Origin of the sequence: Pseudomonas sp. IT-P44, from assembly GCF_949768225.1 — a bacterium.
Taxonomy (GTDB): Bacteria; Pseudomonadota; Gammaproteobacteria; order Pseudomonadales; family Pseudomonadaceae; genus Aquipseudomonas; species Aquipseudomonas migulae.
Map to the genome: position 1 here is coordinate 1 of NZ_CATKQM010000016.1, position 112,667 is coordinate 112,667.

General features: G+C 60.6%; 96 protein-coding genes and 1 pseudogene. 33 read left to right on the forward strand and 64 right to left on the reverse strand.

Translation table 11 applies throughout. From position 1 onward, the window contains the following. Positions 1–50: 50 nt before the first annotated feature. Positions 51–1,172, reverse strand: coding sequence for an ATP-binding protein (locus tag ACM6IO_RS09990; RefSeq protein ID WP_414911383.1), 1,122 nt, complete (start codon positions 1,170–1,172; stop codon positions 51–53). A 236-nt stretch (positions 1,173–1,408) separates the two neighbouring features. On the opposite strand from ACM6IO_RS09990, the gene ACM6IO_RS09995 reads away from it, so the two are divergent. After that, positions 1,409–6,691, forward strand: coding sequence for a dermonecrotic toxin domain-containing protein (locus ACM6IO_RS09995; protein WP_414911384.1), 5,283 nt, complete (start codon positions 1,409–1,411; stop codon positions 6,689–6,691). Between the two features lie 54 nt (positions 6,692–6,745). Here the strand turns inward: ACM6IO_RS09995 and ureC are convergent, their stop codons facing one another. The 11 genes from ureC to urtA form a co-directional block, all read right to left on the reverse strand. Beyond that, positions 6,746–8,446 (reverse strand): urease subunit alpha, encoded by a 1,701-nt coding sequence (ureC, locus tag ACM6IO_RS10000; RefSeq protein ID WP_008031192.1) that lies wholly within the window; start codon positions 8,444–8,446, stop codon positions 6,746–6,748. 140 nt (positions 8,447–8,586) lie between these two features. After that, positions 8,587–8,892, reverse strand: a complete 306-nt coding sequence (locus ACM6IO_RS10005) for an urease subunit beta (RefSeq protein WP_192226951.1) — start codon at positions 8,890–8,892, stop codon at positions 8,587–8,589. Continuing rightward, positions 8,892–9,425 (reverse strand): GNAT family N-acetyltransferase, encoded by a 534-nt coding sequence (locus ACM6IO_RS10010; protein ID WP_008038693.1) that lies wholly within the window; start codon positions 9,423–9,425, stop codon positions 8,892–8,894. Before ACM6IO_RS10010 ends, ACM6IO_RS10005 begins: the two co-directional genes overlap by 1 nt. Before the next feature lie 6 nt (positions 9,426–9,431). Continuing rightward, entirely contained in the window at positions 9,432–9,965 is a 534-nt protein-coding gene (locus ACM6IO_RS10015; protein ID WP_192226953.1) for a GNAT family N-acetyltransferase, read from the reverse strand. A gap of 9 nt (positions 9,966–9,974) precedes the next feature. Then, positions 9,975–10,277: an urease subunit gamma gene (gene ureA, locus ACM6IO_RS10020; RefSeq protein WP_007907366.1), complete on the reverse strand. Its 303-nt coding sequence runs from the start codon at positions 10,275–10,277 to the stop codon at positions 9,975–9,977. A 146-nt stretch (positions 10,278–10,423) separates the two neighbouring features. After that, complete coding sequence (locus ACM6IO_RS10025) at positions 10,424–11,263, reverse strand: urease accessory protein UreD (protein WP_414911385.1); 840 nt, start codon at positions 11,261–11,263, stop codon at positions 10,424–10,426. Positions 11,264–11,293: 30 nt separating this feature from the next. Then, a complete protein-coding gene (gene urtE / locus ACM6IO_RS10030; protein ID WP_008031204.1) occupies positions 11,294–11,992 on the reverse strand; it encodes an urea ABC transporter ATP-binding subunit UrtE in 699 nt (232 codons plus the stop codon). A gap of 131 nt (positions 11,993–12,123) precedes the next feature. Then, on the reverse strand, positions 12,124–12,993 hold the full coding sequence (urtD, locus tag ACM6IO_RS10035) for an urea ABC transporter ATP-binding protein UrtD (RefSeq protein ID WP_008038696.1): 870 nt from the start codon (positions 12,991–12,993) through the stop codon (positions 12,124–12,126). Next, positions 12,990–14,069: an urea ABC transporter permease subunit UrtC gene (gene urtC, locus ACM6IO_RS10040; protein WP_253401570.1), complete on the reverse strand. Its 1,080-nt coding sequence runs from the start codon at positions 14,067–14,069 to the stop codon at positions 12,990–12,992. The genes urtD and urtC overlap by 4 nt, the downstream gene beginning before the upstream one ends. Continuing rightward, positions 14,069–15,565, reverse strand: coding sequence for an urea ABC transporter permease subunit UrtB (gene urtB, locus ACM6IO_RS10045; protein WP_414911386.1), 1,497 nt, complete (start codon positions 15,563–15,565; stop codon positions 14,069–14,071). Before urtB ends, urtC begins: the two co-directional genes overlap by 1 nt. Positions 15,566–15,696: 131 nt before the next feature. Then, positions 15,697–16,962, reverse strand: a complete 1,266-nt coding sequence (gene urtA, locus ACM6IO_RS10050; protein WP_008031211.1) for an urea ABC transporter substrate-binding protein — start codon at positions 16,960–16,962, stop codon at positions 15,697–15,699. Positions 16,963–17,190: 228 nt separating this feature from the next. On the opposite strand from urtA, the gene ACM6IO_RS10055 reads away from it, so the two are divergent. After that, positions 17,191–21,783 carry a hypothetical protein gene (locus tag ACM6IO_RS10055; protein ID WP_414911387.1) on the forward strand — a complete coding sequence of 1,531 codons (4,593 nt, stop codon included), beginning with the start codon at positions 17,191–17,193 and terminating at the stop codon, positions 21,781–21,783. A 51-nt stretch (positions 21,784–21,834) separates the two neighbouring features. Here ACM6IO_RS10055 and ACM6IO_RS10060 read toward each other — a convergent pair whose 3' ends face one another. The 12 genes from ACM6IO_RS10060 to cbiE form a co-directional block, all read right to left on the reverse strand. After that, positions 21,835–22,845, reverse strand: a complete 1,011-nt coding sequence (locus ACM6IO_RS10060; protein ID WP_414911388.1) for a FecCD family ABC transporter permease — start codon at positions 22,843–22,845, stop codon at positions 21,835–21,837. Then, complete coding sequence (locus tag ACM6IO_RS10065) at positions 22,842–23,789, reverse strand: ABC transporter substrate-binding protein (RefSeq protein ID WP_008031216.1); 948 nt, start codon at positions 23,787–23,789, stop codon at positions 22,842–22,844. Before ACM6IO_RS10065 ends, ACM6IO_RS10060 begins: the two co-directional genes overlap by 4 nt. Beyond that, positions 23,786–24,574, reverse strand: a complete 789-nt coding sequence (locus tag ACM6IO_RS10070) for an ABC transporter ATP-binding protein (protein ID WP_223553253.1) — start codon at positions 24,572–24,574, stop codon at positions 23,786–23,788. The genes ACM6IO_RS10065 and ACM6IO_RS10070 overlap by 4 nt, the downstream gene beginning before the upstream one ends. A gap of 116 nt (positions 24,575–24,690) precedes the next feature. Then, the gene (locus ACM6IO_RS10075) at positions 24,691–26,811 is read right to left on the reverse strand and encodes a TonB-dependent receptor (RefSeq protein WP_414911389.1); all 2,121 of its coding nucleotides are present in this window, start codon (positions 26,809–26,811) and stop codon (positions 24,691–24,693) included. A gap of 148 nt (positions 26,812–26,959) precedes the next feature. Further along, positions 26,960–28,339, reverse strand: coding sequence for a PepSY-associated TM helix domain-containing protein (locus tag ACM6IO_RS10080; RefSeq protein WP_008038704.1), 1,380 nt, complete (start codon positions 28,337–28,339; stop codon positions 26,960–26,962). Positions 28,340–28,506: 167 nt separating this feature from the next. Beyond that, a complete protein-coding gene (locus tag ACM6IO_RS10085; RefSeq protein WP_414911390.1) occupies positions 28,507–30,624 on the reverse strand; it encodes a TonB-dependent copper receptor in 2,118 nt (705 codons plus the stop codon). A 168-nt stretch (positions 30,625–30,792) separates the two neighbouring features. Beyond that, entirely contained in the window at positions 30,793–31,242 is a 450-nt protein-coding gene (locus ACM6IO_RS10090; protein ID WP_192226961.1) for a DUF2946 domain-containing protein, read from the reverse strand. Between the two features lie 21 nt (positions 31,243–31,263). Continuing rightward, complete coding sequence (locus tag ACM6IO_RS10095; protein ID WP_414911391.1) at positions 31,264–31,743, reverse strand: copper chaperone PCu(A)C; 480 nt, start codon at positions 31,741–31,743, stop codon at positions 31,264–31,266. A gap of 48 nt (positions 31,744–31,791) precedes the next feature. Further along, entirely contained in the window at positions 31,792–32,190 is a 399-nt protein-coding gene (locus ACM6IO_RS10100) for a DUF2946 domain-containing protein (RefSeq protein ID WP_192226963.1), read from the reverse strand. Positions 32,191–32,354: 164 nt separating this feature from the next. Beyond that, positions 32,355–33,077, reverse strand: a complete 723-nt coding sequence (locus ACM6IO_RS10105) for a cobalt-precorrin-6A reductase (protein ID WP_414911392.1) — start codon at positions 33,075–33,077, stop codon at positions 32,355–32,357. Continuing rightward, a complete protein-coding gene (locus tag ACM6IO_RS10110) occupies positions 33,074–34,171 on the reverse strand; it encodes a cobalt-precorrin-5B (C(1))-methyltransferase (RefSeq protein ID WP_414911393.1) in 1,098 nt (365 codons plus the stop codon). Before ACM6IO_RS10110 ends, ACM6IO_RS10105 begins: the two co-directional genes overlap by 4 nt. Next, the gene (gene cbiE / locus ACM6IO_RS10115; RefSeq protein ID WP_414911394.1) at positions 34,164–35,375 is read right to left on the reverse strand and encodes a precorrin-6y C5,15-methyltransferase (decarboxylating) subunit CbiE; all 1,212 of its coding nucleotides are present in this window, start codon (positions 35,373–35,375) and stop codon (positions 34,164–34,166) included. The genes ACM6IO_RS10110 and cbiE overlap by 8 nt, the downstream gene beginning before the upstream one ends. 168 nt (positions 35,376–35,543) lie before the next feature. Here cbiE and ACM6IO_RS10120 point away from each other — a divergent pair, with 168 nt between their 5' ends. The 6 genes from ACM6IO_RS10120 to ACM6IO_RS10145 all read left to right on the forward strand — a co-directional run bounded on the left by ACM6IO_RS10120 (position 35,544) and on the right by ACM6IO_RS10145 (position 42,010). Next, positions 35,544–36,296, forward strand: a complete 753-nt coding sequence (locus tag ACM6IO_RS10120; protein ID WP_414911395.1) for a hypothetical protein — start codon at positions 35,544–35,546, stop codon at positions 36,294–36,296. A gap of 145 nt (positions 36,297–36,441) precedes the next feature. Then, a complete protein-coding gene (cobG, locus tag ACM6IO_RS10125) occupies positions 36,442–37,749 on the forward strand; it encodes a precorrin-3B synthase (protein ID WP_414911396.1) in 1,308 nt (435 codons plus the stop codon). After that, complete coding sequence (locus ACM6IO_RS10130; protein ID WP_008038718.1) at positions 37,742–38,368, forward strand: precorrin-8X methylmutase; 627 nt, start codon at positions 37,742–37,744, stop codon at positions 38,366–38,368. Before cobG ends, ACM6IO_RS10130 begins: the two co-directional genes overlap by 8 nt. Next, the gene (locus tag ACM6IO_RS10135) at positions 38,368–39,099 is read left to right on the forward strand and encodes a precorrin-2 C(20)-methyltransferase (RefSeq protein WP_032832463.1); all 732 of its coding nucleotides are present in this window, start codon (positions 38,368–38,370) and stop codon (positions 39,097–39,099) included. The genes ACM6IO_RS10130 and ACM6IO_RS10135 overlap by 1 nt, the downstream gene beginning before the upstream one ends. Then, positions 39,099–40,802 (forward strand): precorrin-3B C(17)-methyltransferase, encoded by a 1,704-nt coding sequence (gene cobJ, locus ACM6IO_RS10140; protein ID WP_414911397.1) that lies wholly within the window; start codon positions 39,099–39,101, stop codon positions 40,800–40,802. The genes ACM6IO_RS10135 and cobJ overlap by 1 nt, the downstream gene beginning before the upstream one ends. A gap of 416 nt (positions 40,803–41,218) precedes the next feature. Beyond that, entirely contained in the window at positions 41,219–42,010 is a 792-nt protein-coding gene (locus tag ACM6IO_RS10145) for a hypothetical protein (RefSeq protein WP_192226970.1), read from the forward strand. Between the two features lie 46 nt (positions 42,011–42,056). Here ACM6IO_RS10145 and ACM6IO_RS10150 read toward each other — a convergent pair whose 3' ends face one another. The 14 genes from ACM6IO_RS10150 to gcbA all read right to left on the reverse strand — a co-directional run bounded on the left by ACM6IO_RS10150 (position 42,057) and on the right by gcbA (position 60,777). Continuing rightward, positions 42,057–42,653 carry a MarC family protein gene (locus ACM6IO_RS10150; protein WP_008031249.1) on the reverse strand — a complete coding sequence of 199 codons (597 nt, stop codon included), beginning with the start codon at positions 42,651–42,653 and terminating at the stop codon, positions 42,057–42,059. A 64-nt stretch (positions 42,654–42,717) separates the two neighbouring features. Beyond that, positions 42,718–45,495 (reverse strand): hybrid sensor histidine kinase/response regulator, encoded by a 2,778-nt coding sequence (locus tag ACM6IO_RS10155; RefSeq protein ID WP_192419745.1) that lies wholly within the window; start codon positions 45,493–45,495, stop codon positions 42,718–42,720. Between the two features lie 99 nt (positions 45,496–45,594). Then, positions 45,595–46,890: a phosphoribosylamine--glycine ligase gene (gene purD, locus ACM6IO_RS10160; protein ID WP_414911398.1), complete on the reverse strand. Its 1,296-nt coding sequence runs from the start codon at positions 46,888–46,890 to the stop codon at positions 45,595–45,597. A gap of 184 nt (positions 46,891–47,074) precedes the next feature. After that, a complete protein-coding gene (purH, locus tag ACM6IO_RS10165) occupies positions 47,075–48,682 on the reverse strand; it encodes a bifunctional phosphoribosylaminoimidazolecarboxamide formyltransferase/IMP cyclohydrolase (RefSeq protein WP_008038724.1) in 1,608 nt (535 codons plus the stop codon). 81 nt (positions 48,683–48,763) lie between these two features. Beyond that, positions 48,764–49,084 (reverse strand): DNA-binding transcriptional regulator Fis, encoded by a 321-nt coding sequence (fis, locus tag ACM6IO_RS10170; RefSeq protein WP_007907419.1) that lies wholly within the window; start codon positions 49,082–49,084, stop codon positions 48,764–48,766. Then, positions 49,081–50,091, reverse strand: coding sequence for a tRNA dihydrouridine synthase DusB (gene dusB / locus ACM6IO_RS10175; protein WP_150633367.1), 1,011 nt, complete (start codon positions 50,089–50,091; stop codon positions 49,081–49,083). The genes fis and dusB overlap by 4 nt, the downstream gene beginning before the upstream one ends. Positions 50,092–50,276: 185 nt before the next feature. Next, positions 50,277–51,527: a DUF3426 domain-containing protein gene (locus ACM6IO_RS10180; RefSeq protein WP_414911399.1), complete on the reverse strand. Its 1,251-nt coding sequence runs from the start codon at positions 51,525–51,527 to the stop codon at positions 50,277–50,279. A gap of 30 nt (positions 51,528–51,557) precedes the next feature. After that, entirely contained in the window at positions 51,558–52,436 is an 879-nt protein-coding gene (gene prmA, locus ACM6IO_RS10185) for a 50S ribosomal protein L11 methyltransferase (RefSeq protein WP_008031261.1), read from the reverse strand. A 295-nt stretch (positions 52,437–52,731) separates the two neighbouring features. Further along, complete coding sequence (gene accC / locus ACM6IO_RS10190; protein ID WP_008031262.1) at positions 52,732–54,090, reverse strand: acetyl-CoA carboxylase biotin carboxylase subunit; 1,359 nt, start codon at positions 54,088–54,090, stop codon at positions 52,732–52,734. A gap of 17 nt (positions 54,091–54,107) precedes the next feature. Then, the gene (gene accB, locus ACM6IO_RS10195; RefSeq protein ID WP_008038728.1) at positions 54,108–54,572 is read right to left on the reverse strand and encodes an acetyl-CoA carboxylase biotin carboxyl carrier protein; all 465 of its coding nucleotides are present in this window, start codon (positions 54,570–54,572) and stop codon (positions 54,108–54,110) included. Between the two features lie 24 nt (positions 54,573–54,596). Beyond that, complete coding sequence (aroQ, locus tag ACM6IO_RS10200; RefSeq protein WP_008031265.1) at positions 54,597–55,052, reverse strand: type II 3-dehydroquinate dehydratase; 456 nt, start codon at positions 55,050–55,052, stop codon at positions 54,597–54,599. A gap of 131 nt (positions 55,053–55,183) precedes the next feature. Beyond that, positions 55,184–56,923, reverse strand: a complete 1,740-nt coding sequence (locus ACM6IO_RS10205) for a protein-disulfide reductase DsbD (RefSeq protein WP_414911400.1) — start codon at positions 56,921–56,923, stop codon at positions 55,184–55,186. Between the two features lie 184 nt (positions 56,924–57,107). Then, on the reverse strand, positions 57,108–59,054 hold the full coding sequence (locus ACM6IO_RS10210) for a methyl-accepting chemotaxis protein (protein WP_207284768.1): 1,947 nt from the start codon (positions 59,052–59,054) through the stop codon (positions 57,108–57,110). 52 nt (positions 59,055–59,106) lie between these two features. Beyond that, positions 59,107–60,777 (reverse strand): diguanylate cyclase GcbA, encoded by a 1,671-nt coding sequence (gene gcbA, locus ACM6IO_RS10215; protein ID WP_223414954.1) that lies wholly within the window; start codon positions 60,775–60,777, stop codon positions 59,107–59,109. Positions 60,778–61,092: 315 nt separating this feature from the next. Here gcbA and ACM6IO_RS10220 point away from each other — a divergent pair, with 315 nt between their 5' ends. From ACM6IO_RS10220 to ACM6IO_RS10265, 10 genes are all read left to right on the forward strand, one after another. Next, a complete protein-coding gene (locus tag ACM6IO_RS10220) occupies positions 61,093–62,244 on the forward strand; it encodes a DUF2515 family protein (protein WP_414911401.1) in 1,152 nt (383 codons plus the stop codon). After that, positions 62,241–62,972, forward strand: coding sequence for a hypothetical protein (locus tag ACM6IO_RS10225; RefSeq protein WP_414911402.1), 732 nt, complete (start codon positions 62,241–62,243; stop codon positions 62,970–62,972). Before ACM6IO_RS10220 ends, ACM6IO_RS10225 begins: the two co-directional genes overlap by 4 nt. Further along, entirely contained in the window at positions 62,951–63,457 is a 507-nt protein-coding gene (locus ACM6IO_RS10230) for an Hcp family type VI secretion system effector (RefSeq protein WP_192226977.1), read from the forward strand. The genes ACM6IO_RS10225 and ACM6IO_RS10230 overlap by 22 nt, the downstream gene beginning before the upstream one ends. Continuing rightward, entirely contained in the window at positions 63,454–63,930 is a 477-nt protein-coding gene (locus ACM6IO_RS10235) for a hypothetical protein (RefSeq protein WP_223435125.1), read from the forward strand. The genes ACM6IO_RS10230 and ACM6IO_RS10235 overlap by 4 nt, the downstream gene beginning before the upstream one ends. A gap of 153 nt (positions 63,931–64,083) precedes the next feature. Beyond that, positions 64,084–65,151, forward strand: coding sequence for a DUF2333 family protein (locus tag ACM6IO_RS10240; RefSeq protein ID WP_008031276.1), 1,068 nt, complete (start codon positions 64,084–64,086; stop codon positions 65,149–65,151). 3 nt (positions 65,152–65,154) lie between these two features. Beyond that, a complete protein-coding gene (locus ACM6IO_RS10245; RefSeq protein WP_008031277.1) occupies positions 65,155–65,712 on the forward strand; it encodes an NUDIX hydrolase in 558 nt (185 codons plus the stop codon). A gap of 291 nt (positions 65,713–66,003) precedes the next feature. Next, positions 66,004–66,375, forward strand: coding sequence for a translation initiation factor Sui1 (locus ACM6IO_RS10250; protein ID WP_008031278.1), 372 nt, complete (start codon positions 66,004–66,006; stop codon positions 66,373–66,375). A gap of 217 nt (positions 66,376–66,592) precedes the next feature. Further along, positions 66,593–68,506 carry an arginine decarboxylase gene (speA, locus tag ACM6IO_RS10255; RefSeq protein WP_008031279.1) on the forward strand — a complete coding sequence of 638 codons (1,914 nt, stop codon included), beginning with the start codon at positions 66,593–66,595 and terminating at the stop codon, positions 68,504–68,506. A 233-nt stretch (positions 68,507–68,739) separates the two neighbouring features. Continuing rightward, positions 68,740–70,056, forward strand: a complete 1,317-nt coding sequence (locus tag ACM6IO_RS10260) for a contractile injection system protein, VgrG/Pvc8 family (RefSeq protein WP_414911403.1) — start codon at positions 68,740–68,742, stop codon at positions 70,054–70,056. After that, positions 70,053–70,838 carry a DUF4123 domain-containing protein gene (locus tag ACM6IO_RS10265; protein ID WP_414911404.1) on the forward strand — a complete coding sequence of 262 codons (786 nt, stop codon included), beginning with the start codon at positions 70,053–70,055 and terminating at the stop codon, positions 70,836–70,838. Before ACM6IO_RS10260 ends, ACM6IO_RS10265 begins: the two co-directional genes overlap by 4 nt. Here the strand turns inward: ACM6IO_RS10265 and ACM6IO_RS10270 are convergent. Together ACM6IO_RS10270 and ACM6IO_RS10275 are read right to left on the reverse strand one after the other, a co-directional pair. Then, positions 70,832–72,181, reverse strand: a complete 1,350-nt coding sequence (locus ACM6IO_RS10270; protein WP_414911405.1) for an MATE family efflux transporter — start codon at positions 72,179–72,181, stop codon at positions 70,832–70,834. The genes ACM6IO_RS10265 and ACM6IO_RS10270 overlap by 7 nt on opposite strands. A 163-nt stretch (positions 72,182–72,344) precedes the next feature. Continuing rightward, entirely contained in the window at positions 72,345–72,638 is a 294-nt protein-coding gene (locus ACM6IO_RS10275; RefSeq protein WP_192419772.1) for a hypothetical protein, read from the reverse strand. Between the two features lie 270 nt (positions 72,639–72,908). Between ACM6IO_RS10275 and ACM6IO_RS10280 the strand changes: the two genes are divergently transcribed. The 4 genes from ACM6IO_RS10280 to ACM6IO_RS10295 are packed head-to-tail and all read left to right on the forward strand — an operon-like array spanning position 72,909 to position 75,199. Beyond that, the gene (locus ACM6IO_RS10280) at positions 72,909–73,211 is read left to right on the forward strand and encodes a MazG-like family protein (protein WP_007951009.1); all 303 of its coding nucleotides are present in this window, start codon (positions 72,909–72,911) and stop codon (positions 73,209–73,211) included. Beyond that, entirely contained in the window at positions 73,211–73,960 is a 750-nt protein-coding gene (locus ACM6IO_RS10285) for a methyltransferase domain-containing protein (RefSeq protein ID WP_192226984.1), read from the forward strand. The genes ACM6IO_RS10280 and ACM6IO_RS10285 overlap by 1 nt, the downstream gene beginning before the upstream one ends. A gap of 12 nt (positions 73,961–73,972) precedes the next feature. After that, entirely contained in the window at positions 73,973–74,587 is a 615-nt protein-coding gene (locus ACM6IO_RS10290) for a DUF4136 domain-containing protein (protein ID WP_008038742.1), read from the forward strand. Between the two features lie 54 nt (positions 74,588–74,641). Beyond that, positions 74,642–75,199 (forward strand): DUF4136 domain-containing protein, encoded by a 558-nt coding sequence (locus ACM6IO_RS10295; protein WP_008031292.1) that lies wholly within the window; start codon positions 74,642–74,644, stop codon positions 75,197–75,199. 153 nt (positions 75,200–75,352) lie between these two features. Here ACM6IO_RS10295 and ACM6IO_RS10300 read toward each other — a convergent pair whose 3' ends face one another. From ACM6IO_RS10300 to ACM6IO_RS10315, 4 genes are all read right to left on the reverse strand, one after another. After that, a complete protein-coding gene (locus ACM6IO_RS10300; protein ID WP_414911406.1) occupies positions 75,353–77,341 on the reverse strand; it encodes a sensor histidine kinase in 1,989 nt (662 codons plus the stop codon). After that, positions 77,338–77,520: a hypothetical protein gene (locus tag ACM6IO_RS10305; RefSeq protein ID WP_414911407.1), complete on the reverse strand. Its 183-nt coding sequence runs from the start codon at positions 77,518–77,520 to the stop codon at positions 77,338–77,340. Before ACM6IO_RS10305 ends, ACM6IO_RS10300 begins: the two co-directional genes overlap by 4 nt. 145 nt (positions 77,521–77,665) lie before the next feature. Further along, the gene (locus ACM6IO_RS10310) at positions 77,666–78,520 is read right to left on the reverse strand and encodes a MaoC family dehydratase (RefSeq protein ID WP_414911408.1); all 855 of its coding nucleotides are present in this window, start codon (positions 78,518–78,520) and stop codon (positions 77,666–77,668) included. A 2-nt stretch (positions 78,521–78,522) separates the two neighbouring features. Continuing rightward, positions 78,523–79,875, reverse strand: coding sequence for a 3-oxoacyl-ACP reductase (locus ACM6IO_RS10315; RefSeq protein ID WP_008038750.1), 1,353 nt, complete (start codon positions 79,873–79,875; stop codon positions 78,523–78,525). Positions 79,876–80,138: 263 nt separating this feature from the next. On the opposite strand from ACM6IO_RS10315, the gene ACM6IO_RS10320 reads away from it, so the two are divergent. Both ACM6IO_RS10320 and ACM6IO_RS10325 read left to right on the forward strand, forming a co-directional pair. Further along, a complete protein-coding gene (locus ACM6IO_RS10320) occupies positions 80,139–81,416 on the forward strand; it encodes an acetyl-CoA C-acetyltransferase (protein WP_414911409.1) in 1,278 nt (425 codons plus the stop codon). A 211-nt stretch (positions 81,417–81,627) separates the two neighbouring features. Beyond that, positions 81,628–82,419: an AraC family transcriptional regulator gene (locus ACM6IO_RS10325; protein WP_414911410.1), complete on the forward strand. Its 792-nt coding sequence runs from the start codon at positions 81,628–81,630 to the stop codon at positions 82,417–82,419. Positions 82,420–82,547: 128 nt separating this feature from the next. Here the strand turns inward: ACM6IO_RS10325 and ACM6IO_RS10330 are convergent, their stop codons facing one another. Together ACM6IO_RS10330 and ACM6IO_RS10335 are read right to left on the reverse strand one after the other, a co-directional pair. Next, positions 82,548–83,315 carry a methyl-accepting chemotaxis protein gene (locus ACM6IO_RS10330; protein ID WP_390959830.1) on the reverse strand — a complete coding sequence of 256 codons (768 nt, stop codon included), beginning with the start codon at positions 83,313–83,315 and terminating at the stop codon, positions 82,548–82,550. A gap of 90 nt (positions 83,316–83,405) precedes the next feature. Further along, positions 83,406–84,494: pseudogene (locus ACM6IO_RS10335) on the reverse strand (cache domain-containing protein); the annotation flags it as partial. Between the two features lie 444 nt (positions 84,495–84,938). On the opposite strand from ACM6IO_RS10335, the gene ACM6IO_RS10340 reads away from it, so the two are divergent. Continuing rightward, positions 84,939–85,832: a PA4780 family RIO1-like protein kinase gene (locus tag ACM6IO_RS10340; protein ID WP_192419787.1), complete on the forward strand. Its 894-nt coding sequence runs from the start codon at positions 84,939–84,941 to the stop codon at positions 85,830–85,832. A 175-nt stretch (positions 85,833–86,007) separates the two neighbouring features. Next, a complete protein-coding gene (locus ACM6IO_RS10345; RefSeq protein WP_414911411.1) occupies positions 86,008–87,258 on the forward strand; it encodes an MFS transporter in 1,251 nt (416 codons plus the stop codon). On the opposite strand, the gene cueR is transcribed toward ACM6IO_RS10345, so the two are convergent. The 3 genes from cueR to ACM6IO_RS10360 form a co-directional block, all read right to left on the reverse strand. Then, entirely contained in the window at positions 87,212–87,625 is a 414-nt protein-coding gene (cueR, locus tag ACM6IO_RS10350; RefSeq protein WP_008031313.1) for a Cu(I)-responsive transcriptional regulator, read from the reverse strand. The two genes, ACM6IO_RS10345 and cueR, sit on opposite strands and share 47 nt — an antisense overlap. Then, positions 87,622–90,015 carry a heavy metal translocating P-type ATPase gene (locus ACM6IO_RS10355; protein WP_414911412.1) on the reverse strand — a complete coding sequence of 798 codons (2,394 nt, stop codon included), beginning with the start codon at positions 90,013–90,015 and terminating at the stop codon, positions 87,622–87,624. The genes cueR and ACM6IO_RS10355 overlap by 4 nt, the downstream gene beginning before the upstream one ends. A 189-nt stretch (positions 90,016–90,204) precedes the next feature. After that, positions 90,205–90,588 (reverse strand): hypothetical protein, encoded by a 384-nt coding sequence (locus tag ACM6IO_RS10360; protein ID WP_008038759.1) that lies wholly within the window; start codon positions 90,586–90,588, stop codon positions 90,205–90,207. Positions 90,589–90,735: 147 nt separating this feature from the next. On the opposite strand from ACM6IO_RS10360, the gene ACM6IO_RS10365 reads away from it, so the two are divergent. After that, positions 90,736–90,933 carry a cation transporter gene (locus ACM6IO_RS10365; RefSeq protein WP_008031318.1) on the forward strand — a complete coding sequence of 66 codons (198 nt, stop codon included), beginning with the start codon at positions 90,736–90,738 and terminating at the stop codon, positions 90,931–90,933. A gap of 220 nt (positions 90,934–91,153) precedes the next feature. Continuing rightward, positions 91,154–92,350, forward strand: a complete 1,197-nt coding sequence (locus ACM6IO_RS10370) for a multidrug effflux MFS transporter (protein ID WP_008031320.1) — start codon at positions 91,154–91,156, stop codon at positions 92,348–92,350. An 8-nt stretch (positions 92,351–92,358) separates the two neighbouring features. Here ACM6IO_RS10370 and ACM6IO_RS10375 read toward each other — a convergent pair whose 3' ends face one another. The 3 genes from ACM6IO_RS10375 to ACM6IO_RS10385 all read right to left on the reverse strand — a co-directional run bounded on the left by ACM6IO_RS10375 (position 92,359) and on the right by ACM6IO_RS10385 (position 94,000). Next, a complete protein-coding gene (locus tag ACM6IO_RS10375) occupies positions 92,359–92,529 on the reverse strand; it encodes a hypothetical protein (RefSeq protein WP_008038760.1) in 171 nt (56 codons plus the stop codon). Between the two features lie 134 nt (positions 92,530–92,663). Further along, the gene (locus ACM6IO_RS10380; RefSeq protein WP_008031324.1) at positions 92,664–93,677 is read right to left on the reverse strand and encodes a zinc-binding alcohol dehydrogenase family protein; all 1,014 of its coding nucleotides are present in this window, start codon (positions 93,675–93,677) and stop codon (positions 92,664–92,666) included. A gap of 29 nt (positions 93,678–93,706) precedes the next feature. Further along, positions 93,707–94,000 (reverse strand): putative quinol monooxygenase, encoded by a 294-nt coding sequence (locus tag ACM6IO_RS10385; protein WP_008038762.1) that lies wholly within the window; start codon positions 93,998–94,000, stop codon positions 93,707–93,709. 118 nt (positions 94,001–94,118) lie between these two features. Between ACM6IO_RS10385 and ACM6IO_RS10390 the strand changes: the two genes are divergently transcribed. Together ACM6IO_RS10390 and ACM6IO_RS10395 are read left to right on the forward strand one after the other, a co-directional pair. Next, a complete protein-coding gene (locus tag ACM6IO_RS10390; RefSeq protein WP_008038763.1) occupies positions 94,119–95,048 on the forward strand; it encodes a LysR family transcriptional regulator in 930 nt (309 codons plus the stop codon). 316 nt (positions 95,049–95,364) lie between these two features. Then, positions 95,365–96,099, forward strand: a complete 735-nt coding sequence (locus tag ACM6IO_RS10395) for an ArsR/SmtB family transcription factor (RefSeq protein ID WP_008038764.1) — start codon at positions 95,365–95,367, stop codon at positions 96,097–96,099. Positions 96,100–96,226: 127 nt separating this feature from the next. Here the strand turns inward: ACM6IO_RS10395 and ACM6IO_RS10400 are convergent, their stop codons facing one another. The 6 genes from ACM6IO_RS10400 to ACM6IO_RS10425 form a co-directional block, all read right to left on the reverse strand. Beyond that, entirely contained in the window at positions 96,227–97,180 is a 954-nt protein-coding gene (locus ACM6IO_RS10400) for an adenosine deaminase (RefSeq protein WP_008031333.1), read from the reverse strand. An 81-nt stretch (positions 97,181–97,261) separates the two neighbouring features. After that, on the reverse strand, positions 97,262–98,227 hold the full coding sequence (locus ACM6IO_RS10405; RefSeq protein WP_414911413.1) for an isopenicillin N synthase family dioxygenase: 966 nt from the start codon (positions 98,225–98,227) through the stop codon (positions 97,262–97,264). A gap of 143 nt (positions 98,228–98,370) precedes the next feature. After that, positions 98,371–99,453 (reverse strand): BMP family ABC transporter substrate-binding protein, encoded by a 1,083-nt coding sequence (locus ACM6IO_RS10410; protein WP_223413724.1) that lies wholly within the window; start codon positions 99,451–99,453, stop codon positions 98,371–98,373. Between the two features lie 351 nt (positions 99,454–99,804). Next, positions 99,805–101,163, reverse strand: a complete 1,359-nt coding sequence (locus ACM6IO_RS10415; protein WP_223435138.1) for an 8-oxoguanine deaminase — start codon at positions 101,161–101,163, stop codon at positions 99,805–99,807. A gap of 248 nt (positions 101,164–101,411) precedes the next feature. Continuing rightward, positions 101,412–102,098, reverse strand: a complete 687-nt coding sequence (locus ACM6IO_RS10420; RefSeq protein ID WP_008038768.1) for an SDR family oxidoreductase — start codon at positions 102,096–102,098, stop codon at positions 101,412–101,414. A 25-nt stretch (positions 102,099–102,123) separates the two neighbouring features. Beyond that, positions 102,124–102,474, reverse strand: a complete 351-nt coding sequence (locus ACM6IO_RS10425; RefSeq protein ID WP_192227000.1) for a MerR family transcriptional regulator — start codon at positions 102,472–102,474, stop codon at positions 102,124–102,126. An 82-nt stretch (positions 102,475–102,556) separates the two neighbouring features. On the opposite strand from ACM6IO_RS10425, the gene ACM6IO_RS10430 reads away from it, so the two are divergent. Beyond that, complete coding sequence (locus ACM6IO_RS10430) at positions 102,557–102,988, forward strand: hypothetical protein (protein ID WP_414911414.1); 432 nt, start codon at positions 102,557–102,559, stop codon at positions 102,986–102,988. Positions 102,989–103,037: 49 nt separating this feature from the next. On the opposite strand, the gene ACM6IO_RS10435 is transcribed toward ACM6IO_RS10430, so the two are convergent. The 6 genes from ACM6IO_RS10435 to ACM6IO_RS10460 all read right to left on the reverse strand — a co-directional run bounded on the left by ACM6IO_RS10435 (position 103,038) and on the right by ACM6IO_RS10460 (position 109,546). Next, positions 103,038–103,964: an ABC transporter permease gene (locus tag ACM6IO_RS10435; RefSeq protein ID WP_192227002.1), complete on the reverse strand. Its 927-nt coding sequence runs from the start codon at positions 103,962–103,964 to the stop codon at positions 103,038–103,040. Beyond that, complete coding sequence (locus ACM6IO_RS10440; protein ID WP_414911415.1) at positions 103,964–105,070, reverse strand: ABC transporter permease; 1,107 nt, start codon at positions 105,068–105,070, stop codon at positions 103,964–103,966. Before ACM6IO_RS10440 ends, ACM6IO_RS10435 begins: the two co-directional genes overlap by 1 nt. Positions 105,071–105,081: 11 nt before the next feature. Then, positions 105,082–106,647: an ABC transporter ATP-binding protein gene (locus tag ACM6IO_RS10445; protein ID WP_414911416.1), complete on the reverse strand. Its 1,566-nt coding sequence runs from the start codon at positions 106,645–106,647 to the stop codon at positions 105,082–105,084. Positions 106,648–107,177: 530 nt separating this feature from the next. Beyond that, complete coding sequence (locus ACM6IO_RS10450) at positions 107,178–107,759, reverse strand: IMPACT family protein (RefSeq protein WP_414911417.1); 582 nt, start codon at positions 107,757–107,759, stop codon at positions 107,178–107,180. A 7-nt stretch (positions 107,760–107,766) separates the two neighbouring features. After that, positions 107,767–108,417: a TetR/AcrR family transcriptional regulator gene (locus ACM6IO_RS10455; protein ID WP_008031358.1), complete on the reverse strand. Its 651-nt coding sequence runs from the start codon at positions 108,415–108,417 to the stop codon at positions 107,767–107,769. 208 nt (positions 108,418–108,625) lie between these two features. Further along, a complete protein-coding gene (locus ACM6IO_RS10460) occupies positions 108,626–109,546 on the reverse strand; it encodes a LysR family transcriptional regulator (RefSeq protein ID WP_008031360.1) in 921 nt (306 codons plus the stop codon). A 124-nt stretch (positions 109,547–109,670) separates the two neighbouring features. Here ACM6IO_RS10460 and ACM6IO_RS10465 point away from each other — a divergent pair, with 124 nt between their 5' ends. Both ACM6IO_RS10465 and ACM6IO_RS10470 read left to right on the forward strand, forming a co-directional pair. Next, positions 109,671–111,020, forward strand: coding sequence for an aspartate aminotransferase family protein (locus tag ACM6IO_RS10465; protein ID WP_192227006.1), 1,350 nt, complete (start codon positions 109,671–109,673; stop codon positions 111,018–111,020). Between the two features lie 64 nt (positions 111,021–111,084). Beyond that, the gene (locus ACM6IO_RS10470; RefSeq protein ID WP_008031364.1) at positions 111,085–112,578 is read left to right on the forward strand and encodes a CoA-acylating methylmalonate-semialdehyde dehydrogenase; all 1,494 of its coding nucleotides are present in this window, start codon (positions 111,085–111,087) and stop codon (positions 112,576–112,578) included. The last annotated feature ends 89 nt before the right edge of the window (positions 112,579–112,667 follow it).

Sequence of the window (112,667 nt, forward strand, 5' to 3'; positions counted from 1 at the left end):
CCCCCCCCCCCCCCCCCCGGCTCCTACAGTTCATCACCGTGCACGGCGGTCTATCTCGGCAACACCACGGTAAACAGCGTCCCATCAGTTTCGTTCGAACTGACCTCGATCGTCCCGCCGTGCGCATCGACCACTTCCTTGACGATGAACAACCCCAGGCCAAGGCTGGTGGACGGCTGTCCGAGCTCTTCATCGGCGCTGCGTACCAGCGGATCGAAGATCGTACCGATGGCCTCCTCGGGAATAGGCGCTCCAAAGTTATGCACCGTTAGACGAACGGTGTCTGGTTCGCCGGTGAGGGTCACCGTCACATCGCGTTTGTTCGACCCATGCTGCAACGCATTGCCGATCAGGTTTTGCAGCAGTTGCGCCAGGCGTCCGGCATCCCACACGCCTGTCGTGTCGCCCTCTGTATGAACCGTCGGATCGCATTCGGGATTACCGGCACAGGCTTCGGCAATCGCTGCGTGAGCGGCATCGGCCAGGTCCATCGGCTTGGGTTCAATCGGCAGGCTCTTGCCCAGGCGACTGCGCACCAGTTCCAGCAAATCGCCGACCATCACCGCCATGTGCCGCGCGCCGCGTTTGATATTGATCGCACAAGCCAGGGCATCGCCTTCAAGCGTGGTTTTGCGCATCAGCATTTCGGTGGACAGGCTCACGGCCTGCAAGGGGGCACGTAGGTCATGGCCGAGAATAGCCAGGAAGATATCCCGCGAATGATTGACCTGTTCGGCATAGGCCGCCGTGGATTCGGCAAGGGCTTCATCGATGGCTTCGTTGAAACGGATCATGTCCTGGAAGTAAGCGAGGTCCGGTGATTCCAGACTGTTGACCCACAACCGGATCACACAGGCACGCAGGTGACGGAATTCGCTGGTCATCTGCATCAGATCGAAGCCCACGGTATGGCGCAGTTCACCATGGCTGGCGCCGGCTTCGTCCAGGCTCGGGGTTTTCTCCGGACCTTCGCCCCTGGCCTTGGCGAGTTGCTCGCTGGCTGTTTGCGCGGTGGTCATGTCCCGCGCTGCTGCCAACAGAATTTCCCTGGCGTGATCACGCAAGGCCACTCGATCCATATTTTCGGCCGCCGGGGTAATCGTTCTGGCGAACTGCTCCCATTCATCGACGATACGGTCTACGTGTTGCCTGATGAATTCGGATAGGCGCATGGTCGGTTTCCTGATGGCAATCCGAGGCATCTTAGCCCCTTTGGCACCCCCTAAAAACTACCACTGCGCCGGCGACCATTCTTTAGTGGCCCCAGGGTGCTAATTAAATATTTTTTAGATCCTGAAATTAAATGCATTGTTGGGCTGGCGCGGTTTTCCAAGTGGTTTTTTAAGCTTTTGTTTTTAATCGCACTCAATAGTCTGGTGGTTCTTTTCATCGCATAAGGATTTGCGAAATGAACGAACTATCGGACGCTCCGGCGTTGCAAGTTATTACCGGGCATGGAAGAAGCAAAGCCAATGTTCATCATGATTATCTGCTGGGCAAACTGCCTTCGCCGCTAAAAGACGCACCTGTTTCGCGACTGCTTACGATGGCCGATTCGACCGCGGATTTTCCACAGTGGTATTTGAATGCACGCGCCATCGACCGTCAGTACCTCAAGCAACTGACGGATGAGCGCTGGCGCCTTCAGGTCCCGTTGGACGACGTGTTGGAGAATGTACAGCGGGACATTCTTGCCTTTGCCGAACCTTTGCTCGTTAAAACATTAAAGGACCAGCTGAATCTGGATCTGGACGTCAATGCGACGCTCATTCGCCTGTACATCCCGGCAAAACTGGGCTTTGGCATTGATACCAATGCCAGTCGGCTCAGGCAATCGACGTTGCTGGAAGCGGCGCTTCACAATTTCGAGGCGCCTGAAACGCAGGCCGGTGCGTTTCGCGATGGCTCCGGCATCTTCACCCGGGACCACGAAAACGAGTTACAGCGGCATGCGCTGACGGTCGAACAATTCGCGGCCCTGTGCCGGACGCTTGATATCGGCGCGCACTATCAGCGTCACATCAAGGCAGCACTGATGCCCGAAGATATCGCGGCCAAGGCAATAATCGAGCGGCACTGCATGGCCAGTGAAAAAGCCATCTTCAACGAATCTGCGCTGATTGCGTATTTGAAAAACGACATCAGTTCCTATGGCTACGGGAAACTTCAGCAAATTCGTGACAATGAAAAAGGCATTGCGTGGAATCATCGTCCTTTGCAATGCCATCGACTTTCGTTAATGGGCTTCAGGATGTCCGGCATCCTGTTGTTCAGTGCAGTGGCAGACCCCACTGAAGTTAAAAGAATTTACGACAGTCTGGTTCCCCGGCACCAACGCACACTGATGGAATGGTCCAGGCGTTTGACGCTGCTACCGGGCCAGGAGTTTGAGCAGTTCAAATTACTCGAAGCGTTTTTCGCCAATGGCCCCAGCGGTCTCGTCGACGCCACTTTGCAAAGGGAAGATGGTTTTCAACAAAGTCGTCTCGACGGGACGTTGATCGTTTATGTCCCGGATGATCCTGACCATCCCTTCAAAGAGTATGCGTCCCTCACGGACTTCATGAAGGCGCTGACGAGTCAGTTGCGCTCGCCGGACTATCAACAGTTTTTCAGCCGATTCGTGGCACAAAAAGACCATGGCAAATTCTTTGCCCGGGTTCGCGAGCGTTTCACCACGTTCATCTGGACGCAGCGTGAGCCGTTGGACATGGGGCCGTGGTGGCGAGAGACCGCGGTTGAAAACGCCAACGCAGAGCCCATCACCAACATCATTACTGGCGATCTCTGGCCGCAGATCGGTCGCTGGCGCAGGGACAAGGCGATTGCGGATGCGCGGCACATCGCGGTGCCGACCGACGATGAAGACGCGACCACCCGCTGGAATCGGTTGACCGGTTATCTGAGCATCGGCTGGAACGTGTTCAACTTCGGCGCGATGTTGGTTCCTGGCCTGGGCGAAGCGATGTTGGCGGTCATGGTCGGGCAGATGCTGTTCGAAACCATGGAGGGCATCGAGGAGTGGAGCAAGGGCGACAGGGACGAAGCGGCGGCCCATCTGACCGGTGTCATGATCAATTTCGCGCAACTGGCAATCATGGCGGCGGGGCATGTGTTGCCCGCCGGTGCGGCGGCGTCGGTCAAACCCTCGGCCTTCATCGATCAGTTGCAAAAGGTTGAGTTGCCTGACGGCAAGACACGCCTCTGGAAGCCGGACCTGTCGCCCTACGCCCATGACCTGACGTTGCCGAAAACGGTGACGCCAGGTGAGCAGGGGCTGTTCCGGCACAGCGAAAAAACCATCCTGAAGCATGAAAACAAATACTTCGAAGTCAGAAACGACCCACTCACGGGCCAGCCACGCCTGCAACATCCGGATCGGCCGCAGGCGTATCAACCCACACTCGAACACGACGGTGCCGGTGTGTGGAAGACCGAGCTCGACCGACCCGTCGAGTGGGGCAAAATCACGCTCATGCGGCGTCTGGGGCTGGCGGTCGAGGATTTGTCCGAGGCCACGCTGGAGCAGATTCGTATCGCCAGCGGTGTCGAAGAAGACCTGCTGCGCCGGCTGCATGTCGTCAACGAGCCACCGCCAGCGCTGCTGACCGACACGATCGAACGCTTCAAGATCTGGGCTGATGTGCAAAAGCTGCCCGGGCAGATAATGCTTGATGAGGTTCCCGAAGCGTTCATCGAGCAGGTGCCCCGTTTGCTGGTCGAACTGCCGCGATGGCCTGAGCAAAAAAGCATCGAGCTTTTTGACCACGCCGAGCAGTCGGGCCGCTCGATCAAATACGGCAATCTCGACGCGTCGCCGGCCGATACGCTGAGGATAAGCCGTGCCGAGGTCGGTGCCGGGAAACTTCCGGAGCTGGCCGTGAAGTTTGTCAATGAAGCCGACATCCATTCGTTGTTCGGACAGAGTGTTTCCACTGACGAGCATATCCGCATCGACGCCTTGAAAAACAAGCTCGCGGGGCGGGCAGGCAGTCATCCGGGGCCTTTGTTTGATGCGCTCAATCGCCGTTTGCAGCAGACAGACAACCGGCAAGTGCGGGTGCTCCAGGACGCGTTCAGCAACCTCCCCACGGTGATCGCCCGTGAGTTGCTGGCCGACATCGAACCGCAGGACTTGCTCAAAATCACCGAGTTTTCGCGCCTTCCCTTGCAGCTCAGAGAACGCACGCGGCTGGCCTTGCGCACGTTACGCGCCGCACGTGCTTACGAAGGGCTTTACCTCGATGGCGCGTACGGTGTCGATAGCGAGCGATTGGCGTTGCACTCGTTGCAAGTGTTGCCCGACTGGCCCGCAAACGTACGGATCGAAATCCGTGAGTCTTCATTCGATGGTCCGTTGCGCGACAGTGTCGGCCCGGCAGATGCCGCCGTTCGCCGAACCCTTGTCAGCGAGAACGGTCAGTATCAGGCCCGCGATGCCGATGACCTGCATCTGCATGGGGCCGATGACCTCTATGCGTCTGTGTTGCATGCCCTGCCTGATGCTGAGCGCAACACGCTGGGGTACCAGATCAATCAAGGCACGACGCTCAAGCGCGCCATTCAAAAAACGCCATTGCCACGTGACAGGTTCAACGCGCTTCTGGCGGATAACCCTGTTCGAAAACCTGCGTACGATCCAGCCACGATGCGTCTGCGTGGGGGCATGCGCGGGATGGCTCAAGGTCTGCGTCGAGTTCAGGGGCAAGTAACGCCGCAAGAGCGGGTCCGCGTCGTTCGCCCAGGATGGACGGAGGCAGAAGCACAGTCCTATCTGCAAGCGGGGGGCCGAGATGTCAGTCCTGAACAGAGGGCGAGCGACCTCGAAGCGGAATTCAATCGGTTGAACACCCATTTCCAACGCTGGCTGAAATCACCGACCGAGGCATTCCGCTTTACGCCCGCCGGCATCGCCGAATGGCAGTCCAGAAACGCGGTGTACAAAGCGGTCAGGGAATGTTGGCAGCACACCGGCTTGCGCGATGTGGACTCGTACGGCGAGTTGCGAGGCTTCGTGCTCGACCTCGAGAACCTGCCGTTGGGAGGGCGTCTGCGCACCATGCCCACACTGGAGGGCAACTTCGATCACGTCACCCGCCTCAATCTGACCCTGACCGAATTGACCGACGCGCAGGTTTCCTTGCTCGATCATTTTCCGCGATTGCGCTCGCTCAACATCAACGGCAATTCGCTCACCCGGTTTCCTCGTGCCATCGGCCGCATGCGTGCGCTGACGGAGCTGAACCTGCGAGCAAACCGCATTGTCCTGGATGCACAAGGCGTCGCGGACTTGCGCAACCTGACGCGGCTTCAGATCCTGGACCTGCACAGCAATCCCCTCGGCCAGGTTCCGGATATTGGCAGCATGCGCATGTTGCATACGCTGATCCTGGCCGATACCGGCATTCGGACCTGGCCGGACGGGTTATTCGCGCAGCCGCGGTTCCGGCATTTTTACCTGGACATGCAGCGCAACGAAATTACCTATGTGCCCATGGTCACGCGTGGCTCGGTCCAGGCGGAATTGCTGGCGCGCACGGTGTTGAGCCGGGAAACGGATTTTTTGCCGGCCTTCAATCTGCAAACGCTCAGGGAGTACATCGCGTCCGTCGGCATGGACCCCGATCGACCCTATCCACCTCGCGGCGTGCGCGACAGTCTCGACTGGGAAACCGGCATGACCCGGCCGGAATGGGTGGCCAAACAGGAGGTGTGGAACAGCGTCGAGGACGAGATCGGTTCGGTCGGTTTTTTCAACGAGATTCGCAAACTCACTGAATCGGGGCATTTCAAGCACGACCTCGGGTTTCGGGTCGACATGACCGCCAAGGTCTGGCGAATGCTCGATGCGATGTCGAAAAATACCGAGCTGCGGCAAAAACTCTTCACCCTGACCACCGTGCCCACGGCGTGTGTCGATGCCGGCGCGCAGCTGTTCAACGCCATGGGGATGGAGGTGCTGATTCATGAGGCCTATGAACTGGCCAATCCCGCGCTGGTGGAGGGTGAGCTGGTGTCGCTGGCGCGGGGCAAGTCACGTCTGGATGAACTAAGCAGGATTGCGCGAAAAACGATTTCCGAGCGGGAGGCGATGGGTGAGGAATTCAGGCGCGTCAATGCGACGGGCGAGGTCACCGGCACGATTGATGAGGTTGAAGTTCACCTGGCATTCATGACGGACCTTGCCGACCGGTTGGACCTGCCCTGGCAGTCGCGAAAAATGCAGTTCAGAAAAATCGCCGGCGTCACGAACGCGATGATCGAAGATGCTTTCCAGCGTGTACTTAACCTTGAGGCGGGTGAATTGCTCGACGATTTGCTGATCGAGCAGCCGTTCTGGTCATCCTACGTGGAGGGCTCCAACCGGGCGGCCATCAAAGGTTTCAGACGGCGGATTGAAGCCACGATCGAGTTCTACTCAGCGCTTGAAAAACGAGCAACCGACACAACGCTTTCCCTTGAGCAAAAGGCTCGCTTGAAGGAAGAGCTCAGGGTGCTCGGCGCTGAGTTGAACAAACCGGAAAGTGAGTTTGCGCCGGGACGGGTCATGACCGAAGCGCAATACGCCGCCGAACTGGAAGTCATCGACGAAGACAAGAAAGCCTTTATCAAAACGTTCACACGCCAGGCAATCGAACGGGCAAAACTGCAACGGGTAGAAATCCCTTTCGCCGTACAGCCGAACAGTTGATCGCTTCTGTTTTACGCCGGAGCCAGGCACGCCAGGCTCCGGTGATTTGGCCGATTAAAACAGGAAGTAACGCTGGGCCATCGGCAGCACATCCGCTGGCTCGCACCAAAGCAGAACGCCGTCGGCCTTGACCTGATACGTCTGCGGGTCGACATCGATACTCGGCAGGTAGTCGTTGTGGATCAAGTCGGTTTTCTGCACGTCGCGGCAGCCTTTGACCACAGCGATTTTCTTCTTCAAGCCCAGTGCTTCGGGAAGTCCTGCCTCCTGCGCCGCCTGGCTGATGAACGTCAGGCTGGTGGCGTGCAACGAGCCGCCGTAGCTGGCGAACATCGGGCGGTAGTGCACCGGTTGCGGCGTCGGAATCGAGGCGTTGGCATCACCCATCAGGCTGGCCGCAATGGCACCGCCCTTGAGGATCAACGTCGGTTTGACCCCGAAAAACGCGGGGCGCCACAGCACCAGATCGGCCCATTTGCCCACTTCGATTGAGCCCACTTCATGGCTGATGCCGTGGGTGATCGCCGGGTTGATGGTGTACTTGGCGATGTAGCGTTTGGCGCGGAAGTTGTCGTTGCCTTCGCCATCCCCCGGCAGTGGGCCGCGCTGTTTTTTCATCTTGTCGGCGGTCTGCCAGGTACGCGTAATGACTTCGCCGACGCGGCCCATGGCCTGGCTGTCGGAGCTGATCATCGAGAACGCGCCGAGGTCGTGGAGGATGTCTTCGGCGGCAATCGTTTCGCGGCGAATGCGGCTTTCGGCGAAGGCCACATCTTCGGCAATGCTCGGGTCCAGGTGATGGCAGACCATCAACATGTCGAGGTGTTCGTCGATGGTGTTGCGGGTGAAGGGCCGGGTCGGGTTGGTCGAGCTTGGCAGCACGTTGGTAAAACCGCAGGCCTTGATGATGTCCGGTGCGTGACCGCCGCCCGCGCCTTCGGTGTGGTAAGTGTGGATGGTGCGGCCCTTGAAGGCGGCGAGGGTGGTCTCGACGAAGCCGGATTCGTTGAGGGTGTCGGTGTGGATCGCCACCTGCACGTCGTACTGATCGGCCACCGTCAGGCAGTTGTCGATACTCGCCGGGGTGGTGCCCCAGTCTTCGTGCAACTTGAGGCCGATGGCGCCGGCCTTGACCTGCTCGATCAACGGCTCCGGCAGGCTGGCGTTGCCTTTGCCCGTCAGGCCGATGTTCATCGGGAAGGCGTCCGCCGCTTGAAGCATCCGCGCCAGGTGCCATGGGCCGGAGGTGCAAGTGGTGGCGTTGGTCCCGGTGGCCGGGCCGGTGCCGCCACCGATCATGGTGGTGACGCCGCTCATCAGCGCCTCTTCGATCTGCTGCGGGCAGATGAAGTGGATGTGGGTGTCGATGCCGCCGGCGGTGAGGATCATGCCTTCGCCGGCGATCACTTCAGTGCTGGCGCCGATGGCGATGGTGACGTTCGGCTGCACGTCCGGGTTGCCGGCCTTGCCGATGCCTGCCACGCGCCCGTCCTTGAGGCCGACGTCGGCTTTGACGATGCCCCAGTGGTCGATGATCAGCGCGTTGGTGATCACCGTGTCGACGACTTCGGCGGCCAGCAGCTGGCTTTGGCCCTGGCCGTCGCGGATGACTTTGCCGCCGCCGAATTTCACTTCTTCGCCGTAGGTGGTGAAGTCTTTTTCCACCTCGATCCACAGCTCGGTGTCGGCCAGGCGGACCTTGTCACCGACGGTGGGGCCGAACATGTCGGCGTAGGCTTGACGGGAAATCTTCATGTGCTTGCCTTAGGAATTAATTGAATGGGAGATCGCATTCGCGGGCAAGCCTCGCTCCTACAGGGTTCGTGCTGCGGACGACACATGACCTGTAGGAGCGAGGCTTGCCCGCGAAGAGGCCGGTACAGGCTGCACATGACTTACAGGTCACCCATGACCCGCCCGGCAAACCCGAACACCCGGCGATGCCCGGCCAGGTCCACCAGCTCGACCTCGCGGCTCTGCCCCGGTTCGAAGCGCACGGCGGTGCCGGCGGGGATGTTCAGGCGCATGCCGCGACTGGCAGCGCGGTCGAAGGTCAGGGCGTCGTTGGTTTCGAAAAAATGGTAGTGCGAGCCGACCTGGATCGGCCGGTCGCCACTGTTGGCCACCTTCAGGCTGACGGTGCGGCGGCCGACGTTGAGTTCGATGTCGCCGGGCTGGATCTGGTACTCACCGGGAATCATCAATGGGCTCCTTGGAGAATCTTGTAGTAGAGGGCGGTCGGCTTGTAACGACCGCTCGGGTCGCAGGCGTAGTCGGGGATTTCTCCCGCACGGGTGTAGCCCAGGGCCTTGTAGAAATCCTCGGCCGGGGAACCGGCTTCGGTGTCGAGGTAAAGCATGCCGCGCTTGTGCTGGAGCGCGGCCTGTTCCAGGGCGTTCATCAATTGTTGGCCCAACCCGCGGCGGCGCGCGTGTTCACGCACCAGCAGCTTCTGCACTTCGGCGCGGTTCAGGCCGTTGGCTTTCTGGCACAAAGTCAGTTGCACACTGGCCTGTACTTGCTCGTCCTTGACCACCACCCACAGCAGCACGTTGCCCTTGTTCAACTCCTCTTGAACGCCATCGAACCAGGCGCGTGCCTGTGTGGCATCCAGATCGGCCATGAACCCGACACTGGCGCCATAGCTGACCGCGTCGAGCAGCAGATCAATCAAACCCTGACGATAGTGCGCAAAGCTTTCAACATTGACGCGGCGCAGTTGGGCGGCGTTCATCGGGCATTACTCCTTGTTGGCGGGCGGCGGCTCCGCGCCAGGATTGAGGGTCAGTTGCATGAAGGTCAGGTCCAGCCAGCGGCCGAACTTGGTGCCCACCTGCGGCATCTGCCCGGTGATCACGAAGCCGACGCGTTCATGCAGGCGGATGGAAGCGGCATTGCCGCTTTCGATGGCGGCGACCATCACATGCTTGTCGCAGCCTTTGGCACGCTCGATCAACACGTCCATCAATTGCGGACCCAGTCCATTGCCGCGTTGATCGCTGCGTACGTAGACCGAGTGCTCGACGGTGTGGCGGAAACCGTCGAACGGTCGCCAGTCACCGAATGAAGCGTAGCCGAGTACGTTGTTATCGCCGTCGACGATCACCAGGATCGGATAGCCCTGGGCTTGCCGGGCGCTGAACCAGGCCTGGCGGTTGCCGAGGTCCACGGCTTGTTCGTTCCAGATCGCCGTGGTGTTGAGCACGGCGTCGTTGTAGATGTCGCGGATCGCCGGCAGATCGGCGTGCACCGCATCGCGGATGTGGTAAGTCATGGCGCGGCCTCAGGCGATGGGTTGGTGGACGGTGACCAGTTTGGTCCCGTCGGGGAAGGTGGCTTCGACCTGGATCTCCGGGATCATTTCCGGAATGCCTTCCATCACTTGTTCGCGGCTGAGCAGGGTGGTGCCGAAGTGCATCAGCTCGGCCACCGTCTGGCCGTCACGCGCGCCTTCGAGCAGCGCTGCGGAGATGTAGGCCATGGCTTCCGGGTAGTTGAGTTTCACGCCGCGCGCCAAACGCCGCTCGGCCACGAGGCCGGCGGTGAAGATCAGCAGCTTGTCTTTTTCGCGTGGGGTCAGGTCCATCGTTTGGAATCCATAATCGGCAGATTAAAAAATCACTACAACCTCTGTAGGAGCGAGGCTTGCCCGCGAATGCTGCGCCTCGGTTTAACTGATTGACCGCGTTATCGTTCTTCGCGGGCAAGCCTCGCTCCTACAGGGATCGGTGTTCAGGTGCTCCATATTCTGGGTGGGACGGCTTCTCGACCGAGCAACGCAGGCCTGAGCAATCGCCACAAATCAATCAACCAGCCTCGCGCCAACAGCGCCTCGCTGGCCAGGCACCGAGCCACCAAAAGGCCCGGCAACTGGGTCAAATCCCCGCGTACGTCATTGGGCAGCGAGCGACAGGTTTCCAGCAGTTCACTGTCAATCTCCCCCGTCACCAACAACGTCGCAAACACCGGTTGCCCATCCAGGCCAATCGGCGAATCGAGCAACCCGTCATCCCCGACAATGCGCTGGCGTTCGTGCCAGAGCAACTGGCCATCGCGGCGGATATCCAGCTGCGCCTGAAAATGCCCGAGTTCAAAGCGCTCGCCACTGGCCGGACGACCCAGTGCCACCACGTCCCAGTAGAACAGCCGCGCATCGCCTTCCAGATCAATGGCGGTGCGCAGTTCGGCTTGAGCGGCGCTGAAGATAATCGTCTCTTGTGGCAACCATTCGAGGGTCGCACCTGCGGCCACTTTCAGATCAAGTGTCTGATAAGCCGGTCCTGCCGCGCGATACCACTTGGCCGCGCCGGGGCTGGTGATTTGTGCCCACGCATCGCGGCCAACGCTGGCGCTGATGTCCAGCCGATCACCGCCGGCAATCCCGCCGGGCGGATGCACGATGATGTGCTGGCAAACCTCGGGCCCCTCGGCGTACAGATGCTTTTGCACCCGCAACGGCCCTTTATGCCGACGCTGAACCGGGCGTGTGCTGTCGCCGAATCGGGCATAGCCCAGTTCCAGCTCGGCATGCCAGCTAGGCGTGAACAGCGTTGTGTGGGCAGGTAAATTCATGATGTCTAATTATCGTTAGGACGCTACAGATTAGATCGTAACCAGACCGCGCACACCTTCGGCTTCCATATTTTCGCCGCGACCCTGCTGCACGATCTCGCCGCGGGACATCACCAGGTATTGATCCGCCAGTTCAGCGGCGAAATCGTAGAACTGCTCAACCAGCAGAATCGCCATGTCGCCGCGTGCCGCAAGCTTCTTGATGACCGCGCCGATCTCCTTGATCACCGACGGCTGAATGCCCTCGGTCGGCTCGTCGAGGATCAGCAACCGAGGCCGGCTGGCCAGCGCCCGGCCGATTGCCAGTTGCTGCTGTTGGCCACCGGACAGGTCACCGCCGCGTCGTTGCTTCATTTGCAGCAACACCGGGAACAGCTCGTAGATGAACGCCGGGACTTCTTTCGCTTCGCTGCCCGGAAATCGCGACAGGCCCATCAGCAGATTTTCCTCCACCGTCAGCCGACCGAAAATCTCACGGCCCTGAGGCACGTAAGCGATCCCGGCATGCACCCGCTGGTGTGGCTTGAACGTGGTGATCGGTTTGCCTTCCCAGTTCACCGCGCCTTCTTTGGCCGGCAGCAAACCCATCAGGCATTTGAGCAGCGTGGTCTTGCCCACACCGTTGCGCCCGAGCAGGCAGGTGACTTCACCGACCTTCACGTCAAACGTCAGGCCGCGCAGGATGTGGCTACCGCCGTAGTACTGGTGCAGCTTGTCGACTTGCAGCATCTTTGAATTCCTCTCAACCCCTGTAGGAGCCGGCTTGCTGGCGATAGCGGCGTATCAGCCAGCATCAATATCGCCTGACCCACCGCCATCGCCAGCAAGCCGGCTCCTACAGGGGGTTTGTGTTTGCAGCTTTAGCGACCTAGGTACACCTCGATCACCCGCTCGTTATCCTGCACCTGCTCCAGCGACCCTTCGGCCAGCACGCTGCCCTGGTGCAACACGGTGACGTGGTCGGCAATCGAGCCGACAAACCCCATGTCGTGCTCCACCACCATCAGCGAATGCTTGCCCGCCAGGCTCTTGAACAGCTCGGCAGTGAACTCGGTTTCGGCATCGGTCATGCCCGCCACGGGTTCGTCGAGCAGCAGCAATTGCGGGTCTTGCATCAACAACATGCCGATCTCCAGGAACTGCTTCTGCCCGTGGGACAACAAGCCCGCCGGGCGATTGACCGAGGTGGTCAGGCGAATGGTTTCCAGCACTTCGCTGATGCGATCTTTCTGTTCGCCACTCAGGCGAGCCCGCAGGCTGGCCCACACCGACTTGTCGGTTTTCTGCGCCAGTTCAAGGTTTTCAAACACGCTCAGCGCTTCGAACACCGTCGGCTTCTGAAACTTGCGACCGATGCCGGCCTGAGCAATTTGCACCTCGCTCATCTGCGTCAGATCGAGGGTTTCACCGAACCAGGCTTTGCCATGGCTGGGGCGCGTCTTGCCGGTGATCACGTCCATCAGCGTGGTCTTGCCCGCGCCGTTGGGGCCGATGATGCAGCGCAATTCGCCGACGCCGATGTACAGGTTCAAATCGTTCAGTGCCTTGAAACCATCGAAGCTGACGCTGATGTCTTCCAGGGTCAGGATGGTGCCGTGGCGGGTATTCAGGCCGGGGCCGACGCGTTGCCCGAGGCCGATGGCATCGCGGCTGGTGCCGGCGTCCTTGTTCGGCTGCGGTGGATAGAAGGCCGGCTCGAGCATGAATTCAGCCGTCGCAGTCACTCTCATTGGTCACCCCTTTTCTTCAGCAGGCCGATCACGCCTTTGGGCAGGTACAAGGTCACGACGATGAACAGCGCGCCGAGGAAGAACAGCCAGTACTCGGGGAAGGCTACGGTGAACCAGCTTTTCATGCCGTTGACCACGCCGGCACCGAGCAACGGGCCGATCAGCGTGCCGCGACCGCCGAGTGCGACCCAGACGGCGGCCTCGATGGAGTTGGTCGGCGACATTTCGCTCGGGTTGATGATGCCGACTTGCGGCACGTACAGCGCGCCCGCCAGACCGCACAACACTGCGCTCAAGACCCAGACAAACAGCTTGAAACCCCGTGGGTCGTAACCGCAGAACATCAGGCGGTTTTCGGCATCGCGCAGGGCGGTCAGCACTCGGCCAAATTTGCTTTGCGCCAGGCGCCAGCCGATGAACAGGCTCGCCACCAGCAACAGCACCGTGGCGAAAAACAGCACCGCGCGCGTCCCCGGTTCGGTAATGCCAAAGCCAAGAATGGTGCGGAAGTTGGTGAAGCCATTGTTGCCGCCAAACCCGGTTTCGTTGCGGAAGAACAGCAGCATCCCGGCGAAGGTCAGGGCCTGGGTCATGATCGAGAAATACACACCTTTGATCCGCGAGCGGAAGGCAAAGAAGCCGAACACCAACGCCAGCAATCCGGGCGCCAACACCACCAGACACATCGACCAGAGGAAGCTGCTGGTACCGGTCCAGTACCACGGCAATTCGGTCCACGACAGGAAGGTCATGAACGCCGGCAAGGCATCGCCTGAGGCCTGGCGCATCAGGTACATGCCCATCGCGTAACCGCCGAGGGCGAAGAACAGACCGTGACCGAGGGACAGCAGGCCGGCGTAACCCCAGACCAGATCGAGGGCGAGGGCGACGATGGCGTAGCAAAGAATCTTGCCCACCAGGGTCAGCGTGTAGGCCGAGACATGGAAGGCGCTGTCTGGCGACAACAGCGACAGCAGCGGCAACGTCAACAGCAAAACAAGGATCACCGCACCGACGGCAATCGTGACTTTGGGGCCGGCCTTTTGGCTGGCTGTGAGCATCAGGGGCTGGTTCATCAGTCGATCACCCGTCCTTTCAGTGCGAAGAGGCCTTGCGGACGTTTCTGGATGAACAGAATGATCAGCGCGAGGATCAGGATCTTGCCGAGTACGGCGCCGATCTGCGGTTCGAGAATCTTGTTGGCGATGCCCAGCCCGAACGCGGCGAGCACGCTACCGGCCAGTTGACCGACGCCGCCGAGCACCACCACCAGGAACGAGTCGATGATGTAGCTCTGGCCGAGGTCCGGGCCGACGTTGCCGATCTGACTCAGCGCCACGCCGCCAAGGCCGGCGATGCCGGAGCCGAGGCCGAAAGCGAGCATGTCCACGCGCCCGGTGGGCACGCCGCAGCAGGCGGCCATGTTGCGGTTCTGAGTGACGGCGCGCACGTTCAGGCCCAGGCGTGTCTTGTTCAACAGCAGCCAGGTCAGCACCACCACGAACAGAGCGAAGGCGATGATCACGATGCGGTTGTACGGCAGCACCAGGTTTGGCAACACCTGTATCCCGCCCGACAACCACGCCGGGTTGGCCACTTCGACGTTCTGCGCGCCGAACACCAATCGGACAAGCTGGATCAGCATCAGGCTGATGCCCCACGTGGCGAGCAGGGTCTCCAGTGGGCGGCCGTAGAGGTGGCGAATCACTGTGCGTTCCAGCGCCATGCCAATCGCCGCCGTGACGAAAAACGCCACCGGCAACGCGATCAATGGGTAGAACTCGATGGCTTGCGGGGCAAAGCGCTGGAACAGCAACTGCACGACGTAGGTCGAGTAGGCGCCGAGCATCAGCATTTCACCGTGGGCCATGTTGATCACGCCGAGCAGGCCGAACGTGATCGCCAGCCCGAGCGCCGCGAGCAGCAGGATCGAACCGAGGGACATGCCGCTGAAGGCCTGGCCGAGCATCTCGCCGATCAGCAGTTTGCGTTTGACTTGGGCCAGGCTGGTTTCGGCGGCGGTACGCACATTGGCGTCAGCTTCGACACCCGGCTCCAGCAAACTCTCCAGTCGAGTGCGAGCCAGTGGATCGCCGGTTTCACCGAGCAGGCGCACAGCGGCGAGGCGCACGGCCGGGTCGGTGTCCACCAGTTGCAGGTTGGCCAGCGCGAGGCTGAGCGCGGCGTGAACGTTTTCGTCGTGTTCGCCAGCCAGTTGCTGGTCGAGGAATTTCAGCTGCGCCGGTTTTGCGCTTTTCTGCAATTGCTGCGCGGCGGCCAGACGGGTTTTGGCGTCGGTGGCGAGCAATTGATGGCTGGCCAGCGCGGTGTCGATCAGACCCCGCAGGCGATTGTTCAGGCGCAAGGTTTTCGGTTGGCCGTCGACCGTCAGTTCGCCTTGTTGCAGGGCGTTGATCAGCTCGACACGAACCGGATCGGGCTGCGCGGCCCAGGCTTCCAGCATTTTTGCTTGCTGCACAGGGTTGGCGGCGACGAAGTCTTCGGCGTCGCCGGCGTGGGCTGCCATCGGCAATAGCAGCGCGAGGGCAAGAAATAGACGATAAAGGGACATGGCAACGTCCTGAAAGGCGATGAGGAACCTTGTAGGAGCGAGGCTTGCCCGCGAAGGGGACCTCACGGCCGCTAAAAGCTTCGCGGGCAAGCCTCGCTCCTACAGGTTTCGTGTGAGTGCAGTCAGGTGCCTCAGTTGCTCTTCACCGCATACTCCGGCTTCTTGTCGTTGCCAGGAATGAACGGGCTCCACGGCTGGGCACGGATCGGGCCTTCGGTCTGCCACACCACGTTGAACTGACCGTCCGCCTGGATCTCGCCGATCATCACCGGCTTGTGCAGGTGGTGGTTGGTCTTGTCCATGGTCAGGGTGTAACCGGACGGCGCGGCAAAGGTCTGGCCGGCGAGGGCTTCGCGGACTTTGTCGACGTCGGTGGATTTGGCTTTTTCCGCTGCTTGCGCCCACATGTGGATGCCGACGTAGGTGGCTTCCATCGGGTCGTTGGTCACCGCTTTGTCGGCGCCCGGCAGGTTGTGTTTCTTCGCGTAGGCTTTCCAGTCGGCGACGAATTTCTTGTTCGCCGGGTTCTCCACCGACTCAAAGTAGTTCCACGCCGCGAGGTTGCCCACCAGCGGTTTGGTGTCGATTCCGCGCAGTTCTTCTTCACCGACCGAGAACGCCACGACCGGAACATCGGTGGCTTTCAGGCCCTGGTTGGCCAGCTCTTTATAGAACGGCACGTTGGAGTCGCCGTTGACCGTGGAGATGACCGCAGTCTTGCCACCGGCCGAGAATTTCTTGATGTTGGCGACGATGGTTTGATAATCGCTGTGACCGAACGGGGTGTAGACCTCTTCGATGTCCTTGTCCGCCACACCTTTGGAGTGCAGGAACGAACGCAGGATCTTGTTGGTGGTGCGCGGGTAGACGTAGTCGGTGCCGAGCAGGAAGTAGCGCTTGGCGGCGCCGCCTTCTTCGCTCATCAAGTATTCCACGGCCGGGATCGCCTGTTGGTTCGGCGCGGCGCCGGTGTAGAACACGTTCGGCGACATCTCTTCGCCTTCGTACTGCACCGGGTAGAACAGCAGGCCATTGAGCTCTTCAAACACCGGCAGCACCGATTTACGCGACACCGAGGTCCAGCAACCGAACACAACGGCGACCTTGTCCTGGGTCAGCAGCTGACGACCCTTTTCTGCGAACAGCGGCCAGTTCGACGCCGGGTCGACCACCACCGGTTCCAGCATCTTGCCGTTCACGCCGCCCTTGGCGTTGATCTCGTCGATGGTCATCAACGCCATGTCTTTGAGGGACGTTTCGGAGATCGCCATGGTGCCGGACAACGAATGCAGAATACCGACCTTGATGGTCTCGGCGGCCTGGACAGTCCAGGTCATGCCCATCGCGGCAATGCTTGCCGTGAGTGTAAAAGCCTTGATCAAGCTGCGACGCTTCATTGTGCGATCTCCATGAACTTATGAGTTTTCTTGGTTGGCAGATGCGGACTACTGAAGGGTCTTTAGCAAGGGGTGTGCCTGTTCGGTAAAGGCCGGTAAATCTCGTGATAGAGCCATTGGCTGGCCGGAGCGCGCACCAGACTGGGGCCTGTTTGCAAGGCGGGTGCGCCTGAGTGCGCAGCATTGGTGCCGAGGGAGTTCAGTGCCAAAACCCGGCAGGCGATAACTATGTACCACCTGCTGTGCTGCGAAATCTTGATCATCGTGGTTTCGAAATCAAGTGAGCAGCGCATGGATAGCACCTCTGGCAATACACCTTCAATCCCCCAGGAACCGGCCAAATTTCCCGCACTGGGACCGACGTTCATAAGCGCCGATGATGCAGCCTATTGGGCACACCGACAGATCGGCGCGCGTCGTGACAGAGCCTACGGCGGCGTGATCGTGCAGCGTGGCGATGGAAAATTTCAGCCCACGTTGCCTGTGGCCGGGAGGATGGGGCATTTCGATTTTGACACCTTGCTGTCTACCGGCCGCGTCGGAGAGCTATTTGCCCCACCGGGCTACAGTGGTGCGGCGTATTACCTGTCCCATTCGGCCAGCCACGCTGAAGTTCTGCGTGCTCATCCGCAGTGGACAGCCGAACAGATCAAGTTAGATCTCGGTTTTTTTTCGAGAGGGCATATCCTGACCCACATGCAGGACCCGGGCGCCTATGGCCAGCGCCACTATCTGTCGGGGCCGGATGACTCGTTGATCAAGTACGAGTCCACTCAGCCGGCAGAGGAGAAAAAACTCTTTGAACAGGGGTTCAAGTCTTTCGGGCCGTTCACCGATGTTGAACTTTTGATTCAGAAACTGGCCTCGATCGGCACGCTGAGCGTACTGGTGCCCAATGATCAGTGGGGTGGCGTACGAGGAAACGTGCCGGCGAACTGGACCCTTGGTACCGCCCTGGGACACAACCGGCCCGTCTCACAGCCTTTTTTTTGTGCCGTCTCCGATCAAGTGGACAAGGCTATCGAAGCCGCGGCAACGAGCGTATCCACAGTCTCCGGTAGTGTGTATCTGGGTTTTGTCGTCACGTCTGCCGGAAGTTCGGAATGCATGGCGACCTATCCGGTTCTCTCCAGCCAACTGAATGTGGCCATCGAGTTGTTCAATACCTTTCCGAGGAGATCCGATCACAAGCTGGAGAGGTTGCTCGATTTCGACCTGCATGGCGTTTACTTCCTGTCGCACAGTGATGGCGCGCAGAGTGCCAGCGATCCTTGGCTTTATGAGCACTTTATTTCACCGGAGGAGTTGGCTGCGGGTATCAAATTTTCGCTATGGGATGTTTATCGGCAGGAATACCCAGACTTCCTGAATGTGTACACCAGAACCCGGGATGGTGCCGTGTTGCAGTACCGCCCCTCGGCGAACATCCGTGAAGCTCTGTTGAAGGAGAGCGCGGATTTCAACGCTCGACTGAAGGCTGGCACGCTCAAGCCAGCAGACTACGTCAAGCAGGTGGCCGCAGCCGGCCAGCTGACAGTGCTGAAGGACAGCCAGTTGTGGGATGTTGTCGGGGACGTTGGCGCTGACTGGCAACCCTATGCCAGATCGAGGCGTTTGAGTCCCGCTTTTCTCATGGCGGACGATGCCGCACGTTTTGCGCACGAGTACATCGGCAGCCGGCGTGAACAAGGCTTCGCCGGGATGATTGTGCAGGATCAAAACAAACGCTTCGTTGCCACAGAACCGGTTTTTTCCGCAAAACCACGGTTTGTGCTGGACAGGCTGTGCCCCCTCGATGCCACCGGCGCACCGATCATGTTGCTCGAGGGATACTCGTTTCATGGGCTGTACGCTTCGCGCTGGCAAGCTGACTCAAGCGCCATTGTGCGTACCGACGAACAAGAGCAATTGACGCAGGCGCAAATGTTCACCACCGAAGACATTCGCTCGGTGCTCGACAAGAGCGCGCATGTTGTCGACTTTTACCTCTCCGGTTCGCCAGACAGCCTGCTGGTTTACAGTCCCGATCTATCGAAAGTGGCGGCCCGCAACAAAGTGCAAGAGCGAGTTGCCCTGCTCGCCGATGGCTCCACCCTGATCGACCGGGCGCTGGCGTCTGGCACGCTTGCCCCCGATACCGTTGTCGACGAACTGGCCGGAACCGGCCGATTGCGTGTGGTAGCCGGCAATGATGTGTGGGGGGCACGAGGAGCGGTGCTGGGTAAAGAGTCAACTCCCGCAGGCGTATCGCCTCCTTTGCTCGGGGCGATTTTTACCAGCGCCGAAGAAGCCGTATTGAGCGCCCGTCATCGCGCAAGGCTCGATTACCGAACGGCTGCGGCGGGTTGGGGATTCATTCTCAAGCACAAGGACCGCGATGAGTATGTGGCGACCGAAATGGTGCCGGTCGGGCGCCTGGGGGCATTGAACCAGGCGAGCGACTTTGGCGCTCCCGTATTGGTCGACGAATTTCGCACCTTCGCGCTCTATTACTCGGCAAGCTGGATTCCCGGCGGGTTATCGACAGTGGATGCCTGGTTTGCGCGGCACTTTGCGTGCGTGACCGATCTGGCGGCGGCGATTTATGACGACAAGGGCACCCAACGACTTACGCATTTTCAAGACCTGAACGTTTTTGTCGCGACACTGGATGGGGCCTTGTTGCGGTATCAACATTCGGCCACCTCAACCCGGTTCGACACGAAAGGTTTGCAGCAATTGAGGTCGCTGTTGGTCAACGGCACACCTCCCTATGCCGACGTCATTCAATTGATCGCCAAGGCCAGCGAGCTGAAGGTGTTGCACACCAGTGAACTGTGGGACGAGGCGGGTATTGTCGGTGCGGATTGGAAACCCTATGCGCAGATCCAGCGGCGAGCGCTCAGCCCGGTCTTTGTGTCGCAGGATGATGCAGTGCGCTATGCGCTGACGCAGTTGGACTCGCGGCGTGAGCGGATCTACGGTGGCCTGGTGCTGCGTCGGCTCGATGGTTGGTTTGTTGCGACTTTACCGGTGGCTGTCGAGATCGAAAACTTCCCTGCCAGCTGGATCCGCCTGGACGAATTGACCGAACAGGGGTTGTTTCTGGCTGGAAGCACGGTCGTCGCTCGCTACCATTCGCGAATGCAGGTCGAACCGGTTTTTGCGCTGTCGAACCGCGAGCGGGACGTGTACCTCGCTATGTTTTCCACCGATTTCATGTCGGCAATCCTGAGCGGCTCCGCGCTTTCGCCGTCTCTATCGCCCGGCAAGGAATATCTGTTGGGACTGGATGGCAGCCTGATCAGCTACACCCTCAGCGCCAGTGCTGCCGAAAAACAACTCGCGCGATCATTGGCCCCCGCCAGTCAATTGCAGCGCAGGCATACCCCGATAGAACTGCAAATGCGCAATGGCACGCTAACCCCGAGTGAGTATGTCAATCAGGTTGCAAGCGCCGGCCGGTTGCAAGTGATCAAGGGTAGTCGGTTGTGGGGGAAGGTCAGGCAGTTATCAGCATGGAGCGCTTATTCCGAGGGTGGCCCATCGCAAGTGCATCGGTCGGCCATTGCTGATCCGGCGCTCAGTCCGGTCTTCACGCAATTGAACGACGCCGTACGGCATGTCCACCGTGCGGTGGGCGCTCGAACCGGATTGAGGTTCGGGTTCGTGCTCAAGTCGCTGAACGCCGAGCGGTATGTGACGACGATGCCAATCGACGGGCGACAAGGAGGTCTTGCTGTAGAGAAGGTGTTTCCCGATGGCCTATTACCTCTGGGATACAGCGTTGAGGGAATCTATCTGTGTCCTTCGACCGGGACGGGACGACTGCCGCACGACTTGGATCAGAGTTTCATCTCTCCTCGGGATCTGATGTACGGGTTGGACGCTGTCCGTGTGCGCACCGGGGCAGTGACCACTTTTCTCAACGTTTTTGTGTCTTGTGCCGATGGCGCCTTGTTGCGATATAAACCCAAGGCCGGCGCACCGGAGTGGAGCCGGTTGCAGGTCGCGCTCGCCTACGAAAAGGTGCTGCAATCAGGGCACGAAACGCTGTTCGAGTATCTGCGCAAGGTGATCGCGAACGGTGAGTTGCAGGCAGTGGTGCGCAGCACTTTCTGGTCGCCGTTCAGGGTGGATGCCAAGGGTGTCAAAACCGGCATCGGGCTGGTGAGATGGGCGCCGGATAACCGCTTTGCCCTCGGGCCGGTATTTGCGCATGCCGATGATGCGGCTCGTTCGGCCCAAAGACTGATTGGCGAGTACGTCGGCCAGCAATATCTCGGAGGCGTCCTGATACACCAGGCATCGTCTTCGTTCGTTGCGGTCGAGCCGCGTGAGGACGGCCTCGACAGTGGCGCTGCCAGCGCACTGTTTTACTCAGGGCCGGGAGGGCCGATTGCCCCGGTCGCGGTACCAGGCGAGCAGCCGTTGCCATTGCCGGTTTTTCCGCGGGATTTCAAATGGGTGGCTGTTCATCAGTTCTACAAACGCTTCAACCTGTTCGTGAAGGACCCCAGTGCGTCTGATCAACTGCTACTGGACAACCTGGCCCTGGCGGACCTGTGGTTCAGCAGGGACGTGGTGAAAAAGAGCGGGGTCTCCGGCGGCAGCTGCTATTTCACCGGGCGAGGCGGGGCTCTGTTCAAATTCACCCCCAGCTTCTCGTCGCAGGAACGCGAATTTTTCAGCGAGGAGGCTAAGGACGGGGTCGCTGCATACCTCGCCAGACTCGCCAGCGTGGGACGGCTGGAAGTAGTGGACGCCGATGGTTACTGGCGCCGTCGCGGGCTTGTGAGCGCCAACTGGAAACCTGCGTTGCCTGGTCATGACGAACTGTAGAGGATCGTATTTTCACTGATGGAAGCCTGAGAAACTGACGTCCTCAAGTGCTCAGCGACGTCGCATCAGGCCGATGAAAAACAACCCGCCAATCGCCGCCGTGGCCACGCCAATCGGCAAGTCCTCGGGGGCGATCAGCGTGCGCGCAGCGACATCGACCCACACCAGAAATACGCTGCCCAACAATACGCACACCGGCAGCAATCGCCGGTGTTCGGCCCCGACCAGTCGCCGCGCAATGTGCGGCACCATCAGCCCGACAAACCCGATGGAGCCACTGATCGACACCAGCACGCCCGTCATCAGCGACGCAATCAAAAACACCCGCAACCGCACGGTGCGGGCATTGAGCCCGAGGGTCACGGCTGTCTGTTCACCGGCCATCAAGGCGTTCAGCGGTCGGGCCATGCCAAGCAACAAAACCAGCCCGAGCAGCACACTGGCTGCCGGCACCGCGAGCAATTCCCCGCGTGCCAACCCGAGCCCGCCGAGCATCCAGAACATCACCGCCGAACTGGCGCGATGATCGCCGAGAAACAGCAGCAGATTGGCGATGGCCATCATCACGAACGATACCGCCACACCGCACAGCAGCAGCCGATCACTGTCCAGGCGACCGTTGCGGTTGGCGATCATCAGCACGATCAGCATGCTCAGCAGCGCGCCAATAAATGCGGCAATCGGCAACGTCAGCAGGCCGACAATTTCACCGACATGCAGCACCACGATCACCGCGCCGAGGGTGGCGCCGGAGGTCACGCCGAGCAGGTGCGGATCGGCCAGCGGATTGCGCGTCACCGCTTGCAGCACCGCACCGATCAGCGCCAGGCCGGCACCGACCAAGGCGCCAAGCAACATGCGCGGCACGCGGATCAGCCACACGATGTGTTCCTGCCCGGCCGTCCAGCTCACCTCGCCAAAACCGAACACCTTGTGCAGCAAAATTCGCCACACCACGTCCACCGGCACCCGCGCCGGGCCGAAGCCCAGCGACACCACGCACGACACCAGCAACAACGCGCCGAGGGCAATCAGCAACAGGGCGTAGCGACGATTGATCATTCGCCGTGGAAACCTTTGGCCAGGGTTTCAACCGCCAACACGTTGTCGATCCCCGGCGTGGCCTGCACATACGGAATGACGATGAAGCGCTGGTTCTTGATTGCGTCAACCGATTGCAGCGCCTTGTTATCGAGCAGGAATTGCGTCTTCTGTTCAGCAGTAACTTCACCGTAATCGACGATCACGATCACCTGCGGATTGCGCTCGACCACGTTCTCCCAATTCACGCGGGTCCAGCTCGCTTCGACGTCATCCAGAATGTTGCTCCCGCCCGCCGCGTCGATCAGCGCTTGCGGCATGCCCAGGCGACCCGAGGTCATGGCGCGGTCTTCGCCACTGTCGTAGAGGAACACCCGGGGTTTGTCCGTCGGCAGATCCTTGCGCACATCAGCGACTTGCGCCTGCATGTCGGCGATCAATGCATTGGCGCGATCCTGCACGTCGAAGATTTTGCCGAGGTTGCGCAGGTCGTTGTAGGTGTCTTCCAGGCTGGCCGGTGGACGCTTCATGACGAAGGCGCAGGACTCGGTCAGCTCATAGACGTTGATGCCCAGCGGTTGCAAGGTTTGCGGCGTGAGATCACCGCCCACGCGCATACCGTAATCCCAACCGGCGAAGAAGAAATCGACGTTGGCGTTGAGCAGGGTTTCCACTGAAGGGTACTTGGCCGCCAGCTCCGGCAGGCCGTCGAGGATGGTCTGCATTTGGGGCGTGACCGACTTCCAGCCACTGACACCGCTGTAACCGGCCATGCTCGGTTTGAGGCCGAGAGCGAGCATCATCTGCGTCATGTTGATGTCGTGGCTGACCGCGTGTTTCGGCGCTTGCGTGAAGGTAACGTCGCGGTTGCAGCTCTGGATCGTCAGCGGATATTTCGTTGCTTCGGCAAACGCTTGGCTACTGCCCAGCAACAGAGCAACGCACAGCAGGGAACGCAAAGTCATGGTTGGGTTATCCAGGTGATTCGTGGGTAGCCGTGCAAAGGGTGTTCATCGATCAGCGCTTCGACGCCGAACACATCACGCAGCAGTGGGGCGGTCAGGACTTCCTTTGGTGTGCCGCTGGCGACGATGCGGCCGTGATTGAGCACGTACAGCCGATCACAGAACGCGGCGGCGAGATTGAGGTCGTGGATGCTCGCCAGGGTGCCGATCTGCAGGCGTTTGACCAGTTGCAGTAACTCAAGCTGATAGCGCGGGTCGAGGTGGTTGGTCGGCTCGTCGAGGATCAACACTTGCGGTTGCTGGGCCAGGGCGCGGGCGAGGATCACGCGTTGTTTTTCACCGCCGGAGAGCGTGGCGAAAGCGTGGTCTTCGAAACCGTTGAGGCCGACGGATTCCAGTGCTTGCGTTGCGAGATTGCGGTCTTCGAGGGTGTCACCGTCGAACAGGCCTTTGTGCGGTGTGCGGCCCATGGCGACCACTTCATCGACGGTCAGGCCGAAGGCGTCGGGGAACTCCTGCAGCACCACGGCGATGCGTTGCGCGCACCAGCGCGAGGATTGTTTCCAGACGTTGTGGTGGTCGAGCCGGACCTCACCGTTTTCCGGTTTGCTGAAGCGATAGGCGCACCGCAGCAGGCTGGTCTTGCCGCTGCCGTTGGGGCCGATCAACCCGACAAACTCACCGGCGGCCACGTGCAACGAGGCATCACGCAGTTGGAACTGGTGATGACAGTGGCCGTGGCCCAGGGGTGTCCAGGCGAGGTTGGTGAGGTTCAGCGAGGTCATGCATTTACTCAGAGATATTTGGTGATGCTGATGACGCCTTCGCGGGCAAGCCTCGCTCCTACAGGATTTGCGCAATCCCTGTAGGAGCGAGGCTTGCCCGCGAAGGGGCCCTTGAATCAAAAGGTGTAGTCAGCTGTGACAAAGAACGAACGCGGCTCACCCAGAATCCACTGCTGCCCCTCATTGTATTGGCTTTGCGCATACTGGCGGTCAAACAGATTGTTCACCTGCAGCCCCAGCGTCGTATTGCGCAGCGCTTTCCATGACAACGTGGCATCGACGACGGTGTAGCTCGGCAGCTCGTTCTGGTTGGCCATGTCGGCATAACGCGCGTCAACGTAACGCACGCCAGCCCCGGCCTTCAGGTCTTCGCTGAGTGCTTTGCTCAGCCACAGATTCGCCGTGCGACGAGGCACATCCACCGGACGATTGCCGTTGCGCGACACCGGCACGCCGGCGACCACTTCTTCGAAATCGTCGTACTTCGCTTTGACGATGGCCGCGTTGGCCTGCAGTTGCCAGGCGTATGGCAATTGCAGATCGAGGCTGGCTTCCAGGCCATTGGACGATTGTTGGCCGACCTGTTGTTTTAACGTCGGGTTGCCCGGATCGTCGGTCAGCAGTTTCTTTTTGACGATGCGATAAGCCGCCAGCGTCCACTCGCCGCGTTGATCCCAGAACATCTGCTTCACACCGATCTCGGTCTGTTTCGCCGTGGCCAGGTCATATTGCTGCTGGCTCGGGCTCAGGGAAATCAGGCCGCCGACACCGTCGGTGCTGGTGGCGTACTGACCGTAGAACGAAGTGTCCGGGGTCACGGCGAACACCAGCCCGGCCTTCCAGTTGTTGCCGGTCAGGGTCTTGTCGCTCTGGCTGCCATCGACCAGATTGTCGCGATCGACGTGCACGTAGTCGCGACGCACACCGGTCACCAGCGACCAGCGCTCGCTCAACTGCGTGCGGTTTTCGGCAAAGGCCGACATCTGTTTGGTGGTGCTCTGGAACTGGTCGCGATACGGATTGGCACTTTCAAAACTGCCACGTTGTGGATGATACAAATCGATCGGCTGGCCATCGGGCAACACGTCATTGAACGGCGAGTTGCTGTCGAGCTGGAAGCGGATGCGGTTGTAATCGACACCGGTCACGGTCTGGCTGTCGAGACCGAACAGAGAATGCTTGAAGGTGAAGGTCTGACGGTCGCCGACCTGTTCCTGCCGGTGGCCGATGCCGAAATAGCCACTGCGGCTGAGCTGCTGTGCGTCGCGGTCGAAGTTGTAGTTTTCGGCGTTCTGCCAGCGGCGCTGGGCCTTGAGGTAATACAGCTCGTTGCTCGCGCTGACGTTATCGGAAATTTGCCAGTCGCTGGTCAGGCGCGTCCATTGATCGTTGTAGTGCTGCTTGTCGTTGCTGACGTTGTAGTTCTTGTCGCGCAGACCTTCGTGGAAGCGGCCGTTGATCAATGGCGTGCCGAAGTAGTTCATCGGGTTCTGGTCGCCGTAGTCGTGGGCGAGGGTGAATGCCAGATCGTCCGTGGCCTGCCAGCGCAGGGCCGCGCTGACGAAGTCGCTGGAGGAATCGCCGCGATCGACCCAACCGTTGCTGCGCAGGCGATTGAGGTTCAAGCGATAACTCAGGGTATCGCTCAGCGAACCGCCGCTGTCGAATGCTTGTTGCTGACTGTCGTAAGAGCCGTAACCGAGACGCACGTGGTTTTCGATCTCGCCTTCGAAGGGCTTTTTCGGGATCACGTTGACCACCGCACCCGTCGCGCCTTCGCCGTACAACACCGAAGCCGGGCCGCGCAGCACATCGACACGCTCCACCGACCAGGTGTCGACGGGGAAGGTCACGGTGCCCATGCCGGTGTACATCCGGTTGCCGTCATACAACTGCATCACCGAGTTCTGCCCGGTAAAGCCTCGTGCGGACAACGAGGTTCCGCCGTCGCCCGGCGTGCCGGTGCGGCTGATCCCGGTGCTGCGCGAGGCCGCGTCCTGCACGCTGCGGTCACCGCGCGCGCGGATCTGTTCGCCAGTCAGGCTTTCCACACTGGCGGGTGTTTCCAGAGCCGTGAGGTTCAGACGCGAACCGGCGGTGGTCGGCGTGTCGAGGTTGACGGTTTCGTCGTCAACGGCCGGTGCGGTGATGGTGCCGGCGGGCAGCGTCAACGATTGCGCGTGGGCGCTGTTGTTCAGGGCGAGCAGGCAGAGGCCGGACAAGAGGTACTTGTTCATCGGGTGGGTGACACTTCTTCCAAAAGAAAACCCGCAGCAATGGCTGCGGGTTGGGCGGTGCATTTGCGTTATACAGTAACACTAAAAATGACCGAGCGATAAGCGCCGGAAGTCTACAGATCCCTCTAAAACGCGCATCTCGCCTGTTTCATGATGAAGATGAGGCTGATTCAGTTTGTCGGGTGAATCGCGACAACAGCACTCGATCCAGCAACCAGACCACCACCAGCGAAGCGCCCACCAACGGAAACGCCACCGCCAGCACCAGCATGATCGCTACCCCTGTTTTCCATTTCGGCAGGTCGTGGCGCAGCGGTGGAACACCGAACTTGCCTTGTGGCCGACGCTTCCACCAGATCACCACGCCGCTGACGGCACTGAGCAGAATCATCAGGCAGATCAGCAGCACGATGATCTGGTTGAGCACCCCGAACATCTTGCCTTCGTGCAACATCACGCCGGTTTCCGTGGCGCGGGCCACGGGGCCGTAATGTTCCCAGCGCACGTCGGCGAGGACGTTGCCGGTGTACTGATCGACATGCAGGGTCGCGTCGTTGCGCGGGTCATCGGCGAATACGGCAATGGTGAATACGCCGGTGGCCGTGGTCGGGAAAGTAATGCTGTAACCCGGCTCGACCTTGCGTTGCACGGCGATGTTCTGCACGTCTTGCAGGCTGATGGTCGGGGCGGCGGGGCCGGGTTGCGCACTGTCGTGGGCCATGTGTTCGGCGTGGTCGCCGGACATCGGCATCGGCGTGTTTTCCATCGCCCATGGCACGGTCTGGCGCGTGGCGGTGTTGAGGCTGCGGGCCTCGACGTCGGACTTGGGCATGTCATTCCACATGGCATCCGGGAACACGTTCCAGACCCCGGCGTATTGCTTGCCCCAGAACCCGGTCCAGGTCATGCCGCTGAGCAGCATCACCAGCAGAAACGCTGCGCCCCAGAACCCGGTGACGGCATGCAGGTCGCGCCACAGCACGCGACCGCGACTGCTCAGGCGCGGCCATAAAATGCCGGCCGCCTGGCCTCGCGGCCACCACAGGAAGACCCCGGAAACCACCAGCACGATGCCCCAGCCAGCGGCCAGTTCGATCAGCCGGTCACCGACCGTGCCGATCATCAACTCGCCATGAATCGCTCGCGCTATCGCTTGCAGATTCTTCTTGGCGTCTTGCTCGCCGAGGATATCGCCGTGGTACGGGTCGACGAAAACGTTCAGCTCATTGCCGCCATTGAGTACGACAAATTGCGCGCTGCGTTCGGCGTTGACCGGCGGCAGGTATTGCTTGATCGTCGCTTGTGGATACGCGTCTTTCACCCGCTTGAGCAAGTCGTCGGCCGGGACGCTGTGATGGCCGGCCGGGACGTTCATCAGGCTGTCGTACATCAACGAGTCGAGTTGCGGCTTGAATAGGTAAATGACACCGGTCAGGGCCAGCATCACCATGAATGGCGCGACGAACAGACCGGCATAGAAATGCCAGCGCCAGGCCAGGTTATAGAAATTCGGTTTGGGCTGTTTCATCGGTTGTGCTCCGCTTGGCTTGGTACTTTTGTTGTTGTCTGGTGACTGCTGTGCAGTCATTCGCGGGCGAGCCTCGCTCCTACAGGTCCAGTGGCGTTCGCACCGATTGTGATCGACGCGAATTTTGTAGGAGCAGGGGGGACGCCTAGTCCTTGCCCGCGAAGCTTTTAGAAGCTCATATCCACCTTGGTCCAGAGCGTTCGCCCCGGTTCTTTAATGGCCTGCGGGTCATTGGCCGGGTAGCCAAAACCGGCGTTGCCGGCCAGGTTCAAATGCTCGGCGTACGCCTTGCCGAACAGGTTGTCGACGCCGCTGCTGACCTTCCAGTTCTTGTTGATCCGATAGGCGCCATTGAGCGAGAACACGCCGAACCCCGAGGACTTGTCGAAGTCCTTGCCGACCACGTTGCCCTTGTTCTGATCAATGCGGTTTTGCGCCGCGACCACTCGCCACAAGGCGCCGGCGCTCCAGTTGTCTTCGCTGTAGGTCAGGCCGAATCGCGCGTCCAGCGGCGGCATTTGCGGCAATGCCTTGCCATCGCTGCTGTTCTTGCCCCAGGCGTAGGCCAGGGTTGCGTCGGCCTTCCAGTTCGACGTCAGCCTGTAGGCCGCCCCGAGTTCACCGCCCATGATCCGCGCGTCGATGTTCTCGGCTTGCGAGGTCGTGCCCATCATTCCCGTCTTGTAATTGAACAGGATGTAATCGCGTACCTGTCCGACGTAACCCGAGGCCCAGGCTTCGAGGTCTTCGGTCTTGTATTGCAGGCCGAAGTCGAGCTGGGTGGTTTTTTCAGGCTTGATCGAGTCGAAGGCGTTTACCGAGCCGGCAGGTCCCGAGTTGGGCGAAAACAGCTCCCAGTAATCCGGGAAACGCTGGGTGTGACCGAGGCCTGCGTACAGCGTGGTCGGGCTGTCTGCCAGATCATGCTCGTAACGGACGAAGCCGCTTGGCAGGGTGTCGGCGCGGGTGTCGTCGGCGGTCGGGTTGGCGCGGGTCATCATCCCCGAGCCAGTGGTCTGCCGAAAATCCTTGGCTGAAGCACGGTCCAGTCGCGCGCCGGTAATCAGTCGATCACGGTCGGCGGCGTACCAGGTCAGTTCGCTGAACACGCCGTAGTTATGGAAATCGGCGTCCTTGTTGCGCGGCAGATCCTTGTAGGTGTCGATGCCCATGGCGCTGCGCTTGCGGTGTTCGCTGGTCTGCGCGTCGATGCCGCTGATCAATTGCACATCGGCCCAGCGCCACGTGGCTTTGATCCGCGCGCCCAGGGTTCGACGATCGACACTGGAAGCCATCGGGCCGGCCATCATCCCGGTGCCGGACGGCGTGCGCAGGGTGTAGTTGTCCATCACGTGGTCGGCGTAGTTGTAGTAGATCTGTGCTTCGACCTTGTCGAGCACGTCGCCGATATTGGACTTCTCGAAACGCAGGCCGAGGCTTTCGCGCTTGAACTGCGCGCCGTCCATGCCGCGTCCGGCGTAACGGGCTTCGCCATCGCCTTTGCCGGCGGTCAGCTCCAGCAGGGTGTCGGCGTCCGGGGTCCAGCCGAGTGCCACGTCGCCATTCCACTTGTCGTAACGCGAGGCCACGGTGTCGTTGTTGCCGTCCCGATAGTCGTCGGAATGCGCGGTGTTGCCGATCACTCGCACGTAACCCAATGACCCGCCGGCAGCGGCGTCCACTACTTTGTCGAAACGGCCGTTGGAGCCGGCCAGTATGCTGGCATTCACTCGGGTGCCGAGTTCGCCGAAGCTTTCCGGGTCACGGTCGAACAAGATGGTGCCGGCGGATGCGCCCGGCCCCCAAAGTACCGTTTGCGGGCCTTTGATGACGGTGAGTTTGTCGTAGGTTTCCGGTGATATGTAGGAGGTCGGTGCGTCCATCCGGCCGGGGCAGGCGCCGAGCATCTGGCCGCCGTTGGTGAGGATGTTCAGGCGCGAGCCGAACATGCCGCGCAGCACCGGGTCACCGTTGGTGCCGCCATTGCGCACCAGGGCGAAGCCGGGGATGGTCTTCAAGTAGTCACCACCGTCGCTGGCCGGCACCGGTTGGCGTGGGTCTTTGGGGTTGGTGACGATGGTCAGCGGCGAACTCGGTGCGATGGCGGTGATCACCGTCGGGCTCAGTTCTTCACTGTGGCCGGCATGATCATCGGCCAGCACCATCGGTGTCAGCAGTACGCCGCAAAGAACGGCGGTGGCGTGCCTGAAACGAACGCGCGTTTCGTTCAGGGCAAAAGAAGCTTGGGCGGCGCTCAAGCGTGTGTCAGCAGAAAACCTGGACATGACAATTTCCATCGAACAGTCGTAAACGACACGGCCGGCAGCCTGCGCAATGCCTGTGGGGGCGGGCGTGCTCGCGATGTGGGTGGGTCAGCCCCACCGCTTTCGCGAGCAAGCCCGCTCCCCCAGGTTGCTTTGCTGTCTTCTAACCGTGTGAGATTGGGGAGGTGTTTACGCGACGATGGGCGGGGCGCGGGTGCGGGCGCCGGGGAAGAAGGTTTGCCGGGCGTGGCCCAGGCGGGTGGCGGGTGTACTGAAGGTGCTGGTTTTTGGGGCGTCGAATGCAACGAAAGACTGGCCGCCCGTCAGCGCCGGGCAGTTGAACAGCAGGCTGCAATAACCGCACTTTTCCCAGATCGCATGATGGGAGGTTTTGGGTGGACAGTGCTCGGCGGCGGGTGTCGCGCCGTGCTCGCCGTGCGCCATCGCTGACATGTCCATGCTCATGTCCATCGACATGTTCATGGACATCGAAGAGGCGCGCTGATCCATCGGCATCGACTGAGAAATCAGCGGGCCGATGAAGATCATCAACATGGCGAACAGGCTGATCCAGCTGCCGCGTGTCAGGCTCAATGGCTGACGACGGGGCGCGGATGGCCTGGCGCTAAGCGGGCGCATGGGCGTATTCAGCTCTGGCAGTTACGGATTGTGTGCGTGCACTTGCACGCCGCCCGGTGCGGTTTTCTGCACCGAGACTTCGACCGTCACGTCACCGGACTTTTCGAAATGCATCGTCAGCGGGAACCGCTTGCCGTCGCTCAGCAGGCTGCGGTCTTTCAGTTCCAGCAGCATCACGTGGTACGCCATCGGTGCAAACGTGACGTCGCCGCCAGCCGGGATTTCGACGGTTGGCACCTGCTGCATTTTCATCAGATCGTTCTGCATCACGTGCTCGTGCAATTGGGCGACGCCTGCAATCGGCGAGTCGACGCTGAGCAGTTTGTCGGCGGTTTTGCCGGGGTTTTGAATCACGAAGTAAGCCGCAACGGTCGGCGCGTTCGGTGGCAATTCCTGTGACCACGGATGAGCGATTTGCAGTTCGCCAGCCTTGTATTCATGGGCATTGGCAAAGCAGGCAGGCAGCAGCAATGCAGCCAGAACGATGAGTTTGTTCAACATGGCAGTTCTCCAGAACGATTCAAAACGCAGGTCAATTGCGAGAAGAAATCACACCAGAGGGGATGCGCGGGGGTTGAGATTCGGCCATTGCTGGCGCGGAGTAGGGGTGTCGAGAGCGGTGGCGGGCAGGCTTCGATGGGACTCGAAACGCGCGAAATACAACTGCGGCACATGCCCGGGCAACGCCACCAATGGCGCAGAACCGGAACAGCACCAGCAATGCTGCATGTTGGAATGAATGTCGTTCTGCGGAGCTTTCTGATCAAGCGTCCCCAGAGAAATCGCCACCATCTTCGTGCCGGTGGACGAGCAGAAACTGCCCCACAACACCTGTTCGGCCGGCGATTTCGCCGTCTGCGCCATCGCTCCGGTCATCGGCATGGCGAGCATGTTGAACAGCACTGCGAAGCAGGCTATCCAGGCAATTGCGAGCCGTTGTCGGGACATGGGACAGATCCGGTTGGGTGGGAGATCAGGCGCGGCTATTTAGCCTGATCAGTGCCGATAAGTAAAAACGCGGCCTGCGGTTTGGTGTCGCAGCGTGTTTCAAATGAGTGTAGCGGCTCCCATTTGAAATGCCGGGGGCTGGCCCGGGAATAATTACTGATCGGTCAGAGTATTTCGGCGAGCGCCTCCAACACCTGCACTACCGACCCAAACTCCCGCTCCACCCCCGGCAACACCGGCCGCTTCAACACCAGCACCGGCACCCCACGCTCCCGCGCCACTTCGAGTTTCGGCTCGGTGGCGGTGCTGCCGCTGTTTTTGCTGATCAGCACATCGATCTGCCGGCGCTCGAACAACTCACGTTCATCCTCGATCAGAAACGGCCCGCGTGCGCCGATCACTTCGCAGCGCTCGTTGCCCGGATAAACGTCCAGGGCGCGCAGCGTCCAGAATTGCTGCGCAGGGATTTCATGCAGGTGTTGCAAGGGTTCGCGGCCGAGGGTGAACAGTGGTCGGCGGAACGGTTTGAGTGCTTCGATCAATTCGGCCCAGTCACTGACTTCGCGCCAGTCATCCCCGGCTTGTGGTTGCCAGGCCGGGCGGCGCAGTGCCCAGCAGGGAACGCCGGACATTCGCGCGGCGGTCGCGGCGTTCTGGCTGATTTGCGCGGCGTAGGGATGCGTCGCGTCCAGCAGCAGATCGATCCCTTCGTCGCGGATGAATTGCGCCAGGCCATCCGCGCCGCCATACCCGCCAACGCGAACCCGACAGGTCAGATCGGTCGGCACACGACCGACGCCGGCCAGGCTGTAGATGTGTTGCGGCCCCAGCGTGCGGGCGATGGCCAGCGCTTCCGTCACGCCGCCGAGCAGCAATAGGCGTTTCATTGAAAAGCTCCTGCGTGGCCGACAATCCCGCCTTGTCGATCGATGGCAAACACTTCGACCTGAACCTGCGCCGGCACCACACTGCGGGCAAAATCCAGTGCGTGCCGGCATACCGCGTCGCCGAGTGCGATGCCGGCGGCGCTGGCCATGGCCAAGGCCTGTTGACTGGTGTTGGCTTCACGCATTGCCTGCTGCAGCGCTTCGTCCGCGCCGACCGCCGCAGCCCATTCGGCCAGTTGCGGCAGGTCGATGCTCGAATGCCGACTGTGCAGATCCATGTGTCCGGCCGCCAGTTTGCTGATCTTGCCGAAACCACCACAAATGCTGAGTTTGGCCACCGGCACTTTGCGCAGGTGTTTGAGCACCGCACCGACGAAATCGCCCATTTCGATCAGGGCGATTTCCGGCAGGTCGTAGACTCGGCGCATGGTGTCTTCGCTGGCGTTGCCGGTGCACGCGGCGATGTGCAGGTAACCGTTGGTTTTCGCCACGTCGATGCCCTGATGGATCGAGGCAATGTACGCCGCACAGGAAAACGGCCGGACGATACCGCTGGTGCCGAGAATCGACAGGCCACCGAGAATGCCCAGCCGAGGGTTCATGGTTTTCAACGCCAGCGCCTCGCCGCCCTCGACATTCACCGTGACCTCAAAGCCGCCGGGGTAATCGAGCTCTTGCGCGAGTGAGGTCAAATGATCGCTGATCATCTTGCGCGGCACCGGGTTGATCGCCGGCTCGCCGACGCCCAGCACCAGGCCCGGCCGGGTGACGGTGCCGACACCACGACCGGCACAGAAACGAATGCCCGGTTCTGCGCACAGGCGCACCCGGGAATAGAGCAGCGCGCCGTGGGTCACGTCCGGATCGTCACCGGCATCCTTGATCGTTCCAGCTTCGGCGCCGTCATCCAGCAATCGGCAGAATTCCAGGCGCATCTGCACACGCTTGCCTTTGGGCAGGACGATGTCCACGGCGTCTGCACTCGTTCCGCCGAGCAGCAATCGAGCGGCCGCCAGGCTGGTGGCGGTGGCGCAGCTGCCGGTGGTCAGGCCGCTGCGCAGCGGTGCGGGTTGTTCGGCGGTTTCGTCACGCATCGAAAGGTTTGACCACGTCGAGCAAAGTAATCGGCAAGGCCTGGCGCCAGGTATCGAAGTCGCCCAGCGGTTGCGCCTGGGCGATATGAATACGCGTCAGCTCGCCGCCATGTTGCTCGCGCCAGGCCATCAGGGTCATTTCACTTTGTAGCGTGACCGCGTTGGCGATCAGTCGGCCACCGGGTTTGAGCCCTGCCCAGCAAGTGTCCAGCACACCTTCGCGGGTGACGCCGCCACCGATGAAGATCGCGTCCGGGCGTTCCAGACCTGTTAGGGCTTGCGGCGCACTGCCGCGAACCAATTGCAGGCCGGGCACGCCGAGCGCGTCGCGGTTGTGCTCGATCAACAGTTGCCGACCTTCATCGGCCTCGATCGCCAGCGCCCGGCAACCCGGATGGGCGCGCATCCATTCGATGCCGATCGAACCGCTGCCGGCGCCGACGTCCCACAACAGTTCACCGGGAACCGGGGCCAGGCGCGCGAGGGTGATTGCACGCACATCGCGCTTGGTCAGTTGACCGTCGTGCCTGAACGCCGAATCCGGCAGGCCGGCCAGTCGCGAAAGGCGCGGCGTGTCGGGGTCGGCGATGCACTCGATGGCGATCAGGTTGAGGTCGGCGATTGCCGGGTCGGCCCAGTCGTTGGCGACACCGTCGATGCGTCGCTCAGCCTCGCCACCCAAATGTTCCAGCACGCTCAGGCGGCTCGGCCCGAAACCACGTTCGCGCAACAACGCCGCTATTGCGGCGGGGCTTTGCCCGTCGTTGCTGAGCACCAACAAGCGAACACCGCTGAACAACTGCGCGTTAAGCGCCGCGACCGGGCGAGCGACCACCGACAGCGTGACCACATCCTGCAACGGCCAGCCCATTCGCGCGGCCGCCAGAGAGCAGGAAGAGGGTGCAGGCAGGATCAGCATTTCCGCGCTGGGCAATTGCCGGGCGAGGCTGGCGCCGACACCGAAGAACATCGGATCGCCGCTGGCCATCACGCACACCGGCTCACCCCGCAAGGCAAACAACGCATCGAGGGAGAACGGCGTCGGCCAGAGTTTGCGTTCGCCACGGATGCAGGGCGGCAGCAGGTCCAGTTGCCGCTGACTGCCGAAGATCTTCGAGGCAGCCAGCAACGCATGCCGGGCATTCCTGCCCAAACCCTTGAAGCCGTCTTCACCAATGCCTGTCACGGTCAGCCAGCGTGCCATGTGTGATCTCTATTCATCTGCATAAAGCGGCACATGATAACGCGGCAGACGCGGAGGCGAGTAATAGAATGTTTTAAGTTGGTTTGATTAGTCTGTAGCTGGTCGTAGTTAAGTTATGTAGTTTGAATATTCATGCACTCATTTGATAATGGTTGAAAGGAATTGACTATGGTTATTGATAAAACAGGGAGCCTGGACTTGATGGCTTATTCCGATGCGTTCAACCGAGACTTCGCGCCACGGCAAACAAAGAACTCTCGACTTTACGCCTCTCAGGATCAGCAAGGCGCTGCCGGATCGCTATCGGGTGGCAACCTGATCAGCACGGCCAGGGGCGTGTCGCGTCAGGACAAGCGTGACGTCAACTCCAGCGTGCGTTATGCGCAGTGGTATGCGAGTCAGCAGCGCAATAGGGACACAGATCCGCAAGGCTGGTTTTCCTTGTTTGCCGTGGTGTTATGGGACTTGGGTTGGGAAATTGACGAGCGCAAGGTTGTCGAGAAAAGTTACAGTCACTTTGCAGGCAAAGTGACTCAGATTTATTTGAACAGAATTGCCGCTGTTAACAATCAGATGGCGATAGTTACAAAAAACATGTTTGAATCATTGTTGGCTAATTCGTCGGCGCTTTGGTCATTGGCCACTGAAAGTCGGCGTGGCAGGGAGTTTTCCATTGCTCCCGCTGAGTACGACAAACAAGGGAAGTTATCACTGGACCTGAATGACTTTTCGCTTCGGGCGCTGGCACAGCGGGAAGATTTTCTGTTTTGGGACTGGAAGGAAGGCAACGTGACGCTCACGCATCGAGCCGCTCCCTTGACCCTGAACAGAGCCCGCTTCGACGAAGTCCGCCCGCAGTTGAACGATCGGCTCGACCGGATCGCTGACGCCATTTTCGAGTTTTATTCAGAGCGCCTATGAGGGAGGCCGCCTGATGGATTCAAGGTCGGAGCAAATGCGACACGTGGTCTTATGATGCTGCGCGGCAAAGCAGGCATAATACCGCTCGCCTCCGACGGGGGGCGCTCCCACTTCAGATCCGGTCATCCCTTTGAACGAACTCCCTATGTCCCGCGCTTTACGCCCCTCGGCCTGTCCGGGGCTGCTGCGTATCGTCCAGGCCAGAGACGGCGGTATCTGCCGGATAAAACTGGCGGGCGGCACCCTCACTTCCGAGCAGGCCAACGCTGTCGCCGAAGGTGCACAGCGTTATGCCGGCTCAGTGATCGAGGCCACTAACCGGGCCAATCTGCAGATTCGCGGCATCGTCAAAGAGCAGGAAGCGTTGATCGAAAGTCTGCTCGCCGCAGGCCTTGGCCCTTCGCATGCGGCGGGCGACGATGTGCGTAATCTGATGTTGAGCCCGAGCGCGGGTATCGATCGGCAGATGCTGTTCGACACGCGTGAATTGGCCGCTCAGATCCTCGCCACCCTGCAAGGGCAAGAACGCTTTCACGACCTCAGCGCCAAATTCGCCGTGCAACTGGATGGCGGTGAACGCCTGGCGATGCTCGAACACCCCCACGATCTGTGGTTGTCCGCGGTCGAGCGAGAGGGCGAGCGATGGCTGGCTTTCGGTCTGGCGGGATGCCCCACCGATCAACCGGCCGGTCGTGTTCCACTGGAAGATGGCCACGCGCTGGTGGTCGCCGTGCTGGAGCTTTTCCTGGAACTGGCGGGACCTGAACACACGCGGATGCGCCACTTGCTGGTCGACGTCCCTCAAGCCGAATTTCTCGCTCGCCTCGCCGAACGACTGCCTTTCCAGCCCGTTAGCATCTGGCAACGTTCAGTCAGTAACGAGGTGCTGCACATTGGCGCGCACCCGCAGGCGCAAGCCGGTCATGTCTATGTCGGGGGCGTGCCGCCTCTCGGACGACTCGATAGCACCATGCTTCGGGGCGCCGCTCGACTGGCGCAGGAATACGGCGATGCAACGCTGCGGTTCACGCCATGGCAAAGCCTGTTGTTGCCGAACATTCACCACGACAACGCCGATGAAGTCATCCGCCGCCTGCACGCGTTGGGCCTGATCTGCGATGCCGGTCAGGCCTTGTCGCGGTTGATTGCCTGCACTGGCTCGACGGGCTGCGCCAAGGGCCTGGCCGATACCAAGCAGGACGCTCTGCAACTGGCTGCGTTGCTGCAACGCCATGGCCAGCTGCTGAGCGTGCATCTGAGCGGTTGCCCGCGCTCCTGTGCCGCCGCGCACAGTGCGCCGGTCACTTTGCTGGCCGTCACCCCCGGTCATTACGACCTCTATTTTCGCGAAGCGGGGCAGCCGGGTTTCGGCGCCCTGCACGCACGCAACCTTACTATTGAAGCGGTCGACGCCTTGCTCGACGCCCGCTCACGGAGCCCCCTTGATGCTTGATTACATCCGCGACGGTCAGGAGATCTATCGCAACTCCTTCGCGATCATTCGTGCCGAGGCCAACCTCGAGCGAATCCCGGCCGATCTGGAAAAACTCGCGGTGCGGGTGATACACGCCTGCGGCATGGTCGATGCGATTGACGGCCTGCAATTTTCGGAAGGCGCGGGCAAGGCCGGGCGCGATGCTTTGGCCGCCGGTGCACCGATCCTGTGTGATGCGCGGATGGTCTCCGAAGGCGTGACCCGCACGCGTTTGCCGGCGAACAATGAAGTCATCTGCACCCTGCGCGATGAAAGTGTTCCGGAGCTTGCCCGTGAACTGGGCAACACCCGTTCCGCCGCCGCGCTGGAACTGTGGCGCCCGCACCTGGAAGGCAGCGTGGTGGTGATTGGCAACGCGCCGACCGCTTTGTTTTATCTTCTGGAAATGCTCGACGCCGGCGCGCCGAAACCGGCACTGATCCTTGGCTTCCCTGTAGGCTTCGTCGGTGCCGCCGAATCCAAGGCCGCACTCGCCGCCGACAGTCGCGGTGTGCCGTTTGTCATCATGCAAGGCCGGCTGGGCGGTAGCGCCATGGCCGCCGCCGCCGTCAATGCCCTCGCCACGGAGATCGAATGATGCAGCAACCTGGACGTTTGATCGGCCTCGGCGTCGGCCCCGGTGATCCGGAACTGATTACCGTCAAGGCCCTGCGCCTGCTGCGCGAATCGCCGGTGGTGGCGTACTTCGTTGCCAAGGGCAAAAAGGGCAACGCCTTCGGCATCATCGAAGCGCATTTGCAGGACGCTCAAACCCTGCTGCCGCTGGTGTATCCGGTGACCACCGAAGCCTTGCCGGCACCGCTGTCCTATGAACAAGTGATCAGCGATTTCTACGATGCGGCCGGCGAAGAACTCGCCGCGCACATGGATGCAGGCCGAGACGTGGCGGTGATCTGCGAAGGCGACCCGTTCTTCTACGGTTCCTACATGTACCTGCACGATCGCCTGGCCGAGCGATATGAGGCCGAAGTCGTGCCCGGTGTCTGTTCGATGCTCGGCGGCGCTTCGGTACTTGGCGCGCCGTTGGTGTATCGCAATCAGAGCCTGTCGGTACTGTCCGGCGTATTGCCGCACGACGACCTCAAGCGGCGTCTCGCCGATGCGGATGCGGCCGTGATCATGAAGTTGGGGCGCAACTTTCCCAAAGTCCGTCAGGTGCTGGAAGAACTCGGGTTGGCCGAGCGTGCGCTGTACGTCGAACGCGCGACCATGGCCAATCAGAAGATCGTGCCGCTGGATCAGGTCGAGCCGATGTCCTCGCCGTACTTCTCGCTGATCATCGTTCCAGGCGAAAGGTGGCAAGGCTGATGACTCGTCCAGCTCCGGCGATTGTCATTCTCGGCAATGGCAGCCTCGCGACCGCGCGCAAGATTCAGCAGGTGTACCCGGGTGCCTTGATCCACGGACTGGCCGAGCGGGTCGAGGGCGCGGACCGCATCTATCACGAGTTCGGCGCGACCCTGCGTGAGCTCTATCAGCAGGACACGCCGATCATTGCCCTGTGCGCCGCTGGCATTGTGATTCGCACCCTGGCGCCGTTGCTCCTGGAAAAGGGCGCCGAGCCACCGGTGCTGGCCGTTGCTGAAGACGGCAGCGCAGTGGTGCCGTTGCTGGGAGGTCTGGGCGGCGTGAACGTGCTGGCGCGAGAAATTGCGGCTGCACTGGACGTGGCGGCGGCGATCACCACCAGTGGCGAATTGCGCTTCGGCACCTGCCTGCTCAATCCACCCAGCGGTTATGCCTTGGGCGATCTGGAGCTGGGCAAGCGCTTCGTTTCCGATTTGCTCGCCGGTGAAACGGTGCGCATCGAAGGCGCGGCCCCGTGGTTGGCGCAGGCGCAGTTGCCCGAGGACCCGCGGGCGCGGCTGGCCGTTCACGTCGGTCATGCCGAGCGTACGCCGGCGGCCAACGAGCTGTTGATCTATCCGCGCAACGTGTTGGTGGCCGTCGGTACCGGCGTGGCCGATCTGCCGAGTGCGATTCGCGAGGCATTGCATCAGGCAAAGATCGCCGTGCAATCGGTGGCCTGTCTGCTGGCCGCCGATAGCGAAATGTCGAGTGCGGCGCTGCGTGAAGCGGCGCTTGAGCTGGGCGTGCCGCTGCGTTTTGGCAACGATGTCGGCGCAGTCAGTGAGCTGGCACGCAACGCCCTCGGTCAGTCTGTGAAGATCTTCGGCGACGACACCCTTGCTATCGCAGTGGCCGAGCAACCTCTGGACCCATTGTCGATCGGTCGTCCTCGCGGTCGCTTGGCGGTGATCGGCCTTGGCCCTGGTGCTGCCGAGCTGATGGTGCCGGCGGTCAAGGCCGAACTGGCGCGCGCCAATGATGTGCTCGGTTACGAAACCTATGTGCGCATGGCCGGCCCGTTCCGTGCGGATCAAGTCATGCATTGCACCGACAACCGCGAAGAGATGCAGCGTGCGCGCCACGCATTTGAACTGGCGGCGCAAGGACGGTCGGTGGTGGTGGTTTCTTCCGGTGATCCGGGAGTGTTCGCCATGGCGGCTGCGGTGCTCGAAGCACTTCACGAGTCCAGCGATGCCGCGTGGCACAACGTCGATCTGGAAATTCTGCCGGGGGTTTCTGCTTCACTGGCGACGGCTGCTCAGGCCGGTGCGCCGCTGGGGCATGACTTCTGTGTGCTGTCGCTGTCGGACAACCTCAAGCCTTGGGAGATCATCGAGAAGCGTCTGGACCTTGCATCACAGGCCGACCTCGCCCTGGCGTTCTACAACCCGATTTCACGGTCCCGTCCATGGCAACTTGGCCGGGCGCTGGAGATCGTCGCGCAATACCGCACACCTGCGACGCCGGTGGTGTTGGGGCGTGACATCGGTCGCCCGGGGCAGACGCTACGAGTGACGACGCTTGGCCAGTTGACCCCGGACCAGGTGGATATGCGCACCATGGTCCTGGTGGGTTCGTCTACGACCTGCGTGTTTTCGCGTATGGGTGGTGGTGACTGGGTGTACACGCCGCGTTGGTATGGAGAAAAGCCTGCCACCTGAAGCGTTGCGCTTCGCTAAAAAAAGCCACGGCCGGGTTTCCACTCGATTTGCCGTGGCTTTTTCTTTGCACTGTCGTAAAAAACATTCGCCAGAGGATGTAGGTTAATTCCTGAGTGAATAGAGGATATTTACCTTCTAGCTCTCTTGGTGAGTCGGATTATTTACCTTTCTGCGTAAGTTCAGTTCTTGTTTTTTTAATGGGGCGTGCAGGCGTGTGCGGATCTATTGGGTTTTTCTGCTGTTTGGTTTTTATTGATTTGTTGTAATTAATTATGGTTCGTTACATCTCGATATTTGCAGGTTGTTTTGTTGTTTTTTTATAAGTCGGGGCGCTGTTGAATCTATTGGGTGGGTGCGATAGTTTTTCGACGGAGCCAGTTCGGCTTTTATATATATTTGAATTTAAGGTTTATAAGATGAATAAAATGAATGAAGCAGAAGCCAGTCTTTATTTCGATCAATGTCTTGAACAATGTCGAGCCAAACTTGAACTTGCCGGTCCGAAAATCCAGGCGCGCTCTGCAGTAAAGTTGCCGATTGATCGGGATGAATTGAATGCCGCCATCATGGGCAGTGGCATCGTTGGTTTTCTGGAGGGGATGTCGAGGCGTAACAAACGCATTGTAAAAAACACCTACGCCTATGCCGATATTGCCTCAAAACTTCTATTTCCGGGGAAGGCAGAGAAGGTTGCTCGCTACGAGTGCTTTAAAAAATTGCTGTTTGCCACGGGCTGGACTGAGTATCACAGTGCGTTCACTCAGTACAAGTCAAGTACTGCCAAGTTGACGATGGATAATGTTGCGCTGGATATTGTTTATTCTGTCGCCGGTGGCGTTGCGGGTTCTGCTGGGGGCGCGTTGAAAGTTGTAGCGGAAAAAACCATTGAGGCGCTGAAAAAGCAACCTGATGCGGTCAAGCTATTTGAACGTCATGCTGTTGAATCCAGTGGTGCGAACTTCGGTGTGTCTGTGTGCAAACAAGACGAAGACGCTGAAGTTACGATGGCCGTAGGCACAGTGCGTTACGACTCATCGGTCAACAATACCAAAGTTATTTTTGTCGAATGGAACAGCTCTGACGTTGAGATGTATCAAGGTAAAGCGCTCTTTACCATTCATGAGGAGGACTTGCGCAAAGAGGCTGAGTGCATCAAATACCTCGACGATCTTCGCGAGGCTGTGTTCATGGAGTTTTCGCCTGTTTAAAAGAACCGGGTTGCCAGAGGCATCAAGCCTCTGGCATTCCATCGTCCTACGGCACCAGATACCCTTTCACACCGGTGAAAATGATCTGCGCCGCCAGTGCACACACAAACAACCCCATCAGCCGACTGACAATCTGCAAGCCCTGGTCGCCGAGAATGCGTTCGATGCGGTTCGACAGGTAAAGCACCACACCAACGGTAAAGCTGGCCAGGGCAATGCTGAGGATGGCGGTGAGCTTGTCATCCCAGTGGGGCTGGCTCACGCCCATCACCAGCAAGGCGCCGATGGTGCCGGGGCCGACGGTCAGGGGGATGGTCAGCGGGACGATGGTGACGTCCTGCTGCACGTTATCGGTCTGGACCGCCGACTTGCCCTGGGCCATGCCCAGTGCCGAGATAAACAGCACGCTGCCGGCACCGATGCGGAACGCATCCACGGTAATGCCGAAAACACTGAAAATGTACCGTCCGAACAAATACAGCAAGACACTGGAAATCAGTGTGGCCGTTGCCACTTTCCAGGCCAGCCGCCGTTGTTCCTTGCGCGAATAACCGCGGGTCAGGCTGATGAAACAGGACAACACGAAGAACGGGCTGTAGAGCACCAGCATCTTCAGGTAAACGCTGAACAACACGTGGAGCATGATGCAGGCTCACTGGCGAGAGAAGTCGTGGGGGAGTCTATCAGGCGTTGCAGGGTCTGTCGGCTCAGGACGGTTGTGTTGCCGTCCGTTGCTGTTGATCGCGCTGGGCGACCCAATGTTCGATCAGCTCGCGCAACTGCGACAGCTCGACCGGTTTGGCCATGTGGCCGTCCATGCCAGCCTGACGTGCGCGCTCTTTATGCTCGGCGAGGATGTGTGCGGTCAATGCCACCACGGGGGTGCGAATCCGTTGGTTGCCGACTTCCCAGGCACGCAATTGCTGGGTGGCCGAGAAACCGTCGAGGATCGGCATTTCACAATCCATCAGCACCAGGTCGTAACGTTGGGCTTTCATTGCCTGCAAGGCTTCTTCGCCATTGCTGGCGGTGTCCGGTTGCAGGTTGAGTTTGCCCAGCATGCCGCGAATCACCTTGGTCGAGATGCTGTTGTCTTCGGCCACCAGAATGCGGAAGTCGCTGGGAACCTTGACCGGCAAGGTCGGGCCGGTGGACGGGAACTGCGATACCGCGAGGCCCTTGTTGCGTTGATTCAGTTCATCCGCCAGCGTGGTCTTCAAGGTGTAGCCGGCCACTGGTTTGGCGAGGATGCGCTTGATCCCGGAGTTGCGCGCGATGATCTTGCTCGGCGCATTGCTGATGCCCGTGAGCATGATCAGCAGGATGTCGTGGTTCAGGCTCGGGTCTTCCTTGATCTTGGCCGCCAGTTGCATGCCGGTCATGCCGGGCATGTTCTGGTCCAGCAGGACCACGTCGAAGTAATCGCGCAGGTGGGCCTTGGTGCGCAGCAGCGCCAGGGCTTCCTTGCCGGACGGGACCGCGCTGACATTCAGGCCCCAGGCACTGCACTGCTGCACCAGTACCTTGCGGCAAGTGTCGTTGTCGTCCACCACCAATACCCGTGCGCCCTGCAGCGGGCCATCGAGGTCGGACGTCGGGTGTTCGAGGCGGTCGGGGTCCAGCGGCAAGGTCAGCCATAAGGTGCTGCCCTGGCTGGCGCCGCTCTTGATGCCGAATTCCCCTTGCATCAGGCGAATCAACTGACGGGCGATCACCAGCCCCAGGTTGCCGCCCAAGCGAGTGGTCGAGAGGAAGTTCTTGCTGTGCAGTTCGGCGTGCATCAGCGCGTCGCGTTCTTCGGCGTCCATCGGCTCGCCGCTGTCTTGTACGGCAATGCGCAAACGCGGTTTGGCCGTGCGCTCGTCGAGGGCGACGACGATCAGGATCTCGCCTTCGTCGGTTTTCTTCAGGGCGTTTTCCAGCAGGCTCAGCAGCGTCTGGCGCAGGCGCGTCGGGTCACCGCTGATGACCCGCGGCACTTGTGGCTGGATAAAGCTGATCAGCTCGACGTTCTGCTGTTCGGCCTTGGCGCGGAAGATACTCAGGCAGTCTTCGATCAGTGCATTGAGATCGAACTGCACATCGTCGAGCTCGATCTGCCCGGATTCGAGCTTGGAAATGTCGAGAATCTCGTTGATCAGGGTCAGCAGTTCGTTGCCGGCGCTGTGAATGGTTTGCACGTAATCGCGCTGCTTGACCGAGAGTGGCGTGCCCAACAACAGTTCGGTCATGCCCAGTACGCCATTCATCGGGGTACGGATTTCATGACTGATCTTCGCCAGGAATTCGGCCTTGGCATTGATCTCGGCGTTGCTGGCGGCCAGATCGCGGCTGACGCTGAAACGGTCTTCGGTGATGCTGCGCTGGCGTTCGCTCAGGGCAATGCTCATCAACAGGCCGCTGATGCAAATGAACACCAGCAGGGCAATGATCAGGCCTTGCGGTTCTACCAGCGTCAGGCCGAGCAGCGCCGGCAGGATAATCAGCGTGCCGACGTTGAACACCACCATGGCGGCCACGAACAGCCGGGCCGGGCGATAGCCTTTTTGCCAGTGCCAGGCGCTGACGAACAACATGGTGAGGCCCGCGAGGGCGACCAGCGCGTAGGTGATGATGTTCAGCGGCAGCGTGTTGACGAACAACAGCAACAGGCCGCAAGCCACAATGAACAGGATGTCGCCCAGCAGCAGCTTGTTCAGCGGGTGCGGGCCGAGCGGGGCGAAGAAACGGTAGGCGAACATCAGCCCGCACGGTGCGGTCAGCAGCAGGGCGAGGTAAGCGCCCGGTGTTTGCACCGCATGCCAGTCCGACAGCCATGGGCCCGCGAGATTCAGCAGCAGCGCCAGGCTGATCATCAGCAGCGCTTCACAACCTGCCAGCCACAGGCTGCTGCGCGACCGGGTGTAAGCGTAACGGATCAGGTTGTGCAGGATCAGCATCCCGATGCAGCCGAACAGCAGGCCGTAAATCAGCGTCTGGCTCTGATTGGCCGCAGTCATGATTGCCGATTGCAGGGTGATGTAAGGCCGCATCTGGTGTTCGGACACCAGGCGCAGGTAGACGTCGAGGGGTTTGTCGCTTTGCGGCAACGGCAACATGAAGTCGCTGTTGGGTAATGGCCGTTCTGCCTGAGGCTGTTCGGTGCCGGTGTTCAGTTGCTCGATCAGCTTGTCGCCGTCCAGCACATAAAGATTGAGGTGCGACAGGTCGGGAGCGAACACCCGCAGCAACTGCTCATGCTTGCCGGGTGCCAGCCTGAAGCGTAGCCAGAGTGCACCACCGGGCTCGGCCGCGGTGAGGCGTTCGAGTTCGATGGGGCTGAATTGATTGGTGAAACGAGCGGAACGGATGTCGCTGAGTTGCAGGTCGCCCTGTTCGTCAAGCAATAGCGCCCAGCCACTGCCTTGCGCGGCCTGGGCCGGAAGCATGCAGAGCAGCGTCAGCAGCGTGACTGTGAAACCTATGGCAATCCTGAGCCAGCGCACGGCGAAATCCCTTCGTAGGTTGATGCCAGAATATAACTATGCGCGGCGCCGGAATAGTCCGGCAAGGGCTTGAATCCCAAGCCCTGCCGAATGGATCGCTTATTCCTGATTTTCGCCACGCTCACGGGCAATGGCACGGTAGCCAATGTCCTTGCGATAGAAGCAGCCTTCCCAGTCAATCTTCGCGGCCAGCTTGTAAGCCTGCTGCTGGGCAGCATCAACGCTGGCACCCATGGCAGTGGCGCAAAGCACCCGACCGCCGGCCGTCACCACTTGACCGTCCTTGAGCGCAGTACCGGCGTGGAAGACTTTGCCTTCCAGCGCTGCGGCTGCATCCAGACCGTTGATGGCGACGCCTTTAGCGTAGTCGCCAGGATAGCCGCCCGCTGCCAAAACAATACCGACGCTCGGACGTGGATCCCATTGGGCTTCGACCTTGTCCAGTGCTTGCGCCAGGGCCGCCTCGACCAGCAACACCAGGCTCGACTGCAAGCGCAGCATAACCGGTTGGGTCTCAGGGTCGCCGAAACGGCAGTTGAATTCGATGACTTTTGGGTTACCAGCCTTGTCGATCATCAAACCAGCGTAGAGGAAACCGGTGTAAACATTGCCTTCCTCGGCCATGCCGCGCACGGTCGGCCAGATCACCAGGTCCATGACGCGCTTGTGCACTTCGCTGGTGACGACTGGTGCAGGGGAGTAAGCACCCATGCCGCCGGTGTTCGGGCCGGTGTCGCCGTCGCCGACGCGTTTGTGATCCTGGCTGGTGGCCATCGGCAGGACGTTCTTGCCGTCGACCATGACGATGAAGCTGGCTTCTTCGCCGTCCAGGAATTCTTCGATGACCACGCGCGAACCGGCTTCGCCAAACGCGTTACCCGCGAGCATGTCGCGCACGGCGTCTTCGGCTTCGGCCAGTGTCATGGCAACGATCACGCCCTTACCGGCGGCCAGGCCATCGGCCTTGATCACGATCGGCGCGCCTTTTTCACGCAGATAAGCCAGGGCTGGCTCGATCTCGGTGAAGTTCTGGTAGTCGGCGGTCGGGATCTTGTGGCGTGCCAGGAAGTCCTTGGTGAAGGCTTTCGAACCTTCCAGCTGCGCGGCGCCAGCGGTCGGACCGAAGCAGTCCAGGCCACGGGAGCGGAACAGGTCGACGACGCCGGCAACCAGCGGCACTTCCGGACCGACGATGGTCAGGGAAGCGTTTTTCTCGGCGAAGTCGGCGAGTTGCTCCAGTGCGAGCACATCGATAGCGACGTTTTCGCACTTGGCTTCAATGGCGGTGCCGGCGTTGCCCGGAGCCACGAAAACTTTCTGCACGCGCGGATCCTGAGCCACTTTCCAGGCCAGGGCGTGTTCACGGCCACCGCTGCCAATGATCAAAACATTCATTTCAAAAACCTCGGATGACGCTAATTCTGTTGAGTAGCCTGAGCTGTCTGGCTAACGGTGCGCGGCATTAGCTGCTGCGCTGACCCTGTAGGAGCGAGGCTTGCCCGCGAAGGCATCACCTCGGTATTGCAGTTGCACCGCGGCGTTCTCTTCGCGGGCAAGCCTCGCTCCTACAAGAGCTGGATCAGTGACGGAAGTGGCGCATGCCGGTGAAGACCATCGCGATGCCGGCTTCATCAGCTGCTGCAATCACTTCGTTGTCACGCATCGAGCCGCCTGGCTGGATCACCGCAGTGATGCCGACCTTGGCCGCGTTGTCCAGGCCGTCGCGGAACGGGAAGAACGCGTCGGATGCCATGACCGAACCCGCCACCTGCAAGCCGGCATGTTCAGCCTTGATCGCGGCAATACGCGCGGAGTTCACGCGGCTCATCTGGCCAGCGCCGACACCGATGGTCTGGCGGTTCTTGGCGTAGACGATGGCGTTGGACTTGACGTACTTGGCGACTTTCCAGGCGAAGATCAGGTCGTGGATTTCCTGTTCGGTCGGTGCACGCTTGGTCACGACTTTCAGGTCATCGGCGCTGATCATGCCGATGTCGCGGCTCTGCACCAGCAGGCCACCGTTGACGCGTTTGTAGTCCCAGGCAGCGGCGCGGTCAGCCGACCACTCGCCGCAGGCCAGCAGGCGCACGTTGGCTTTTGCCGCGACGATGGCGCGGGCTTCTTCGCTGACGCTCGGGGCAATGATCACTTCGACGAACTGACGCTCGACGATCGCCTTGGCGGTCTCGGCATCCAGTTCGCGGTTGAAGGCGATGATGCCGCCGAACGCGGATTCAGTGTCGGTGGCGTAGGCCAGTTCGTAGGCCTGACGGATGCCGCCTTCGGCGTCCGGGCTCACGGCAACACCACACGGGTTGGCGTGCTTGACGATCACGCAGGCCGGCTTGACGAAGCTCTTCACACATTCCAGCGCGGCGTCGGTGTCGGCCACGTTGTTGTAGGACAGCTCCTTGCCTTGCAGTTGGGTCGCGGTGGCGATGCCGACTTCGGCAGGCTTGGCTTCAACGTAGAACGCCGCGCTCTGGTGCGGGTTCTCGCCGTAGCGCATTTCCTGAGCCTTGATGAACTGGCTGTTGAAGGTGCGCGGGAACTCGCTGCGACCTTCGGTGCTGAGGGTGTCGGCGGCCTGGTTCACGGTGCCCATGTAGTTGGCGATCATGCCGTCGTAGGCAGCGGTGTGTTCGAAGGCCTTGAGCATCAGGTCGAAACGCTGAGCGTAGGTCAGGCCGCCGGCCTTCAGGCTTTCCAGCACGTTGGCGTAGTCGCTGGCATTCACCACGATGGCCACGTCTTTATGGTTTTTTGCCGCGGAACGGACCATGGTCGGGCCGCCGATGTCGATGTTCTCGATGGCGGTCGGCAGGTCACAGCCTGGCTTGTTGATGGTGGCTTCGAACGGGTACAGGTTGACGGCCACCAGATCGATCGGCTTGATGCCGTGTTCGTTCATGATCGCGTCGTCGATACCACGACGACCGAGGATCCCGCCGTGGATTTTCGGGTGCAGGGTTTTCACCCGACCGTCCATCATTTCTGCGAAACCGGTGTAATCCGCGACTTCCACTGCGGCAACGCCGTTGTCACGCAGCAGCTTGAACGTTCCGCCGGTGGAGAGGATCTCGACGCCCAGGGCTTCGAGCTCTTTGGCGAATTCGAGGATCCCGGTCTTGTCGGAAACGCTGATCAAGGCGCGGCGGATCGGCAGGCGGGTAGTCTGGTCGGTCATTTCAATTTCCATCAAAAGCAAAGGAGTCAGCAAAAAAGGCGACCGTTTTTACGCGGGCGCCTTTCTGGTTTGATTGAATGCTTACAGCAAATCGTACTGCTTGAGTTTCTTGCGCAGGGTGCCTCGGTTCAGCCCGAGCAGCTCGCTGGCCTTGGTCTGGTTACCCTTGACGTAGTTCATCACGCACTCGAGCAGGGGCGCCTCGACTTCGGAGAGCACCAGGTTGTACACATCCGTGACGGCAGCGCCCTCAAGGTGGGCGAAATAATTGTGCAGCGCCTTCTCGACACTCCCGCGAAGGGTCTGGCCTTCTTCGCTCGGCGTATTGAGGTGCTGTTTCAAATTCACGTTGTCGCTCACGGGTGTTGTTCCACTCACTAAAGTCTCGGTCATCATCGTCATGCGGCCACCTCTTCTCCGTCCCCTGTCAGGCTCTTGTAACGTTCGGCGAAGAAGCCCTGAACGTTGGCGCATTGTGCTTCCGTATCTTCCAAACGATTGAAGTGGGCGCGAAACTCCCTGGCGCCCGGCAAGGTTGCGAGATACCAGCCCACATGCTTCCGAGCGATCCGGACACCCATGACGTCTCCATAGAAGACGTGCAGTGCGGCCAGATGCTCTAGCAGAATGCGTTCCACCTCGATCAGCTCCAGCGCCGGGAGTTTCTCGCCGGTACGCAGGAAATGGTCGATCTCGCGAAAAATCCATGGCCGCCCCTGGGCAGCCCGTCCAACCAACAGTCCATCGGCACCGGTCGCGTCGAGCACGTAGCGGGCCTTTTCCGGCGAATCGATGTCGCCATTGGCGAAGACCGGCATCGACACGGCCTGCTTGATCGCGGCAATGGTGTCGTACTCGGCTTCACCGGTGTACAGATCGGCGCGGGTGCGGCCATGGACCGCCAACGCCGTAATGCCTGCCTGCTCGGCGATCTTCGCCACCGTCAGACCGTTCTTGTTGTCCCGGTCCCAGCCGGTACGGATCTTCAAGGTAACCGGCACATCAACCGCAGCCACCACGGCCTGCAGGATCTCGGTCACCAGTGCTTCATCCTTCAACAATGCGGAACCGGCGGCCTTGTTGCAGACCTTCTTTGCCGGACAGCCCATGTTGATATCAATAATCTGTGCGCCCAGTTCGACGTTGGCCCGGGCCGCATCCGCCAGCATCTGCGCATCGCCACCGGCGATCTGCACCGAGCGTGGCTCGGGATCACCTTCGTGGATCATGCGCATGCGCGATTTGCGGGTGTTCCACAAGCTCATGTCGCTGGTGACCATTTCCGAGACTACAAGTCCTGCGCCCAGTCGCTTGCACAGCTGACGAAAGGGTTGGTCGGTGACACCCGCCATAGGGGCGAGAATCAAGCCGTTGTGCAATGTGTATGGACCGATGCGTACCGCCGACATAGGACTTTCCAGTTGTGGGGCCGGATCATGAGAGTTCGAAAAAGGGTTGGCATGATACCCGCTCTCGATGACTGGATAAAGGCTGAATTGAACAAAATCTGAACAGTTATTCTGTTATTGCCAGCAGTTTGGTATGAGCGGTCTCTGCCAGAAATGTGCCGTCAAACCCGTAACACTGAAGCGTTTCACTCGGGTGAGTGAAAGCTCAGGCTGTAGTTCACGGCTTTGGCGCCTGGGTCGAGGATGTCCAGGGCGATGTGGATCGGCGTTTGCGGCGGCATTTCCGCCATGCCTTCGAGATCGCCGTTGAGGTACTCGCCAGGCTTGAAGCGGCGGCTGGCGATCAGGTGACCGTTGAGGTCGGCAAAGCGCAGCTCCAGCAACGGGAACGGCTGGGAGAAGGGCGCGCGGTTGTAGATGATCGCGTCGACCACCAGCGCGCCATTGAATTCCGGATGGCTGCGTACCACCAGGTTGCTGCTCTTGATTTTCGCGATGTCGACTTTTGACGGCACGGTGCAGCCGATTTGCGGGCAGAACTGCTGGAACCACGGACGGTACTGATCCTGACGAGCCAGTTCGTCAAAATGGTAAGCGATGTATTGACCCGCGAGTGCGCCAGCGCCGAGCAGGATCAGCAGCAACCAGAAAAACCGTCGGCCCCAGGGCGAGCGGCGTTTTTGCCAGTCAAGTTGCAACGGGTCATCGGTCAGGTCTTGCAGCACCTCGGCGCGTACGCCCGGTTCGCTGCGTTCACGGCGTTTGCGCAGCGGTTCGATCGAAGGCAGGTCGTCGTCGATATCGTCACTGGCGTCGGTGGCTGACAGGCGTTCGTGATGGAGCGGGGCGTCGAGTGGATCGTTCAGGCGCAGTTGCGGCGGCAGAGTCTCGTCGTCCAGCTCCACGGGTTCCAGGGACAGCGAGGGTTCGGTGCGCGAAGGTTTGCTCGGCTCGATTGCCGGCTCCGGCGTGAGGGGGGCTTCGGCAGCTTCTGTCGCTTGCGCCGCTTCGGCGCGATCGGCGGCGGATTCGCTGAACAGGCTGTCGGACCACGGCTCTTCGTCGTGCTCGGCGTTATCGCGGCGGGCGCTCAGGCTGTCTTCGCGGTGGCGACCGAATTCGGTGGTCGGCTGGATTTCCCGCTGTTCCAGTCGAGCGAGTTCTTCATCCAGGTCCAGGCTGTCCAGGTCCAGTTCGGCGGCAGTCCACTGCTTCTGGCTGATGGCCCGTGGTTCTGGCTCGGCTGTCTCGACGATGGCCGGAGCCGCCGGGGGGATCACTTCCTTGCCTGCCTGCTCAAGCAGTTGCTTGGCGGCGTTGAACACCTGCAGGCACGAGCCGCAACGAACCACTCCACGGGCCACGCTCAACTGAGCATGGCTGACGCGGAAGCTGGTTTGGCAATGCGGGCACTGGGTGACGAAGCTGTCGGTCATGCGGCGATCCGGATTATGCAGGCGCTCATTCTAGCGCCGACGGCCAGTGATGCGCACCCAGCCATCGCGATTGGCGATCGGGTCCAGATCGAAGTCCTGCGCGTAGGCGGCGGCTACTTCATCACCTTGCTCGGCGAGGATGCCCGACAGCGCCAGGCGACCACCCGGCTTGACCAGGCTCGACAGTTGCGGTGCGAGGGAGACCAGCGGGCCGGCGAGGATGTTGGCCACCAGCACATCGGCCTTAACCTGTGGCAGATCTTCCGGCAGATACAGCGGGAAGAGCGCGTCGGCGATGTTGTTGCGACCGGCGTTGTCGCGCGAGGCTTCCAGCGCCTGCACGTCGATGTCAGTGCCAACGGCTTCCTTGGCGCCGAGCAGCAGGGCGGCAATCGCCAGAATCCCCGAGCCGCAACCGAAGTCCAGCACGTTGCAGTCTTTCAGGTCCTGACCGTCGAGCCATTCCAGGCACAGCGCGGTGGTCGGGTGCGTGCCGGTGCCGAACGCGAGGCCCGGGTCCAGCAGGATGTTCACGGCGTCGGGTTCAGGCGCGGCGTGCCAGCTCGGCACGATCCACAGGCGTTGGCCGAAGCGCATTGGCTGGAAATCGTCCATCCAGCTGCGTTCCCAGTCCTGGTCTTCGATGACTTCGCTGTGATGCTCGGGCAGCGGGCTGCCGGTCAGCAGCTCCAGATGCGCCAGGACCGAAGCGGCTTCGGTGCCGCCTTCGAACAGGGCCAGCAGGTGCGTGTGCGACCACAGCGGGGTGGTGTTGAGTTCCGGTTCGAAGATCGGCTGGTCTTCGGCGTCCATGAAAGTCACCGACACGGCGCCCACTTCAAGGAAAGCGTCTTCGTAGGTTTCGGCTTGTTCTGGGCTGATGGCGAGACGGACTTGCAGCCAAGGCATGGCGGGCACCTTTGAAAAATATTGATTGCAGCCTAGCGGGCTGCGAGAAGCGCGCAAGTTTACGCGAGCGCGAGGCAGAAGACGACAAGGTCGACATATGCGTGTTCTTCGTAGGAGCGAGCGGTGCGACGATTCGACTTGCCCGCGAAGGGAGCGCATCAGTCGTGCAGACATACTGCGGCGCCTGGTTCGCGGGCAAGTCGAATCGTCGCACCGCTCGCTCCTACAGGGGGATATGAAACCTTCAGAAACAACAAAGCCGCCCGAAGGCGGCTTTGTTGATCAGGCTAAAAGCTTAGTGCTTTTCGCCAGCCAGCTTGTGTTCCAGGTAGTGAATGTTTACACCACCTTTGCAGAAGCCTTCATCGCGGGTCAGGTCGCGGTGCAGCGGGATGTTGGTCTTGATCCCGTCGACAACGATTTCGTCCAGCGCATTGCGCATGCGCGCCATGGCTTCGTCACGGGTTGCGCCGTAGGTGATCAGCTTGCCGATCAACGAATCGTAGTTCGGCGGAACGGCATAACCGCTGTACAGGTGCGAATCGACGCGAACGCCGTTGCCGCCTGGAGCGTGGAAATGCTTGACCGTGCCTGGGCTTGGCATGAAGGTTTTCGGGTCTTCGGCGTTGATCCGGCATTCCAGCGCGTGACCGCGGATGACCACGTCATCCTGGGTGAACGACAGCTTGTTGCCGGCGGCGATGCTGAGCATCTCCTTGACGATGTCGATACCAGTGACCATTTCCGAAACCGGGTGCTCTACCTGGACACGAGTGTTCATCTCGATGAAGTAGAAGTGACCGTTTTCGTAAAGGAACTCAAAGGTGCCGGCGCCGCGGTAGCCGATGTCGATGCACGCCTTGACGCAGCGAGCGAGGACTTCCTGGCGTGCTTTCTCGTCGATGCCCGGTGCCGGCGCTTCTTCGAGAACCTTCTGGTGACGACGTTGCAGCGAGCAATCGCGGTCGCCCAGATGAATGGCGTGGCCCTGGCCGTCGGAAAGTACCTGGACTTCCACGTGACGTGGGTTGGTCAGGAATTTTTCCAGATAGACCATCGGGTTGCCGAACGCCGCGCCTGCTTCGGAGCGGGTCAGTTTCGCCGAGGAGATCAGGTCTTCTTCGCTATGCACAACGCGCATGCCGCGACCACCACCGCCGCCAGCGGCTTTGATGATCACCGGGTAACCGACTTCGCGACCGATGCGCAGAGCGGTTTCTTCGTCTTCCGGCAGCGGGCCGTCAGAACCCGGAACGGTTGGAACGCCGGCAGCGATCATCGCGTGCTTGGCCGATACCTTGTCGCCCATCAGGCGAATGGTGTCGGCTTTCGGACCAATGAAGGCGAAGCCGGAGTTCTCGACCTGCTCAGCGAAATCAGCGTTTTCCGCAAGGAAACCGTAGCCTGGGTGAATGGCGGTGGCGCCGGTCACTTCAGCCGCGGCGATGATTGCCGGGATGTGCAGGTAAGAGTGGGCGGCCGAGGCCGGACCGATGCAGACGGATTCGTCTGCCAGGCCCAGGTGCATCAGCTCTTTGTCGGCCTTGGAGTAAACGGCGACGGTCTTGATGCCCATCTCTTTGCAGGCACGCAGAATCCGCAGTGCGATCTCACCGCGGTTGGCGATCAGAACTTTTTCCAACTTCGCAGTCATCAAAGTTTCTCCGCGGTTCAAACGATGGTGAACAGCGGTTGGTCGTACTCAACCGGCTGGCCGTCTTCGACGAGGATGGATTCGATCACACCGCTGGTTTCAGCTTCGATGTGGTTCATCATCTTCATGGCTTCGACGATGCACAGGGTGTCGCCTTTCTTCACGGTCTGGCCGACTTCAACGAAGGACGGCGAGCTTGGCGAAGATTTGCGATAGAAGGTGCCGACCATTGGCGAACGGGCAACGGCGCCGTTCAGGGCAGGGGCGGACGGTGCAGCAGGAGCGGCAGCGGCGGCAACCGGGGCAGCAGCGGCAGGCGCTGGAGCCGGAGCGTGCATTGGCGCCGGAGCGTAGTATTGCTGAGCCGGGGTTTTGCTATGGCGGCTGATGCGAACGGACTCTTCGCCTTCCTTGATCTCGAGCTCGTCGATGCCGGACTCTTCCAGCAGTTCGATCAGTTTCTTAACTTTACGGATATCCATGAATCATCAACTCCCAAGGGTCGGTCAGGGGCGTATAGCTTGTTGTTCAAGCTGCTCTAGTGCAGCCTCCAGGGCCAGTCGATAACCGCTGGCGCCAAGGCCGCAGATCACTCCCACCGCTACGTCGGAGAAGTAAGAGTGATGGCGGAAAGGTTCGCGTTTGTGCACGTTAGACAAATGCACTTCGATGAATGGGATGCTCACCGCCAGCAGCGCGTCACGTAATGCGACACTTGTGTGTGTAAAAGCTGCTGGATTGATCAGAATGAAGTCCACACCTTCGCTGCGGGCAGCGTGGATGCGGTCGATCAATTCGTACTCGGCGTTGCTTTGCAGGTGCAGCAAATGATGGCCGGCTTCACGAGCGCGGCGTTCCAGGTCCTGATTGATCTGCGCCAGTGTCGTAGCGCCATAGGTGCCCGGTTCACGGGTGCCGAGCATGTTCAGGTTGGGGCCGTGCAGAACCAATAGGGTCGCCATCTGCTGTTCCTCGTTATCCGTGTGCATTTGTCAGAACCCGGCGACTATGCCGCAAAGCCTTTGTGACTGTCCAGTTCTATGCAATAGCCAGCACGATGGCCGATGTTTGCGCGAAATATGTGACCGGGTGATTAAATCCGGTCATTTGCTTTGGATACACGTTCGGCGAAGTCCGTGGCGCTGATTTCGCCGATCACTCGTACATCGGCGCGTTCGACACCGTCCTTGCCGAAAAACATCAGCGCCGGTGGGCCGAATAGTGTGTAGCGGTCGAGGAGGGCGCGTTGCTCGGCGTTGCTGGCGGTGATGTCGAAGCGAATCAGCCGATAACCCTTGAGGCGTTCGACGACCTGCGCGTCGTTAAGCACTTTGTGTTCGATGACTTTGCAGCTGATGCACCAGTCGGCGTACCAGTCGAGCAGCAGTGGCGTACCGGAGGATTTGGCTTCGGCGAGGACGCGATCGAGTTCGGCCGGAGTCGTGACGGTTTGCCAGTCGCTGGTGTTCTGCGATTGCTCGTTGCTGCTGACGACACGCGGCTGGCCGATTGGGTTGAACGGATCGGTCTGGCCACTGAAGGCGCCATACCAACAGGCCAGTGCATAAAACAGCAGGAACATTCCGAGTAACTGGCCCAGGCGTTTTCGCGGAGGTTTGTAGACGAACTCCAGCGCGCCCATGAACAAGCCGACACCGCCGGCCAGCAAACCGATCAGCAACAAAGTGATCTGCCCCGGCAGCACGCGACTGAGCAGACCGATCGCCAGACCCAGCAACAACACGCCAATCGCGTTTTTCACGTAGACCAGCCATGGTCCGCTTTTCGGCAGCCAGGCGGCGCCGCCAGTGGCCACCAGCAACAGCGGTGCCCCCATGCCGAGGCCGAGCATGAACAGTTTCAAGCCGCCGCCCAGCGCATCGCCACTGGCGCTGATGTACAGCAGCGCGCCGGCCAGCGGTGCCGAGACGCAGGGTGAAACCAACAGGCTGGAAACCACGCCCAGCACCGCTGCGCCCCACAACGAACCGCCTTCGGTGCGCCCGGCGATGCGATCCAGCCGGCTGCTGATCGCGTGCGGCAACTTGAGTTCGAAGACACCGAACATCGCTAGGGCAAACAGCGCAAAAAACATTGCGAACGGCACCAGCACCCACGCCGATTGCAGCCGCGCCTGAAGGTTGAGCTGTGCGCCGAACATCCCCATCAGCGCACCGAGCAGGGCGAAGCAGGCGGCCATCGGCAGCACGTAAGCGAGCGACAGGTTGAAGCCGCGCAAGCCACCCACCTGGCCACGCAACACCACGCCGGAGAGGATCGGCAGCATCGGCAGCACGCAAGGGGTGAAGGTCAGGCCAAGGCCCGCTAGGAAGAACAATGCCAGCTCCCGCCAGCTCCAACTCGTGGTGGCGCCGCCACTGCCGTCGATACTCAGGCGTTCGGTCTCGGGCGGATAGCACAGGCCTTTGTCGGCACAGCCTTGATAGGTCACCGCCAGCGTGAAGGCGCGTTGATCGCTGCGCGGCAGTTCGACATCGAGAATCCCGTGGTAAATCTCGACGTCGCCGAAGTACTCATCGTGTTTCTGCTCGCCTTTGGGCAGCTGTGCCGGGCCGACTACGATCTCGGCAGGGTCGGCGCGAAACTGAAAGCGATGGCGGTAGAGGTAATAACCCTCGGTGGCGACAAAACGCAGCTTGATCGATTGTGGCGTGCTGTCTATCAGGCTCAGTTGAAAGGCTTCGCGCACCGGCAGGAAGTCGGCGCTGTTGTTGATCGACCCCAGGGTGGAACTGGGTCGACTCTCCAGCAAACCGGCGGCGGTGGCCGGCAGGGCGAGCACTAAAAGCAGCAGGCAGAGCAAACGGCGCATGACGATCTCGCGTATCGGAATTGGGGGCATGATAGCGGACAGTTGCACGGATTGCCCCGCCCCTGTAGGAGCGAGCGGTGCGGCGATCCGACTTGCCCGCGAAGAACGATGACACGGTTCGCCTGATAAACCGTGTCGTTTGGTTCGCGGGCAAGCCTCGCTCCTACAGGTATGTGGCGGTCTGTCAGACGCGGAATGCCTGAACGGCCGTATGCAACCGCCCGCCCAACACCAACAAATGCTCGCCTTGCTCACGCCCCTCACCGATACGCAGCAAGTTATCCCCGCCCAATTGGTGAATCCGCTCACTGTGATCGCGGATTTCGCTGACGGCTCCGCTCTGCTGAGCCGTGACATCGGCAATGCGTACGGCGGTGTCGGAAATCGTCTGGATCGCCCCGACGATTTTATCCAGCGCACCGTCGGCCGCCTGGGCCTGATTGGCTGTCGCCTCCGCGTGTTCAACCTGCGCGCGCATGCCTTCCACCGACTCTCGGGCCGCTGTCTGCAGCCCGGCGATCAAGTTCTGGATCTCTGCCGTAGCGCCTGCGGTGCGCTGCGCCAATGACCGAACCTCTTCCGCCACGACGGCAAACCCGCGTCCCATTTCCCCGGCGCGGGCCGCTTCGATGGCGGCGTTCAGGGCCAGCAGGTTGGTCTGGTCGGCAATCGAGCGGATCACCGTCAGCACGCCGCCGATGGTGGCGGACTCCTCGGCCAGGTGTTCGATCATCTGTGCATTGCTTTGTACTTCGCCCACCAGCGCATGCAGCCCGGTGAGGCTCAAACCGATGACTTTCTGTCCATGTTCCACCGCCAATCCAGCATGGCGGCTGGCGTCGGCAGCCTGGCTGGCATCGCCGGCGACTTGTTGAATGGTCGCTTCCAGCTCGCCGAGGGAGTCGCGGATCAACGCGGTGTCACCCGCCTGATGTTCGGCGCCGCTGTGCAAATCATTGCTCAACTCGGCCAGGGTGCGGCTGCTGCCGGCAACCTGCTCGGCGTTGAGGCGAATGGTTCCGACCAGATCGACGAGGTAGGCGCGCAGTCGATTGAGCGAGGCCTGGATGTCATGCAGTTCGCGATTGGTCTTGCCCAATTCGATGTCGCGGCTGAAGTCGCCTTCGGCCCAGGTCGAGAGTGCCGGCGCGAGGTTGGTCAGCGTCCGGGCCAGGCGCCGTTGCAGGGTGTCGATGAGTAATGCGATCAGCAGAATCAGGCCGATCATCACCCCTTGCATCAGCCGCACTTCGCTCTGGATCTGCCCGTGCTGGGCACGGACCACCGGTTCCAGCCCGGCGATGGACTGTTGCACGGCAGCGATTTTCTGGTGCGTCGCGGCGCTGAGGTCGGCGCGTTTCTGGATCTGCTCGCGGGTTCGCGCCAGCTCTGCGGGATAGCGCGTGAGCAGGCTGTTGAGCTCGCGTTTGAGGCCGACGCCGGCATCTTCCGCAACGGTTTTTTCGGTGTTCTCCAGGCCCATCATTGCAGCGAAATCGTCGGTGCCCGATTCACTTTTACTGGTCACGCCCAAGAGCGGCAAGGCGTTCAAAAGCTCGGCTTGCGTGCGGATGTTGGTGACTTCGCGCTCGACATCGGCGGCCAGTTCGCTGCGGCCGCTGCTGACCAGTTTGTCCCGGGCCAAAGAGAGTTTGCCCAGGTGTTGAGAGGCTGCGAGCAATGGCGTCAGATAGTTCGCGTTGCTGCTGGCGTATTGACTCAGCTGGTCGAGGCTGGCGCCGAGTTCGCGTTCGGCTTGCAGCAACAGCGCCTGAGGATCGCCCGCGAGTTTGCCGGCGGCCAGCAGGTCGGTTTTGCTGAATTCATCCAGGTTCGACAGGCTCGGACGCAAACTGTCGGCCAACGTCGGCGGTAGCTCGGCGAGTTCCTTTTGCAGGCCGTCGATGGCTTGGCTGGCGCTGCTCAGGCGCAAGGCATCGCCGCTGGCCAGGTAATCCTCGATGTTACGCGCCACTTCATTCTGGAATTGCTGGGACAACCCGAGGTAGCGCTCCATCAATAGATAGGGGCGCTCCAGGGCTTTTTGCGACCACCAAAGCGTGGCGCCGAGGGCCACGCACACGGCGACTAGAAGGAGGGTATTGAGATTGGTCAGCAGCTTCAGGCGCATCAAGGGACTACCAACGGCGAAATGGTAAGTGCCTGAAGTTATTGCGTTTCTGTTACAGGGTTATGACTGACTGGGTCGATTCCGATGAAAAAGTGGCACTTTGCTTTGACGTCCGTGCGGCTTGTACACGGTTGCGTCCGGCATGCTTGGCACGGTACAGCGCCTCGTCCGCCTGGCTGGCCATCATCAGGCCGTCGGAGTCTTCGCACAGCTCGACCACCCCGGCGCTGAACGTACACCAGAGGTCCTGGGGCTGAGCGGGGTAATGGATTTCGGCGAAGCGCTGACGGATTTCGTCGAGGACTTTGCAGGCCGCTTCGATATCGGTGTCCGGCATGACGATGGCAAATTCTTCGCCGCCGTAGCGGCCGATGAAATCGGTCTTGCGCAATCGTTGCTTGAGGAACAGCGCCAGGCTCTTGATCACACGGTCGCCCATGGGGTGGCCGTGGCTGTCGTTGACCCGTTTGAAGTGGTCGATGTCGAGCATCGCAAAGCTCAGCGGCTTGCTCTCGCGGCGGGCGCGGAAGCTGCAGTCTTCGAGCAATTGCAGAATGTGTGTGTGGTTGTACAGCCCGGTGAGGCTGTCGCGGACCATCCGCGCTTTCAGATTGCGCGCCCGCGCCGCGCGGTTGCGCACGGTGGTGATCAGGTGCCGGGGCTTGATCGGTTTGGTCAGGAAGTCGTCGCCGCCCTCGCTCATGGCGTCGAGCTGCTTGTCCAGATCGTCTTCGGCCGACAGGTAAATGATCGGCACGCTGACATAGCGGTCATTGTGGCGGATCACTTTGGCCAGTTCCGTACCGGTGCAGGCCGGCATGTACATGTCGAGAATGATCAGGTCGGGCTGGAAATCCGCCAGTTCGGCCATGGCCTGGATCGGCTCGATCAAGGTGCGCGTGACGATCCCGGCGCTGTTGAGCAGGCGCTCGGTGTGCAAGGCCTGGGCGCGGGAATCGTCGATGATCAGCACTTTATAAGGTTCGTACTGCGCGACGCAGGTCAGGACTTCGATTTTCTCCAGCAGGCTCGAGGCTTCGAGGGTGCCGGTGAGAAACTCCTGGCCACCGGCACGCACGGCGGCGAGGCGGGTCGGGGTGTCGGTTTCGAGCAGGCTGAAAAACAGCAGCGGCAACGGTTCATCCAGACCGACCTGGGCTTCGGCGGCCAGTTTCAGGCCGACGCCGGGGCCGCTGAAGTCCACGTCCATAACAATCGCGGCCGGCAAACGCTCGACCATCGAGGAGCGAAACGCCGACACGCTGTCGAGGGACTGGGCGCTGAGGCCGAAAAATTCCAGTTGTTTGGCCAGTCGTTCGGCACGGTCGTGATCCTGCAGCATCACGTAGATCGGCTTGCGCAACGGCGGCAGGAAGGTTTGTTCGAGCTGATCGCCATGGCGCAGGCCGGTACGCGACAGGCGCTGCATCAAGCGATTGAGGTCAGTGATCAGGCCGCTGCTCAGGCGTCCGCGATTGGCGTCGACAGCCTCCAGCGACTGGCCGATATGGCGTGCCAGTTGCGTGTGTTCCGGTTGTTCGAAGCGCTCGGCGAAACGCAGCAGGCGCAGGTTGGCTTCACTCAATTCCGATAAGTCGGTGGTGGACCACTCACTGCGTTGCAGGCGCTGCCAGATCTCAAGAATTTGACGTGCCTGATGAATTACCCGCTGGGCAAAGTGGTGCTTGAGGCGCTCACGGCTGGGGTCTTCTGGCTCGGTCATATCCTGACTACTAGTTAGGGTGCATGCTGAGATCGACTGGTGGCTCTATGCTAGCACCTCTTTTCAGTCGCATGAGTGTCGTATGTCAATAATCTGCAATGCGACGTCATTCAGTTTCTGACTGGCGGGTCTGAAAATGTGTGTCGGTGATCTGACATTACCCATGATCAGGGCCTCTCCTGCCTGTTTTCGCGAATCGTCTGTCATCCCGGCGAGCGTTACTTGTCAGGGAGTTCTGATTTTTCGCCGGCAGACTTGAACCGGATTTTCGGCTGGTAGGGTGTCAGGGAAACCCTTAGATGCCATCGGCCCATCATGACCCAGTGTTTCAAAGAACATCCCAGCGACGAGCAGCGCCTGAATCACAACAGCACGCCCGTTGCTGATTGTGAATGCAAAGAGGAACTGCTCTATGGGAGCAAGACGTTTGTTACCGACGTCCCGATTCTGACGTGCGCGTGCCTATGGCGACACTACCAGCGGGAGGCGGAGGGCATCGTCGCACCTGGAGGGGTATTGATTGCCGACCCTGTTGAGCGCAACCGCGCTATCAATGCTGCGTACGCGCGACTCTGGTTGCACGATTCCAGATTTCAGTGGGCCGGGCTGGCGGCGTTTGCCTCCAAGCAGGTTGGCTGCGGATTGCTGCATGCGGCGGACAGCATCGATCTCATCCGCGATGAGCATGAGTCGCGGGAGCGTATGCGTGACAGCCGCCGAGAGCATGGTTTGCTGACGCCTGACAGGATGGCCGGGCAGGCGCAAGAGTTGCGTGACTATAAGGAAGCGGATGCGCGCAATCCGGTGTCCTCTTTGGATTTTCATTCAACGGGTGAGGAGCTGTCGCTGGTGCAGCAGCAGTTCAGGCATGTGCACGACATGATGGCGCTGGGGAACACCACGCTGTTTCTGGATGTTTTTCCGTTGCATGAGTTTTATGCGAAACGGGGTTTGAGGGAGTTGAAGAAGTGCCTGGACGCCCGGAAGAGAATTTACGGGCATCCGAAGTTCCCGGTGTTGTGGCCAGCGGGGGAGGAAACGCTGAAGTTCGGGGTGGCTCACTTCGAAAATTTGCTGGGCTTTGAGGCGATAGAGGACGGAGACATCGCCGCAAGTGTTGAGCATTTGGCGCGGCATGAGCAGAACAATATCCTCCAGCCGACGATTTACCAGAACCGTCAATTGGTGGCGTTGCTGCGTGCCAACCACGCGTCCTACGTCACGGGGTTTCCTTCAGGCGTTGCGCAGGCAATTGAGTTGACGCTTACCAGTCAATGCCAACGTGTCGAGGATGGGCGCACCATCGATTTTGGCGACAACCCGTTGGCGGACTTGTCCGACATCAAGCAGCGAATGGCATTCGTGCTGCAGGCCGCCGCACGTTTTGACCAGATGCTCGGTGACCACAACCGTTATGCATTGGAGCAGTCGATCAACGAGATCGCAGCAAGCGGTAGTAGTCAATGACTCTTCGACCACATTGGTTCGGCTGGCGCTGCGGCGCCTATCTTCTTGTCCTGGCTGTCCTGACGTGGGCCTCCATTCAGCAACTGACGCAACCTCTCTGGGATGAACCCGAAATCGTCTTGGAAATAGGCGGGACGTATGAAGATCTACGCAGAAAATCTTCAGCGCCCTTTAGTCCGGAGATACGCGGACATATCTGGTCCGGTATCCCCATGACCGATGCGAAATTGCGGTTCGTCGACCCGCAATTTGGGTTCACCACTCCCGCCGCGCGCTTCTTTAGTGTCGGATTTGACGACAACATCATTTTCGGTATCCGCATGTCCCCGCAGATCGAGCCACTACTGCTCGATGATGCCCTGGAAGTAGCGCTGGATTTACAAGACCAGTGGCGCGGGGGGGGATGGAGGGTGGCCGGTAGGACACGCTATCCACCCTTTGCCGACACGCCTGAATGGCGAGCGCAGCTGCGAGACAAAGGAGGCTCGGTTTACTGGAAGGCCGGCAAAAAATATCAAGTCTTGATGTACGTCCACCGTTTCAAATACGACCAACGGCCTGATGAAGAGCGCTACCTCATCACACTGTCGATCAGCAAACCGTGGACGCCTTTCGCAGAAGATGGGGATGAAGACGCTCTAATCGAATTGGATCAATCCATCCCGCTCACCCCCTTGTTTCCCAAAAAAACCAAAGGAGCCCCACCATGCCAACCCCCGCCTTCATGACCCTCCACGGCGAACACCAAGGCCTGATCAGCGCTGGTGCTTTTACTGAGGCGTCGGTGGGCAACATCTATCAAAAGGGGCGTGAGGACCAAATCATGATCCAGGCCCTGAGCCACGGGATCTTCGTACCGAAAGGGTCGGGCGCAGGTCGTCGGATGCACAAGCCCTTGATCGTCACCAAGGCCATCGACAAAGCGACACCGCTGATCAACAACGCTTTATGTTCTGGAGAATTGCTAAAAATATGCCGCGTCGAGTGGTATCGCACCTCGGCTCAGGGAACCCAGGAACATTTTTATACGATGGAACTGGAAGACGCGGTGATCATCGGCGCTGAAGTGCTCATGCCGCATTGCCAGGATCCCGGTACGGCTCACCTCACTCAAGTGGAGAAAGTCCATTTCAGTTACCGGCGCATTAATTGGCGGCATGAAGTCAGTCGAACCATGGGTTCCGATGAGTGGAGCACTGAGGTGCCGGGATGAGGTTGGTCAACGAGCTCGATCTGTCCGAATGGGAGCGCCAACATGCCTGGCCCAGTGAGCAAGCGCTGGAGCTTGTGCGCCAGGCGCTGCAAGATCGGCAGCTTATCGATGGAATGGACGAGTTGCGTGCCGGCCTGCTGATCGATATCGAGAGCGAGGTGCTCGACCCGATCGAGCGGGGGGAATGGCGGTTGGTCAGGCCTGAAGCCGATTACGCTGACTGGGTAATGCCGGAGCGGACCTTTGATCCAAAGGTAATGGAGCTGATGCTAAATCCGCCCGTCCAGCCGTCGAGAACGCCAAGAGTCTTTCGCCTCCGGGACAGCGTAACCGGTGAGCCGCTGGCGCTGCATGACTACATTGCGACGGTGGATGGGGACACGGCGCCACGCAGGACCGACGGCAAGGGCATCGCTCATCTGTTTACATCAACGGGGTGGCAGCAAATTTCAATGAAGGTCATTGGCGTTTAACCCTGGCAGGGCGACTAGAATTCATCGGCGCACGGTTGTCACAGGCCTGACGCTAATTTCTGCGGATAACCCGACGACGGGTGCCGGGCAAAGGCACGTTGTTGTATGGTTGTGGTCGAACCGATGAACTCAAGTGATTGAAAGGATATCGCCATGCTGGACTGGAAGAACCGCGCGGGCAGCGCGCCTGAACGTGCCGCTGAACCGAAATCGGCTACCCGCAGTTACATCGGTGGCCTTTTGTTCAGTCGGGCGCTGGCCACGCTGATCGGCCTCTATCTGATTGTGGCCTTTGTGCTTGGCTGGTACTGGAGCCAGGAGCCGGCGCTGTTCCCGGTACAACAGAATGCTCAAGTGGCGGCCGAGAAAGAAGGCAAGCAAATGGTCATCGGCTACACCACGGTCGAAACACTCAAGACCGTCGCCGATACCTTGCTGACCAAACCGGGCGGCTACATCTCCAACGACCGTTTCCCGCCGGGCCTGTGGATGGACAACACGCCGAGCTGGGAATATGGCGTGCTGGTCCAGGTCCGCGATCTGACGCGGGCGTTGCGCAAAGACTTTGCCCGTTCGCAGTCGCAATCGGCCGAAGACGCCGATCTGGCGAAAGCCGAGCCGCGTTTCAACTTCGACAATAAAAGCTGGGTGCTGCCCTCCAGCGAGTCCGAGTATCAGGAAGGCATCAATTCCCTGAGCCGCTATCAGGCGCGCCTGTCCGATCCTTTGCAGAAAAACGCGCTGTTTTATGCTCGCGCCGACAACCTGAACAACTGGCTGGGCGATGTGGGCACTCGTTTGGGTTCGCTGTCGCAACGCCTGTCGGCCAGCGTTGGCCGGGTCAAACTGAACACCGCGCTGAAGACCGAAGTGGTCGCGCCGGGTCAGGTGCCACAGGTTGACGAGGAAATCGTCGAAACCCCGTGGATGCAGATCGACAACGTGTTCTATGAAGCTCGCGGTCAGGCCTGGGCCTTGTCCCACTTGCTGCGTGCCATCGAAGTCGACTTCGCCGATGTGCTGGCGAAGAAGAACGCGACCGTCAGCGTGCGCCAGATCATTCGTGAACTGGAAGCGTCGCAGGAACCGGTCTGGAGCCCGATGATTCTCAACGGTAGCGGCTTCGGCGTACTGGCCAACCACTCGCTGGTCATGGCCAATTACATTTCCCGGGCCAACGCCGCAGTGATCGATTTGCGTCAACTGCTCAATCAGGGCTGAGTCATGGTCGATAACGCCAGAGAGGCCGCCCACCGCGCGGCCTCGGATGCCGAACAGATCGCCTGGGTCGACGAGCAGGACAACCTGCTCGGCGCACTGGTCCGCTCGGACCTGCGCGAGCGCGGGCTGATCGGGCGCGGCACCTACATCATGCTGTTCAATTCGGCTGGTGAACTCTGTGTTCACCGGCGCACCCTGAGCAAAGCGATTTATCCGGGGTACTGGGACGTGGCGGCGGGGGGCATGGTGCTCGCCAGCGAAACCTACGCCGAATCGGCCGCCCGCGAGCTTGAAGAAGAGTTGGGCGTGAGCGGCGTGGAACTCACTGCCCATGATCATTTTTTCTTCGAAGACACCGGCAATCGTTTGTGGTGTTCGGCGTTTTCGGCGGTGTGGGACGGGCCGTTGACCCTGCAACCGGAAGAGGTGCTCGAAGCGCGCTTTTTGCCAATCGATGAAGTGCTTCGGGAAATCGACGAAAAGCCTTACTGCCCGGACTCTCTGGCCGCGTTGAAGCGCTATCTCCGGGCTCGTGGCGGGGACGTCGCAAAAGAGGCATAAATTGGCGCCGATTGGCTCTTAGCAAGTCGGCTTTTTGCCGTTACACTGCGCGACCTTTTCAAGCTGAACCGTATTGCTCTTTGTAGGAGCGAAGCTTGCTCGCGATGGACGTTAACGATAACGCGTGCATCCAGATTGTACGCATCGTCCTTGCGTTCTTCGCGAGCAAGCTTCGCTCCTACAGGGTTGTTTCGGTTCAGTAGCGCTGCCCCTGCCTGAGTGGGGCTTCGCGGTCGATGGCACCTGCCCAGGTTGCCGCGACCAGTCTTTGTCCTCCCAAGAGGATTGCCGGTGGCCAAAAAAGCCGCATCCTTCGCCGCCCTTGGTGGCCTGGTATTTTCCACCGACGCAGGTCGTCATTGCCCGGATTGCAGTAAGCCGGTGGACGCCTGTATCTGCAAACAGACCGTTATCCCGGCCGGCGACGGCATCGCTCGCGTGCGTCGCGAAAGCAAGGGCCGTGGCGGCAAGACGGTGACCACCATCACCGGCGTGCCGTTGGCTGAAGACGCGCTCAAGGACCTGGCCACCACGTTGAAGAAACGCTGTGGCACCGGTGGGGCGTTGAAAGACGGAATCATTGAGATCCAGGGCGATCATGTCGAGCTGCTGTTGGGCGAGCTGATCAAACTCGGTTTCAAGGCAAAGAAGTCCGGCGGCTAGCAGCCTCTGTGAAAACCACCCTCGGCTTGACCCGGTCCTGATTTCTTCTGGCCTGGCGTCGCCTACATGGTTTTCACAGAGCCTGTTCTGACCGGTTTCTAAACTCACTGCGGTCAGCGAGGTCTATCCCCTCGTTGACGAACCGTCATTTTCATCCTTTAGACTGCGCCGGCCTGAACCCAGGCGACGCTCTATGACTTCTTTATAGGGGACTTCAATGTCCGTACGACGCACACGCAAAGACGATGGCAGCCAATGGACAGTTGCGGACAGCCGCAGTGTTTACGGGATTCGCCATTGGGGGGCCGGGTATTTCGCGATCAATGACGCCGGTCGCGTCGAGGTTCGTCCGAACGGTCCGGCCAGTTCGCCTATCGACCTGTTCGAGCAAGTCGACCAGCTGCGTAAAAGTGGCTTGTCCTTGCCTCTGCTGGTGCGTTTCCCGGACATTCTGCAAGACCGCGTGCGTCAGCTGACCGGCGCCTTCGATGCCAACATCGAGCGCCTGGAATACCAGAGCAAGTACACCGCGCTGTACCCGATCAAGGTTAACCAGCAAGAAGCGGTGATCGAAAACATCATCGCCACGCAGAACGTGTCCATCGGCCTGGAAGCCGGCTCCAAGCCTGAGTTGCTGGCCGTGCTGGCACTGGCGCCGAAGGGCGGCACCATCGTGTGCAACGGTTACAAGGACCGCGAGTTCATTCGACTGGCGCTGATGGGCCAGAAGCTTGGCCACAACGTGTTCATCGTGATCGAGAAAGAATCCGAAGTCGGCCTGGTGATCGAAGAAGCCGCCTCGCTGAAGGTCAAGCCGCAGGTCGGCTTGCGCGTGCGCCTGTCGTCCCTGGCTTCGAGCAAGTGGGCGGACACCGGTGGCGAGAAATCCAAGTTCGGTCTGTCGGCGGCGCAACTGCTGTCGGTGGTCGAGCGTTTCCGCGCGGCGGGTCTGGACCAGGGCATTCGTCTGCTGCACTTCCACATGGGCTCGCAGATCGCCAACCTGGCGGACTACCAGCACGGTTTCAAGGAAGCGATTCGTTACTACGGCGAACTGCGCAACCTCGGCCTGCCTGTTGACCATATCGATGTCGGTGGCGGTCTGGGCGTCGACTACGACGGCACGCACTCGCGTAACGCCAGCTCGATCAACTACGACATGGACGATTACGCCGGTGTCGTGGTCGGGATGCTCAAAGAGTTCTGCGACGCGCAGAGCCTGCCGCACCCGAACATTTTCTCCGAAAGCGGCCGTTCCCTGACCGCCCACCATGCCATGCTGGTGGTGCAAGTCACCGACGTTGAAAAACACAACGACGACGTGCCGAAGATCGACAACAAGGAAGAGCTGCCGGAAACCGTGCAGTGGCTGGTTGACCTGCTCGGCCCGACCGATATCGAAATGGTCACCGAAACCTACTGGCGCGCCACTCACTACATGAGCGACGTGGCCACCCAGTACGCCGACGGCAAGCTGACCCTGGCGCAAAAAGCCCTGGCCGAGCAATGCTACTTCGCCGTGTGCCGTCGCCTGCACAACTCGTTGAAGGCGCGTCAGCGTTCGCATCGTCAAGTGCTCGACGAACTCAACGACAAGCTGGCCGACAAGTACATCTGCAACTTCTCGGTATTCCAGAGCCTGCCGGACACCTGGGCCATCGGCCAGGTCCTGCCGATCCTGCCGCTGCACCGTCTCGACGAAGAGCCGCTGCGCCGCGCGGTGCTGCAAGACCTGACCTGTGACTCCGACGGCAAGATCAAGCAATACGTCGACGAGCAGAGCATCGAGACCAGCCTGCCTGTGCACGCTCTGAATGAGGGCGAAGACTACCTGCTGGGGATCTTCCTGGTCGGCGCTTACCAGGAAATTCTTGGCGACATGCACAACCTGTTCGGTGACACCGACTCGGTGAACATCTACCAGAATGCCGACGGCAGCGTGTACCACGCGGGTATCGAAACCCACGACACCATCGAAGACATGCTGCGTTACGTGCATTTGTCGCCGGAAGAGCTGATGACCCACTACCGCGACAAGTGCGCCAGTGCGCGCATCAGCGCGGCCGAGCGCACCCAGTTCCTCGACGCCCTGCGTCTGGGTCTGACCCGTTCGTCTTACCTGTCTTCCTGAGGTAAGTCGCCGTTCTCGCCAGGTTGTCTGAAAATGTTCCGCGCGCTGCGGAAATTTCAGATGACCTGGTGCGGCGGTTCTCTGTTTTCAAGCGAAACGTCCCACACTCCCGGCTATCAAAGCCATATGGTCTTCTTTTCGCGTAGGCCATTTCCTAAGTTGTACTTCGGCACTCTACTCGGCCATGTCTCTCGGCGAGAATCCCCGGCCGCCCCTCCTGTAGAGAATCGCCGATGTTCGATCCAGTCAACGAACCTTCATTTCGTCTGGATGTAGCCGGTCTGCCCGACCCTTTCGAAGTCCTGGCCTTTACCGGTAGAGAAGCGATCAGCGAGCCCTTTGTGTTCGATGTGGATCTGCTGATCAATGACCCGATGCTGGACCTCGCGAGCCTGCTGTACCGCCCGGCCGTTTTGCATTTCGGGCCAGAGGGCAGCACTTTCCATGGCCAACTGCATGAACTGGTCCAGCGTGACCATGGTCCGAGCGTGAGGCTTTGCCACGTGCGTCTGGGGCCGAAGCTGACGTGCCTGTCCCAGCGTTTCAGCCAGCGGATTTTCAGTACGTTGTCGGTGCCCGAGATCCTCAGCCAGGTGCTCAAGGAACACGGCATTACCGGCAGGGACCGACGCTTCGAATTGACTGGCGATTACCCGCCCCGTGATTTCTGCACGCAGTATCGGGAATCGGATCTGCAGTTTCTCCAGCGTCTGTGTGCTCAGGAACACCTTCACTACCATTTCGAGCATCAGGGCGATGGGCATTGCGTGGTGTTCGGTGACGGCCACGGGCATTTTCGTCTCGGCGAAAACGCGGTGTTCGCGGTCGGGCAAGCTTCTCCTGCGGTGCGCCGGTTTCAGCTTCAGGCAGAGCAACGCACCGCGCAAAGTGCCGAAGGTTGCACGGACCTGCCGACGCTGCGCAGCGGTCAGTTGATGCCCTTGTCTGGCCATCCGGTCGCCGATTGGAATCATCTGTGGTTGCTGACCCATGTCGACCATCAGGGCAGTCAGGATCCATTGGCCCCGTACAGCAACCAGATCCGTGCGATTCACTGGGAGTTGCCTTTCGTCTCGCCGCATTGCGCGGTGAAACCACGGATGCACAGCCTGCAACGAGCCTGGGTGGTCGACGTCGATGAGCCACGGCCCGATCCTTCCAGACCGATTGCCGTGCAGTTTGACTGGCTCTATCAGGGCGAAGGCGCGACGCCCAGTCATTGTTGGCTGCCGTTGGCGGCTGAGCTGGAAGGGCCGACCGCCTCGCCGCTGAGCGAAGGGACCGAGGTGGTGGTGAGCTTTATCGAGGGCGATCCGGATCAGCCGTTGATATGCGGGTTTCTTCACGCGCCGTCGTCGGTCGAAGAGGTTGAGGAGCCCAGCCCGCCTGAGGACGGATCACCCCATGACGGCTTGCTGGAACTCCTGCGCTCGGGCGAGCCCTTGGTGTTGTTGTGCCTGTTGCCCGGCGGCGGCAGCTTCAGTCATTGCCCGCAGGCGCTTTGTACCTGTCGGGCGGCGACGCTGTTTGGCCAGAGCGGTGCGGCATGATTGGCGCAACCCCGCAATGGCTGTTGCTGGATGTCCCGAGTGCAGCTCAAGCGAGCGAGACACTGCAACAGGTGTTCGCGCAGGCCCAGTGGTTCTGGTTGTTCGAGGGCACCGAGCTGCAGGCGCTGTGCGAAGACGGCCCGGTACTCATCGACCTTCGAACGTGCCCGGCACTGGCCGAGTTGTGCTACAGCCAAACGCAGGTCTGGCGTGGCTTGCTGATCGTCAGCGAGGTGTCGTCCTCAGAGTTGCTGGAGCATTTGCGCCGCATGCTCATCGTCTCTTGCGGGCTGCACCATCGAGCCTTGTTGAGTTATTACAATCCGAACACGGCCAGTTACTTTTTCGATGCCTGTGATGCCCGGGAACTGAGTCGTTGGCTGGGTCCGATCGTCCAGTTGCACTGGTTCGGAGGGACCTGGGCCGATCACGCGATCGGCAGCGAGGGCTGGCAGCAGTTGCTCAACCCGGGGCTCGCCGTCAGCCCGCTGGCGGTCGAAGAAAGCCTCAGCCCTCGACAGCGCGAAACCCTGCAAACCTGCCTGCTGGAGCAGCATGCCTGGCACTGGAGCCAATCCACCGGGACCGATTACCACCGCCTGTGGTCCCATGTGCAGGAAGGGCTGGCGCTGGGTTTCAGTGAGCGGCCGGTACTCGATGGCTGGTTATGGCTGCGCCTGCAGAACCCCCGCGCTTCGCTGGTGCAGCCGTTGTCGGGGCTTACGCAGCAGGAGCGCCTCGATAGCCTGCGCAAATGCTGGCAGAACAATCAGCCTCAATGAGCCCGGCCCGCGAACCAGCCATCGTTGTTGCGCAGCACCCAGGCGATTGCGCCGAGGGTCGCGCTGCGCAACACCATGAACAACAGGAAAGTTATCCACAGCCCGTGGTTGCCCAAACCTTGCAACGCCCAGGCGAACGGCAGCAGCAGGATCACGGTCAACAGCATGCCGTTGCGCATTTCCCGGGCGCGGGTTGCCCCGATAAACAGCCCGTCGAGCAAATAGCTCCAGACTGCGATCAACGGCAGGGCGGCGAGGTAGGGCAGGTAGACGAACGCCGTGTCGCGTACGTTCTGAATGTCGGTCTGCATCTCGATGAACAAGTGCCCGGCAAACAGGAACAGCACGGCAAACCCCAGGCTCGCCAACAGCGACCATCCGCATGCGACGACCAATGAACGACGCAGGGCGTCCCGGTCGCGGGCGCCAATCGCGTGCCCGCACAGCGCTTCAACGGCATGGGCCAACCCATCGAGCGCGTGGGCCGTCAGCAGCAAACCATTGAGCAGCAACGCGTTGGCGGCGACCGTGGCGTCACCCAGCCGCGCACCTTGCACGGTGATCAGGAAAAACACCGATTGCAGCAACAGGCTGCGGATGAAGATGTCGCGGTTCACGGCCAGGAGCGGTCGCCAACTCTGCCACAGCGCCAACGCGGCCCAGGCGATGTGACCGGGGTAGGCGCGCAGTGCCTTGCGGGTCATCAGCAGGCCGATCAGCGCGCCGGTCCATTCGGCGATCACCGAGGCCCGGGCCGCACCGACCACGCCCCATTCCAGGCCGAGGACGAACCACAGGTTCAGCGCAATGTTGACCAGGTTGGTGCTCAGTAAAATCGCCAGCGGCGCCCGGGCGTTTTGCGTGCCGAGGAACCAGCCGACCAACGCGTAACTGGCCAGCGCCGCAGGCAGACCGAACAATCGCGTGTGGAAGAATTCGCGGGTCAGTTGATCCAGTTCCGCCGAAGGTTGCATGAAGTGCAGCGCGACACCGCTCAACGGAATGCCCAGCGCACCCAAGGCAATGGCCAGTCCCATGGCCAGCAACAGGCCTTGCAACAGAATCTGCCGCAGCGCCGCGCCATCCCCGCGTCCGGCGGCCTGGGCGGCAAACCCGGTGGAACCCATGCGCAGAAAGCCCATGGCCCAGGCGAGAAACGTGTACAGACTGGCCCCGACCGCGACGGCGCCCAACTGATGGGCGTGGGGCAAGTGACCGATCACCGTACTGTCGACCAGCGCCACCAGCGGCACGGAAATGTTCGAAAGAATCATGGGCGCGGCGAGCGCCCAGACCCGGCGATGGGTCGGGCGGTCGCGCCAGTCGGCAATCAGGTTGGACATGCAGGCTCCTTGGGGAGCGGGCATTGTAGCGATACATCCGAATTTGCCGCGATCAATGTGGGAGCGGGCTTGCTCGCGAAGGCGGAGTGCCAGTCGATACAAGTGTTCACTGCCCCACCGCCTTCGCGAGCAAGCCCGCTCCCACATTTGATTGAGGTTTGCTCTAGTGGATTATCCAGCTAAGCAACCACAACCCCAGCAGCAACCAGATGATCCCCATGATGATCGACGCATTCATGAACGCCCGGATCGCCGACCACAACAGCATCAGCCCCAGGATCAGTGCAATGATGCTGATGATCGACGTGTCCATGCCCAGCGCGCGGGACAATCCTTCGACGAAATTACTGCCGGCGTTGCTCAACTGATTGAACAGGCCGCTTAGGGCGTCAACGATAAAACGGATGACCGAGCCGAGCGCCTGGCCGAGCCATTCGAAAAAACTGTCTACCTGCATGTCGTTAACGTCCTGATGTAAGTGGTTGAGCCTTGGGCCAGTCATCGCAGCGCCGAGTTCCCCGATACGGCAATCGTATGAGTATGACGCAAGATTCTGCTTCGTTGATGCACTTGTAGGAGCAGAGCTTGCTCGCGAAAGCGGTGGAACATCCAACATAAATGCCGCCATTTACACCGCCATCGCGAGCAAGCTCAGCTCCTACAGGAGCTAACGCCACTTGCCATCCCCGGCCATCCCCCCGAAGCTATACGCCTTCAGGAGAGCCCGATGAACCTTGTTGAACTGACCGAACGCCTGCACGCCATCCGTGACCGCAATGACTGGCGGCAATTTCACAGCCCGAAAAACCTGGCCATGGCCGCGAGCGTGGAAATGTCCGAGCTGGTGGAGATCTTCCAGTGGCTGACCGAAGACCAGTCGCGCCAGTTGCCGGCGGACAAACTCGCCCATGCCGGGCAGGAAGTCGGCGACATCGTGCTCTATCTACTGCTGCTGTGCAGCGAGTTGGGGTTGGACATGAATGAAGTGGTGCGCAGCAAACTCGCGGACAGTGAACGGAGGTTCAGCTGATGAGCGACCGTCACTTCGATCAACTGGCGACCCGCTTCGCCGAAAAGATTTACGGTGGTGCCAAAGGTGCGATCCGTCTGGCGGTGCTTCAGGCCGACCTGGCGGAAACCCTGCCGGACCGCCCCTTGCGCGTACTCGACATTGGCGCCGGCCTGGGCCACATGTCGTTGTGGCTGGCCCAGCGCGGGCATGACGTGACACTGGCCGAACCTGCCGAACCCATGCTTGAAGGGGCGCGCCAGCGCTTTGCCGATGCAGGCCAGACGGCCACTTTTATTCAGGCGCCGTGGCAGGACCTGCTCGGTCAGCTCACCGAACCCTACGACCTGGTGCTGTGCCATGCCGTACTGGAATGGCTGGCCGAACCCCACGCGATTCTGCCGGTGCTGCATCAGTTGACGAAGCAGGACGGCTGGTTGTCCCTGGCGTTTTACAACCGCGATGCACTGATCTACCGCAACCTGCTCAAGGGCCACTTCCGCAAAATGCGCAAGAACGACATGGCCGGCGAAAAGCAGAGCCTGACGCCGCAACAGCCCCTTGATCCGCGTGAATTGGCGGTGCAACTTGAAGGTCTGTGGCAGGTCGAAACCCAGAGCGGGGTTCGTGTTTTTCACGACTACATGCCAGTGGAATTTCAGGCTCGCGCCGAACTGGTGGACTTGCTTGAAATGGAGCTGGCCCACCGGCGTCACCCAAGTTTTGCCGGGCTTGGACGCTACCTGCACTGGATCTGTCGGCCGATCTGATCGGAGCGCGAAATGAAACGTCGTACCGGGTTACTGGTGATCTGTCTGGGATTGGCTGCCTGCCAGGGCAGCAACCCTTATGTGGCGACGTCCAACCCCTTGCCGCCGGCACCGCCCGAGGCCGCCAACACGTTCGACCGCAGCGCCTATCCGGCCCCGCCGCGTGACTATGGCCGCTACCGCAGTTGGGCCTGGCTCAATGGGCAACTGCCGCCGGGTTCGGCGTGGGCGGACTCGGCGCAAGTCGCCGAAGCCGTGAGCAACGCCCTCGATCAGCGCGGCTTGCGCCCGCTGCACGACAATCGTCCGGCGGACCTGTTCGTCAGCGCCAATCTGCATCTGGAAACCCGCTTGCGGCAGGTTCAGGACGACTACGGTTACTACGGCGGCGGGTATGGCGGCTACAACCGCTACGGCAGCGGTTATGGCATGTACAACACGGTGCCGATCGTTCGCACCTATTCGGAACAGGTCGTGGTGGTACAGGTGGACATGTTCGATGCTCAAAGCGGTCAACCCGTCTGGAGTTCGAGCGCCGAAACCAGCAACAAAGGCAGCCAGAGTGCACGCGCCGATGCCATTCGGGAGGCTGTGGAAAAGGCCATGTCGGCGTATCCTCCTAGTTAGCTTCTGCAAAAAAGAAGCGTTTCACAGGTTCATGTCTTCAATCGGAGAATCATCATGTTCCGCCGTCTCGTTTTACTGGCAGTGGCCGCGCTCCTGACAGCTTGCGCCGCCAACCAGGTCAATCATGACTTCGACGCCAGCCGCGATTTTGCCGCCTATCGCAGCTGGAGCTGGAAAGACCCCGCCCTGCAATATCGCCCCGATGACCCACGGATCAAGAGCGACCTGACCGAACAGCGCATCCGCCAATCGGTGGCCGATCAGCTGGACCAGCGTGGCCTTCGTCCTGCCGCTGCGGGCAAAAAAGGTGATGTGAGCGTGCAAACCTACCTGATCGTCGAAGACCGTCAGCAACAAGTGACCACCAACTACGGCGGCGCTTGGGGTAACCCGTGGAATGGCTACTGGGGCGGGCCGATGTACAACGAAACCCGCAACATCAGCTACAAAGTGGCGATCATCCAGATCGACCTGCTCGACGGCAAGGACGGCAAACTGGTGTGGCGCGGCAGTGACGAACAAATCCTCAGCCGCACGCCGAACCCGTCGGACCGCAGCACAGCGATACGTGAGACGGTCGGGCGGATACTCGCCAATTACCCACCTAAATAAACACCACATCCCCTGTAGGAGCGAGGCTTGCCCGCGAAGGCGGAGTGTCAGTCGATATTAATGTCGCCTGACACTCCACCTTCGCGGGCAAGCCTCGCTCCTACAGGGTTTTTTGTTGTCTGGGCTGGCGGTTGGCAGCCAGAAAGGCAAAGCCTATCCGGTGATCCGATCGTCCACTGCAATCGGCAACTCGATACAGAACCGAGCGCCCTCGGCCGAGTTGCTCGCGCGCAGTGTTCCCCCCATGTTCTCGATGATGCCAATGCTCACCGACAACCCCAGCCCCGTACCCACACCCACCGGTTTAGTGGTGAAAAACGGTTCGAAAATCCGCTCCAGCAACTGCGGATCGATACCGCCACCGTTGTCCTCGACCCACAGTCGCACTGAATGCTCGTCACGTTCGGTGTGCAGCGAAATCCACGGCTTGAAATCCCCATCCGTTTCGCATTTGCTCAGCAATGCATCCCGCGCGTTGACCATCAGGTTAATCAGCACCTGTTCCAGCTGATCGACATTGCCACGCACCTGAACCTGGAAAGCGGTCTCGCTGACCCTGAGCTCGACGCCTTTGCCTCGCAGCTCCTCGGCCAGCAGCGACAGCGTGCCCCCGATGGCGTCAACCGGATTGAAGGGATGCTGCTCGGCCTCCGAGCGGCGGCCGAACACCCGCATGTGATCCACCACCCGCGCCGCACGCTGGACCTGGGCATCGATGCGGTTGAGTTTGTCGATCAGGTAGTCGACCTGCACTTCACCGTTGTTCAAGTGCTTGAGTACGTTGACGATGGCCAGACGCATCACGTTCAGCGGCTGGCTGATTTCATGCGCCAGGCCCGTGGCCATTTCACCAAGGGTGGCCATTTTCGCGCTCTGGGCCGTCGCGGCGTCCTGTTGCTGGTTTTTTATGTCGCTGATGTCGAGCATGAAACCCACCAGCCGCCGGTCTTTGCCGACGCCCATGGCTTGGCCTTGCAGGCGATACCAGGTCGGCGTGTCGGGGTGATGCAGGCGCACGCAGAGCAATAAAGGTGTGCCGTCGTCCTGCAAGTCTTGCAGGCGACTGCGCAGCGCTTTGCGGTCGGCAGGGTGGACTTGCTCGAGCCAGGCGTGCAGGGGCATGCGTGTGCTGATCAGGTTCAGTGTGTTGGCCAGCGACGACGCCAATTGCACCTCGGCGCTGTCGCTGAAAATTTCCCACCATCCGCTGCCGAGCAAGGCTTGCAGCGATTCCAGTCGCTCCAGTTGTAGATGGTGCTGATGCTCACGCAAACGCTCCAGCAATGGCCCGGCGAGCGCGGCGGCGAGCTGCAGCCAGTCGCGCTCTCCGACGTCAGGTGCACGTTGTTGCACCGGGTAAAAACCACAGAGCAACCACGCGACCACGCCTTGCGCATCGTGGTAAGGCACCGCAAGCCCTTCGGCATTACCGAAGAGGCTGTGCAGGCGCGGGTGCTCGCCGAGGGTCAAATGCTGCGGGGCGGAGCCGTTCAAACTGTCGAGCCCGGTGCCCAGGCGTTGACCGTTTTGCCACAGCCGGGGCGCATCAAAGGCCGCGTAATGTTGGTGGATCTGCCAGCCGTTTTCCTGTTCATCCAGCAACGCCACGGCCATGCACGGGATTTGAAAACGCCGCGCCAGATGTTGCAGTTGTTCCAGCAGTACGTCGGGCAGGCGCGCCAGACTGCACAGGCGCAACTGGTCGCCGATCTGTGTCGCGAGCAACTGGCAGAGTTCGCGGCTGCGCGCTTGCCGGCGTTCGTACAACAAATCGCCGATGTCCAGTAACTGCAACAGCCAGGCATCGGCCAACGGCTGCACCCAGCCGCGCAGGTGCAAGGGTTGCCCGCTGAGGCTGAAAAAGTCCAGATCCAGACTTTGTCCTTGCCAGTCGGCCGGTGAGCCTTGGACGGCGAGGCTGCTGTGCGGCATGAGGTAATCGTGTAGAAGCGGCGCCTGCGCGGCGGGGTGCTGCTGGGCCAGGCCATGGCGCAGCGGGCCCGCCAGATGAATGACCCGGCCTTCGGCGTCCAGGCGCATCTGTAAACCGACACCGGGCACGCTCAGGGCGCTGGGGACTTCCGGTGGCGGTGGTGGATGGCGGTTGAGCAGACGCCCGAACAGCTTGTCCCCGGAACTCAAAGTTGCAGGCTCGAACGGGCGGCAAGGGGCGCCGGCAGATCAGGGAGCTTCAATATCCCGTCCACATAAGTGGCGCGGGTGAGATCGAAATTCAGCCCGGCGGGAATCCAGTCCAATTGCCGGTTCGGTTCCGTGATGGCCACGGCACTTGTTTGCTTGCGGGGGAGGTTTGTTTTCATGAGTGCGTCTACCCTGACTATCACTATGTAATGTCAGCATAGAATCATTCAGCCAAAACGGACGTTTTTTACCGGATGCAGAGCTTTGTCCTGCTGATCTGGGGGCGCGATGTTCAGCGCAGAAGGTTGATCCTCTGCCGAACGATCAGGCAACCGGCTGCCAATGCCCGGCCATATGCTCCAGATCACCTGCGCCCAGCAGCTGAAAATCACCACTGGACCCCGCCGCACTGGCGAGCAGTGTCACCTCGCCGGGCAGGCGTACCGGTTTGCGAAACTGCACGGCAATCTCGACGTTCGCCGTGGGCAAATGATCGGTAAGTGCAGCCAGCGTTCGCGCCTTGTTCCATAACCCATGGGCAATGGCCGTCGGGAAGCCGAACAGTTTGGCGCTCACCGCACTCAGGTGAATCGGGTTGTAGTCGCCGGACACTTTGGCGTATTGCCGACCGATGTCCGCCGGCGCTTTCCAGCGGGTGACTTCGCTCAACAGCAACGTCGGGGCCAGCACTTCCTCGGCCGGTTCGCCTTCGAGTTTGACCCCGCGACAGAGCATCCGGCTTTCAGCCTCCCACAACGGCCCCAACTGATCATCGAGCGTTGTCAGCAGCTCGAACGTCGCGCCCTTCGCATGGGGTTGCAGATTCTGCACCTGCACGCTGATGCGCGCGCGGTTCACGCCGCCCATGGGCCGCAAGACGCGAATGCGGTTGCTCAGGTGAATCAACCCCAGCAGCGGAAACGGAAAATCCCTGGCGGTCAGCAGTTGCATCTGCAGCGCGAACGCCAGGATGTGTGGATAAGTCGGCGGCAACAAACCGTTGTCGGCAAACCCGCAGACGTTGCGATAGGCCGCCAGGCGTTTCGGGTCAACATCGACCCAGCAACGCAAACCCGAATCGGGCAGCGTGGTGCCGGTGATCTTGCGGCGCGTAGCGGCCTGCACATACAACCCTGGCAGGCTCGGTTCGCGGTTGAGTGTGTGCCAATCGGTGATCATCGCTAAGCCCCCAAGACACTTTGTCCACAGACCCGCAGCGCTTGCCCGGTGAACGCGCCGGTGCCAGGTTGCGCCAGCCAGGCCACCGCTTCGGCAACGTCTTGCGGCAGGCCGCCCTGGCCCAGAGAACTCATGCGCCGGCCGGCCTCACGCAAGCCAAAGGGAATGTGCGCGGTCATCTGTGTTTCGATGAATCCCGGTGCCACCGCGTTGATGCTGATGCCCCGCTCATTGAGCAACGGCGCCCAGGCTTGGGCCAGACCGATCAAACCCGCCTTGCTCGCTGCGTAATTGGTTTGCCCGCGATTGCCGGCGATGCCGCTGATGGACGCCAGCAGAATCACCCGGCCGTTATCGTGCAAGGTGCCGCTGTCGAGCAGAGCCTTGGTCAGCACTTGCGGTGCATTGAGATTGACCGCGAGCACCGCATCCCAGAATTCCGGGGTCATGTTGGCCAGGGTTTTATCGCGGGTGATGCCAGCGTTGTGCACCACGATATCGACGCCGTCAGGCAATTGCTCGATTAACTGCGTGGCGGCGTCTTCGGCGCAGATGTCCAGGGTGATGCTGCGTCCGCCGAGGCGTGCGGCGAGGGCGTCGAGATCGGTTTTCGCCGGTGGCACGTCGAGCAGGATCACATCGGCGCCGTCACGGGCCAGGGTTTCGGCAATCGATGCACCGATGCCCCGCGCCGCGCCGGTGACCAGCGCCTTGCGTCCCGACAACGGGCGCGTCCAGTCCGTCACGGGCGTGGCGCAGGGGTTCAGGTGAATCACTTGTCCGGAGACGAACGCACTTTTGGGCGAAAGGAAAAACCGCAGCGGGCCTTCCAGTTGATCCTCGGCACCTTCGCCGACGTGGATCAGTTGCAAGGTGCCGCCGCTGCGCAGTTCCTTGGCCAGCGAACGACTGAAGCCTTCCAGGGCACGCTGGGCGCTGGCGGCAAACGGATCGCTCAACGTCTGCGGCGCACGCCCGAGAATGACCAGGTGCGCACAGTGATCGAGGTTTTTCATCAGCGGCTGAAAGAACTCGCGCAGTTGCTTGAGCTGATCGGTTTGCACCAGATGACTGGCGTCGAATACCACCGCCTTGAGTTTCGGGCCGTGGCCGGGAATCCACGCGGTGGCGATCGAAGGTTCGCTGCCGTAGCTGTAAATCGCATCGGTCAGGCGGTTGGCGAAGGCGCTGACTTTTTCCGCCAGCGGCCCGCCGCCGATCAGCAGCGCCCCCTCGACAGGCCGTAGCCGGCCCGCCTGCCAGCGTTCCAGCCGAACCGGCGACGGCAGCCCCAAGGCCCCGACCAGACGATGGCCGATGGATGAATTGGCGAAGTCGATATAGCGGTCAGACATGGAACGCGCTCCAGCAGCTGGGGTTCAAAGTGTGGACCACGAATGGCAATCAGTCGTTCGATCCACGAGATAAGGCCTACGCTTGGACATTGCAGATTGGTTTTATCCCGGGATTTTTATGGCGCGATCCTTGTAGGAGCGAAGCTTGCTCGCGAAGGCGGTATATCAGCTACATGGATGTCGACTGACCCAACGCTTTCGCGAGCAAGCTTCGCTCCTACAGAGGGGGTGGCGCGCATTTGGATTTTCATCAGGAGCTTTTTATGACTCAGCTGCGCCGCGTCGCGATCATCGGCGGTAACCGGATTCCCTTCGCACGCTCCAACGGGCCGTACGCCACCGCGAGTAACCAGGCGATGCTCACCGCCGCACTCGAAGGCCTGATCGAGCGTTTCAACCTGCACGGTTTGCGCATGGGCGAAGTGGCGGCGGGCGCGGTGCTCAAGCATTCCCGGGACTTCAACCTGACCCGCGAATGCGTGCTCGGCTCGCGGCTGTCGCCGACCACGCCGGCCTATGACATTCAGCAAGCGTGCGGCACCGGGCTGGAAGCGGCGTTGATGGTGGCGAATAAAATCGCCCTGGGCCAGATCGAGTGCGGCATTGCCGGTGGCGTCGACACCACGTCCGACGCGCCCATCGGCATCAACGAAGGTTTGCGCAAAATCCTCCTGCAAGCCAACCGCGCCAAGACCACGGCCGACAAACTGAAAACCTTTTTGCAGCTTCGACCGGGGCATCTCGTCCCGGAGTTTCCGCGCAACGGCGAACCCCGCACCGGCCTGTCGATGGGCGAACACTGCGAACTGATGGCACAGACCTGGAGCATTTCGCGCGCCGAGCAGGATCAACTGGCGCTGGAAAGTCATCAGAAAATGGCGGCCTCCTACACCGAAGGCTGGCACAACGACCTGATGACGCCGTTCCTCGGCCTGACCCGCGACAACAACCTGCGCCCGGACCTGACCCTGGAAAAACTCGCGTCGCTGAAACCGGCGTTCGAGAAAAGCGCCAAAGGCACGCTGACCGCCGGCAACTCGACGCCGCTCACCGACGGCGCGTCGCTGGTGCTGCTGGGCAGTGAAGAATGGGCGAAGGAACGCGGCTTGCCGATCCTTGCGTATTTGCGCGATGGCGAGGCGGCGGCGGTGGATTTCGTCAACGGTGCCGAAGGGCTGTTGATGGCGCCGGTGTACGCGGTGCCGCGTTTGCTGGCGCGCAATGGACTGACCTTGCAGGACTTCGATTACTACGAAATCCACGAAGCCTTCGCGGCACAAGTGCTCTGCACCTTGAAGGCGTGGGAAGACCCTGAGTACTGCAAAAATCGCCTCGACCTCGACGCGCCACTGGGCTCCATCGACCGCAGCCGGCTCAACGTCAAAGGCAGCTCACTGGCGGCGGGACATCCGTTTGCAGCGACGGGCGGGCGCATTGTCGCCAATCTGGCCAAGCTGCTCGATGCCGCTGGAAAGGGACGGGGGCTGATTTCGATTTGTGCGGCGGGCGGGCAGGGCGTCACTGCAATCATCGAACGTTGATGATTTAACCGAATAAAACCGGGAACCTGTGGGAGCGGGCTTGCTCGCGAAGGCGGTGGGTCAGTCGATACATTAGTTGACTGACCCACCGCCTTCGCGAGCAAGTCGAATCGTCGCACCGCCGCTCCCACAGGGGATCACCGATATTGAATAGATGAGTGACATGGCCTAACGTCGTCTCATCAGCAACCTCGCGACACAAGGCCAGTCAATGCCGACTAACGGACAACAATCCCTCGAACGGACCATCCCGGCCCTGACCGTGTTGCCGCGTCCGTTGTACGCACGTGCCGAAAGCCTCAACGCCGGTTCATGGACGCCGTCTCACCGCCACGACTGGGTGCAATTCTCCTACGCCATCAGCGGCGTCCTCGGTGTGCACACCGCCGAGGGCAGTTTTTTTGCGCCGCCGCAGTGGGGGATCTGGATTCCGGCGGATCTCGAACATCAGGTCGTGACCTCGATGCGCGCCGAAATGCGCAGCCTTTACGTGCGTCGCGAGGATTGCCAATGGGCGGACGGGCGTTGCCGGGTGCTGGAAGTGACGCCGCTGGCCCGGGAGCTGATCAAGAGTTTTTGTGCGCTGCCGGTGGAATATCCACAGGGCGACAGCCCGGAGGCGCGGCTGGTGAATGTGCTGCTGGATCAACTGGCGAATTTGCCGGAGGTCGGTTTCTCGCTGCCCCTGCCGCGCCATGAACGCTTGCTGGGCTTGTGCAACGAATTGATCGAAAACCCGGAACACAACGTGACCCTGCAGGAATGGGCACAACGATTGGGTTCGTCGGAGAAGACCCTGATGCGCTTGTTCCAGCGTGAAACGGGGTTGAGTTTTCGTGGCTGGCGGCAGCGGATGCGGCTGCTGTCATCGTTGAATTTGCTGGAGGCGGGGGACAGCGTGACGAATGCGGCGTTGGCGTGCGGGTATGACTCGACGTCGGCGTTTATTGCGGCGTTCAAGGGGTTGTTCGGGTTTACGCCGGGAGAGTTGTTTCGGCAGTGAGGCCGCCTTCGCGGGCAAGCCTCGCTCCTACAGATTAAATGTCGGTCCCAAATCCATGGTCGACCTATAACCTGTAGGAGCGAGGCTTGCCCGCGAATGGCCGCGAAGCGGCCACCGGGATTTTTGGATCAGGTACGGAAACGGCGAACCAACCCATCCAGCTCATTCGACAACCCGGCCAGGCTCTGCGAATCCAACCGCGCCGAGTTCGCCAGTTCTGCCACCAACTGCGCATCGCCATGAATCTGGCTGATGTGCCGATTGATGTCTTCGGCCACCTGATGCTGCTGTTCAGCCGCCGTGGCGATCTGGGTGTTCATGTCGCGGATCACGTCCACCGATTCACGGATCTGCCCGAAGCTGCTGCGCGCCTCACCGATGCGAGTCACCGACTGCTGCGACACTTCCAGGCTCGCATGCATTTGCTGAGTCACCTGGCTGGTGCGCTTGGCGAGGTTGCCAAGCAGGCCGTCGATTTCCGCCGTGGAGTCAGCGGTGCGCTTGGCCAGGGCCCGCACTTCGTCCGCCACCACCGCAAAACCGCGACCTTGTTCACCGGCCCGTGCGGCCTCGATGGCAGCGTTCAACGCCAGCAGGTTGGTCTGTTCGGCGATTGAACGGATAGTCCCGAGAATCGACTGAATGTCGTTGCTGTCGCGCTCAAGTTGTTGCATCGACTGCGCCGACTGTTCGATTTCCTGGCTCAGGCGATCAACGCTGGTCACGGCGGCATCAATCTGTTGCTGACCTTCGCGTGCCTGGCGCTGGCCACTGTCGGCCGACTCGGCCGCCTGGCTGCACGAGCGCGCGACTTCGTTGGCGGTGGCGACCATTTCGTGGAACGCGGTCGACACCATGTCCACGGCTTCACGTTGGCGTCCGGCGGCTTCGGCCATGTCGCTGGAGACCTGGGTCGAGCTCTTGGAGGTGGCGAGGATTTTGGTCGCGGCGCCGCCGATGCTTTGAATCAGGTTGCGAATCGCCGCCAGGAACTGGTTGAACCAGTTGGCCAGTTGCGCGGTTTCGTCGCTGCCACGGATTTGCAGGTTCTTGGTCAGGTCGCCTTCACCTTGGGCAATGCCTTCCAGGCCATCGGCCACACTGCGGATCGGACGCACGATGACGCTGGCGAAACTGGCGCCGACGACGGCGAAGACCACGGCCAGCACGGCGGCGATGATTGCGATCAACCAGGTCAGTTGGGTCGCGGTGCTCATCACATCGCTCTGCTTGATCAGGCCGATGAAGGTCCAGCCCAGTTGCTCGGAAGGCCAGACGTTGGCCATGTAGCGCTCGCCATTGAGCTCGACTTCGACCAGGCCTTTGCCGGCCTTGGCCAGTTGCGCATAACCCTCGCCGAGGCTGCCCAGTGCCTTGAAGTTGTGTTCCGGTTGTTTCGGATCGACCAGTACGGTGCCGGAGTTTTCCAGCAGCATCAGGTAGCCGGTTTCGCCGAGCTTGATCTGTTTGACCAGTTCGGTGAGCTGTTTGAGCGACACGTCGATGCTGACCACGCCACCGTTGGTGCCCAGCTTGTTGTCGATGGTGCGTACGGTGCTGACGTAGGACGTATCATTTTCGGCCCAGTAATAGGCCTCGGTACGGAACGGCTTGCCCGGTTTGGCCTGGGCCGCCTTGTACCACGGACGCTGGCGCGGGTCGTAGTTGGCCAGCTTGGCATCGTCCGGCCACGACACATAACCACCGGCCGCAGTGCCGAGGATCGCGTAGGCGTAGGACGGATGGGCGTTGCCCAGGTCCTGCAGGAAGCCGAAGACTTTTTTGTCCGCCTCGCCTTGGGGAACGCTGGCGGCGTCGGCCTTCATGTAGGTCTTGAGGCTGTCGTCGGAGTTTGTGATCAGCGGTTGCTTGGCCAGGTATTCGACGTTCTGGCTGATGCCGTCGAAAAACAGTTGCATGGCATTGCTGACCTGACGGATTTCACGACCGCTGTTGTCGACGAACTCGTCCTTGGCATCACTGCGCAAGTTCAACACAACGAGGGTGGCGACCAGCACCACGGGCAGGCAGGCGATGATTGCAAACGCCCACGTCAACTTCTGTTTGATGTTCATCCGCGCTCCAGATTTTCTTGTAGGCCCACGCAGTGCAGATGACTCGCGGATTTATTGGCAGCCGTAAACGTTTTGTTGAACCCGATCCCTTGGGCACGCCATCGTTTTCTGTCGGAACGATCGTCGGACAATTCACTTTGTTACAGATGACTTCGGCTGCTAAAGGAGGAAATTGAGGGCTGTTGAAAAAAATCTTGCGAACGGTAGGGACCGGTATGTCGGATTCTGTCGCAAATCCCCTCGCATCCCTTCTCCAACAAGTGCTGCCGGCTCGGCTATGATCCTTGGCGGCCGATGAGCATCGGCGGGTTTGCCGGGTTTTTTCGGCACATTGTGTGCATCCGCAACGTTCATAGGTCGGTAACCCCTCCCCCGAATGAGTGGATTGCCGTATAACGAATGACTTTCGCGTGTTTGGTAATAAAGGACCCACAATAAAAGCTGATGAAGACTCCAAAACGCATTGAACCCCTGATCGAGGACGGTCTGGTCGACGAGGTGCTGCGCCCACTCATGAGTGGTAAAGAAGCAGCTGTTTATGTGGTGCGCTGCGGCAACGAGTTGCGTTGCGCGAAGGTCTACAAGGAGGCGAATAAACGCAGTTTCCGCCAGGCGTCCGAGTACCAGGAAGGTCGCAAGGTACGCAACAGCCGTCAGGCTCGGGCGATGGCCAAGGGCTCCAAGTTCGGCAAGAAAGAAACCGAAGACGCCTGGCAGAACGCCGAAGTGGCGGCGCTGTTTCGTCTGGCCGGTGCGGGTGTGCGGGTTCCTCAGCCTTACGACTTCCTTGAAGGTGTGCTGCTGATGGAACTGGTGGCCGACGAGTACGGCGATGCCGCCCCGCGTCTGAACGACGTGGTGCTGGAGCCGGACCAGGCGCGCGAATATCACGCATTCCTGATCTCGCAGATCGTGCTGATGCTGTGTACCGGCCTGGTGCACGGTGACCTGTCCGAGTTCAACGTACTGTTGACGCCGACCGGCCCAGTCATCATCGACCTGCCGCAAGCGGTCGACGCGGCGGGCAACAACCACGCGTTCAGCATGCTGGAGCGCGACGTGGGCAACATGGCGTCCTACTTCGGGCGGTTTGCCCCGGAGTTGAAAAAGACCAAATACGCCAAGGAAATGTGGGCCCTGTACGAAGCCGGCACCTTGCACCCGGCCAGTGTCTTGACCGGCGAGTTCGACGAACCGGAAGAGTTGGCCGACGTCGGCGGGATCATGCGCGAAATCGAGGCGGCACGCCTGGATGAAGAACGCAAACAAGCGGTACGCGCAGCAGACGATGCGCCACCGAGCAAAACCGAAGAACCGCCTCCACCGTGGATGCAGTGATCGGTTGAAAAGAAACCCGGCTTCGGCCGGGTTTTTTTGTTCGGGATGAAGACTCGGGACCGCGTCGTTTGGTTCTCGGGCAAGTCGGATCGCCGCACCGCTCGCTCCTACAGGTTCAACGCTGTCCTTGTAGGAGCGAGGCTTGCCCGCGAAGACGTCAACCCAGGCAACCCAAATGTGTCATACCCACCACACTCAAGGACTGAATGTGAACACCTCCATCCGCAACGCCCGACTGATCATTGCCGCCCGTCTGGTCTCGGACTTCGGCGCGTTCCTCAACATGGTCGCCCTGGCCACCTACGTCTACCTGCTCAGCAACAGCGCCATGAGCGTCGGTATCTTCCTCGCCAGTCGCGTGGGCGGAGGGATTTTCGCCAGCCTGATCGGCACGAGTTTTTACCGCCGCTGGGCCGGGCGCCTGCCGTTGATCGCGTTCGACCTGCTGCGCGCCGGATTGCTGGGCCTGCTGCTGGTGTTGCCAGTCAGCCAGCAAGCGCTTTTGCTGCCGGTGATCGCTTTTGGCCTGGGCTTGGGCAATTCAATGTTCGCCATCGGCCTCAACAGCCAGTTGCCGCACTTGATTGAAGGCGATCAACTGCTCAAGACCAACGCCTGGATCACCTCCGCATCGTCGGCGGCGATGGTCGGCGGAAGTCTGGTGGCCGGCTTGTTGGTGGCGGCGTTCGGCTTTGAAACAGTCTTTGCGCTGAACGTGGTCACTTACCTGCTGGCCGCGTTGTTCATCCTGCCGCTGCGGTTTGCCGGACCGTCTCCCAGTGCCGGGCCCGATCATGAACGAGGCGAATGGTCAGCGCTGCGCCAAGGTCTGCGCACCACACCGGTGGTGGCCGCGATGCTCGCGGTCACCATGGCCGACACTCTGGGCAGCGCTGCACACAACGTGGGTTTGCCGATCATTTCAAAATTGCTGACACCCGAATCGGCCAGCACCACGCTGGGCCTGATGCTGGCGGTCTGGGCCAGCGGAAAATTGATCGGCGCACGGATTGCCAGTCGCCTGAAAGGCTCGGACAACGTGAACCTGGAGCGACGGTATTTCTTCGGCGTGTTGCTGATGTCCTGCGGCTTCATCCTGATGTTCCAGCAGCAAACGCTCTACGGTTTGTTGCTGTTCTCACTGCCGGCAGGGTTGGGTGACGGCTTCTCGGAAGTCGGCCTGATGTCGCGTCTGCAACGTGAACCGGACAACCTTCGCCTGCCGATTTTCAGCTTTCTGACGTTGCTGCAAATGACCGGGTTCGGCATTGGCATGCTGATCGCCGCGCCGTTCTATTCATGGTGGACGCCCGGCGCGGTGGTGTTGTTGTTCCACGGCATTCCCCTCACCACCCTGTTGATGGTGAAGGTGCTCGCGATCAGGGGTGAGCGGGTACGGCGCAGCAGCCCGACTCAAGATTTTTGAGGATCGGGCAGTCCGGGCGGTGATCGCCCTGGCAGTGCTCGACCAGGTCCTGCAACGTGTCGCGTAACTGACCAAGTTCGAGGATTTTCTGGTTCAGCTCGTCGATGTGCTGACGAGCCAGTGCTTTCACATCGGCGCTGGCGCGTTGGCGGTCCTGCCAGAGGGTCAGCAGTTTGCCGACCTCTTCCAGGGAAAACCCCAAATCCCGCGAACGCTTGATAAAGGCCAGCGTGTGCAAGTCGTCAGCGCCGTAAACCCGGTAACCGCTGTCGGTGCGATGAGCTGCCTTGAGCAAGCCGATGGACTCGTAATAACGGATCATCTTCGCGCTCAGGCCACTTTGGCGGGCTGCTTGGCCGATGTTCATCGGTTGTCCTCCAGATCCTTGGGTTTCCAGGTTTTCAACAGTAACGCATTGCTCACCACGCTGACGCTCGACAACGCCATCGCCGCGCCGGCCAGCACCGGGTTGAGGAAACCGAACGCGGCCAGCGGAATGCCGATCAGGTTATAAACGAAGGCCCAGAACAGGTTCTGACGAATCTTCGCGTAGGTCTTGCGGCTGATCTCCAGCGCTGCCGGCACCAGTCGAGGATCGCCGCGCATCAGGGTGATGCCCGCTGCGTGCATGGCGACGTCGGTGCCGCCGCCCATGGCAATGCCGATGTCGGCGGCGGCCAGGGCCGGGGCGTCGTTGATGCCGTCGCCGACCATCGCTACCACGCCGGTCTTTTTCAATTCGGCGACAGTGGCGGCTTTGTCGGCTGGCAGTACTTCGGCGTGCACGTCGGTGATGCCCAATGCCTCGGCGACCACTTTGGCGCTGCCGCGATTATCGCCGGTCAGCAAGTGGCTGCTGATGTGGCGGGCGCTGAGTTGTTGCACCGCTTGCAGCGCGCCTGATTTGAGGGTGTCACCGAAGGCGAACAAACCCAGCACCGTCGGCGTGGGGTTTTGCTCGATCAACCAGGACAGGGTCCGGCCTTCGGTTTCCCATGCGGTAGCAGCGTCGGCCAATGGTCCCGCGCTCAACCCGTTTTCTTCCAGCAGGCGACGATTGCCCAGCGCCAGGCGCCGACCTTCGAGGTTGCCGGCAATGCCGCGCCCGGTCAGGGACTGGCTGTCGCTGACATCGGCCACGGTCAAACCGCGTTCGGCGCACGCATCCAGAACTGCCTTGGCCAATGGATGCTCACTGCCGCGTTGCAGCGCGCCGGCCATTTGCAGCAGGGCGGCTTCGTCTCCGTCGATGGCGTTCAGATGGGCGATACGCGGTGCACCCGAAGTCAGCGTGCCGGTCTTGTCGAACACCACCGCGCTGACTTCATGGGCACGTTCCAGTGCTTCGGCGTCCTTGATCAGAATCCCGTGGCGCGCCGCCACACCGGTGCCGGCCATGATCGCCGTTGGCGTGGCCAACCCGAGAGCGCAAGGGCAGGCGATCACCAATACCGCGACGGCGTTGATCAGCGCGGTTTCCATCGGTGCGCCGTACAGCCACCAACCGATCAAGGTCGCCAGTGCGATCAGCAGCACCGTCGGCACAAACACCTGGCTGACTTTATCCACCAGTTTCTGGATCGGTGCTTTCGCCGCTTGCGCGTCTTCGACCAGGCGGATGATCCGCGCCAGTACGGTTTCCGCACCCAAGGCCTGGGTGCGAACCAACAGACGACCTTCACCGTTGATGGCGCCGCCGGTGACCTTGTCGCCGGGTTGTTTCGGCACCGGCAGGCTTTCGCCGCTGATCAGCGCTTCGTCGGCGTGGCTCTGGCCTTCGACCACTTCGCCGTCCACCGGGAAACGTTCGCCGGGTTTGACCAGCACTAGATCATTCAGGCGTAAGGCGCTGATCGCCACGTCCTGTTCACGACCGTCGATGACTTGAATCGCCCGCTCCGGGCGCAAGGCTTCGAGGGCGCGGATGGCGCTGGCGGTCTGGCGTTTGGCGCGGCTTTCGAGGTATTTGCCCAGCAGCACCAGCGCAATCACGACGGCGGAGGCTTCGAAATACAGGTGCGGCATGCGTCCGGCGGCGGTGGCCCATTCGTAGAGGCTCAAGCCATAACCGGCGCTGGTGCCGAGGGCGACCAGCAGGTCCATGTTGCCGGCACCGGCGCGTACGGCTTTCCATGCCGCCACATAAAAGCGTGCGCCGAAGATGAATTGCACCGGTGTGGCCAGGGCGAACTGCACCCACGCCGGGAGCATCCAGTGCACGCCGAACGGTTGCAGCAGCATCGGCAATACCAGCGGCAAGGCGAGGGCGATCGCCATGATCAACACCCAACGTTCGCGGTGCAGGCGCTGATGTTGCGTGTCGGTTGACGGGTGTTCGACTTCCCAGACGCTGGCGTTGTAACCCGCCTTGGTCACGGCCGCGATCAGGGTTTGCGGATCGATCTGCCCGAGCAGTTCGAGGTGGGCGCGTTCGTTGGCCAGGTTGACGCTGACGCTTTTGACGCCGGGCACTTTGGCCAGCGCCCGTTCGACCCGACCGACGCAGGACGCGCAGGTCATGCCGTCGATGCTCAACTCCAGACTCTGCTGCGGCACGCTGTAACCGGCTTGCTGCACCGCGTCCATCAACGCCGGCAGGCTGTCGCTGGGCGCTTGAACCCGCGCCTGCTCGGTGGCCAGGTTGACGCTGACCGCCGTGGCGCCGATGACTTTGCTCAAGGCACGCTCGACACGCCCGGCGCAACTGGCGCAGGTCATGCCGGCAATCGGCAGATCAAACGTGGTGGATTCGGACATCGGTCGCACTCCCTGTAGTAGATGCCTACAGGATCAACCTTGCCATGCTGGCAAGGTCAAGCGCAAAGATTGGCGTGGTGATATTTGTAGGAGCGAGGCTTGCCCGCGAAGGCGTCGTATCAGTCGACAAGGATGTGTCTGAAATACCGCCTTCGCGGGCAAGCCTCGCTCCTACAAAATCGTGGTGGATCAGTAGTCGAGGGCTGTCGGCTTGAGGTACATCCCTTCCTGCGTCATCGCAATCCGGAACTTCAACACATCCCCGGCCTTGAGGCTGATGTTCTGCGAGCCCGGCGCCAGCATGCCTGGGTTGCAGCCCGGCGCCTGGCCCGGCAGCAATTTCAGGCGCAGCGAAACGTTGCCTGGCGGCAGGTTGAACGAGGTGCTTTGTTCCTGAAACAGCCGCGCCGACAGTTGATCCTGGATGTACACGCCGATTTCGCAGTTGGTCGACACTTCCAGGCGCTCGCGGGAAATGATCAATACGCCGTAATCCTCCCCGGCAGCGTTGACCGAGGGCACGGCGGCGAAAAGGCTGAGGAAGCCAAACAGGCTGAGAGCTGACCAGCGCATGGCTGAATCTCCTGAGATCGAGTCATAGATGCACGCAGCTTGGCCGAGCGCGACGCCGATTGCCAGCCCGGCAGCTCACTTCAGAACTTGACCTTGCCATGGTGGCAAGCTCGAGACTGTTCGCAACCTCACTAAAGGAGTCATTCCATGCAAGTGTTCAACGTTCAAGGCATGTCCTGCGGTCACTGCGTCAAAGCCATCACTCAAGCGTTGCAAGCCAAGGATCCTGCGGCCAGCGTGCGGGTCGATCTGGCGGCAAAGGAAGTCGGCGTCGAAAGTGCGTTGACCGCGGATCAAGTAATCGCCGCGATCAGCGAGGAAGGCTACGAAGTGAAAGTCGCCTGAAGCAACACGCAAACCACTATAGGAGCGAAGCTTGCTCGCGAATGCGGTTTGTCAGACGGCATTGACGTGGCTGACCCACCGCCTTCGCGAGCAAGCTCTGCTCCTACAGGGGGCGGCGTTTTTCAGGGGTTTTTAATAGTTAGCGAGCTATCGGAATGTTCAAGGCGTCGATGCGCGGCTAGACTGTGTGCCCGCCGACCTCCGTCCCACTGGATACCCGATGAACTTCCGTACCATTTTGATTCTTGGCGCACTTAGCGCTTTTGGCCCGCTGGCAATCGATTTCTATCTGCCGGCGTTTCCGGCCATGGCGCTGGCGTTCGGCACCGATGAACAGCACGTTCAACTGACGCTGGCGGCGTATTTCCTCGGATTGTCCATCGGTCAGCTGATGTACGGCCCTGTGGCGGATCGTTTTGGTCGACGCATTCCGTTGCTGACGGGTGTCGGTCTGTTCACCGTCGCGTCCCTGGCGTGCGCTTATGCGCCGAACCTGGAATGGTTGCTCGGCGCGCGGTTCGTCCAGGCGCTGGGCGGTTGTGCGGGGATGGTGATTTCAAGGGCGATCGTCAGTGACAAATGCGATGCGGTGGGCTCGGCGAAAGTCTTTTCACAACTGATGCTGGTCATGGGCCTGGCACCGATTCTCGCGCCGATGCTCGGCGGGTTGCTGGTCAACACCACGGGCTGGCAGTCGATCTTCCTGGTGCTGACCGGTTTCAGTGCATTGGCCGGGCTGGCCGTGGCGCTCGGCTTGCCGGAAAGCATGCCGGCGAATATGCCACGCCAGCCATTGTCGGGCGCGTTGCGTCAGTACGGTCGGCTGTTGTCGGACCCGGTGTACCTCGGTCACGCCCTGACCGGTGGCATTGCCATCGCCGGGATGTTTGCCTACATCGCCGGTTCGCCGTTCGTCTTCATCAAACTCTACGGCGTGCCTGCCGAGCACTTCGGCTGGTTGTTCGGCACCAATGCGGCGGGGTTCATTCTGGTGGCGCAGGTCAACGCACGGTTGCTGGCCAAGCGTGGCCCGGCGTTCCTGCTGGCGCGCACCGTATGGATCTACCTCGCGGCGGGCCTGACGCTGCTCGCGGTCAGTTCGCTGCACACCGAGCAATTGTGGCCATTGCTGATTCCGCTGTTTATCTGCATCGCCAGCCTCGGTTGCATCCTGCCCAACGCCTCGGCTTGCGCCATGAACGGGCAGGGCGCGCGCGCGGGCAGTGCGTCGGCAATGCTCGGTTGCCTGCAATTCAGCGTCGCCGCCGGAGCCGCGTCGCTCGTAGGTATTTTGTACGACGGCAGCGCCATGCCGATGGCCATGGTCATCAGCCTGTGCGGAGTTCTGGTGGTGAGCATAGCGATGCTCACCCGGCGTCTGCAAAATGCCCGGGCATTGGTGAAAGCCCAGGTGTGAGGAAGGTCTCAGCCGGCAGCGCGTTGCTGCTGGACGGGAATCTGATGAGGGGCGTGCAATCGTGCTTCGAGGGTTCGGGTGAACTCGCGCGCTTCGGCTTCGCTACGGAACGTCACCGCGTGTTGGTCCAGGCGGACCTGCCACTGGGATTTTGCCAATTCTTTTATCAGGATCTTCATTGCTGACCTCCTCGGTTAAAAGATTGCATCGCAGAGGACACGATTGTAGACCCGAATACGACCACAATGATGACAGCGGTCAACCTTCGGACTGACGGTGTCGTCCATTCGGACGACACTTGTATCAATCTGTTTCAGAAGCCTTCGAGGACAATCTTGCCCTTGGATTTGCCGCTCTCCAGCAGCTCATGCGCACGTCGCAAATTCGCCGCGTTGATCGTTCCGAAGTGCTCGCCCACCGTGGTTTTCAACGTCCCGGCATCGATCAGCGCTGCCACGCGGTTGAGCAGTTTGTGTTGCTCGATCATGTCCGCGGTTTCGAACAGCGAGCGGGTGTACATGAACTCCCAATGCAGCGACAGGCTCTTGCGCTTGAGCTTGGTCACGTCCAGCGCCTTCGGGTCATCGATCAGCGCCAGTTTGCCCTGCGGTGCCAACGCCTCGACCAATTGATCCAGATGCTGATCGGTCTGGGTCAGGCTGGCGACGTGGGTCACCGAGTTCACGCCTGCACGTTTGAGTTCTTCGCTCAGCGGTTGGCTGTGATCGATCACCAGATCGGCGCCCAGCTCACGCACCCAGCTCTGGGTTTGCGCACGGGACGCGGTGCCGATGACCTTCAGCCCGGTGAGCTGGCTGGCCAGTTGCGTAAGGATTGAACCGACACCGCCGGCCGCACCGACGATCAGCAAACTCTGGCCTTCATCGGTGTTGCCTTCGCGCACTTGCAGGCGTTCGAACAACAACTCCCACGCGGTGATCGCGGTCAACGGCAGCGCGGCGGCTTCGGCGAAACCGAGGGTTTTCGGCATGTGGCCGACGATCCGCTCGTCCACCACGTGCAGCTCGCTATTCCCGCCGGCGCGGGCGATGGAGCCAGCGTAGAACACCTTGTCGCCGGCCTTGAACAACGTCACTTCACTGCCGACCGACTTGACCACACCGGCCACGTCCCAGCCCAGCACTTTGGCCGCGCCACCTTCAGGCTGCACGTTCTGGCGGACTTTGGTGTCCACCGGGTTGACCGAGATGGCTTTGACTTCCACCAACAGGTCGCGCGGGCCGGCAACCGGCTCTGGCAGTTCGATGTCTTGCAGGGAGTTGGCGTCGCTGATCGGCAACGAGGCGTAGTAGGCAATGGCTTTCATGAGGGGCTCCGCAAAAGTATTTAAGAGAATCAGGCCACGACGCGCAGGCGTTTGAGATCGAAGTGCTCGATCAGGTCGCCGGCCGTGGCACGAAAATGCTGGATGTGTGCACTGGCGTCATGGGCTTGCAGCGCTTCGTCGCTGCTCCACTGCTCGATCATGTAGAAGGCCTGCGGATTGGCCAGGTCCTGATGCAAGTCGTATTGGCTGCAGCCGGCTTCGGCGCGGGTCGGTTCCAGCAGTGCACGCAGGTGTTGTTCGAGGGCGTCCTGCTGACCGGTTTTGGCGATCAGGGTGGCAATGGCGGTAAACGGCTGGGACATGTTCGACTCCGATAACGGGGTGATTTCGATGGGGCAGATGATTGGCTATTTCTCTGCAAGATAAAACCCGCTAAAAGAGCAGTCTCTTTCAATATTTTTTTGATAATCGAGGCTGGAAATGCTGCGTTTCGATGACTTGCAGTTGTTTGTCCGGGCGGCGGACCTGGGCAGTCTGTCGGCGGCGGCGCGGGGGATGGACATGTCGGCGGCGGTCGCCAGTGCGGCGTTGAAGCGCATCGAACAGCAACTCGGTGCGCGGTTGCTCGCCCGCTCCACCCGCAGCCTGCGCCTGACCGCCGAGGGCGAGGGGTTTCTCGAATACGCCCGGGCGGCCCTGAGCAACCTCGATGAAGGTCGCCGCTTGCTGGCCAGCGGTCAGGACCAGGTCAGCGGAGTGTTGCAGCTGTCAGCACCGTCGGATTTCGGTCGCAACCTGTTGCTGCCGTGGCTGGACGAGTTCCAGCGCGAGCATCCGAAGCTCACGGTGCGCCTGCTGCTGGGCGACCGCATCGCCGACCTGTTCCGCCAGCCGGTGGACATCGCTCTGCGCTACGGCGAGCCGGAAGACTCAAGCCTGGTGGCGCTGCCCATCGCACCGAATAACCGCCGCGTGCTGTGTGCCGCGCCGAGCTATCTGGCCCGACACGGCGAGCCCCGGCAACTGGAGCAACTGGCGCAGCACAATTGCCTGCTGTTCATGCTTGGCAGCCGGGTTCACGATCACTGGAGTTTTCACGATGGCAAACGCGAAGTCAGCCTGACCGTCAGCGGTGACCGTTTCAGTGATGATGCCGATGTGGTGCGCCTGTGGGCCGTGGCGGGCGCCGGGATCGCCTACAAATCCTGGCTGGATGTTGCCGCCGATGTGTTGGCCGGTCGCTTGAAAGTGCTGATGCCGGAGCTGATCTGTGAGCGCGCACCGCTGAATTTGCTGTGCGCCCATCGCGCACAATTGAGTAAGCCGGTGAACCTTTTGCGGGAAATGCTCGCCAGCCGATGCGCCGGTTTAAGTAGTCAATTTCCCGTGTTGGCGGTCACCGATCATTAGTCGCAGGTAAAAAGCGAAATTTCACTCAGGAACTATCACCACCAAGGGTTTTCAGAGGGCAGGAACCGACGGTTAACACGCATATACTAGCGCTCGCCTCAGGTACGCACGGTCGATCTCGCCTTGGCGAGTCCGCGTTCGAGTCGGCCAGGCCCGCAGTCGATCGCCGAGCCTTTGCAAAACCCTCAAGGCAATGGCTTGTGTGAGTGGGTGGCTTTGCCCGGGTTGTCGCGGTTTCCGCGTCTTGGCCGACGACACATTACTGGTCAAGATGTCTCTGAGCAGTAGACGAAACGATTCAACAGGGAGTGAATACATGGAACATGCACCTTGCATCAGCCAGATCGCCACGTTGCTGGCTGACCCAAAGCGCAGCGCAATGATGTGGGCCTTGATGGACGGCTCAGCGCGACAAACCGAAGAGTTGGCCTTGCTGGCCGGCCTGTCACCGTCTTCGGCCAGTGCACACCTGGGGCGTTTGTCCGCCGGAGGTCTGTTGAAAGTCGAAACCCGTGGCCGCAAGCGGTTTTTTCGCCTGGCCGCGCCCGAAGTCGGCGCTGCGATAGAAGCACTGGCCAGTGCGACGATTGCCAGCACGCCCCGGGGCATGCCGGACGTTTTCAAACGCGCCGCACCTCTCTCCAAACCTCAGGCGGCACCTTCGTCGCTGTTGCGCGCACGACTCTGCGACGATCATTTGGGGGGCACTTTGGCCGCCGATCTTTACCAGCGTTTGCTGGATACGGGCTGGATCGAACAGTTCGAGCAGCGGGTGTCGATCACCCACAAGGGCGCCACGCAATTGGCCAAGCGCGGTGTGTACGTCCAGGCGCTGGCGCACAGCACCCGTCGAGCCGCTTGCGCTTGCCCCGACTGGAGCGAAAGACGTCCGCACATGGGCGGTTCACTCGGCGCGGCGTTGCTGCAATTGTTCATGCAGTCCGGCTGGCTGAGTTTGCCGAACGATTCGCGAGCCTTGCACGTCACCGCGACGGGGCAGCGTGAAATCCATCGCTTTGCCAAGGAAACCGAGCTGGAAATGGCGTTGTAGGTGCGCAGAGCACGGCCCAATGTGGGAGCGGGCTTGCTCGCGAAAGCGTCGTATCAGTCAATATTGTTGTCGACTGACACTCCGCCTTCGCGAGCAAGCCCGCTCCCACAGGGTAATGCGGTGTGGCTTAGGGTTTGACCAACCGCGCATCCAGGCTGTTTTGCGCCAGGCGTTTGGCCTGATCCTGGGTCATGCCCAGATCGGTGTACAGCGCATGGAAGTTCTCGGTCACATACCCGCCGAAGTACGCCGGGTCGTCCGAGTTCACCGTGACTTTCACGCCGCGCTCAAGCATGTCGAGAATGTTGTGCTGGGACATGTGATCGAACACGCAGAGCTTGGTGTTCGACAACGGGCACACGGTCAACGGGATCTGCTCGTCGATGATCCGCTGCATCAGGCGCTCGTCTTCGATGGCGCGCACGCCATGGTCGATGCGCTGGATTTTCAACAGGTCGAGGGCTTCCCAGATGTACTCGGGCGGGCCTTCTTCACCGGCGTGGGCGACGGTCAGGAAGCCTTCGTGGCGGGCGCGATCAAACACGCGCTGGAACTTGCTCGGCGGGTGACCCATTTCCGAACTGTCCAGGCCGACGGCCACAAACGCATCGCGGAACGGCAGCGCCTGATCGAGGGTTTTCTGCGCTTGTTCTTCGCTCAAGTGACGCAGGAAGCTCAGGATCAAACCGCTGGTGATGCCCAGTTGCTGCTCGCCATCCTTCAGTGCGGCGGCGATACCGTTGAGCACCACTTCGAACGGGATGCCACGGTCGGTGTGGGTTTGCGGGTCGAAGAACGGTTCGGTGTGAATCACGTTCTGCGCCTTGCAACGCAACAGGTACGCCCAGGTCAGGTCGTAGAAATCCTGCGAAGTGCGCAGCACGTCGGCGCCCTGGTAATACAGGTCGAGAAACTCTTGCAGGTTGTTGAAGGCGTACGCCTTGCGCAGGGTTTCGACATCGCTCCACGGCAGGGCGATCTTGTTGCGTTCGGCCAGGGCGAACAGCAACTCGGGCTCCAGCGAACCCTCCAGGTGCAAGTGCAGTTCTGCCTTGGGCAGGGCGTTCAGCCAATCGTACATTGTAGAAATCTCATCAGGTGCAATGCCGGCATTCTACAGGTGCTGACTGCAACAATTGGTAAAACCTGACCAAGAGGTTCATTACCCCGCCTCTTGCTCTCGCCGATAAGCATAGGTGTCGGCGAAGCGCGAGAGCAGGAATTCGGCGCAGGTGGTGGCCGGGTATTTCGCCGGGTGAAGGGCATCCTGACAACCGGGCAGGCATTCGATGCGCGTGTCGGGGTGCGGCTCGGCGAAGAACGGCATCGAGTAACGGTCCACACCCAGCGGGCTGATCACCCGGTGCGGCGTCGACAGATAACGGTCGTTGCTCCAGCGCGCCATCATGTCGCCGAGGTTGACCACGAAAGTGCCTTCGATGGGCGGGGCGTCTATCCAGTCACCTTTGACGTTGCGCACTTGCAGGCCACCGGCCGCGTCCTGATACAGCAGGGTGATGCAGCCGTAATCGGTGTGGGCACCGGCGCCTTGCTGATCTGCGGAGCTGGCGGTTCGGCGCGGCGGGTAGTGGATCATCCGCAGCACGCTGACCGGTTCATGGAAGCGCGTGTCAAAGAAGTCGCGCTCGATGTTCAGCGCCATCGTCATCGCGCGCAACAGGGTTTGAGCCAGCGCTTGCATGTCGACGTAGTGCTGCTCCATCAGCGCTTCCCAACCGGGCATCGAGGGATGACGGTTGGGGCCGCGCAGCGGTTTTTCTGCCAGCACTTGCGGGTGATCGGCCGGCAGGTGCAGGCCCATATCGAAGGTTTCTTTCAGGTCGCTGGGCTTGCTCGGGTCGAGCTGTTCGGTGGCGATGGCGCCGTAGCCGCGATGGTGTCGGGTCTGGGTGATATCGATGCTGAGCTTTTCGGCGGCGGGCAGGGCGAAGAAGCGTCGGGCGTGATCAAGCACGGCGTCGATGCGTGCGGCACTGATCGGGTGACCCTTGATGTAGAAAAAGCCCCACTCGCGACAGGCGCGGTCGATGTGTGTGGCGACGGATTGCCAGGCGGTCTGGTCATCGCTGTAGAGCGGGGCGATGTCGATGATGGGGAGGCTGTTCATGCGCAGTCCTTAAAAACACTGTAGATCCAATGTGGGAGCGGGCTTGCTCGCGAAAGCGGTGTGTCATTCAAAGATGATGTCGACTGAAGCACCGCATTCGCGAGCAAGCCCGCTCCCACATTTATTTGTGTTGGGCTTGAGGGTTACTTCGGTATCTCGGCTTTCATGCCTTCAACGTAGTAATTCATCGAGGCCAGTTCCGCGTTGCTCGCCGTCGCGCCCGCCGCAATTTTCTCCACGCCCGCCTGATCCTTGATCGGCCCGGTAAACGGATGCAGCGCACCGCTCTTGATGTCCGCGATGATCTGTTCGGCCTCGGCTTTCACCGGCGCCGGCACCAGGTCGCTGATCGGCAGTTCAACCGTGCCTTCCTTCAAGCCGCCCCAGTAATCCTGCGACTTCCACGCATGCTCGATCACGCTTTGGGTCGCCTGAATGTAGTGCGGTGCCCAGTCGTTGACGATCGAGGTCAACACCGCTTTCGGCCCGAAGTGCGCCATGTCCGAAGCGTAGCCCACGGCATACACCCCGCGACGCTCGGCGGCCTGGATCGGCGCCGGGCTGTCGGTGTGCTGGAACACCACATCCACGCCTTGATCGATCAACGCGTTGGCGGCGTCGGCTTCCTTGCCCGGGTCGAACCAGGAATTGACCCACACCACTTTGATCTCGGTACCGGGGTTGTATTTGTTCAGGGCCAGTTGAATGGCGTTGATGTCGCGGATCACTTCCGGAATCGGGAACGAGGCGACGTAGCCGATCTTTTTGGTCTTGGTCATTTTCGCCGCGAGGAAGCCGCCGACGTAGCGACCTTCATAGGTGCGCGCCAGGTAGGTGCCGAGGTTCTTGTCCTGCTTGTAGCCGGTGGCGTGCTCGAAGGTCACCTTGGGAAACTGTTTCGCGACTTTCAGGGTCGGGTTCATGTAGCCGAAGGAGGTGGTGAAGATCAGGTCGTAGTTGTCCTTGGCCATGTTGCGGATCACCCGCTCGGCGTCGGCACCTTCGGCGACGTTTTCCACGTACTGGGTGGTGATCTGCGAGCCGAATTTTTCGGCCAGCGCCTTGCGTCCCTGTTCATGCTGATACGTCCAGCCATGATCACCGATCGGGCCGATGTAGACGAAGCCGACTTTCAGCGGGTCAGCGGCGCTGACGGTCAGGCTGGCGCTCAGACCGAAGGTTGCAGCGACGGCGCACAGCAGCTTCTTCAACGGACGTTTATGCATGAATTCCCACTCCATTTTGTTTTGAGGTTGGAGGGGGTAATGCAAATTACTGACCAACAGGACAACAAATATCCGAAGCCGTGCGATGGCCTTCGCGGGCGAGCCTCGCTCCTACAAAAGCAACGCCGACCTGTAGGAGCGAGGCTTGCCCGCGAAGAGGCCCACAAGGCCAATAAAGTGCATGGCCATGCAGGGTTGCCATCCACTGGTGCGCTAAGGTGTCACGAAACGCCCGCAGTCAGTCGGCGGTCAACATCGCCATTGGGGCTTTAAAAAGCATCGCCGGCAAGCCGGCTCCTACAGGTTTTGCATAGGACTTGTAGGTGCCGGCTTGCCGGCGAAGGCGTCCGATCAGACGCCTGCGATCAACTGCCGGGCCGCCTGGCTGTGATCGGCGATCAAGCCTTTGAGATCCAGCCCCTCAACCTGCCCGTCGATCACTCGCCACTTGCCTCCTACCATCACCCGATCCGCCCGATCCGCACCACATAACAGCAATGCCGAAACCGGGTCATGGCTACCGGAAAACCGCAGCTCATCCAGCTTGAACAACGCCAGATCCGCCTGCTTGCCCACCGCCAATTCACCGATATCGGTACGCCCGAGCAAACTCGCCGAGCCCTTGGTCGCCCACCCCAACACCAATTCCGGCGTGATCTTTTCGGCGCCATAACGCAGCCGCTGGATGTACAGCGCCTGACGGGTTTCAAGCATCATGTTCGACGCATCGTTGGACGCCGAGCCATCCACGCCGAGGCCCAGCAACGCGCCGGCGGCGGTCAGCTCCAGCGTCGGGCAGATGCCGGACGCGAGGCGCATGTTCGAGCTCGGGCAATGGCAAATGCCAGTGCCGGCCGCGCCGAGGCGGGTGATTTCATCCGGGTTGAAGTGGATGCCATGCGCCAGCCAGGTGCGCGGGCCGAGCCAGCCGACGCTGTCCAGATAATCCACGGTGCGCAGGCCGAAGCGTTGCAGGCAGAAGTCTTCTTCGTCGAGGGTTTCCGCCAGGTGCGTGTGCAGGCGCACGTCGAGTTTGTTCGCCAGTTCGGCGCTGGCAGACATGATCTCCGGGGTCACCGAAAACGGTGAGCACGGCGCCAGGGCGATCTGGATTTGCGCGCCATCGCCACGCTCGTGGTACTCGGCGATCAGGCGCTGACTGTCGTCGAGGATCACTTCGCCTTCTTGCACGGTCTGCTGCGGGGGCAGGCCGCCGTCCTTCTCGCCCAGGCTCATGGAACCGCGCGTCAGCATGGCGCGCATGCCGAGGTCGCGGACGCTTTCGACTTGCACGTCGATGGCGTTTTCCAGGCCTTTCGGGAACAGATAATGGTGATCGGCGGCGGTGGTGCACCCGGACAGCAGCAACTCGGCCAGCGCGACTTTCGTGGCAAGGGCGAGTTTTTCAGGGGTGAGGCGTGCCCAGACCGGGTACAGGGTTTTCAGCCAAGGGAACAACGGCTGATTGACCACCGGCGCCCAGGCGCGGGTCAGGGTTTGATAGAAGTGGTGATGGGTGTTGATCAGCCCCGGCAGGATCACATGCTCGCGAGCATCGAATACTTGTCCACAGGGGGCGGACGGTTGCTGGCCGGCGGCGAGCACTTCGACGATCAAGCCGTCTTGCACAACCAGGCCGCCACGGGCATCGAGGCCATTGGCAGTGAAGATCGCGAGGGGATTTTTTAACCAGGTACGGGTCGCAGGCATGTTGGCCGGCTCCTCTGAAAGTTGGGTTCAGGTTAGCCAGCTCAGTGATTACCCTGTCTGCTGATCCAGGGTCGCCGCGGGGACGAGGTGCGCAGTGTCAAACAAAACCGTGCAGCGGGCAAGCCCACCCCGACAGGACGACGAATAATCTGTAGGAGCCGGCTTGCTGGCGATAGCATCGCCTCGGTATCACTGAAAGACCGAGGCGCCTGCATCGCCAGCAAGCCGGCTCCTACAGAAATGATGTCTTACCAGGGAATGTTTTCACCCCTGTAGTTCACGAAGTGGTGCCCACCCTTGCCGGTGTACGCATTCACCTGATCCACCAACCCACGCACACTGGTTTCCACGTCGATATCGGCGCCTTCACCGCCCATGTCGGTTTTCACCCAGCCCGGATGCAGCGACAGCACTGTCAGTTTCTGATCGCCCAATTGCGTCACAAAGCTGTTGGTCATCGAGTTCAATGCCGCCTTGCTCGCCTTGTACAACGCCAGTTCCGGCGCGTCCGGCATGGTCACGCTGCCGAGCACCGAACTCATGAACGCCAGCACGCCGCTGTCCGGGCGAATCTGCCCGACAAAACGTTGTGCCAGGTTGATTGGCGCCACCGCATTGGTGAAGAACAACTGACCGACTTCAGCCAGCGTCGCACCGCCCGGCGTCTGTACGTCAGGGCCTTTTACGCCGGCATTCACGAACAACAGATCAAACACTTCGCCCTTGAGCTGCTGACTCAAGGCAATGACGGCTTGCTGATCATCCATGTCGAGTTTTTCGATCCGCACCTTGCCCAGCGCCTGCAAGGCGTCGGCGTTCTGCGGGTTGCGCACGGTGGCGGTGACTTGCCAGCCGTCGGCCAGCAGGGTTTTCACCAGACCGAGGCCCAGGCCCCGGGAGGCGCCGATGATGAGTGCGGTTTTTGCCGTGGACATGAGTGGCTTCCTTGATGAATGAGGATCACGGATTTAATGGACAACGTTGCCCGAGCCGTTGTTGCAGCTCGTTGCGCAACGCGCCGAGTTCATCCATTCGGGTTTCGATCAGTTTGAGTTTGTCTTGCAGCAATTGCGTGACGGCGCTGTCCGGATCGGGCGACTGCCACAACGCGGCGACACTGTTGCCGATCTCGCCGAGGGTAAAGCCCAGCCGTTGAGCGGTCTTGATGTAGAGCACCAGTTGCACCATGTCATCCGGATATTCGCGATAACCGTTGGCGCTGCGTTGCGCCGCGATCAATCCGCGCTGCTCGTAGAAGCGCAGCGTGTCGCGGCTGACGGCGCTGGCCTGGGCTAATTCACCGATGCGCATGTTGATGTCTCGAGAGGGCTTGACCCTGGAGCATACTCCAGGCTTTAGGCTTGTTGCTCCCTGAATTTATGGAGCAGTGCCGATGTGGACTTCAACGCAATATCGCCGCGTGGTGCGGGGCAGCGCCTGGTATGACTTGCTGGTGACGGCGGCGTTTGTCACGCCGTGGAGTTTTACTGCGTTGCATGGGTTGTTGGCGGGTTTGAGTCAGGCTTTGAATTTGCCCGGCGAACTGCCGGCGTTTGAGCCGATGCACATGTTGATGGCGAACCTGTTGGGCTCGATCGTGTGCGTGTGGTCGGTGCTGCGGATTCGTGATCCGCAGCAGGTTTATGGCCGGTATGACGCCGTTGGCAGATTCCTGTTCTCCTCTTGGCAGCTCTATGCCTTGCTCCATGGCGCCAGTTCGCTGTTGGTGATTTTTCTGGTTTTTGAATTGGCGTGGGGCGTGGTTCAGGTGTTGCCAGTGCGGACGCCTTCGCGGGCAAGCCACGCTCCTACAGGATTTGCATAACACCCGTAGGAGCGAGGCTTGCCCGCGAAGGGGCCGGAGCAGACAACCCCTAATGCCCACCCTGCCAAGGCTGCCCCAACGACACCGGCGCATACAATCGTGTGCGCACGGCATCCCGCGACAGCAGCACCAACACCACAATCGTCGCGACATACGGCAGCATCGCCAGCAGACTCGACGGGATCGCCAGCCCCAACCCCTGCGCCACCAGGTGCAGGATGCTGGCGAGCCCGAACAGATACGCCCCCAGCAGCAATCGCCACACCCGCCAACTGGCAAACACCACCAGCGCCAGGGCAATCCAGCCGCGACCGGCGCTCATGTTCTCCGCCCACATCGGCGTGTAGGCCAGCGACAGATACGCCCCGGCCAACCCCGCCATCGCGCCGCCGAACAGCACCGCCAGCGTTCGTACGCCCAACACCGGCAAGCCCATCGCACAGGCCGCATCCGGGTTTTCGCCGACGGCCTGAATGATCAGCCCGACACGACTTTTCACAATCACCCACGCCACCAGCGCAAACAACGCGAACGACAGATACACCAGCAGATCCTGTGCAAACAGCATCCGCCCGATCAGCGGGATCTCGCTCAGTAAAGGGATCGCCACCGGCTCAAAACCCGCCAGCGGTTTACCGACCCACGCCGCACCGACAAAGGTCGACAGGCCCACACCAAAGATCGTCAGCGCCAACCCGGTGGCCACCTGATTAGCGTTGAACACCAGCGCCACCAACGCAAACAGCGACGACAGCAACATCCCGGCGAGCATCGCCAGCAACACGCCAAGCCACAGGTTGCCGCTGTTCAGCGCGACGATAAAACCGATCACCGCACCAAACAGCATCATGCCTTCCTGGCCGAGGTTGAGGACGCCGCTCTTCTCACAAATCAACTCACCCAGCGCCACCAACAGCAACGGCGTGCCGCAGCGCACCATGGCGTAGAAAATATTGCTCAACAGATCGATATCCATCACAGCGCTCCTGCTTGTACGACGGTGGCTGATGCACGACGCGTCCAGCGCAAATGCAAACGCGGTCGGTAGAGAATCAGCACGTCACTGGCCAGCAGGAAAAACAGCATCATGCCCTGGAATAACTGCGTGATCGCTTGCGGCAGATTCATGCTCATCTGCGCGTTCTCGCCACCGATGTACAGCAATGCCATCAACAGGCTGGAAAACAGAATGCCGATCGGATTGAGCCGCCCGAGAAACGCCACGGTGATCGCGGCATAGCCATAGCCGGGCGAGACTTGCGGCACCAACTGACCAATCGGCCCGGTGACTTCACACACGCCGGCCAGCCCCGCCAATCCACCGCTGACCAACAGCGCCAGCCAGATCAGCCGTTTCTCGCGAAACCCGACAAAACCCGCCGCACGCTTGTCCAGCCCGAGCACTTTGATCTGGAACCCGACAAAGCTTTTCTGCAACAACACCCACACCGCCACCAACGCGAGCAGGGCAAAATAAACGCCGGCATGCACTCGACCGTCCTCCATCAACAACGGCAAACGGCTGGCATCGCCAAACATCGCCGACTCCGGAAAGTTGAACCCGGCCGGATCCTTCAGTGGCCCGTGCACGCAGAACAACAACAGGTTCAGGGCGATGTAATTGAGCATGATGCTGGTGAGGATTTCGTTGGCGTTGAAGCGCGTGCGCAGCCACGCCGTCAGCCCGGCCCACGCCGCGCCGGCCAGCGTGCCAACGAGCAGGATCAACACCAATGCCCAGCGACTTTGCAGACCGATGATGTTCACCGCCAACGCACTGCCGGCCAGCGCGCCGAGCAGCAACTGGCCTTCGGCGCCGATGTTCCAGATCCGCGCTTGATACGCCACGGCCAGACCCAAGGCGCAGAGCAGAATTGGCAGCGCCTTGACCAACAATTCGGAGACGCCATACAAGTCGCTGACCGGGGCGATCAGCAAGGTGTGCAAGGTCAGCAACGGGTCATGGCCCAACGCGATAAACAGCAGCGAGCCGCAGCCCAGTGTCAGGGCCGCCGCCAATAACGGCGAGCACCACAGCATCAGGCGCGATTGCTGGCCACGGGGTTCGAGGGAAAGCAGCATGTGAAACTCCGTTAAACCGTTGCGGGCGCAAGTGATTGAGGGGCGTCGAACTGGCCGGCCATCCAGCCGCCGACGTCGATCAGTCGGGTGTCGACGGTCGCCCTGAGCGGCGACAAGCGTCCGCTGCACAAGGCGCCGAGCCGGTCGCTGATCTGGAACAGTTCGTCGAGGTCTTCGGAGATCACCAGGATCGCTGCGCCGGCATCGCGCAAGGTAATCAGCGCGCGGTGAATGGTCGCGGCGGCGCCGACGTCCACGCCCCAGGTCGGGTGCGCGGCCACCAGCAGTTTCGGTTGCTGAAGAATCTCCCGACCGAGGATGAATTTCTGCAAGTTGCCAGCGGACAGACTGCGGGCCGGCGTTTGCGCATCGGGTGTCTTGACGCCGAAGCGGCGGATGATTTCTTCGGCTAGCGTTTTGACCTTGGCCCGCCGAATCAGCCCGTTGCGCAGCAGGCCTTGTTGAAAGGCGCTGAGCAGGGCGTTGTCGGCCAGGCTCAACTCCGGCACCGCACCGTGCCCCAATCGTTCGGCAGGGACGAAGGCCAAGCCGAGTTTTCGGCGGGCATCCGGCGGCAAGTGAGCCACCGCTTGCCCGCCAAAACGCAGGGTTGCACCGTCATTGCGGTGCAGGCGTTGTTCGCCGCTGAGCAGCGCCAGCAGCTCATCCTGACCATTGCCTGCCACTCCGGCGATGCCGACGATTTCGCCACGGCGTACGTGCAGGTCGATGTCCTTCAGCGAGCAGCCAAACGGATCGGGGTTGTGCCACGACAATGCGTTCACGTTCAAAAATGCCTCACCGCCCACGACCTTCGGGTAATCGGTGATCAGATCGGCCGCTTCCCCGACCATCAACTTCGCCAGTTGCTGATCCGAGCACTGCGCCGGCACGCAATGCCCGGCCACACGACCACCGCGCAGCACCGTGGCGCTGTGGCACAACGCGCGCACTTCACCGAGCTTGTGGCTGATAAACAGGATGCTGCAGCCCTCGGCCGCGAGCCGGCGCAGGGTGACGAACAATTCGTCGGCCTCTTGCGGGGTCAGCACCGAGGTCGGTTCATCGAGAATCAGCAGACGGATGTCCTGCATCAGGCACCGAATGATTTCCACCCGCTGCCGTTCGCCAATCGACAGGCTGTGGACCAGTCGCTCCGGTTCCAATGCCATGCCGTAGCGCCGGGACACTTCGCGAATTTTTGGCTCAAGTTGTTTCGGTGTACCGGCGGCCGCGCCCATCGCCAGCGCAATGTTTTGCGCCACACTGAGGGTTTCGAACAACGAGAAGTGCTGGAACACCATGCCGATTCCCAAACCGCGAGCCTGAGCCGGGTTGCGCATGGTCACGTGCCGGCCTTGCCAGATCACTTCGCCAGAATCAGCGTGGGTGACGCCGTAGATGATTTTCATCAGCGTACTTTTGCCCGCGCCGTTTTCGCCGAGCAGCGCATGGATTTCGCCGGGCGCAATACTCAGGTCGATGGCATCGTTGGCCAGGCAACCCGGATAGCGTTTGCTGATTCTGCGCAGTTGCAGGCGAGGCGTTTGGTCAGGGATCGGCACGGGGTTGGGCATGACAGGCTCGGGTCGATGGAGTTGTGCCTGTGGATAAAGCAATTTCCTGGCCATTGAGTCAGGAAAATTGAAAATGCTTGCCGGCCAAGGCATCGGGCGCGCCGCTTCGCCACATTTCGATCCCGACGCAGCACCACATAAGGGCGAAGCAGTAGATCAGGCTCCGGTTTTGCGCAGGCCGATTTGGTCAAAAAACGAGCAACCCTTTGCAAGCCATGCCGGATATGGGGTCGCGCCAGCCATGAACGGGTTATCCACAGATTGCTCCACAGTATTTGTGCGCAAGCGCAAAGCTCGGGCATAAGCACTGAGCGGCTTTCTTCTAAAGGCGATAAACCACGCTAACTGATTGTTTTTACGTGGATTTAGTCTTTTTGAAGACGTATTGGACAAAAAGTGAGCAATGCCCGCAAAGCCGCATGACAGAAGGGTTACAGCGGTATGTGCTCAGGTTATCCACAGCCGGGTGCACAGTAGATGTGGGCAAATACACGGGATCGATGGAAGGGCGTTGAGCGTTGTTGGTGCGCTCAGCGCTGCAACAGAATGCGCCCGCGACTCAAATCGGCCAGTTGCGTTTGCAGGGTGTTGATCTGCGCTTCGCCCATCGCCAATTTCAGCTCCACACCGTTGGCCGTGAACGTTTCCTCCACGACCAACCCGCCAAGTTCGGCCACCCGCAGTTTCACCAGCGTCAGTTCGCCAAACCCGCAGGCGCAACTCAGCGGTACGCGGCTGATCAGCTCAATTTTCGGTGCCGCTTGCAGGCACTTGTTCGCGCCGCCGCCATACGCCCGGGCGAGGCCGCCGGTGCCGAGTTGAATGCCGCCATACCAGCGGATCACCAGCACCGCGACCTGGTCGCAATCCTGCGCATCGATGGCCGCCAGAATCGGGCGCCCGGCGGTGCCGCCAGGCTCTCCGTCATCGGTGCTGCGGTATTGGGCGCCGAGTTTCCACGCCCAGCAATTGTGCGTGGCGTTCAGATCGCTGTGCTGCTCGATGAACGCCTGGGCTTCAGCAGGGCTGCTGATCGGTGCGGCGAAGGTGATGAAGCGGCTTTTGCGAATCTCTTCGCGGTATTCGCAAAAGTCGCTGAGGGTAAAAGGCATAAGAGTCTTAAATGGCTGGAGTCAGGCCGCAGCCTTTGAGAATGATGCGGATCAGGTTGTCGCCGGCGTCTTCCATGTCTTGCTTGGTCAACTTGGTGCGGCCGCTGACCCGGCAAATCTGCGTGGCAAAGTCGGCGTAATGCTGGGTGCTGCCCCACAACAGAAAGATCAGGTTGACCGGGTCGACCGGGTCCATTTTGCCAGCGTCGATCCACGCTTGAAACACCGCCGCCCGGCCCTGGAACCAGGCGCGGTAATCCTGGTTGAAATATTCGGTCAGGCACTCACCGCCGCTGATCACTTCCATGGCGAAGACTCGCGAGGCTTGGGGCTGGCGGCGGGAGAATTCCATCTTGGCGCGAATGTAGCGCGTCAGCGCTTCGGCCGGATCATCCTCGGCGGTGAGGGTGTTGAAAGTGCTGTCCCACAACTGCAGGATGTTGCTCAACACCGCCACGTACAACCCCAGCTTATTGGTGAAGTAGTAATGCAGGTTCGCCTTGGGCAACCCGGCATTCAGGGCGATGGTGTTCATGCTCGTGCCTTTGAACCCGTGACGGGCGAACTCGTCTTCGGCGGCTTTGATGATGGTCTCTTCGTTCTTCTGACGAATGCGGCTGGCAGGTTTGCCGCCGTGAGCGGGGACTTCAAAGGTCATAGGCACTTCCGAACAGGTGGGTGGGTGCAACCAATGCGTTGATAGCGCAACCACAGGCTCCAGACAAGTCCCGACACGATAAAACCTGACCACCACAAATCACTGTAGGAGCGAAGCTTGCTCGCGAAGGCGGCGTGTCATCTGTATTAATGTCGGCTGACACACCGCCTTCGCGAGCAAGCTTCGCTCCTACAGGTTTCCACCTTATTCAACGTGTTGCAGCCAGGCTCTCTAAAAAGCTTTCCAGCACCAAATGCGGGCGACGTCCCTTGCGTGTCACCGATGCAAGGCTCAAGTCATAAAACCGTGCTGTCGGTTTCAGCGCGCGCAAGCGCCCTTGCTGCACCCAGAGGCTGGCGTAGTGATCCGGCAGGTAACCGATGTAGCGCCCGGTGAGAATCAGAAACGCCATGCCTTCGCGGTCTGACGCACTGGCGGTGCAATTGAGTGCCTGGTAATGCGCCTGAATCTCGGCCGGCAAGCGGAAGGTCGGGGCGATGGCGTCCTGACTGTTGAGGCGCTCATCGTCCAGTTGTTTGTCGTCGACATAAAACAACGGATGACCAACCGCGCAATACAGCAGCGAACGTTCACTGTAGAGCGGCTGATATTCCAGCCCCGACAGGGCGCTTGCCTGCGGCACCACGCCGACATGCAAGCGGCCGTCGAGCACGCCTTGCTCGACTTCATTGGGCGCGATCATGCGGATCTGAATCTGTACGTCCGGCCCGCGTTCCTTCAATTGCGCCAACGCATGAGTGATGCGCATGTGGGGCAGGGTGACCAGGTTGTCGGTGAGGCCGATGGTCAATTCGCCGCGCAGGTGTTGGTGCAGACCGTTGACCTCGGTGCGGAAACTTTCCAGCGCACTCAATAGCTGCAATGCCGATTGATACACCTCGCGACCTTCTTCGGTCAGGGAAAACCCGGCGCGACCTCGTTGGCACAGGCGCAGGCCGAGGCGCTGTTCCAGGTCGCTCATCTGCTGGCTGATCGCCGAGCGGCCGATCCCGAGCACCGACTCCGCCGCCGAGAAACCACCGCATTCCACCACGCTGCGAAAAATCCGCAGCAAGCGGATATCAAAGTCGCTGACTTGTGCCAGCGGATCGGGGCGTCGAGTGCTCATAGTTTAGCGCTGGCCTGACTGAACGTTAGAAAAGTTGGATTTCACCGACTTTATCCCCGTGGCAATTTAGCTGCAAGAACGCTTTTCATCTCCACGCCGCTTATTGCCTTGCGAGGTTTTGCCCATGAACTTGCCTGAAAACGCCCCGAATTCCCTGGCCAGCCAGCTCAAGCTCGATGCTCACTGGATGCCCTACACCGCCAACCGAAATTTCCAGCGCGATCCGCGACTGATCGTGGCGGCTGAAGGCAGTTGGCTGACGGACGACAAGGGTCGCAAGGTCTACGATTCGCTGTCCGGTCTGTGGACCTGCGGCGCCGGGCACACCCGCAAGGAAATCCAGGAAGCGGTTGCCAAGCAGTTGGGCACGCTCGATTACTCGCCGGGCTTCCAGTACGGTCATCCGCTGTCGTTCCAACTGGCGGAGAAAATCACCGACCTGACGCCGGGTAATCTGAATCACGTGTTCTTCACCGACTCGGGTTCCGAGTGCGCTGACACTGCGGTGAAGATGGTCCGCGCTTACTGGCGTCTGAAAGGCCAGGCGACCAAAACCAAAATGATCGGCCGCGCCCGTGGTTACCACGGTGTGAACATCGCCGGCACCAGCCTCGGCGGCGTCAACGGCAACCGCAAAATCTTCGGTCAGGCGATGATGGACGTCGATCACCTGCCGCACACCTTGCTGGCGAGCAATGCTTACTCGCGCGGCATGCCAAAAGAGGGCGGTATCGCTCTGGCCGATGAGTTGCTCAAACTGATCGAGCTGCATGACGCTTCGAACATCGCCGCCGTATTCGTCGAGCCAATGGCCGGTTCCGCTGGCGTGCTGGTTCCGCCTGAGGGCTACCTCAAGCGTCTGCGCGAGATCTGCGATCAGCACAACATCCTGCTGGTGTTCGACGAAGTGATCACCGGCTTCGGTCGTACCGGTTCGATGTTCGGCGCTGACAGCTTTGGCGTGACCCCGGACCTGATGTGCATCGCCAAGCAAGTCACCAACGGTGCGATCCCGATGGGCGCGGTGATTGCCAGCTCCGAGATCTACCAGACCTTCATGAACCAGGCGACGCCTGAGTACGCTGTGGAATTCCCGCACGGCTACACCTATTCCGCGCACCCGGTGGCTTGCGCCGCTGGTCTTGCCGCACTCGACCTGCTGCAAAAGGAAAACCTGGTGCAGAGCGTGGCCGACGTTGCGCCGCATTTCGAAAATGCACTGCACGGCCTTAAGGGCTCGAAAAACATCATCGACATTCGTAACTACGGGCTGGCCGGTGCTATCCAGATCGCTCCGCGTGACGGCGATGCCATCGTGCGTCCGTTCGAAGCGGGCATGGCGCTGTGGAAAGCCGGGTTCTACGTGCGCTTCGGCGGCGACACCCTGCAGTTCGGCCCAACCTTCAACAGCAAGCCGCAAGACCTTGATCGTCTGTTTGACGCGGTCGGCGAAGTGCTGAACAAAATCGACTGATTTCCCCTTCTATATAGAGGCGCCCGTTGACGGGCGCCTGTGGACAACTTTTCTGGAGCCCCGCATGAGCCTTATCCCGCATTTGATCAACGGTGAACTGGTGACCGAAGACGGTCGCACGGCCGACGTGTTCAACCCGTCTACCGGCCAGGCGATTCACAAACTGCCATTGGCCAGCCGCGAAACCATCCAGAAGGCCATCGACTCGGCCAAGGCTGCGTTCCCGGCCTGGCGCAATACTCCGCCGGCCAAACGTGCGCAGGTAATGTTCCGCTTCAAGCAACTGCTGGAACAGAACGAAGCACGTATCGCCCAACTGATCAGCGAAGAACATGGCAAGACGCTGGAAGATGCTGCCGGTGAATTGAAGCGCGGTATCGAGAACGTCGAGTTCGCTTGCGCGGCACCGGAAATCCTCAAGGGCGAGTACAGCCGTAACGTCGGCCCGAACATTGATGCCTGGTCGGACTTCCAGCCATTGGGCGTGGTCGCCGGTATTACTCCGTTCAACTTCCCGGCGATGGTGCCGCTGTGGATGTATCCGCTGGCGATCGTCTGCGGCAACTGCTTCATCCTCAAACCTTCCGAGCGTGATCCGAGCTCGACGCTGTTGATCGCTCAGTTGTTGCTGGAAGCCGGTCTGCCGAAAGGCGTGTTGAGCGTTGTGCATGGTGACAAGGCTGCAGTGGACGCGCTGATCGAAGCGCCGGAAGTCAAAGCATTGAGTTTCGTTGGCTCGACGCCGATTGCCGAATACATCTATGCCGAAGGCACCAAGCGCGGCAAACGCGTTCAGGCACTGGGCGGCGCGAAGAACCACGCGGTGCTGATGCCGGATGCAGATCTGGATAACGCCGTCAGCGCTCTGATGGGGGCGGCGTACGGTTCCTGCGGCGAGCGTTGCATGGCGATTTCGGTAGCCGTGTGCGTTGGCGACCAGGTGGCCGATGCGTTGGTGGCCAAGCTGACTCCGCAGATCAAGGCATTGAAGATTGGCGCAGGTACCACTTGTGGTCTGGACATGGGGCCGTTGGTTACCGGTCAGGCTCGTGACAAAGTCAGTGGCTATGTAGAAGACGGCGTTGCCTCCGGTGCAACCCTGGTCGTGGATGGTCGTGGTCTGAGCGTGGCCGGTCATGAAGAAGGTTTCTTCCTGGGCGGTTGCCTGTTCGATAACGTCACGCCAGAGATGCGTATCTATAAAGAAGAGATCTTTGGGCCAGTGCTGTGCGTCGTCCGGGTGAACAGCCTGGAAGAGGCGATGCAACTGATCAACGATCACGAGTATGGCAATGGCACCTGCATCTTTACCCGTGATGGGGAAGCTGCGCGGTTGTTCTGCGATGAGATCGAAGTCGGCATGGTTGGCGTCAACGTGCCGTTGCCGGTGCCGGTGGCTTATCACAGCTTTGGCGGCTGGAAGCGTTCGCTGTTCGGCGATCTGCATGCGTATGGCCCGGATGGCGTGCGCTTCTACACCCGTCGCAAGGCCATCACTCAGCGCTGGCCACAGCGTGCGAGCCATGAAGCATCGCAATTCGCATTCCCTAGCTTGTAAGTAGAAGGGAAGAAGGCCGAGCCCCTTGGGGCTCGGCCTTCGTGTTTTCGGGCTTTTTTGACCCGTATGACAGAAATGTGAAAATAGGT

Excerpts from the sequence above, each read along its gene's own strand:
- ACM6IO_RS09990 (WP_414911383.1), bottom strand. The coding sequence starts at position 1,172 with ATGCGCCTATCCGAATTCATCAGGCAACACGTAGACCGTATCGTCGAT.
- ACM6IO_RS09995 (WP_414911384.1), top strand. The coding sequence starts at position 1,409 with ATGAACGAACTATCGGACGCTCCGGCGTTGCAAGTTATTACCGGGCAT.
- ureC (WP_008031192.1), bottom strand. The coding sequence starts at position 8,446 with ATGAAGATTTCCCGTCAAGCCTACGCCGACATGTTCGGCCCCACCGTC.
- ACM6IO_RS10005 (WP_192226951.1), bottom strand. The coding sequence starts at position 8,892 with ATGATTCCCGGTGAGTACCAGATCCAGCCCGGCGACATCGAACTCAAC.
- ACM6IO_RS10010 (WP_008038693.1), bottom strand. The coding sequence starts at position 9,425 with ATGAACGCCGCCCAACTGCGCCGCGTCAATGTTGAAAGCTTTGCGCAC.
- ACM6IO_RS10015 (WP_192226953.1), bottom strand. The coding sequence starts at position 9,965 with ATGACTTACCACATCCGCGATGCGGTGCACGCCGATCTGCCGGCGATC.
- ureA (WP_007907366.1), bottom strand. The coding sequence starts at position 10,277 with ATGGACCTGACCCCACGCGAAAAAGACAAGCTGCTGATCTTCACCGCC.
- ACM6IO_RS10025 (WP_414911385.1), bottom strand. The coding sequence starts at position 11,263 with ATGAATTTACCTGCCCACACAACGCTGTTCACGCCTAGCTGGCATGCC.
- urtE (WP_008031204.1), bottom strand. The coding sequence starts at position 11,992 with ATGCTGCAAGTCGACAAGCTGCACCAGTACTACGGCGGTAGCCACATC.
- urtD (WP_008038696.1), bottom strand. The coding sequence starts at position 12,993 with ATGAGAGTGACTGCGACGGCTGAATTCATGCTCGAGCCGGCCTTCTAT.
- urtC (WP_253401570.1), bottom strand. The coding sequence starts at position 14,069 with ATGAACCAGCCCCTGATGCTCACAGCCAGCCAAAAGGCCGGCCCCAAA.
- urtB (WP_414911386.1), bottom strand. The coding sequence starts at position 15,565 with ATGTCCCTTTATCGTCTATTTCTTGCCCTCGCGCTGCTATTGCCGATG.
- urtA (WP_008031211.1), bottom strand. The coding sequence starts at position 16,962 with ATGAAGCGTCGCAGCTTGATCAAGGCTTTTACACTCACGGCAAGCATT.
- ACM6IO_RS10055 (WP_414911387.1), top strand. The coding sequence starts at position 17,191 with ATGTACCACCTGCTGTGCTGCGAAATCTTGATCATCGTGGTTTCGAAA.
- ACM6IO_RS10060 (WP_414911388.1), bottom strand. The coding sequence starts at position 22,845 with ATGATCAATCGTCGCTACGCCCTGTTGCTGATTGCCCTCGGCGCGTTG.
- ACM6IO_RS10065 (WP_008031216.1), bottom strand. The coding sequence starts at position 23,789 with ATGACTTTGCGTTCCCTGCTGTGCGTTGCTCTGTTGCTGGGCAGTAGC.
- ACM6IO_RS10070 (WP_223553253.1), bottom strand. The coding sequence starts at position 24,574 with ATGACCTCGCTGAACCTCACCAACCTCGCCTGGACACCCCTGGGCCAC.
- ACM6IO_RS10075 (WP_414911389.1), bottom strand. The coding sequence starts at position 26,811 with ATGAACAAGTACCTCTTGTCCGGCCTCTGCCTGCTCGCCCTGAACAAC.
- ACM6IO_RS10080 (WP_008038704.1), bottom strand. The coding sequence starts at position 28,339 with ATGAAACAGCCCAAACCGAATTTCTATAACCTGGCCTGGCGCTGGCAT.
- ACM6IO_RS10085 (WP_414911390.1), bottom strand. The coding sequence starts at position 30,624 with ATGTCCAGGTTTTCTGCTGACACACGCTTGAGCGCCGCCCAAGCTTCT.
- ACM6IO_RS10090 (WP_192226961.1), bottom strand. The coding sequence starts at position 31,242 with ATGCGCCCGCTTAGCGCCAGGCCATCCGCGCCCCGTCGTCAGCCATTG.
- ACM6IO_RS10095 (WP_414911391.1), bottom strand. The coding sequence starts at position 31,743 with ATGTTGAACAAACTCATCGTTCTGGCTGCATTGCTGCTGCCTGCCTGC.
- ACM6IO_RS10100 (WP_192226963.1), bottom strand. The coding sequence starts at position 32,190 with ATGTCCCGACAACGGCTCGCAATTGCCTGGATAGCCTGCTTCGCAGTG.
- ACM6IO_RS10105 (WP_414911392.1), bottom strand. The coding sequence starts at position 33,077 with ATGAAACGCCTATTGCTGCTCGGCGGCGTGACGGAAGCGCTGGCCATC.
- ACM6IO_RS10110 (WP_414911393.1), bottom strand. The coding sequence starts at position 34,171 with ATGCGTGACGAAACCGCCGAACAACCCGCACCGCTGCGCAGCGGCCTG.
- cbiE (WP_414911394.1), bottom strand. The coding sequence starts at position 35,375 with ATGGCACGCTGGCTGACCGTGACAGGCATTGGTGAAGACGGCTTCAAG.
- ACM6IO_RS10120 (WP_414911395.1), top strand. The coding sequence starts at position 35,544 with ATGGTTATTGATAAAACAGGGAGCCTGGACTTGATGGCTTATTCCGAT.
- cobG (WP_414911396.1), top strand. The coding sequence starts at position 36,442 with ATGTCCCGCGCTTTACGCCCCTCGGCCTGTCCGGGGCTGCTGCGTATC.
- ACM6IO_RS10130 (WP_008038718.1), top strand. The coding sequence starts at position 37,742 with ATGCTTGATTACATCCGCGACGGTCAGGAGATCTATCGCAACTCCTTC.
- ACM6IO_RS10135 (WP_032832463.1), top strand. The coding sequence starts at position 38,368 with ATGCAGCAACCTGGACGTTTGATCGGCCTCGGCGTCGGCCCCGGTGAT.
- cobJ (WP_414911397.1), top strand. The coding sequence starts at position 39,099 with ATGACTCGTCCAGCTCCGGCGATTGTCATTCTCGGCAATGGCAGCCTC.
- ACM6IO_RS10145 (WP_192226970.1), top strand. The coding sequence starts at position 41,219 with ATGAATAAAATGAATGAAGCAGAAGCCAGTCTTTATTTCGATCAATGT.
- ACM6IO_RS10150 (WP_008031249.1), bottom strand. The coding sequence starts at position 42,653 with ATGCTCCACGTGTTGTTCAGCGTTTACCTGAAGATGCTGGTGCTCTAC.
- purD (WP_414911398.1), bottom strand. The coding sequence starts at position 46,890 with ATGAATGTTTTGATCATTGGCAGCGGTGGCCGTGAACACGCCCTGGCC.
- purH (WP_008038724.1), bottom strand. The coding sequence starts at position 48,682 with ATGACCGACCAGACTACCCGCCTGCCGATCCGCCGCGCCTTGATCAGC.
- fis (WP_007907419.1), bottom strand. The coding sequence starts at position 49,084 with ATGACGATGATGACCGAGACTTTAGTGAGTGGAACAACACCCGTGAGC.
- dusB (WP_150633367.1), bottom strand. The coding sequence starts at position 50,091 with ATGTCGGCGGTACGCATCGGTCCATACACATTGCACAACGGCTTGATT.
- ACM6IO_RS10180 (WP_414911399.1), bottom strand. The coding sequence starts at position 51,527 with ATGACCGACAGCTTCGTCACCCAGTGCCCGCATTGCCAAACCAGCTTC.
- prmA (WP_008031261.1), bottom strand. The coding sequence starts at position 52,436 with ATGCCTTGGCTGCAAGTCCGTCTCGCCATCAGCCCAGAACAAGCCGAA.
- accC (WP_008031262.1), bottom strand. The coding sequence starts at position 54,090 with ATGACTGCGAAGTTGGAAAAAGTTCTGATCGCCAACCGCGGTGAGATC.
- accB (WP_008038728.1), bottom strand. The coding sequence starts at position 54,572 with ATGGATATCCGTAAAGTTAAGAAACTGATCGAACTGCTGGAAGAGTCC.
- aroQ (WP_008031265.1), bottom strand. The coding sequence starts at position 55,052 with ATGGCGACCCTATTGGTTCTGCACGGCCCCAACCTGAACATGCTCGGC.
- ACM6IO_RS10205 (WP_414911400.1), bottom strand. The coding sequence starts at position 56,923 with ATGCGCCGTTTGCTCTGCCTGCTGCTTTTAGTGCTCGCCCTGCCGGCC.
- ACM6IO_RS10210 (WP_207284768.1), bottom strand. The coding sequence starts at position 59,054 with ATGCGCCTGAAGCTGCTGACCAATCTCAATACCCTCCTTCTAGTCGCC.
- gcbA (WP_223414954.1), bottom strand. The coding sequence starts at position 60,777 with ATGACCGAGCCAGAAGACCCCAGCCGTGAGCGCCTCAAGCACCACTTT.
- ACM6IO_RS10220 (WP_414911401.1), top strand. The coding sequence starts at position 61,093 with ATGACCCAGTGTTTCAAAGAACATCCCAGCGACGAGCAGCGCCTGAAT.
- ACM6IO_RS10225 (WP_414911402.1), top strand. The coding sequence starts at position 62,241 with ATGACTCTTCGACCACATTGGTTCGGCTGGCGCTGCGGCGCCTATCTT.
- ACM6IO_RS10230 (WP_192226977.1), top strand. The coding sequence starts at position 62,951 with ATGCCAACCCCCGCCTTCATGACCCTCCACGGCGAACACCAAGGCCTG.
- ACM6IO_RS10235 (WP_223435125.1), top strand. The coding sequence starts at position 63,454 with ATGAGGTTGGTCAACGAGCTCGATCTGTCCGAATGGGAGCGCCAACAT.
- ACM6IO_RS10240 (WP_008031276.1), top strand. The coding sequence starts at position 64,084 with ATGCTGGACTGGAAGAACCGCGCGGGCAGCGCGCCTGAACGTGCCGCT.
- ACM6IO_RS10245 (WP_008031277.1), top strand. The coding sequence starts at position 65,155 with ATGGTCGATAACGCCAGAGAGGCCGCCCACCGCGCGGCCTCGGATGCC.
- speA (WP_008031279.1), top strand. The coding sequence starts at position 66,593 with ATGTCCGTACGACGCACACGCAAAGACGATGGCAGCCAATGGACAGTT.
- ACM6IO_RS10260 (WP_414911403.1), top strand. The coding sequence starts at position 68,740 with ATGTTCGATCCAGTCAACGAACCTTCATTTCGTCTGGATGTAGCCGGT.
- ACM6IO_RS10265 (WP_414911404.1), top strand. The coding sequence starts at position 70,053 with ATGATTGGCGCAACCCCGCAATGGCTGTTGCTGGATGTCCCGAGTGCA.
- ACM6IO_RS10270 (WP_414911405.1), bottom strand. The coding sequence starts at position 72,181 with ATGTCCAACCTGATTGCCGACTGGCGCGACCGCCCGACCCATCGCCGG.
- ACM6IO_RS10275 (WP_192419772.1), bottom strand. The coding sequence starts at position 72,638 with ATGCAGGTAGACAGTTTTTTCGAATGGCTCGGCCAGGCGCTCGGCTCG.
- ACM6IO_RS10280 (WP_007951009.1), top strand. The coding sequence starts at position 72,909 with ATGAACCTTGTTGAACTGACCGAACGCCTGCACGCCATCCGTGACCGC.
- ACM6IO_RS10285 (WP_192226984.1), top strand. The coding sequence starts at position 73,211 with ATGAGCGACCGTCACTTCGATCAACTGGCGACCCGCTTCGCCGAAAAG.
- ACM6IO_RS10290 (WP_008038742.1), top strand. The coding sequence starts at position 73,973 with ATGAAACGTCGTACCGGGTTACTGGTGATCTGTCTGGGATTGGCTGCC.
- ACM6IO_RS10295 (WP_008031292.1), top strand. The coding sequence starts at position 74,642 with ATGTTCCGCCGTCTCGTTTTACTGGCAGTGGCCGCGCTCCTGACAGCT.
- ACM6IO_RS10305 (WP_414911407.1), bottom strand. The coding sequence starts at position 77,520 with ATGAAAACAAACCTCCCCCGCAAGCAAACAAGTGCCGTGGCCATCACG.
- ACM6IO_RS10310 (WP_414911408.1), bottom strand. The coding sequence starts at position 78,520 with ATGATCACCGATTGGCACACACTCAACCGCGAACCGAGCCTGCCAGGG.
- ACM6IO_RS10315 (WP_008038750.1), bottom strand. The coding sequence starts at position 79,875 with ATGTCTGACCGCTATATCGACTTCGCCAATTCATCCATCGGCCATCGT.
- ACM6IO_RS10320 (WP_414911409.1), top strand. The coding sequence starts at position 80,139 with ATGACTCAGCTGCGCCGCGTCGCGATCATCGGCGGTAACCGGATTCCC.
- ACM6IO_RS10325 (WP_414911410.1), top strand. The coding sequence starts at position 81,628 with ATGCCGACTAACGGACAACAATCCCTCGAACGGACCATCCCGGCCCTG.
- ACM6IO_RS10330 (WP_390959830.1), bottom strand. The coding sequence starts at position 83,315 with ATGGCCGAAGCCGCCGGACGCCAACGTGAAGCCGTGGACATGGTGTCG.
- ACM6IO_RS10340 (WP_192419787.1), top strand. The coding sequence starts at position 84,939 with ATGAAGACTCCAAAACGCATTGAACCCCTGATCGAGGACGGTCTGGTC.
- ACM6IO_RS10345 (WP_414911411.1), top strand. The coding sequence starts at position 86,008 with ATGTGTCATACCCACCACACTCAAGGACTGAATGTGAACACCTCCATC.
- cueR (WP_008031313.1), bottom strand. The coding sequence starts at position 87,625 with ATGAACATCGGCCAAGCAGCCCGCCAAAGTGGCCTGAGCGCGAAGATG.
- ACM6IO_RS10355 (WP_414911412.1), bottom strand. The coding sequence starts at position 90,015 with ATGTCCGAATCCACCACGTTTGATCTGCCGATTGCCGGCATGACCTGC.
- ACM6IO_RS10360 (WP_008038759.1), bottom strand. The coding sequence starts at position 90,588 with ATGCGCTGGTCAGCTCTCAGCCTGTTTGGCTTCCTCAGCCTTTTCGCC.
- ACM6IO_RS10365 (WP_008031318.1), top strand. The coding sequence starts at position 90,736 with ATGCAAGTGTTCAACGTTCAAGGCATGTCCTGCGGTCACTGCGTCAAA.
- ACM6IO_RS10370 (WP_008031320.1), top strand. The coding sequence starts at position 91,154 with ATGAACTTCCGTACCATTTTGATTCTTGGCGCACTTAGCGCTTTTGGC.
- ACM6IO_RS10375 (WP_008038760.1), bottom strand. The coding sequence starts at position 92,529 with ATGAAGATCCTGATAAAAGAATTGGCAAAATCCCAGTGGCAGGTCCGC.
- ACM6IO_RS10380 (WP_008031324.1), bottom strand. The coding sequence starts at position 93,677 with ATGAAAGCCATTGCCTACTACGCCTCGTTGCCGATCAGCGACGCCAAC.
- ACM6IO_RS10385 (WP_008038762.1), bottom strand. The coding sequence starts at position 94,000 with ATGTCCCAGCCGTTTACCGCCATTGCCACCCTGATCGCCAAAACCGGT.
- ACM6IO_RS10390 (WP_008038763.1), top strand. The coding sequence starts at position 94,119 with ATGCTGCGTTTCGATGACTTGCAGTTGTTTGTCCGGGCGGCGGACCTG.
- ACM6IO_RS10395 (WP_008038764.1), top strand. The coding sequence starts at position 95,365 with ATGGAACATGCACCTTGCATCAGCCAGATCGCCACGTTGCTGGCTGAC.
- ACM6IO_RS10400 (WP_008031333.1), bottom strand. The coding sequence starts at position 97,180 with ATGTACGATTGGCTGAACGCCCTGCCCAAGGCAGAACTGCACTTGCAC.
- ACM6IO_RS10405 (WP_414911413.1), bottom strand. The coding sequence starts at position 98,227 with ATGAACAGCCTCCCCATCATCGACATCGCCCCGCTCTACAGCGATGAC.
- ACM6IO_RS10410 (WP_223413724.1), bottom strand. The coding sequence starts at position 99,453 with ATGCATAAACGTCCGTTGAAGAAGCTGCTGTGCGCCGTCGCTGCAACC.
- ACM6IO_RS10415 (WP_223435138.1), bottom strand. The coding sequence starts at position 101,163 with ATGCCTGCGACCCGTACCTGGTTAAAAAATCCCCTCGCGATCTTCACT.
- ACM6IO_RS10420 (WP_008038768.1), bottom strand. The coding sequence starts at position 102,098 with ATGTCCACGGCAAAAACCGCACTCATCATCGGCGCCTCCCGGGGCCTG.
- ACM6IO_RS10425 (WP_192227000.1), bottom strand. The coding sequence starts at position 102,474 with ATGCGCATCGGTGAATTAGCCCAGGCCAGCGCCGTCAGCCGCGACACG.
- ACM6IO_RS10430 (WP_414911414.1), top strand. The coding sequence starts at position 102,557 with ATGTGGACTTCAACGCAATATCGCCGCGTGGTGCGGGGCAGCGCCTGG.
- ACM6IO_RS10435 (WP_192227002.1), bottom strand. The coding sequence starts at position 103,964 with ATGGATATCGATCTGTTGAGCAATATTTTCTACGCCATGGTGCGCTGC.
- ACM6IO_RS10440 (WP_414911415.1), bottom strand. The coding sequence starts at position 105,070 with ATGCTGCTTTCCCTCGAACCCCGTGGCCAGCAATCGCGCCTGATGCTG.
- ACM6IO_RS10445 (WP_414911416.1), bottom strand. The coding sequence starts at position 106,647 with ATGCCCAACCCCGTGCCGATCCCTGACCAAACGCCTCGCCTGCAACTG.
- ACM6IO_RS10450 (WP_414911417.1), bottom strand. The coding sequence starts at position 107,759 with ATGCCTTTTACCCTCAGCGACTTTTGCGAATACCGCGAAGAGATTCGC.
- ACM6IO_RS10455 (WP_008031358.1), bottom strand. The coding sequence starts at position 108,417 with ATGACCTTTGAAGTCCCCGCTCACGGCGGCAAACCTGCCAGCCGCATT.
- ACM6IO_RS10460 (WP_008031360.1), bottom strand. The coding sequence starts at position 109,546 with ATGAGCACTCGACGCCCCGATCCGCTGGCACAAGTCAGCGACTTTGAT.
- ACM6IO_RS10465 (WP_192227006.1), top strand. The coding sequence starts at position 109,671 with ATGAACTTGCCTGAAAACGCCCCGAATTCCCTGGCCAGCCAGCTCAAG.
- ACM6IO_RS10470 (WP_008031364.1), top strand. The coding sequence starts at position 111,085 with ATGAGCCTTATCCCGCATTTGATCAACGGTGAACTGGTGACCGAAGAC.